A 109,032-nucleotide genomic window follows, 5' to 3' on the forward strand; every position below is an offset into this window, starting at 1 on the left:
GGCTTGGATGTCGGCCTCGAGGCTGTCCCCCACGTGGGTGGCGGCCTCCGGAGGTACGGCGAGGGCCTCCAGGGCGGCCTTGAAGATCCGGGGGTCGGGTTTAGCGACCCCCACCAGCGCGGAGACCGCCAGGGTATCGAAGTGCTCCGCGAGCCCCAGCACCCGCAGGATGTGCGGGAGCAACCCATCCCAGTTGGAAACGACGCCCAGCCGGTACCCTCGGTACCGAAGCGCCTCCAGCACCTCCCGCGCGTGGGGCGCGAGCGGCCATATCGCCGGGTTATCCCACTGGCGTACCAGCTCCTGAGCGACCTTTTCCGCTTCGGGAACCCCTAAGCCCTCCAAAAGCGCGCGGTCAAACGCGTACCAGATGGCCAGCGCTTCCTCGAGCGTCGTGGCGGTGAGGTGGCGTTGCTGGTACGTGGCGAAGGCGGCGCGGGCTGCTTCCTTAAGGCGCGACCAGTCCGCTGGAAGGTTGCGTTCGGCGAGGAAGGGCTCGAGCCAGAGTTTGGGGTGCGTGAGGATGAGCGTATCTCCAATATCGAACAGAACTGCGCGTTTCATGGTTTTACTCTAGATCATTTGAGGGGCGGGGACCGGTTCCTCGAACCCGTTGGAGGGGGACAGCTGGGCAGGCTAAAGGCGAGCGGCTGCGTTCGCTTGACAAGGCGAGAGGGCTCGTATATCATCCTATGTGCCTGATCAGGGTGCGCCCTGAGGGCGAAAAACAAAGCGTGTGGCCCCGTGGTGTAGTTGGTTAACACACCCGCCTGTCACGTGGGAGATCGCGGGTTCAAGTCCCGTCGGGGCCGCCACAGGTGCCGAGGTAGCTCAGTTGGTAGAGCATGCGACTGAAAATCGCAGTGTCGGCGGTTCGATTCCGCCCCTCGGCACCACGCTTTTTATTGCGATCTCGCGGGGCGGCCTCCCAGTAGGCTGAGGGTCCCGCCCAACAGACCGCCAATCGCACCTCCGACCAACCCCGATGCGGCACCGCGTGCGGCGCTGAGGTGGGGCATGGCCCCGCCGAGCACTGTGCCGACCACGAGGCCCGCGGCGATTCCAGCGAGCAGACCCGCGCCGACGGCCACCGCTTGGCGGGGGGTTGCGTTCTGCACGAGCGCGCTGCTGAACGCGCCGACGATGCCGCCGCCTAGACCGCTCATGACCCCCACGACGATCGAGATGGCCCGGAGCACCTCGGGGGTTCCCTCGATGAGCGTTCCAGCAGCGGCCAGCGCCGCGCTGTACACGAGATCCATTCCCGATCACCTCCTTATTCCTTATGAGGAACTCGTGGCTTTTATTCTATTCGATTCGGGCGGCCGTTCTGGGTTGGCCGGGCTGAGGCAGGGCGCTGGGGGGGCTTCGTGGATTAGGGGGGAGCGGCTTTTGCCCTAGGCGTGCGGCTTGACAGGAATTAGGGGGTGTGTTAGGCTTTTAGCTCGGACGGGGTTGGATTCCCCGCCAAGCCCCCAGGGTGCCACCCTAGCTCAACCGGTAGAGCACCCGACTTGTAATCGGGCGGTTAGGGGTTCGACTCCCCTGGGTGGCTCCAGCTGCAGGTGCAGCGCCAAGCGTGGGCAGGTGCCCGAGTGGCCAAAGGGGACGGTCTGTAAAACCGTTGGCGTATGCCTTCGCTGGTTCGAATCCAGCCCTGCCCACCACACGCGGGAGTAGCTCAGTTGGTAGAGCATCGGCTTCCCAAGCCGAGGGTCGCGGGTTCGAGTCCCGTCTCCCGCTCCACGGGCTCGCGTAGCTCAGCAGGTAGAGCACACCCTTGGTAAGGGTGAGGTCGCCGGTTCAAGTCCGGCCGCGAGCTCCAGATTTTCAAGCGGTAACCGTGCCCGCCCGGTCTCCTGAGGAGGGGAGCCTAGCGGGCCGGTTAAACCTGTAGGGAGGACGGTTACGATGGCCAAGGGTGTGTTTGAGCGGACGAAGCCTCACGTGAACGTGGGGACGATTGGGCACGTGGACCACGGGAAGACGACGCTGACGGCGGCGATCACGTTTGCTGCTGCGGCGATGGACCCGTCGGTGGAGGTGCAGGACTACGACCAGATTGACAAGGCGCCGGAGGAGCGTGCGCGGGGGATTACGATCAACACGGCGCACGTGGAGTACAACACGGAGAAGCGGCACTATTCGCACGTGGATTGTCCCGGGCACGCGGATTATGTGAAGAACATGATCACGGGTGCGGCGCAGATGGACGGGGCGATTTTGGTGGTGTCGGCGGCGGACGGGCCGATGCCGCAGACGCGGGAGCACATTTTGCTGGCGCGTCAGGTGGGCGTGCCGTACATTGTGGTGTTTTTGAACAAGGTGGACATGGTGGACGACGAGGAGCTCCTGGAGCTGGTGGAGATGGAGGTTCGGGAGCTGTTGAGCCAGTACGAGTTTCCCGGGGATGAGGTGCCGGTGATCCGTGGTTCGGCGCTGAAGGCGCTGGAGGCGCTGCACGCGAACCCGAAGACGCAGCGGGGCGAGAACGAGTGGGTGGACAAGATTTGGGAGTTGCTGGACGCGATTGACGAGTACATTCCGACGCCGGAGCGGGATGTGGACAAGCCGTTCCTGATGCCGATTGAGGACGTGTTTACGATCACGGGTCGGGGGACGGTTGCGACGGGGCGCATTGAGCGCGGGAAGATCACGGTTGGCGAGGAAGTGGAGATTGTGGGTTTGGGGGAGACGCGCCGGACGGTGGTGACGGGTTTGGAGATGCACCGGAAGACGCTGTCGGAGGGTCTTGCGGGGGACAACGTTGGGGCGTTGCTGCGCGGTGTGGGGCGTGACGAGGTGGAGCGAGGCCAGGTGTTGGCGAAGCCGGGATCGATCACGCCGCACACGAAGTTTGAGGCGCAGGTGTACGTGTTGAAGAAGGAGGAGGGGGGCCGGCACACGGGGTTTTTTTCTGGGTACCGGCCGCAGTTTTACTTTCGGACGACGGACGTGACGGGTGTGGTGACGCTGCCCGAGGGCGTGGAGATGGTGATGCCCGGGGATAACGTGACGTTCACGGTGGAGCTGATCAAGCCGATTGCGTGCGAGGAGGGGCTGCGGTTTGCGATTCGCGAGGGCGGCCGTACCGTGGGCGCGGGTGTCGTCACCAAGATCCTGGAGTAATCCCCGCTTCTAGAGGGGGGAGGTGGCCTCCCCCCTTTCCCCCTGTCTGAAGAGGAGAGCCATGGCCAGCGACGTACGCATCAAAATCCTGCTCGAGTGCACCGAGTGCAAGCGCCGCAACTACGCCACCGAAAAGAACCGGCGCAACACCACGGGGAAGCTCGAGCTCCGCAAGCACTGCCCGTGGTGCAACAAGCACACGGTCCATAAGGAAGTTAAGGCGTAGCCATGGGGCGGATCATCGCTTACTTCCGCGAGGCACGGGCAGAGCTCGCCCGGGTGACCTGGCCGAGCCGGGAGGAGATCATCCAGTCCACCGAGGCGATCCTGCTCTTCACCTTGTTCTCGATGACCATACTCTGGGTCTATGACCTGGTGTTTGGTCAGTTGATGCGGTTGATCATCCGATGAGCATCGAATGGTACGCGGTCCACACCTACGTGGGGTACGAGGATAAGGTCAAGGCCAACATCGAGAAACGGGCCAAGGCCTTGGGCATGGAGGACAAGATCTTTCAAGTCCTCATCCCCACCGAGGAGATCGTGGAGCACCGTGAAGGCGGAAAGAAAGAGGTGGTGCGCCGCAAGCTCTTCCCAGGGTATGTCTTCGTGCAGATGGACCTCGGCGATAACCCCGAGGACCCCAACGAGGCCTGGGAGGTGGTGCGCCACACCCCGGGCGTGACCGGGTTTGTGGGGACCGCGACCCGCCCGGTGCCGCTCACGCCGGATGAGGTGCAAGGCATCCTTGAGGCCAGCGGCGTGGCGGGCAAGAAGGAAGGGCCCAAGCCCCAGGTTTCCTTCAAGGAAGGGGACGTGGTGCGAGTGGTTTCCGGCCCCTTCGCCGATTTTACGGGGGTGGTCAGCGAGATCAGCCCCGAGCGCAACAAGGTCAAGGTGCTGGTGTCCATCTTCGGGCGCGAGACCCCGGTCGAGCTGGATTTCTCGCAGGTGGTCCGCGCGTAACGGCTGGAGTCGGGAGCCGGGTCGGCTTCTGGCTTCAGGCCCTGCAGGCGTGAACACCCCGAATTACGGGGGAGCCTAGAGGAGGTCAAAAAATGAAGAAGGTTGTGGGTATTGTGAAGCTGCAGCTGCCCGCGGGCAAAGCCACGCCCGCGCCCCCGGTGGGGCCCGCGTTGGGCCAGCACGGGGCGAACATCATGGAGTTCTGCAAGGCCTTTAACGCGGCCACGGCGAACATGGGGGACGCGATCATTCCCGTGGAGATCACCATCTACTCTGATCGCTCCTTCACCTTCATCACCAAGACGCCCCCGGCCTCCTACCTGATCCGCAAAGCGGCGGGGATCGAGAAGGGAGCCCAGAAGCCGGGCCGTGAGAAGGTCGGCAAGATCACCTGGGAGGACTGCCTCAAGATCGCTGAGCAGAAGATGAAGGACCTGAACGCGGGCAGCCTTGAGGCCGCCGCGCGGCAGATCGCCGGGTCCGCCCGTTCGATGGGCGTGGAAGTGGAGGGGATGCCCGATGCCTAAGCACGGTAAGCGGTACCGCGCGTTGCTGGAAAAGGTCGACACTACGAAGACCTACGAGATCGACGAGGCGGCCCGGCTGGTCAAGGAGCTGGCCTCCGCCCGCTTCGACGAGACCGTGGAGGCGCACATCAAGCTCGGCATCGATCCTCGCAAGTCCGACCAGAACGTGCGCTCCACCGTGACCTTGCCGCACGGAACCGGCCGCACCGTGCGCGTGCTGGCCATCGCGAAGGGCGAGAAGATCAAGGAAGCCGAGGAGGCCGGGGCGGACTACGCCGGAGGCGAGGAGTTCATCCAGAAGATCCTGGACGGCTGGATGGAGTTCGACGCGGTCGTGGCCACCCCGGACATGATGGGCGCGGTGGGCTCCAAGCTGGGGCGGATCCTGGGGCCGCGCGGTTTGTTGCCGAACCCGAAGGCCGGCACCGTGGGCTTTAACATCGGCGAGATCATCAAGGAGATCAAGGCCGGCCGTATCGAGTTCCGTAACGACAAGACCGGTGTGGTGCACGCGCCCATCGGCAAGGCGAGCTTCGCGCCGGAACAAATCGCGGAAAACCTTCGTGCCTTCATCAAGGCGGTCGAGGCGGCGAAGCCCGAGGCGGCCAAGGGCACCTACCTGCGGAGCGTCTACATCACCACCACCATGGGCCCTTCCATCCGGGTGAACCCGTACTCCTAATGGAGGCCCGACTTGCGGTGCCCGGCGTTCCGCTTTAAGCTAACGGACGGCACCCCGGTGCGGACCGGCTCCGCGCCATGGAATGACGCTTAAGACAGCGGGGGGCACACGGCCTTAAACGAACAGGAAACCCCGCCGAGGCGCTTTGGGGGAGCGTTTCGAGGCCCGAGGTCCGGGGGACCCCCACCCCCACGGAGGAGGAAGACGTGCCGAGCAAACGCAACGTCGAGCTCCTGGCCCGCCTGAAGGAAACCCTGCAGGCTGCGGACGGCTCGTTCTTCCTGGTGAACTATCAGGGCCTACCGGCCGGTGATGAGTTCCAGCTCAGAAAGGCGTTGAAGGAGAAGGGAGCGCGCCTGCTTGTGGCCAAGAACACCCTGATCCGCATCGCGCTTCAAGAGCTGGGCTTGCCCGAGCTGGACGGGGCGCTGGCCGGGCCGACCGCGGTGGTGGTCTTCGAGGACCCCGTCGCTGCGGCGAAAGCCCTGCTAGACTTCGCCGAGAAGAACGAGAAGAAGATCCCCGAGGCTAAGGCCGGCTTGCTGCAGGGTCAGCTCCTCTCCCCGGAGGACATCAAGGCGCTGGCCAAGCTGCCCACCCTGGACGAACTGCGCGCCGAACTGGTGGGTACGCTGCAGGCCCCGATGGCCGAGATGGTTGGCGTGCTGGGCGGTGCAGCCCGCGAGTTCGTAGGCATCCTGGACGCGTACGTGAAGAAACAGAAAGAAGCGGCGTAAGCGAAGGTAGAGGAGGAAGAAGATGGCTCTGGACATCGAACGCATTAAAGAGGAACTTTCCCAGGCGACCGTTCTCGAGCTCAAGCAGCTGATCGACGTGCTGAAGGAGGAGTGGGGCGTGGAGGCCGCCGCTCCCGTGGCCGTGGCCGCGGTGCCCGGTGCGGCCGCCGGGGCTGAGGCCGCCGCTGAGGAGAAGACCGAGTTCGACGTGATCCTCAAGGAGGCGGGCGGCCAGAAGCTCCAGGTCATCAAGGAGGTGCGGGCCATCACCGGTCTGGGCCTCAAGGAGGCCAAGGACCTGGTGGAGAAGGGCGGCGCCATCAAGGAAGGCATCTCCAAGGAAGAAGCCGAAGAGATCAAGAAGAAGCTCGAGGCCGTCGGCGCCACCGTCGAACTGAAGTAAAGCGTCTCGGCAGGTGGTATCCTAGGGTGATGCCCCTGCCGTCCCACCGGGTGTGCAAGTTTAGGGGGTAGCACCGGTGCCCTGGCGAACCAGGGGGTTCGCCAGGGTACCCCCTGCCCCCACCCTCCCGTTTAACGCGCCAGAGGTGAGCGCATGAAGAAATTCAAGCGGTTCGGTCAGATCCAGGAAGTCATCCCCCTGCCGCCCCTTACCCAGATCCAAGTCGAATCCTTCCGCAAAGCCCTCCAGCTCGATGTACCCCCGCACCAGCGGGAGAACATCGGTATCCAGGCGGCCTTCCGTGAGGTCTTCCCGATCGAGGAAGGGGAGCGGGGGCGCGGCGGGCTGGTGCTGGACTTCCTGGAGTACCGTCTGGGCGATCCCCCCTTCTCGCCGGACGAGTGCCGGGAGAAGGACCTCACCTACCAGGCCCCACTGTACGCCCGACTGCAGCTGATCCACAAGGACTCCGGGCTGATCAAGGAGGACGAGGTCTTCCTCGGGGACCTGCCCCTCATGACCCCCGACGGCTCCTTCATCATCAACGGGGCGGACCGGGTGATCGTCAGCCAGATCCACCGTTCGCCCGGGGTGTACTTCACCATGGACCCCAACCGCCCCGGCCGGTACGTGGCCTCGATCATCCCGCTGCCCAAGCGCGGGCCCTGGATCGACCTCGAGTTCGACTCGAGCGGGGCCCTCTTGATGAAGGTCAACAAGAAGAAGTTCCCGGTCGTCCTACTCCTCCGGGTGTTGGGGCATGACGAGGTCAGCCTGAAGCGCGAGCTCGCGCGTTATGGGGACCTGATCAACGCGGTGCTCGACGAGGGCGTGTTCGAGATGAGCCCTCAGGAGGCCTTGTTGCGCCTGTTTACGGTACTGCGTCCGGGGGACCCGCCCAAGCGGGACAAGGCGGTGAGTTACCTGTACTCGTTGCTCGCTGACCCGCGGCGGTATGACCTGGGGGAGGCCGGACGGTACAAGGTCCAGCACAAGCTGGGCGTGGAGATGCCGGACCGCACCCTCCTGTCCTTCAAGGACGGGGAGTTTAAGGACGAGGCCCTGCTCGCGACCTTGAAGTACCTCCTGGGCCTGCAGGCGGGGCTCGAGGGGTACGAGCCGGATGATATCGACCACCTGGGGAACCGCCGCATCCGGACGGTGGGTGAGCTGCTGGCGGACCAGTTCCGCGTGGGGCTGGGGCGCATGGCCCGCGGGGTGCGCGAGCGCATGCTGATGGGTTCGCCGGAGGCCGCGACCCCCGCTAAGCTGATCAACAACCGCCCCCTCGCCGCTGCGATTCGGGAGTTCTTCGGGCGCAGCCAGCTCTCGCAGTTCAAGGACCAGACCAACCCCTTGAGCGAGCTGCGCCACAAGCGGCGCATCTCGGCCTTGGGCCCCGGGGGGCTGACGCGCGAGCGCGCGGGCTTCGACGTGCGTGACGTGCACCGCACGCACTACGGGCGCATCTGCCCGATCGAGACGCCGGAAGGCGCGAACATCGGGTTGATCTCCTCGCTCGCGGCGTACGGCACGATCAACGAGCTGGGCTTCATCATGACGCCCTACCGCCGGGTGGTGGACGGCCGGGTGACCGACGAGGTGCACTACATGACCGCGGACGAGGAGGACCGGTACACCATCGCCCAGGCCAACACCCCCCTCGACGACGAGGGACGCATCGCGACGGAGAAGGTGGTGGCCCGCCGGAAGGGCGAGCCGGTCATCGTGCCGGCGAGCGAGGTCGAGTTCATGGACGTCTCGCCGAAGCAGGTGTTCTCCGTGAACACCAACCTGATCCCCTTCCTCGAGCACGACGACGCGAACCGCGCGCTGATGGGGTCGAACATGCAGGCCCAGGCGGTGCCCCTGATCCGCGCGGACGCGCCGGTGGTTGGGACGGGGATCGAGGACCGGGTGGTGCGCGACTCGCTGACCTCGGTCTACGCCGACGTGGACGGCGTGGTGCGGTACGTGGACGGCGAGCGGATCGTGATCGAGCAAGAGAACGGGAACGTGCGCGAGTACGTGCTCTCGCGTTTCGTGCGCTCGAACCAGGGCACCACCTTGGACCAGCGGCCGCGCGTGAACGTGGGGCAACGGGTGAAGCGGGGGGACCTTCTGGCGGACGGGCCTTCCGCGGATCATGGGCGGCTCGCCCTAGGGCAGAACGTCCTGGTGGCGATCATGCCCTTCGATGGGTACAACTTCGAGGACGCGATCATCATCAGCGAGGACCTCTTGCGCCGCGACTACTACACCTCGATCCACATCGAACGCTACGAGATCGAGGCGCGGGACACCAAGCTCGGTCCGGAGAAGATCACCCGCGACATCCCCAACCTCTCCGAGGCGGCCCTGCGCGATCTGGATGAGGACGGGATCGTGCGTGTCGGCGCGGAGGTGAAGGCCGGGGATATCCTGGTGGGCCGCACCTCCTTCAAGGGCGAGACCGAGCCCAGCCCCGAGGAGCGCCTCTTGCGCTCGATCTTCGGGGAGAAGGCCCGCGACGTGAAGGACACCTCGCTGCGCGTGCCGCCCGGCGAGGGCGGGATTGTGGTGCGCACCGTGCGCCTCAAGCGGGGCGATCCGGGGGTGGAGCTCAAACCCGGCGTGCGTGAGGTGGTGCGGGTCTACGTCGCCCAAAAGCGCAAGCTGCAGGTGGGGGACAAGCTCGCGAACCGTCACGGGAACAAGGGCGTGGTCTCCAAGATCCTGCCGCCCGAGGACATGCCGCACCTGCCGGACGGCACCCCGGTGGATATCGTCTTCAACCCGCTGGGCGTGCCCAGCCGTATGAACCTCGGGCAGATCCTCGAGACGCACCTGGGCCTTGCGGCGCGCGAGCTGGGCTTTACCTTCGTGACCCCGATCTTCGACGGAGCGACGGAGGCGGAGATCAAGGCGTTGCTCGATGAGGCCTTTACGCTGCGCTGGGCGCAGCGCGAGCAGAGCAACCTCGGCATTGATGTGCGCGAGCGCGAGGTGCTCAAACGCGCGGCGAAGCAAGGGCTCGTGCCCGCGGATCTGCCGGAGGTCGAGCAGCTCAGGGAGCTCTTCAAGCAAGGCAAGGTCGTGCTGTACGACGGGCGCACCGGCGAGCCGATCGAGGGGCCGATCGTGGTGGGGCTGATGTACGTGATGAAGCTCTACCACATGGTGGAGGATAAGATGCACGCGCGCTCCACCGGCCCGTACTCCCTCATCACGCAGCAACCCCTGGGCGGTAAGGCCCAGTTCGGGGGGCAGCGCTTCGGTGAGATGGAGGTGTGGGCGCTCGAGGCCTACGGCGCGGCGCACACCCTGCAGGAGATGCTGACCCTGAAGTCGGACGATATCGAGGGACGGAACGCCGCGTACGAAGCGGTCGTGAAAGGCGGGGATGTGCCCGAGCCGAGCGTCCCCGAGTCCTTCCGGGTGTTGGTCAAGGAGCTGCAAGCGCTGGGGCTGGATGTAGAGACCTACGACGAGAACGATCGGCCGATCGATATCTTCGAGGGCCTGGCTTCCCGCAGGTGACGAGGGAGGGCTGATGAAAAAAGAAGTACGCAAGGTTCGCATTGCGCTGGCCTCGCCGGACAAGATCCGCAGCTGGTCGTACGGCGAGGTGGAGAAGCCCGAGACGATCAACTACCGCACGCTGAAGCCGGAGCGGGACGGCTTGTTTGACGAGCGCATCTTCGGTCCGGTCAAGGACTACGAGTGCGCTTGTGGGAAGTACAAGCGGCAGCGCTTTGAGGGCAAGGTGTGCGAACGCTGCGGGGTGGAGGTCACGAAGTCCATCGTGCGCCGCTACCGCATGGGGCACATCGAGCTCGCCACGCCGGCCGCGCACATCTGGTACGTCAAAGATGTCCCCTCCAAGATCGGCACGCTCCTTGACCTGACCGTCGCGGAGATCGAGCAGGTCCTGTACTTCGCCAAGTACATCGTCATCGACCCCAAGGGGGCCATGCTCGGCGGCGAGCCCCTAAAGCGCGGGCAGCTCCTGACCGACGAGGAGTACCGCGAGCTCAAGTTCGGCAAGCAGGAGACCTACGCGATCCCGGCGGGTACTGACGCCCTCGTTAAGGACGGGGATTACGTGACCAAGGGCCAGGAGCTCGCCCCCGGCATCGTGAGCAAGATGGATGGGGTCGCGCTCTACCGCTTCCCCCGCCGCATCAGCGTGGAGTACAAGGAGCGCGACCGCGCCCACCTGACCCTTCCCGCCGCGGCCTGGATCGAGCAGGAACGCTACCGCCCCGGCGAGCCTCTGGCGGAGCTGGACGCGCCGTTTGAGCTGCGGGCCGAGGAGGGCGGCGTCGCCGAGGTGCTGGAGTGGGAGGAAGGCGCGCTCGTACGCCTCCGCGACCCCGAGTCCGAGGAGGTCAGCGCGGTCTACCTGGTTCCCGTAGGCTTCGAGCTTCTGGTGGGGGCTGGTGAGCTCGTCGAGCCGGGGACGGTCCTCGCTCGAGGCGAAGGCCTGGTGCGCATGCCCCGCAACGTGGGCGTGAGCGAGGTCGAGGCGGAGGATGAGGACGGCCAGGTGCACCTCAGCCTGACCGTTGAATGGACCCGCACCGAGACCTACCGGCTCGAGCCGCACATGCACGTGCTGGTGGGCGAGGGCATGGAGGTCCTGAAGGGGGATAAGATCGTTGGGGCGATCGACCCCGAGGAGGAGGTGTACGCCGAGGCGGATGGGGTGGTGCACCTGTACGAGCCGGCCTCGATCGTGGTGATGAAGGCCCGGCTGTACCCCTTCGAGGACGACGTTCTGGTCACGACTGGGGACCGCGTCGCGCCTGGGGATGCCCTCGCGGACGACGGGAAGGTCACCAGCGAGATCTACGGCCGGGTCGAGGTGGACCTGGTTCGCATGGTGGTGCGGGTCATCGAGTCCTACGACATCGACGCCCGCATGGGGGCCGAGGCCATCCAAGCCCTCCTTAAGGAGCTGGACCTCGACGCCCTCGAGGCCGAGCTCGAGGCCGAGATGCAGAACCCTTCGCGGCACAAGCGGGCCCGGGCCCGTAAGCGCCTCGAGATCGTGCGGGCCTTTAAGGACTCCGGGAACCGGCCGGAGTGGATGATCCTGGAGGCGGTGCCGGTCTTGCCTCCGGATTTGCGCCCCATGGTGCAGGTGGACGGCGGGCGGTTCGCGACCAGCGACCTGAACGACCTGTACCGCCGCCTGATCAACCGTAACAACCGCTTGAAGAAGCTGATGGCCCAGGGCGCGCCGGAGATGATCATCCGCAACGAGAAGCGGATGCTGCAGGAAGCGGTGGACGCCCTGATCGACAACGGCCGCCGCGGCGCGCCGGTCACGAACCCCGGTTCGGACCGGCCCTTGCGCTCCCTCACGGACATCCTCTCCGGGAAGCAGGGGCGGTTCCGCCAGAACCTCTTGGGTAAGCGCGTGGACTACTCGGGCCGTAGCGTGATCGTGGTCGGGCCGCAGCTCAAGCTCCACCAGTGCGGCTTGCCCAAGCGGATGGCGCTCGAGCTCTTCAAGCCCTTCCTCTTGAAGCGGATGGAGGAGAAGGGCATCGCCTCGAACATCAAGAACGCCCGCCGTATGCTCGAGCGGCACCGTGACATCAAGGATGAGGTCTGGGACGCGCTGGAGGAGGTGATTCACGGGAAGGTCGTGCTCCTCAACCGCGCGCCGACCCTGCACCGCCTGGGGATCCAGGCCTTCCAGCCGGTCCTGGTCGAGGGGCAGTCCATCCAGCTGCACCCGCTGGTGTGCGAGGCCTTTAACGCGGACTTCGACGGCGACCAGATGGCGGTGCACGTGCCGCTCTCCTCCTACGCGCAGGCCGAGGCCCGCATCCAGATGCTCTCCGCGCACAACCTGCTCTCGCCCGCCTCGGGCGAGCCCATCGCCAAGCCCAGCCGGGATATCATCCTGGGCCTGTACTACATCACTCAGATCCGCCGGGAGAAGAAGGGCGCGGGCCGGGAGTTCGCCACGCCGCAGGAGGCAATCGAGGCGTACGAGAAAGGCGAGATCGCCCTGAACGCCCCGATCAAGATCGCGGGCAAGGAGACCACGGTCGGGCGCGTCAAGTACGTGTTCGCGAACCCCGACGAGGCGCTTCTCGCGGTGCAGCAGGGCCTGATCGACCTGCAGGACGTGGTCACCATCCGCGTCAACGGCCATCTGGTCGAGACCAGCCCGGGCCGGGCCTTGTTCGCCCGTATTGTGGAGGAAGCGATCACCGACGGGGACCCGGACGCCGAGGTGCCCGAGGAGCTGTTGAACTTCAACCTCGTGCAGGAAAAGAACTCGCTGCGCGACCTGGTGTACCGCTCCTTCATGCTGCTCGGCATGGAGAAGACCGCGAAGCTCCTCGATGCCCTCAAGTACTATGGCTTCTACTACTCCACCACCAGCGGGATCACCATCGGGATCGATGACGCGGTCATCCCGCCCGAGAAGCAGCAGTACCTCAAGGAGGCCGACCAGGCCCTCGAGCGCATCGAGTGGGCGTACGCGCGCGGCTTCCTCACCGAGGCCGAGCGCTACCAGCAGATCGTCCAGCTCTGGAGCGAGACCACGGAGAAGGTCACCGCGGCGGTCTTCCGGAACTTCGAGGAGAACTACCCCTTCAACCCGCTGTACGTGATGAGCCAGTCCGGGGCGCGCGGTAACCCGCAGCAGATCCGCCAGTTGTGCGGGATGCGCGGCCTCATGGCCAAGCCCTCGGGCGAGATCATGGAGGTACCGATCCGCGCGAACTTCCGCGAGGGCTTGACGGTGCTCGAGTACTTCATCTCCACGCACGGGGCGCGTAAGGGCGGAGCGGACACCGCGCTTAGGACCGCGGACTCGGGGTACCTCACCCGGAAGCTCGTGGACGTCGCGCACGAGATCGTGGTGCGCGAGGCGGACTGCGGCACCACGGATTACATCAGCGTGCCGCTCACCCACCTCGACGAGCTCTCCCGCACCCGCAAGGTGCGTAAGAAGGGGGATATCGAGCAGGGCCTCTACGGCCGCACCGTGGCCCGCGAGTTCGAGGTGGGCGGCCGGACCTTCCAGGAAGGGGAGCACCTCACCCTTGAGGACGTGGCCTTGATCGTGAAGGCCGCGGAGGCCGGGGAGATCGAGGAGGTCCCGGTGTACAGCCCCCTCACCTGCCGCACGCGCTACGGGGTCTGCCAGAAGTGCTACGGCTGGGACCTGTCCATGGCGCGTCCGGTTTCGATCGGGGAGGCGGTTGGGGTGGTCGCGGCCGAGTCGATCGGCGAGCCGGGCACCCAGCTCACCATGCGTACCTTCCACACCGGCGGGGTTGCGACCGGTTCGGACATCACCCTGGGTCTGCCGCGCGTCATCGAGTTGTTCGAGGCGCGCCGGCCCAAGCAGAAGGCGGTGATCGCCGAGATCGACGGCACCGTCCGCATCGAGGAGGGCGAGGACAAGCTCTCGATCTTCGTGGTGGACGGGGACTTCCAGAAGGAGTACAAGGTGGACAAGGCCGCCCGCCTGACTGTAAAGGACGGCGACTTCGTCACCGCAGGCGCTCCCCTCACGCGCGGCGCGGTGGACCCGCACCAGCTACTCGACGCCAAGGGCCCCGAGGCCGTGCAGCGCTACCTGGTGGACGAGATCCAGCGCGTGTACCGCGCCCAGGGCGTGAAGATCCATGACAAGCACATCGAGATCATCGTGCGGCAGATGCTGAAGTACGTGGAGATCACCGATCCGGGCGACTCGCGCTACCTCGAGGGGCAGGTCCTGGAGCGCTGGGACGTTGAGGCCACGAACGAGAAGCTGATGGCCGAAGGAAAGATGCCCGCCTCCTGGAAGCCGGTCCTGATGGGGGTGACCAAGTCCGCGCTCTCCACCAAGTCCTGGCTCTCCGCGGCGTCCTTCCAGCACACCACGCACGTGCTGACCGAGGCGGCCATCCAGGGCAAGGCCGACGAGCTGATCGGCCTGAAGGAAAACGTGATTCTCGGGAAGCTGATCCCCGCCGGGACCGGCTCGGACCACGTGCGCCGCACCCAGGTGGTGGACGAGCGTACGCTGCAGAGGATCGAGGAGGCCCGCAAGGAAGCCGAGGCAGCGGTGCCGGCCCCGGCGAAGCGTCGCGGGCGGCGCATCCAACCCGGCCAGGAGCTGTAACGATCTGACCCAAAGCCCCGGGGACGCCCCGGGGCTTTTCTTATGGGAGCCATGACCGAGACCCTGTACGCGCAGTTTCGCCAGGTAGGCGCGGATCTGTTCGCGCAACGGCTTATTTCCGCTAAGGCCGGCAACTTCTCGGTGCGTACCGAGACCGGCCTCATCATCACCAAAAGCGGCACGCTCAAGGGGCGACTCGAGCCGGAGGACTTGCTCGAGCTCGGGCTGGATCCGAATCCCGAGCGTGACCAAGGCGCTTCGATCGAGACCGTCATTCACCGGGAGATCTACCGGCAGACCGACGCCCGCGCGGTCGTGCACGCGCACCCCCGCACCGCGGTCGCGCTGTCGCTGCACCTGGAGGTGATCCGTCCGGTGGACCTCGAGGGCCGCTACTACATGCCCGAGGTGCCGGTACTCGCGCCCAAAACGGTCTCCGCTACCCCCGAAGCCGCCCGGGCCGTCGCCGAGGCGTTGCGCACCCATCCGGTGTGCGTGCTCAAGGGGCACGGGGCGTTCGCCAAGGGGCGGGACTTGGTGGAGGCCTACACCCTCATCACGGTTCTGGAGGAGTCCGCGGAGATCCTCCTGTACAGTAAGCTATGGTCAGGCCGTTCGTAACGCACGCGCGTCGTTGTTGGGGGTGCCCGAGACCATGAAGGTACTCTTCGTTGAAGGGCGCGACTTCGAGGCCCTGGCACGCCTGGCGCGTCGGTACCCGTACCCTTACCGCCTCCTCGCCCAACCAGAGGAGGAACGGTACCTCCTCGAGGTTTGGGGCGTGGGGCCGGACCTGGTGGAGGAGGCCACGCGCGTGGAGGGAGTGCGGGCCTGGACCTTCGAGCTCCTCGAGGAGGCCTGGTGCGGGGATGAGGAAGGACGGTAGCGCGATGCGAGAAGAGATTCGTTTGGTGCCGTTAGGGGAGGTCGAGGTTTACCTCGAGGACGTCGGCGCGCTGGACGCGCCCGCCCTCGCGATCGTGCACGGCGGTCCGGGAGGGTCGTCCTACGTCTTCCGGGAGATGCTCGGTGAGGAACTCGCGGACTACCGGGTGCTCTACATCGACCAGCGCGGCTCTGGGCGCAGCCCCGCCCTGCCCCCGGACCCGCGGCTGTTCACCGTGGACGCCCTTGTCGAGGACCTCGACGCCCTGCGCGATGCCCTGGGCCTGGAGCGTTGGGCCCTCCTCGCCCACGGGTTCGGGGCGGTGCCGGCCCTCGAGTACGCCCGCCGCTTTCCCGCCTTCGTGCGTGGCGTGGTGCTCGTGGGGCCTTGGGTGCACTACCCGTGGCTGGCGAAGCGGCTTTGGCGCGCGAGCCGCGCCTTGCAAGACCAGCCCGTCGAGGGGGCACCGGAGGACCCCCAGGCCGCGCTCGAGGAGGCGTTCGCCGAGCTCGAGCCCAAGGCGGTGTTCGACGCGCTGATGTTCCCGAGCGATCACGGTCGTGCGCAGTACGAGTGGGTCGTGGAGGGGAGTGGCCTCATGCCTGGGGCGCACGTGGGGGAGATGTTCGTCGTGAACGGGTTGTGGGCTCTGGACTACACCCCGTACCTGATGGATCTTTCCCTCGCGCCGCATGTGATCGTGGGGGAGAAGGACGGCACCAGTTACCCCGAGCAGGCCGAGGCGGTGGTGGACCTCGCGGGGGGGACGCTCGAGGTCATTCCGGGGGCAGGACACTATCCCTGGATCGATGCGCCCGAGGTGTTCGTGCGGGCGCTCTACGCGGCGTTGGACGCGGTGCTCGAGGAAGAGTGATGCGGTACGCTTGTCCCTATGCATCTGCGTTAGGATGGGAGGCGGTATGACCATAGGTGTCACCGCTGCTTTTCTCGCTGGCCTCTTCTCCTTTCTTTCGCCGTGCGTGCTGCCGCTTGTGCCGACCTACCTGATGTACCTGGGGGGGGAGCGGGGGCGCCCTATCGTGAACGCGATCTTCTTCATCCTAGGATTTAGCCTGGTTTTCGTAGCGTTGGGATTGCCCTTTACCCTGATCGGGGCTGTGCTCAAGACCTACAAGCCGCTTCTGGCTCAGATTGGTGGGGGGCTGGTGATTCTCTTTGGGCTGTATCTTTTGGGGTTGCGTCTTCCGTTTATGGGGCGTGAGATGCGCCTGCGTTACGAAGGGAACGCGGCCCGGCCCGGTGGGGCCTTTTTGCTGGGTGCGGCGTTCGGCGCGGGATGGACGCCCTGCATCGGTCCGATCCTCGGGGCGATCCTTACCCTGACGGTGGTGGAGGCCAGCATGGGGGGAGCGTGGTTACTTGTAGCGTACGCTTTGGGGCTGGCCGTTCCTTTCATGCTTGTTGCCTTGTTCGCAGACCGCGCGACACGCTGGGTGCGCCGGAGCGCTCGGTACACGCGCTGGGTGGAACGTGCGGCTGGTGTACTGATGGTGTTCGTAGGGGTGCTGCTTGTAAGCGGGATCTTTACCCGCCTGAACAACTACTTCATCCGCTTGACGCCGGAGTGGTTGTGGGAGCGGCTGTGACCTGCTGGGGGAGGAGCCTGAGCCTTGAGTGCAGGTACGGGCATCGCAGAGCTTGTGGGGGTGTGGAAGCGTTACGGTCGGGAATGGATCTTGAAGGACCTCAACCTGCGTGTGGCCCCCGGTGAGGTGGTGGCCCTCCTCGGACCGAACGGATCGGGAAAGACCACCCTCCTGCGCATCCTCGCCACCCTCATCCGGCCTCAGCGGGGCGAAGTGCGGCTTTTCGGTCGGCCCGCTCGGGCCCTCGAGGCCGAGCGCGGCGCCCTAGCGTTAATGGCGAACCCCCCCGCTTTTTACCGGCACCTCTCGGGAGAGGAGAACCTCGCTCAAGCCTTGGCCCTCTCCGGTCGGGGAGTGCGCCGGGATGACGTGATGCGCGCCCTCGAGGCGGCCCACCTCCCGCCGGGCAGACCGGTGGCGGCGTACTCGAGCGGCATGAAGAAACGCTTGGCGCTCGCGCGCGTGTGGTTGCTCGAGCCGCGCTTGCTGCTATTGGATGAGCCGGAGACAGCGCTGGATCAGGCGGGCCGGGGGCTGCTCGCGCAGACGATCCAGCGGGTGGCGCAAAAAGGGGCCGTGGTCCTCGCCACGCACGACCAAGCGTTCGCGGAGGCAGTCGCGCACCGCGCGGTGGAGCTGGAGGGACGGGCATGAGGCGGGTTTGGGCGCTTGCGGCGCGGGATTTGAAGCTCGAGCTGCGGGGGCGGGCGGGGCTGCTCGCGGCGTTCTTTTTTATTGGGGTGGTCGTGTTCATCCTGGGGTTCGCGTTGGGGCCGAACCAGGCGGAACTGCGCCGTGCGGGGCCGGGAGTCTGGTGGGTCGCGCTGGCGTTTGCGGGTAGCTTGCTCGCTTCGCGCGCGTGGGCCTTGGAGGTGGAGAACGACACCCTGGATGACCTGCTCCTCACGCCTGGAAGCCGGGAGTGGATCTACTGGGGGAAGTTCTTGTTTTTGTGGGCGCTGATGATGGGGGTGGGGGGGGTTACCCTCCTGCTCGTGGCGGGGATGTTCTTCTTACCGCTGACGCGCGCCCCAGAGCTGTTGCTCACGCTGCTGTTGGGGGGGACGGGGTACGCCGCGATCGCGGTGTTTTACGCGGGGCTTGTGGTGCGCCTGCGCGCGCGGGACGTGCTGCTGCCCCTACTGGTTTTTCCCCTGGTGGTTCCGGTGGTGCTGGGCGCGGTAAAGGCGACGCTGGGGGTGGTGAATGGGGCGGAGATGGCCGAGGTGGCGTTCTGGTGGCGGCTGTTGGGGGTGTTTGATGTCGTGTACTTGACGGCCTGCTCCCTGCTCTTCCCCTGGGTGATCGAGGGGTGATCTGTGAGGACGATCCTCCCTTGACCGCGTTTCCCTAGCCTGGGTAAGGCTAGGGAAAAGGTGAGGGGCTTTACAGGGACTTTATGAGGATGAAGGAGAATGATCATGATGAACCGCGTAGCAAGCGATCGGGGGCTGGACCGCCTCACCCTGGGCCTTCTTGTGGCGGGGTTCGGGGTGCTCGCGGTAGGGCTATACTACGCGCTAGCCGCCCCGCCGGACGTGACCCAAGGATACCTGGTGCGGATCATGTACCTGCACGTGGGCGCGGCTTGGACTGCGTACCTGGCCTTCTTCGTGGCCATGGGGTACGCGGTGGCCTACCTCTGGAAGCAGGAGGACCGGTACGACCGGCTCTCCGCGGCGAGCGCCGAACTCGGCGTGATCTTCACCGCGCTTACCCTCCTGAGCGGCATGCTTTGGGGCCGGCCGACCTGGGGGGTGTACTGGACGTGGGAGCCGCGCCTGACCACGACCGCGATCTTGTTCGTCTTCTACATCGGGTACTTCCTGCTGCGCCAGGCGATCGAGGATCCGGAGTTTCGCGCCAAGGCCGCCGCGGCTGCCGCGATCCTTGGCGTGATCAACGTGCCGATCAGCTACATGTCCGTCCGGTGGTGGCGCAGTCTGCACCAGACGCAGTCCATCGACCTGACAACCGGCCGCGTCTCCATGGACGAGGCGATGCTCGTGGCCTTGCTTGTGAACTTCGCGGCCTTTAACCTGCTGTACCTGGCCTTTCTACGTTTTAAGGGCGTGGTGAGCGCGCTCGAGGCCCAAAGGGAGGAACTCGATGGATAGCAGCGCGATCTTTGTGTGGGCGGTGTATGCGGTGATGTACGCGGTCCTCCTGGGGTATCCCCTTTACCTGTACGTCCGGTACCGGAGGGCGCGATGAGGGCAAAGTACCTGCTGGGGCTCGCGGTCATCCTAGGTGCGATCGGGTACCTGATCTGGGGGGGATTGGGTGAGAACCTGGTCTATTTTATCACCCCTTCCGAGTACACCCAAGCCCCGGAGAAGTACCGGAACAAGCCGATCCGCCTGGGGGGGGTGGTGAAGGCCGGCTCGATCCAGTACGATCCTCAGACCCTTGAGCTGCGCTTTGTTGTGACCGATGGGGTCAGCGAGATCCCGATCGAGCACTACGGCACGCCCCCCGCCCTGTTTAAGGAGAATCAAGGCGTGGTGGTCGAGGGGCGTTTTGAGAACGGGCGGTTCGTGGGGGATAACCTCCTGGTGAAGCACTCCGAGAACTACCAGGCACCCCCAGAGGGGTACACACCCGAGGAGGTGCGCCGCCTGATCGAAGAGGCGGAGTAACCGATCTTGAGCCCGTGCGAGGGGCGATGGGGTGGGCTTGATGAGCCGGAAGCTGACGCGGCGCGACCTGATCTGGATCCTGCCTTCCGGAGTCGCGGCGGGGTTTTTCGGGTGGTTTGGTTGGCGCACAGTCCGGATCCTCTTCCTCAAGGAGCGCGTGCCCGAACCCACCTGGCGGGACGGGGAGCGGGTCGAGGTGGCGAGGCTCGAGGAGCTCGAGGCTCCTTGGGCCTTCAAGTACTTCACCTACCCCACGCGCTTCGGGGAGCTCAAGAGCGTGCTCGTGCGCCTGCCTGGGCCGGTTGTGGGCGGGCTTTCCGTGGGGGAGGCGCATTTCGTGGGCCTCTCCCGCATCTGTACGCACCTGGGGTGCACGGTAAACTACGTGCCGGACCTGGAGGCTGGCGCGATCGCGTACAACTACCGTGCATCCAACCCCTTCCTGGGGTGTCCCTGCCATTTCGGGGCCTTCGACCCGGCCCAGGGAGGAAAGGCCGTGTTCGGGCCGCCCACCCTTCCCCTACCCCGCCTGCGCCTCGAGGCCGCGGAGGGCGTGATCTACGCCACGGGGCACGAGGAACCGTTGTACCCCATAGAGCGCGGTTAAAGCATGCCGCAGCAGCGGTCTGGGCAGTCCGGGGGGAAGCGCCGGCCCGCCGCGAGGGCCGCGCCGTGCCGGAGGTCGAGCGCGGCGCGCGCGGGCAGCGGCGTTCTGAGGTACACCACGCCCATGGGGCGCGGCCCTACGGGGATGAGCTCCTCCACCTCGAAGGCCGGGACGCGCACCACCGCGACCGCGTCCCGCCCGGGCAGGGGCACGAAGAACCGGTCCCCGGCGGGCGTGAACGTCCCGGTGAGCGGCCGGCTCCGCTCAGGGAAACGCACCCGCGCCGCGACCGCGAGCGTCGCCGTGTCCACGACGCTTAGCTCGTCCGAGTTCCGGCAGATCACGAGGCCGAACCGGCCGTCCGGCGTGAACTCGCTCGTGAGGGGGCCGTCCCCCAGCCCGTCTGTCTGGAGGAGGCGCGCGACCTCCACGGGGCGCTCGGGGTCCCGCACGTCCAGGATCGCCTCGCTGTTCTCCGTGGCGTTCTCCACGAACAATAAATCCCCCCGCGGCGAGACGGTCGCCATGAACGGCTCCACCCGCTCCGTCCCCCCCAGGGGACGAAGGGGGAGGCGCGCCACCCGCTCGAAGGGCTCGAGGCGCAGGACGGAGATCGTTTCGCGCCCCCGGTCGGGAGCGAAGGCGTGGTTTCCGTCCGGCGTGACGGTGATGTCGCAGGGTTGCGCGCCCGCGTCGGTGGTGAACGCCGCGACGACCCGACCGAAATCGGGAGCCTCGGGGTCCGCGAGGATCTTGAGGAACCGGTCCACGAACCGCGCGGCCACGATCACGAACCGCCCGTCCGGGGTGAGCTCGGTGTAGTTCTGGCTGGAGCCCGTGGGGACCTCGAGGGCCTGCGCGCCGCTCGAGAGCCAGTAGGCCCGCACCGCGCGGCTCGGCTCGGCGGGCAGGCCCGACCAGATCAAGTCGCGGGCGAAGTGCCAGCGCGTGGCAGGGAAGGCGAAGGGCTCGAGCGGGATGGTCTTCAATACCCGCAGCGTGTGGGGATCGATCAGGCTAGCTGAGCCTCCGCCGCCCGCGTTGGAGACGACGATCAGGTCACGCGCGGCTTCCGCGGCAAGGGCGGGCAGGTACCGGCTGAGCGCGCTGAGCGCGGCGAGCGTGAGGAACGCCCTGCGGTTCAGGGGGGTGAGGGGGTGCATCCGCAGCCTCCTTGAAGCGATGGAGTACCCCTCACCCTAGGCCACGCTCGTGGCCCGCGTCAAGCCGCTACGCGCGGAGCTGCACCCGAACGAACCGGTCCTTGCCGCGTTGCAGCACGAGGGGGCGCTCCAGCGTGAGCTGCTGGTTCGGGTCGGTCACCACCGCGCCGTCCACCCGGAGGCCGCGGTTTTGGATGAGGCGGCGGGCCTCCCCGTTCGAGCGCGTGAGCCCCGCGAGGGTAAAGAGACGGCACACCCAGATCGCGCCGTCCTTTAGTTCCTCAGGCGCGACCTCTACCAAGGGGATGTCCTCGGGGATCCCGCCCTTGGCCACGGCGTCGTACCGCGCCTCCGCGTGCGCTAGCCGCTCGCTCACCTCCGGGTACTGGGAGGCCTTGGGGGCCGGGTCCCGACCGGCGGCCTCGAGGTCGTACCCGAGCGCTTCGTAGAAGGCCCGGTCCATTCGGGCGGGGATCCGCTCGAGGACGTACGCGCCGGTGACGAGCCGCGCGAGCACCCGGTGCGCACCCACCATGCCGCCCGTCTCGAGGAGCTGCTGGACCTCGGCCGCCTCGAGGTCCGTGAGGAGCGTGAAGTACTCGTGCAGCACGTGGTCCGGGACCCGCATGAGTTTTTTGAACATGGAGGTGGGGTCCTCGTTCACGCCGATGTAGTTGTCCAGGCTTTTGGACATTTTTTCCTTGCCGTCCAGGCCTGGCAGGATCGGCATCAGGAAGGCTACTTGCTCCTCCTGCCCGTAGGCGCGCTGGATCTCGCGCCCCACGAGGAGGTTGAATTTTTGGTCGGTGCCGCCCATCTCCACGTCCGCTTGGATCGCGACGGAGTCGTAGGCTTGAGCCAGGGGGTACAGGAACTCGTGCAGGGAGATCGGGGTGCCGGCGGTGTAGCGGGCCTTGAAGTCCTCCCGCTCGAGCATCTGCGCTACGGTGATTTGGGAGGCGAGTTTGATGACCTCCTGGAACCGGAGTTGTCCGAGCCACTCGGAGTTGTACCGGAGTTCGAACACGTCCGGTTCTTGGCGCAGGATCTTCCCGACCTGCGCCACGTAGGTTTGGGCGTTCGTGCGGGTTTCCTCCAGGGTGAGGGGCGGGCGGGTCTTGTTCCGGCCTGAGGGGTCTCCGATCATGCCGGTGAAGTCCCCGATGATCAGGACGATCTTGTGCCCCAGTTCCTGGAACTGCCGCATTTTTCGAAGGACGACCGCGTGCCCTAGGTGTAGGTCGGGCCGGGTGGGGTCGGCGCCCAGTTTGATGATGAGCTTGCGTCCCGAGGCGAGTTTTTCCCGTAGTTCTTCCTCGGGGGTGATCTCGGCGGCTCCGCGTTTGAGTTCGGTAAGCGCCCGGTCGACCGTCATAGCCTCAAGTATACTGAAACCCATGCGGATCCTGCTCTTCCTAGCGGTGCTGCTGGGCGGGGTGTACTGGTACGCGGAGAACTACGGCCTAGCCCTGGGGTACCCGCCGTTCACCCCGGTGTGGTACTGGAACTACACCGGGGAGAGCGTGTACCGTGTGCGCGTGAGCGGCGTGACGGACGCGGTGAAGGTCAAGCTGCGCGGGGAGCTGCAGGAGGGACGCTTGGAGGTTCGGGTGAACCGGGAGGGGGAGCGGCGGGTGGTGGCTTCCCTCACCTTGCGCGGCCGGTTCGACCGAGTGCTCACCCAGCGAGTGAACGCGGGAATGTACGAGGTCCACCTGCGCGTGACGAACGCGCGAGGCTACGCGTTTTTGGATTGGGTTTCGACGAAGTTCAACCCCTAAGTGAGGGCGGGGGAGGCGCGGCAGTGGTGTGGACAAAAATGAGGAATCGTGTAATATTTTGAGGGTAGGCGCGGGTTTCACCCCGCACGGACCTTGAAAACGCGGGTTTTAGCGTCAGGGACAGGGCTAACGCAATGTTAACTCCCTGCTAATTCCGAGCTATCCACAGGGGATTGCTTGTGGATAACTGGGGGGGTGTCCAAAACGCCCTCAAAAACCCCGTCCAGGACGGGCCTCCGAAACGGCAGAGTTGCAAAAAGGTCAGCCTCGCAAGGGGATTGCAACAACCCAAACAGCGCACGATAACGAACTTTGACCGCATCTATAGCCAAACATCAGCCCCGTAAGGGGATCCCTCAACACCCCCCAAGCACCCCACCCATGATTTGCAAGCGCCTACCCGCCTATGCTAGAGTAGGCGTTGGCTTGCCCGAGGCACGCGGGCACATCGAAGCGAACACACGAGCGAGCAAGGAGGAACATGGCGAACAAAAGCGCACGCACCCCTTCCGCGATGAAGCGGCACCGCCAATCCCTAAAACGGCGGGCCCGCAACAAGGCGAAGAAATCCATGATCAAGACCTTCACCAAAAAGGCCATCGCGGCGGCCGAATCCGGCGACAAAGAAGCCGCCCTCAAGTACATGCGGGTCGCGGAAAGCCTCATTGATAAAGCCGCTAAAGGCCCGACCCTACACAAGAACGCCGCCGCTCGCCGCAAGTCCCGCCTGATGAAGAAACTCCACAAGCTCCTCGGCAGCCTAAGCGCGTAAGGAGGAACCATGGGGCGTGGAGACCGTCGCACCCGTCGCGGAAAACTCTGGCGCGGCACCTACGGAAAGTACCGCCCGCGCAAGAACAAAAAGAAGTAACGAACCCACCTAAACCCAAAGGGGCGCCGCGCGCGGCGCCCCAAACGCATTCACCGCCGGCCCCACGGCTCGAGCACAATCCGTTCCCCATCCACACGCGCGCGCTCCGGGCCCTGGCTCTTAAACCCCTCCTCCGGCGCGCGCGCCACAAGATGCGCAATCCGGAGTTGCTGCGCCTCCAAGGCCAACGCCCACACCGTAGCATCCAGGTTGCCTGAAGCGCCCGCGTGCGCCAAGCCCCGCAGCTTCCCCACCACGATCACGTCCCCGCCCGCCACCACCTCCGCGCCAGGATTCACGTCCCCCAGCACCACCACGGTCCCGGGCGACTCCACGCGCTGCCCGCTCCGCAAGGTACGCCCCACCACCTCCGTGTACGGCACGTACCGCTCCCCGCGCGGGGGGCGCAGCGTCACGGCCAGCCCCCGCGCGCGCGCGGCCTCGAGCAGCGCCTCGAGCGCCTCGCCCCCGACCAAGCCGTTCACCTCGACCTCCAAGGGAAGCGCTGGAAGTTCCTCGATCACACGGCGAAGCTCCTGAGGCGACTCGTTCCCATCCAGCCGCAAGGATAAAGCGTCTCGAGTGGCGCGGACCCGCATCGCTTTACTCTACCTCCACCTTCCAGTACGCAGCCATAACCTTCCGCACCGCAGGCAAAGCCACGCGACTGCCCTCCCCCGCGTTCTCGAAGAACGCCACCACCACCAAGGGCGGGTGAGGGGCGCTAGGATCCGTAGGGCCGTACCCCATGTACCACGCGTGCTCGTACCCCGCGCGTTTCCCCGGGGTTTCCGCGGTGCCGGTCTTCCCCCCGGTCGGAACAGGGAAATCCCCGAGCTGAAAACGCGCGGTGCCTTCCGTCACGGTCTTCCTAAGGCCTTCCTGCAGTACTCGCCAGTACCGGCCCTCCACCTCCGTCACGACCGGCTCCACGGGGTCCGCCCCCACCCGCCGCACCAAGTGCAGCTCGGGCTGTTGCCCGCTCATCGCGATGGTGGCGAGCATACGCGCGACCTGCGCGGGCGTGACGAGCACCTGGCCTTGCCCAATCGCGACGGAAAGCGTCTCCCCCGGGTACCAAGGCTCCCCGTACGCCTCCCGCTTCCACGCGCGCGTGGGCAGCAACCCCTGGCTTTCCGCGATCTCGAGGCCGGTCGGGCGGCCCAACCCCAGCTCGAGCCCCCGCTTCGCGATCACGTCCACCAAATCTCGAGGCCCGGCGTCAATCGCGGCCTGGTAATACCAGGTGTTGCAGCTATTCGCGATGGCTTCACGCACGGTCATGTCACCCATGTCGCGCGGCGCCCAGTTGCGCCGCACCTGCCCCCCGTACACGATGTACGGCGTGCAGCGGTACACGGTATCCGGGCGAACGTACCCGTGCTCGAGCAGGGCGGAGGAGGTCACGAGCTTAAAGGTCGAGCCGGGCGTGTACCGCTGCACCGCACGGTTCAAAAGGGGCAGGTGCGGATCGTTTTGCAGCGCGGCGATCGCGCGCGGGTCGGTGGGACGACGGGTGAAGACGTTTGGGTCGTACGCGGGCGTAGTGGCCATCGCGAGCACCTCCCCCGTCCTGGGGTCCACCGCCACGATCGCGCCGCGCGCCTCCTCCTCAAGGGGAAGCCCCAGCTTACGCCGCCCGGCGTTAAGGTCCTCCACGGCCTCCACCAGGGCTTGCTCCGCAGCGCGCTGCAGGGCCAGGTCGATCGTGAGGTACACGTCCTGACCCGGTACGGGCGGCCGCCGGACCTCCTCGCGGATCCGGCGGCCGCGCACGTCCACCTCGACCAGCTTGAAGCCCCGCTCCCCCCGCAGCACCTCCTCCAGCGCGGCCTCGAGGCCCGCGCGGCCCACCAGATCGTCCGGCTCGTACCCCGCCGCGACCTCCGCGGCGTTCGCGGGCTGCACGTACCCCAGGACCGGACCGGAGATGGGGTTTGGGTAGTACCGCTCGATCCGCTCGCGAAGCTCGAGGTTCTCCTGGCCCGCGGTGAGTTCGGCCAGGGTGGGCACCAGCTCATCCGGGAGGTTGGCCTTGAGCACAACGGGTTCGCCCTCTACCTCGGGTAGGGTCTCGAGGTCCAGCAAGTCCAGGATGCGCCGCTCGAAGAGGATGGGGCCGCCCTTGTACCATAAATCCACGGCGATGCGGTTGTCCGCGAGGAGGACGCCGTTGCGGTCGTACAACCGCCCGCGCGGGGCGGGGATCGTGACGGTCTTGAGGTAGTTGCCTTCGCTTTGGGTGGCGTACTCCTGGTACTGGAGGACCTGGAGCTGGAAGAGCCGCCCCGTAAACCCCAGCAACACCAGGTAGATCAGGACGAGCAATGCACGAACCCGTTCAGGCATGGTGTTCCTCGTAGCGCGGCGCGACGAGGGCCTGAGCGAACCGCAGGTACACCGGCCCGACCCCCAGGGTCAGGATGAGTTCAGGAACGAAGACTTGCGCGAAGGTGAGGGGGCTCAGCACCTCGAACCGCAACCAGTACACCACGATCAAGTACCCTAGCCACTTCGCGAGGAAGCTCAGGAACACGATCATGCCCCGCGCCATGGTCTCCTCCCAGTGCAGCCAGGTGCCCGTCCCGTAGAAGGCGTACACGGCGGTGAGCAACCCCATGGCGTGCAGTCCCGGGTACCCGGCGGAGGCCAGGTCCTGAAACAACCCCAGCCCGAACGCGGCCACCAGGCCTGCCGCCGGGGGGAGGTGGGAAGCCAGGACCAAGGCGAGGAGGAACCACAGGTCCGGGGGGCTCACGGCGTCCGGCAGCACCCCTCCCAGGACGGACTGCAGCACCAGCGTGATCAGTACCAGACCAACGGCTCTCATAACGGGCGCAACACCACCACTTCCTCAAGCAGCGAAAACCGCACCACCGGCTCCGCTACCACCCACCGTCGCAAAGCCCCCGGGGAAGGCGGCAGCACCTCGAGAACACGCCCCACGGGAATCCCCGCGGGGAACAAGCCCCGAAGGCTGTTCGAAACGAGCAGGTCCCCGGCCGTTACCTCCACGTCCAATGGTAAGGAGACCCGCAAGCGCGCTGGAGGCTGGCCCCGCGCGATGCCCCGGCCCGGCTTACCCATGACCTGCACGCCGACGCTGGAGTCCGGATCCACCACGGTACGCACCACCGCCTGGTGCGGGCTCGTCTCGATCACGATCCCCACCAGCCCCGCGCTGCTCGTGACGGGCATACCCACCCGAATCCCGTCGGCCTCGCCCAGCCCGATCACCATCCGCTGGTACAACCCCGACGGGTCCTCCGCGATCACCGGCGCGATCGCCACCACGCCCGGCGCTTGCTCCTGGCGCACCTCGAGCGCGCGACTGAGGCGCGCCACCTCGAGGCGCAACCGGGTGTTCTCCTGCTCCAGCGCGGCCACCCGCTCCTGAAGGGCGCGGTTTTCGGTCTGTAGGTCCCGCCGGTCCGTGAGGGCCTCGAGGCCCGCGCGGAGGTTCTGACCTAAGCGATGCCCTAGGGAAAAGATCGGCGCGATCCGCGCGGAGAACTCCGCGGGCAGCGTGGGCGCGGTACGCGTGGTGAGCGCGGAGAGGACCAATGCGAGCACCGCGAGCGCCAGGTAGATCGCCCTAAGCAAGGGGGTAGCCCACCTCCTTCAACAGCGTCCAGAGCCGGTGCACCGGGAGGCCCACCACGGTGTAGAAATCCCCCTCGACGCGCCGGACGAGGACCATGCCCTTCTCCTGGATGCCGTACCCGCCCGCCTTGTCCATCCCCTCGCCTGAGCGGACGTACCAATCGACCTCCCACGGCTCGAGGTCGCGGAACCAGACCCGCGCGGCCTCCACGAGGCTACGCCCCTCGCCGCCAGGGGTGTACAAGGCCAGCCCGGTGTACACGGTGTGGGCGCGGCCGGAGAGGCGCTCGAGGAAGGCCCGGTTCTCCTCCGGGGTGCGCGGCTTGCCGAGGACGGCGTCCTCGAGAGCGACCACCGTATCCGCCGCGACGACCCACCCGCCGGTCTCCCGCCAGACGGCCTGAGCCTTGGCGCGCGCCAGGTGTTCCGCCTGCTCGGCTGGGGAGCGGCCGGGGGCGAGGGTTTCCTCGAGGCCAGCTGGACGGACGGTGAAGGGCAGCCCGAGCCGCGCGAGGAGCTCGCGCCGGCGGGGGCTCGCGGAGGCCAGCACCAGCGTGGGGGGAGTTAGAGCGGGGTCGCGGTTCGCCACAACCGTTCCGCCTCCTTTCGGTACCGTTCAGCTAGCGCGGGGCTATGGAGGACGAGGAGGTTCTCGTTGTTGCGCGTGTAGGCCGAACGGGAGAAGTTAAAGCTACCCGTAATCACCCAGCTTCGGTCGATCACCATGAGCTTGTGGTGCATCTGGTAGGGGTTGGTATCCTGCCGCAACTCCACCCCGCGCGGCAGGTTTTCCTCCCGAGAGTGGATCAGGTTGCGCGTCTCGAGCAGGACCCGCACCCGCACGCCCCGCGCGTGCGCGGCGGCGAGCGCCTGGATCAAGCGTTCCTCCGTGAGGACGAAGGCCAGCACCCAGACCTCCTCCCGGCTCGCGGCGAGCCGCGCAAGGATCGCTTCGAGGGCCGCCTCACCCCCCGCGGGAGAAAAGTACGCCGTACCCTCGGCGTTCTCGAGCCGGAACGGCACCGCCCGCCCAAGCCCCCGGCGCGTGCCCGTCCAGAGGGCCTCGAACTCCGCCCGGTAGCCTCGAGCCAGGGGGGGAGAGGGCAGGTAGAGGACGTCGTTGTTGTTGCGGAAAAACCCGTTGTAGGTCAGGTTGGCGCTGCCCGTCCAGACGGCTTGGCCGTCGAGCACCACGAACTTGTGGTGCATCAAGGCGTTACGATTGTCGTAACACACCCGCACGCGGGCGATGGCCTCGCACCCCTCCCCGAGGGGGCGCACCGTGCGCCGCACCGTCTCCTGCGAGGGAGTGGGCCGACCTTGGCGTTGACCGTGCGCTGCCGCCACGAGCGCCGCGCGGGCTTCGTCCTGGTAGTCCCGATCCGTGTACAACCGTACCGGCACACCCCGCGCTGCGGCCGATACCAGGGCGTACGCGAGGCGGGTGTTGTCCAGCTCGAGCGCGGCCACCTCGAGGCTCGCGCGCGCCTCGTTCATCCGCGCGATGAGGAAATCCTCGGCGGTGCGCCCCGCCTGCGGCAGGAAGAACAGGGTCGCCTCCCCAGGAGCGGCCGGGGGAGGCGGGGTGGGCTGGAGCGTCTGGTACACCCACGCGGCCGCGAGGGCGAGGAGCAACCAGCCCAGCCGGGCGGAGCGCCGCCGCCGCATCAGTACCCGGTGCCCTCCCCTCCCTGTACGAGCGCCACGCCGCTCGAGGTGCCGATCCGGGTGGCGCCAGCCTCGATCATGCGCCGGGCGTCCTCCGGAGTGCGGATGCCGCCCGCGGCCTTGACCTCGGCGCGGCCCTGGGCGACCTCCACGAGGAGCTTCACGTCCTCTACCGTAGCGCCGCGTGGTCCGAACCCGGTGGAGGTCTTGAGGAAGTTCGCTCCGGCCCGCACGGCGGCTTGTGCGGCGAGGCGCGCCTCCTCAGGGGTGAGGAACCCCGTCTCGAGGATCACCTTCAGCACCGCGCGGGGCGCGGCCGACCGCACCGCGCGCACGTCGGCCTCCACGCCCGCCCAGTCGTGGGCTTTGGCGAGGCCCAGGGGGATCACCATGTCCAGCTCGTCCGCACCGTGCGCCACCGCCTGGGCGGCCTCGAGCGCCTTGATCTCGGAGGGGGTCGCCCCGAGCGGGAAGCCCACCACGCTCGCGACGCGTACCGGAGCGTCGCCTAGCGTTTCCCGTGCGAGCCGGACGTGCGCGGGGTTCACGCAAACCGCGAAGAAGTAATGCTCCATCGCTTCGCGGCATAAACGGCGGATCTCTTCCGGGGTGGCCGTGGGCTTCAGAAGCGTGTGGTCAATGTAACGTGCGAGGTCCATGCCTTTCATGGTAGCGGTTTTTCCGGGTCCAGGCGAGACGCGTACGCGCCGTTCGCTAAAAAGCGCAGCACGCCCGTGGCGATCCCCTCGGCGAGGCGCGCCCGGTAGTCAGGCTGGGCCAGGCGGTGCCCTTCGGTGGGGTGGTTGGTGAAGCCCAGCTCGACGAGGATCGCGGGGATCTGCGCGTTACGGATGACGTAGAACGGGGCGGAGTGCACCCCTCGGTTTTGAGCTTGGGTGTGCTCGAGCATGCCCTCGAGCACCATCTCGGCCAGGCGGCGGGAGAAGTCCTGGTTGGCCTTGGCGACCAGGTCCGCCAGGATCTGCTCCGCGCGGCGTTGGGCTTGTTGCGTCAGGCGTTCGCCGAGCTCGCCGCCGCCGTTCTCCTGGACGGCCTTGGCGAGCAGCCGAGGGTCTTGGGTCGCGCCGAAGTAGTAGACCTCGATGCCTTGCGCAGGGCGCTCGGCGCTGTTGATGTGGATCGAGATGAACAGGGTCTTCGTGAGGTCCGCCATTCCGGCCCGCTTCCCCAGGTCGATGAGCTTGCGTTCCCGCAGGTTCTGCACGTCCGGCGGCGCGAGGTCGGTATCCTCCGCGCGGGTCAGGATCACCTCGATCCCCTGGGCTTCCAGAAGGCGTTGGACGCGCCGGGCTACGTCCAGCGCGACCTCCTTCTCCACCACGAACCCCGTCGCGCCAGGGTCCGGCCCGCCGTGCCCGGGATCCAGGACCACCACGAGCTTGGGGGGGTTCGGTTTGGGCGGCGGGGCGTTCGCGGCCGGGGCGGGGTGGAAGAAGTCCAGCACCAGCCGGAAGCTGCCGTCCTCGTTAGGCAGCACGAACCGCTTGTACTCCACGCCCGGACGCAGCTCGATCACGGCGACGGTCGCGTCGTTATAGTGCTCCACCCGGTACGCCTGCACCGCGGGGTCGTCCAGCGTTTCGGAGCGCGCAGGAGCCTCGAGCGGGCCGAAACGCACGATGACCCCGGTCTCGCTAGGATCGACCCGGTAAGGGGTGCCCATCGGCAGGTCGAAGACGAACCGCGTGAACCCCTCGTGCACCCCGATCCGCGGGAAGCCCTGGGCGGTGGCCAGAACCAGCTGCAATACCCAAAAGATGATAAGCGCCGTCTGCCGCATTCGCGCTCATTATATGGAGGGAGGATGAGAACTTTTCGGCCCCGCAAGGTTTCGTGGGGTTAGGGCGGAACGTGCAAGGGTGAAGCGTTGCTTGGTCGTACGCTCACGCGCTTCATGCCGGGGCGGGTAGCATAGGGAGGATGACGCGGACGCTGTTCTTGCTCGTGCTGCTGTTGGTGCTTGTTGGGGCGCGGTTCGCCGGGTTTTCGGTAGAGTCCTACGGGGACCAGGTGGTGGACCCCATCCAGGGCGTGACCACGCTGCCCGACGGAGGCGTGCTGATCGACAACGAGAACGCCCTGCGCCTCGAGGGAGGGTTCATCGAGTACCAGGAAGGCCGCTTCATCCGGGCGCGCGAAGCCGTGTTCGTCACGGACGGGGTGCGCCTCGAGGCGGCCGAGCTGTACTACGACGCGGAGACGGAGACGGTGCGGCTCACCGGCGGGATGCGCTACGCTTCCGAGCGCTTCGCAGGGCTTTCTGCTCGGGAGGGCCTCCTCTTCCTCGAGGACGAGGTTGCCCTCCTCAAGGGCGAGATCCGCTCCGAGGACCCCGTGCTCGAGGCGGAGGTCATGGTGGTGGATGGGAAGCACGGGGAGGCCTTGCTCTGGGGGCGGTACGTGTACCGGGATCCGGTGCTGGGCGTGACCCTGCGGGGGAACAACCCCGAAAAGCGCTTGCTCCTGCGTTTTCGCGAGGGGGAAGCGTACCCGGAGGCCACCACGCGGGTGCCGGAGGAGGTCCTGGCGCGCCTCGCGCCCTACCTCGAGGCTGAGTAACCGTGCGCCGGCTCATCGCGGGAGGTGCGCTACTCGCGGTGCTGGGTGCGTTCGCCGCGCCCTGCGCGGGGTTCGACCAGGTCCTCGAGGTGGGGGACCCGCCCCTAGTCCTCGCGGGGCAGGAGCTAGCGGTCGAGGAGGGGCGGCTCCGCCTTTTCGGGAGGGCCTGCCTGGGCAGTGCGGACGTCGAGTTGTTTACGGACACGGTGACCCTCGACCCCAAGACGGGGCGGTTGGAAGCGCCCGCCGTGCGGGGGCGGGTGGGGGCGTGGACGGTGGAAGCCGAGCGCCTCGTGGGGGAAGACGGCGCGCTCGTGCTGGTTGAGGCCGTGTTTGTGCGCGGCGAGATCCACCTACAGACGGAGGCGGCGGAGGCCCGCGGGGAAACCGTCCAGCTCACCCAGGTCTTCGTGGAGACGCCGGAGGTCCGCTTCCGCGCAGCGCGCGGTACGGTAGCGGGGGACACCTTCCGCGCCGAGGGCATCTGGGCGACCCCTTGCGTGTACGGGGATGACCTCCGCGTCTTGGGGGACGCCGCGACCTTCAACACGCGCACCGGCCGGCTGGTTCTTATGGAGGCGCGGGTGGACGTGTACGGGCGGACGCTCTTCCGCCCTGAACGGCTGGAGCTCGACCCCGCGCGTCCCCTCACCCTTTCCTTCCCGTTCCGCCTCGCTTACGGGCGCGGATGGACGCTGGGGGTGGAGGATTTTCCCCTCCCCTTGCCGGGAGAGGCGTTCGGCCGCTGGTCCACCAGCCTCACCCTTTTAGCGGAAGGGTTGGGCGCCCGCCCGTTGGGGCCCGCGGATCCCGGCGTGACCACCTTCCGTTTCGGGGTCTCCGCCCAGGAGGCGGGCCGCCGTTTCGCTTTCCAGCTCCAGCGGGAGGAACGCCGGGCGTGGGACGGCCGCCTCACGACAACGACCGTGCCGGAGGCCGAGTTCACCGCGCCGGGATTTCGCTTCGCGCTCGAGCCAACCCAGGCGGAGGCCCGGATTGACCCGCGCCTTCGCTTCGGAGCGGCCACGGTGCGCCCCTTCCTTCGGGTGGCGCAGGAGGCGGAACGGGCCGGGTTGACCCTCGGGGTCGAGGCCCGCTATCCCTTCGAGGACCTCGCGCGCGCGGACGGCCTCGGGTTCTCCCTCGAGCCCTGGACGTTGGGGGCCGCCTACCCGGACCAGGCGGACGCGCCGGGGTACGCGGCGTTTGGCGTGAACGCCGCCCTGCGGTACACGGGAGCTTGGCAGGGGCGGCTCGAGTACCGGCGGGCCTACCCCGTGGGGGTGGCGCGGTTCGGGTACGAGTGGCGCGGCGAGGTGGAGCGGCTGGACCTTGTGGCGCGCCGGGCGGGGATCTCCCTGACGGGCAGGTTCTCGAGGCGGCAGGTGCCGGACCTGGCCGCGCGGGCGCTGGCGCGTGAGGATCTCGAGGTATCCCTCGCCCTGGGGTACGCGGACCGGGGGTGGCGCGTGGAGGCGCAGGGGGATCAGGTGGAGCGCTGGCGTCCGGGCCGTGCGGCCTTGACCGCCGTTGAGCGCACGTACACCCTCCGGCTCGAGCGCGGGTGGCGGGTGGAGGCCCGGTACCTCGAGGCGACGGGGCTTGACCCGGAGGTCACGCCCTTCCGCCGTGAGCTGCAGCTCGCCTACCGCCCCGCCCCGCCCCGGGGGCGAAGCGACCTGACCTTTGCGCCTTCCGTAGGGTATGATTTCTTGCGGCACGGGGTGAGCCGCGCGGGGGTGGAGGTCGCGTACGCGGACGAGTGTTTCGTATGGAAGCTGGCGTATCAAGCGGTGCTCCTACCCCAAGGCGCGGAGGAAGCCGTGGGTAGCCGCGTGCGTTTCGGGGTTGAGCTGCGATGACACGCTTAGACCGTTACATTCTGCGCGAAGCCTTCCCGCCCTTCGCGTTTGGGTTGTTGCTCTACGTCGGCCTCATCCTCCTCTCCAACCTCTTGGGGCGCGCCCAGTGGCTGGTGGGGGTGGAGTTCTGGGGGCTGGTGCGCTGGTTGTGGTACCAGGTCCCGTTCGTCCTGAACCAGACCCTGCCCGTCGCGGTTCTGCTCGCGACCCTCCTCGCGTACGGGCGCTTAAGCCGCGAGAACGAGCTCCTCGTGATCCAGGCCGGGGGGCTGCCCCTATTGCGCACGGCGCGCTGGTTGTTCGTGGCGGCTTTCGTGCTGGTTGGGGTGTCCTTGTACATGAGCGAGACCCTCATCCCCCGGGCGAACGAGCGAGCCGCGGTGCTTTGGTGGGACGAGCTCACCTCCAAGGGCAACGGCCTCGCTCGCCTCGCCGGGCAGGACGTGCCCGTCGGACCGTACCGGCTGTTCTTCGCACGCTACGACTACCGCACCAAGGAGATGGTGGGGGTGCGGCTCGAGCTGTGGCAAGGGGAGACCCTCGCCGTGATCTTCGCGGATCGGGGGCGACTCGAGGAGAACCGGTTGCGCCTCGTGAACTTCCGGCAGTACACCCTGGACCTCACCCGCCTGCCCCTGCCGGATTTCGCGAGCCTGGAGGAGGCCGAGCAGCACCTGCGGCGGCTCGTGCGCATGCAGAACGTCGCCCGCGATCCTTCCAGGACCCTGACGGTCCTCTTGCCGAAGACCCGTTCTCAGCTCCTCGCGCAGCACGGCGGGGGCGGGTTTGAGGACGCGAACCCCATCAGTTACTGGTACGAGCGGATCCAGAAGACGGTGAACTCCCCGCGGGAGCACCTCGAGGCCCGCGTCCAGTTCCACTCGATGCTCGCGGTGCCCTTCGCGAACCTGGTGGTGCTTGTTTTGGCCCTACCCATCGCGGTGCGCAAGGCCGGGAGTACCGGCCTCGCGTTCGGGTATTCCCTAATCGTGACGATCGGGTACTACCTGGTCTTCACTCTGGGTAAGCTGCTCGCCTTGAACGGCGTGGTGCCCCCGGAGCTCGGGGCGTGGGGCGCGAACCTCCTGGCCTTGGGGCTCGCCTGGGTGTTCGGGGAGGGGGTGTACCGCTGAGCTTGCAGCCAGGGCGGGGTGCTCGTAAGAATGAGGCCGGGATCATGATCCCGGCCTTAGCCTTGGGAGAGCGAACGTATGATATCGGTACTGGATCTCAAACGCGAGTATGAAGCCCTAAAAACCGATATTGACGCGGCTATTGCGCGCGTTTTGGCCTCCGGCGCTTTCGTGGGCGGGGCGGAGGTGGCGGCCCTCGAGGCCGAGCTCGCCCGGTACCTGGGGGTGCCGCACGTGGTCACGGTTGGCTCGGGCACCGACGCGCTCACGATCGCGTTGCGCGCCGTGGGGGTCGGGCCGGGGGACGAGGTTATCACCACGCCCTTCACCTTCATCGCCACGATCGAGGCGATCCTCCACGCGGGCGCCCGGCCCGTACTGGTGGACATCGACCCCGAGACCTTCAACCTGGACCCGGAGGGTCTGGAGGCCGCTCGCACCGAACGCACGCGCGCGGTGCTGCCCGTGCACCTGTACGGCCAGCCCGCCGCGATGGACGCGATCCGCGCCTTCGCTGAGCGGCACGGCCTGGTGGTGGTAGAGGACGCCGCCCAAGCGATCGGGGCGCGGTACGGGAAGGGCCGGGTCGGGGCGCTGGGGCACGCCGCGGGGTTCAGCCTCTACCCCACGAAGAACCTGGGGGCTTACGGGGACGGCGGGTTTATCACGACCCGCGACCCCCAAGTGGCCGAGGCCGCGCGGAGCCTCGCGGTGCACGGCCAGGCCGGCCGGTACCACCACGTGCGCCGGGCGGGGTACACTTCGCGCCTGGACGCCCTCCAGGCCGCGATCCTGCGCGTGAAGCTGCCGCACCTCGAGGCCTGGAACGCCCGCCGCCGCGAGATCGCCGCCGCGTATCGCGCGGCCCTCGAGGACGTGGTGTGGGTGCCGCGGGAAGCGCCGGGCGTGGTGCACGTGTGGCACCAGTTCACCGTGCGCACCCCGGAGCGGGACCGATTGGCGGCGCACCTCAAGGCCCGCGGGGTGGGCAGCGCGGTGCACTACCCGGCCCCCGCGCACCTGCAGCCCGCCTACCGCGATCTGGCGGCGGAGGGGAGCCTACCCCAGGCCGAGCGCGCCGCGCGGGAGGTGCTTTCCCTACCCCTGCACCCCTTCCTTACGGACGCGGAGGTGGAGCGCGTCATCGAGGCGGTGCGTCGCTTCTTCGGGTAAGCGGCGGGGGAGTTATCCTTCCTCCGGCGCGACGCGGCGCGCGCGGGGGCGCGGCTCGAAGGCGCGGGACTCGGGGAGGAGCTTGCGTTTCTTGGCCCGGCGGTAGGCCTGGTCCCACAACCGGCAGAACGCGCAGGTCTCGCCCGTGGTGGGGGCACCGCAGCGCTCGCACTCCTTCAGGGCGACCTCCTGGGCTCCCAGCCCCTCCGCGAGGATCGGCTGGATCTTCTTCAGGAACTGCTCGAGGAAAGCCTGTTTGGTTCCTGGCATGCGTTCCTCCAGCCGGTTCAGGGCCTCCTTGTACAGGAGGCTCTTGGCCCCGGTGGCGTTCGGGCACTCCTCGTGCTGGTACGCGATGCGGCGCAGCAGCGCGTAGCTCGCGACCTCCCGCTCAGTGAAGAGGTAAAAGGGCTTGATGCGCCGCGCGAGCCCCTCCCGTTCCGGAAGGACCGGCCCCTGGCGCGGCAAGGCGTCGGTCTGCCAGCGGAGCACGTTCCCGAGGAGGACCGCGGCTTCGTCATCCAGGTTGTGCCCGGTCGCGACCACGTTGAACCCCTCCTCACGCGCGACCTCGTTCATCAAGTACCGCTTGGAGAGGCCGCACCCCGAGCACGCGACCCGGCCCGTCGCTAGGGAGAGCTCGGGTACCCCCAGGCCGTACGATTCCGCGAGGTCCACCACGATCAAGGGAAGGCCCCGCTCCCGCGCGAAGCGCGTGGTGACCTCGTAGGCTCGCTCGGAGTACTCCCCGATGCCGAGCTGGATGTGCAGTCCCGTGGCCTCGTACCCGAGCCGCGTGAGTACCTCCCAAAGCGCGAGCGAGTCCTTCCCGCCGCTGATCGCAACCAGGACCCGGTCGCCCTCGCGGATCATCTTGTGCCGGCGGATGGCGCGCGCGGTCTGCGCCTCGAACCACTCCAGGTAGTGCGCGGCGCACAGCGCGAGGCCGTGCCGGCGCAGCTCCACCTGCGCGTTCTGCGTGCACTTACGGCAGCGCACCGTGCCCCCCGGAGATCGCCGAGATGACCTCGATCGTGTCCTCCTCGCGCACGCGCGTGTCCCGGGTCAGGAGCTCCTCCCCCCGCACGACCACCACGGTCTCGGGGTTGATGCCGAGCTCCGCCAGGACCTCCTCGAGCGGACGGTTCCCCGCCACCTCAAGCTCTCGCTTCTCGGGTGCACGCACAATCACCTTCACAATTCCTCACCCTAGCACACCCCGCGCCTCCCCTTCTTTAACCGGCCGACGGACGCCTCCTGCGGGGGCTGTTCGCCGGGCACGGGCGGACGTCAAAGCCAATGCCTGGGGTAGGGTGTATATTCCCCCTAATGACGCCGAGGACCCTCACCCACCTGCTGGCCGTGGCCCGCGGGGACCGACCCGCGGACCTCCTGATCAAGAACGCACGCGTGGTGAACGTCTTCACCGGGGAGGTCTACCCGGCGGACGTGGCCGTGGCCGGCGCCTGGATCGCGGGGGTCGGTACGGGGTACACCGGCCGCCGCGAAGTGGACCTCGCCGGACGGTACCTGGTACCCGGACTGATCGACGCGCACCTGCACCTCGAGTCCAGCATGGTCACCCCCTATGAGTTCGCCCGCGTGGTCGTGCCCCGGGGCACGACCACCGTGGTCGCGGACCCGCACGAGATCGCGAACGTCGCGGGCCTCGAGGGGATCCGCTACATTCTGGAGGCTTCTGAGGGGCTGCCGCTCTCGGTCCTCGTGACGCTGCCCTCCTGCGTGCCCGCCACGTCCCTCGCCACGAGCGGGGCGCGGCTGGAAGCAGCGGACCTCAAGGCCTTCGCGGACCACCCGCGCGTGCTGGGGCTGGCGGAGTTCATGAACGTGCCCGGAGCGGTGCGGGGAGAGCCGGAGGCGCTGGCGAAGCTTCTCGCCTTCCGCGACCGGCACGTGGACGGGCACGCGCCCGCGGTGCGGGGGAAGTGGCTCCAAGCGTACGCGGCGGCGGGGCCCAGGACGGACCACGAGTCCACCACGCCCGAGGAGGTCCGGGAGAAACTCCGGGCCGGGCTGCACGTCTTCCTGCGGGAGGGGACCGCGGCCCGGAACCTCAGGGACCTCCTCCCGGCCCTGACCCCGGAGAACGCCCGGCGCGTGGCGTTCTGCACGGACGACCGGCACCCGGAGGACCTCCTCGAGGAGGGGCATATCGATCACGCGGTCCGCCTCGCGGTCGCGGCGGGGGTGGACCCGGTCACCGCGATCCGCATGGCGACCCTGAACGCCGCGGAGGCTTTGGGCCTTAAGGACCGGGGGGCCATCGCGCCGGGGCGCCGCGCGGACCTCGCGGCGACTCCCAGCCTCGAGGCTTTCCGGGCCGAGTGGGTGATGAGCGGGGGGCGGGTCGTGGCGGTGGACGGGGCGCCCCAGGGGGACGCCTGGGTGCCGCCGCAGGTGGACGCGAGCGCGGTGCAGGGCACGGTGCGCGTGCGGGTGGCGCGGCAAAACCTGGAGATCCCGGCGCGGGGCCGGCGCGTTCGGGTGATCGGGGTGGTGCCGGGCCAGATCGTGACCGAGCACCGGATCGCGGAGGCCCGTATCAAGGACGGGTTGGCGGTGGCGGATCCCGGGCGGGACCTCCTAAAGCTCGCGGTGGTGGAGCGCCACGGCCGGGGGGGCGGGGTGGGGCTTGGGTTCGTGGCGGGCCTAGGCCTGAAGAAGGGCGCGATCGCGGGCAGCGTGGCGCACGACGCGCACAACCTGATCGCAGCTGGGGCGGATGATCGCTCCATGCGCACCGCCCTCCGGGCGGTCGCGCGGTTCGGGGGTGGGTACGCCGCCGCGCTGGGGGACGAGGTGCTCGCCGTGGTGCCCCTCCCGATCGCGGGGCTGATCTCGAACTGCTCCGCGGACCGGGTGCGCCTGCAGATGCGTGTTTTGACCGCGGCGACGCGCGAACTGGGGTGTGGTTTGCCCGACCCCTTCATGCCGCTCTCCTTCCTGGCGCTCGAGGTCATCCCCAAGCTGAAGCTCACGGACCAGGGGCTGGTGGACGTCGAGCGGTTTCAGCGCGTGGACCTCTGGGTGGATTGATCACCCCCAGTACGCGCTGGCGAGCTGCAGCAGCCGTTCCGCGACCTGCCGGTTCCGGCGCTCGATCTCCTTCCGGCGAGGCGTTTCGGGCGGGGTTCCTGGCGGGTCGTGCAAGGTGGGGGTGAGGGGGTGGCCTGTCCGCTCCTGCCACGTGGCGCGCCACGCCTCGGGCAGGGCCTTGGGGAGGGGGAGCTCGAGGAGCACGTGGTACAGCAGGGCCCAGACCCGTACCGTTGCGTCCAGGGCGTACCCGCCGCCCAGCGTGAACAGGGCCCGCCCCCCGGTGTGCGCCCTGGCCAGGTCCAGCACGCGCTGAAAGAGCTGCTCGTAGGCCTGTGTGGTGAGCAGCAGGTCCGCCAGGGGGTCCATGTAGTGCGCGTCCGCACCGCACTGCACCACGAGCACGTCCGGCCGGAAGGCCTCGAGCGCCGCCGGGGCCACCCGCTCGAAGACCTCGAGGTACGAGGCGTCCTGGGTGAAGGGTTCTAGGGGCAGGTTGAGTTTGAGGCCCGCTCCGGCCCCGCGTCCCAGCTCGAGGACCGTGCCGGTGCCGGGGAAGAGGTAGCGACCGGACTCGTGCAGGCTCAGGGTGAGGACGTTCGGGTCGTCGTAGAAGATCCACTGCACGCCGTCCCCGTGATGCACGTCGATGTCGATGTAGGCCACGCGCAGCCCTTGGTCCGTGAGGTAGCGGATCGCGACCGCGAGGTCGTTGTACACGCAGAACCCCGAGGCCTTGTCGTACTGCGCGTGGTGCAGCCCGCCCCCCAGCTGCAGGACGCGCTGCGTGCGTCCGGCGGCGATGAGGCGCGCTCCCTCGAGGGTGCCGCCCACGATCCAGCGGGCCGCCGCGTCCATCTCGGGAAAGACCGGGGTGTCCGTGGTGCCGAGCCCGTAGTGGTGCAGGTCGGCCGGGGGCGCGCCGCGGGCGGCGGCCTCCACGCGCGTCACGAAGCGCTCCGCGTGCACGCGGAGCACCTCCGCCCGCGTGGCCTGGGGCGGGGTGTGGAGGGGCGGGGGGTAGCCGAGGGCGTGCAGCAGGTCCAGGAGCATCTCCAGCCGCACCGGGCTGAAGGGATGCTGGGGACCGAAGTTGTAGCTGAGGTACGCGGGGTGGTAGATTACCGGGACCATGGTTTTTCCGGCGGCCAGACCACGCGGAACCCGGCCTGGCGCAGCGCGTGCGCGAGGGGGCGGGTCTGCTGGGTGTTGACGCGCAGCACCACGTGCGTCGCGTCCTCGTCTGCGGGGTAGGTGAGGGCGGAGTGGATGTTGAGTCCCCGGTCGGCGAGGAACCGCGTGAGCTCGGCGAGGCGGCCGGGCTCGTCGGGTAGGCGGACCTCGAGGCGCCCGCTGGGTTTGGCCGCCCCGGTCATCTTGATGAGCGCGTCCAATAGGTCGATTCCGGTCACGATGCCGACGAGCTCGCGCCCTTCGAGGACGGGCAGGGAGCCGATCTTGTGCTGGCGCATCACCTGAGCGGCTTCCTCCACCGGGTCCAGGGGGTCCGCGGTGAGGACGGGGGCGGTCATGACCGCCTCGACCCGTGCCGTCTCGGTGAAGGGGACGGGCGCGAGGCGGCTCGTGGCCAGGCGGATGTCGCGGTCGGTGAGGATGCCGACCAGCCGTCCCTGATCCATGACCGGAAGGTGCCGGATGCCCTGCCGCCACATGACCTCGTTGGCCTCGGCCAGGGTCGCGTCGGCGGCGATCGTGATGACGGGACTGTGCATCACGTCACGAACCAGCATGATGCCTCCTTTAAGACGGGAACGACCACGGCGCGGCCTCCGGCGGTGGCGAACGGAAGCGCAGCGCGTGGAAGGCTTCGATCACGTGCTTGGGGGTGCGCGGCCCGATGCGGGCCATCAGGGTGTTCTCCAGGTACCCGCGGATCTCCGGATCGTCGGTCGTGAAGGGCACGAACCCCACGCTGCCGTAGAGGGCCTCGAGCCGCTTGCGGTACTGGTACGCGCTCAACCCGGTGTGCTCGAGATCGTAGTGCCAGTAGTACAGGGTGGCCACCACGACCTTGTCCTCGAACCGGCCGGTGGCGAAGCTGGCCTCGAGCAAGTGCCGGGCGAGGCCATACCCCCGCCAGGGCGGGGCGACCTCGACCGCGCCCAGCTCGTAGATCCCGCCGGTGGGGTCCTCCCCCCAACGCTCGAAGGCGCTCGGGCGGTGGAACGCGGCGTACCCCACCAGCTGCCCGGCGGCCTCCGCGGTGGTCACGCACCCGTCGGGGCTGGCGGCGATCTCGAGCAGGGCTTCTTTCTGCCGTGCGGCGGGCCGGAAGGCGCGCAGGCCGGGGTGCGCCTCGAGGGGGCGGAGGGCCTCCGGGGTGGCCGCGGCCTGGATGACCACGGGGCCTTTGGGGGTGGGGACCCGGCGCATCACCCATACCTTATCCGACTCCGGTTGGGGCATTTACCCCTCCTATGGGGTGGGTTACCGTCCTTGGCCGCGGCGGGCGCGGCGCCACGCCCCCCAGTACCCCACCAAAAACCCCACCAAAAACCCAAAGACGAGCACCCAGCCGGTGGTGGTCAGGCGCCAACCGAAGAACCAGTACACCGCCAAGGGGTGGAAGTTGATGCCGTAGGTGCGGGTGCGTTCGTACACGTCCGGCGGGATGACCCGGAAGTTCATGTAGAGCAGGACGATAAGGAGCACCCCCAGCAAGGCCAGCACCACCCACCGGAGCTGCGCGCCAACGGAACGCATGCGTTTTTCGCGTTGCATACTGTTAGCATATCCCGTCGCGTAATATGATGGGCGGGATGCTGAACGACACCCGTGTGTTCGAACTCATTGCGGCCGAGGAACGGCGGCAGCGCGAGGGGCTCGAGCTCATCGCCAGCGAGAACTTCGTCTCCCGGCAGGTGCGCGAGGCGGTGGGCAGCGTGCTCACCAACAAGTACGCCGAGGGGTACCCGGGGCGCCGCTACTACGGGGGCTGCGAGGTCGTGGACGAGATCGAGCAGCTCGCCATCGACCGCGCCAAGGAACTCTTTGGCGCGGCGTGGGCCAACGTCCAGCCGCACTCCGGCTCCCAGGCCAACATGGCCGTGTACTTCGCCCTACTGGAGATGGGGGACACCATCCTCGGCATGAACCTGGCCGCGGGGGGGCACCTCACGCACGGCAGCCCCGTGAACTTCTCCGGGAAGTACTTCAACGTGGTGGCCTACGGCGTGCACCCCGAGACCGAGGTCATCGATATGGACGAGGTGCGCCGTTTGGCGCTCGAGCACAAGCCGCGGATGATCATCGCGGGGGCCAGCGCGTACCCGCGCATTTTTGATTTCGAGGCCTTCCGCCGCATCGCGGACGAAGTGGGCGCGTACCTGGTGGTGGACATGGCGCACTTCGCGGGCCTCGTCGCGACCGGCCACCACCCCAACCCCGTGCCGTGGGCGGACGTGGTGACCTCCACCACGCACAAGACGCTGCGTGGCCCGCGCGGCGGGTTGATCCTCTCGCGCGACCCGGAGCTCGGCAAGAAGATCAACAAGATGATCTTCCCGGGGATCCAGGGGGGGCCGCTCGAGCACGTGATCGCGGGGAAGGCCGTGGCGTTTTTCGAGGCGATGCAGCCGGAGTTTAAGGAGTACTCGGCGCGCGTGATCGCGAACGCCAAGGCGCTCGCGGGGGCGCTGGCCGGGCGGGGGTACCGCATCGTCTCGGGCGGTACGGACAACCACTTGTTCCTGGTGGACCTGAGGCCCAAGGGCCTGACGGGCAAGGAGGCCGAGGAGCGGCTGGACGCGGTGGGGATCACGGTGAACAAGAACGGGATTCCGTTCGATCCCCATCCGCCCCGCATCACCTCGGGCATTCGCGTGGGCACCCCGGCCATCACCACGCGGGGGTTCACCCCGGAGGAGATGCCGGTGATCGCGGAGATGATGGACCAGGCGCTCACCGAGGGGCCTAGCGAGGCGCTTCGGGAGCGGGTGCGCGAGCTTGCCTTGGCCCACCCGATGCCTTAAATCGGGTAGGTGAAGGTCACTAGGGTGCGCGGCCCGGTGCGGGCGGCCACCTCGGGACTCAGGGGGCTGACAACGCCCCCTTCGAGGTTTAAGCGGCGGCGCAGCTCGCGCTCCAGGCGGGTGACGTGCTCCTTGGGGACCTCCCCTGCGGCGATGTGGGCCCGCACCCGCTGCTTGCGGTGCGTCCGTTCGCTGGTTTGCGCCAAGGCCAAGGGCACGGCCTGCTGCGGCACGGGGAGGGGCGGGAGGAGGAACTGTCCGTTGCGCAGGGTGAAGAGCGCCCAAAGGGAGAGCGCCCGTCCTAACAGGTCGCCGCCCGGGGGTAGCCAGCCGGCTTGCCGCAGGCGCTCGGGTTCACCGGAGACGAGGAGGAAACTACCCTGCCCTTGGAGGCGCTGGATCTCGTGGAGCACCGCGTCAGGGGTTTCCTGGGTGCGGGCGATTTCCGCGGCGCGCAGGGCCATGGCGGCTAGGCCTGCGGAGACGCTCTGGCTGTCCACTACGATGACCCGTTGGGGCGCGACCTCCCGGGCGACGCGTTGGGCGTGCTCGAGGTAGGGGGCGAACTGGGGGGAGGGGTGGATGGAGATGAGGGCGTCGTAGAGGCCGAGGTAGCGCCGGTAGAGCGCGGCGAGGTCGTCGCCCACTCACCAAAGCCCCACCCCGGCTGCTTGGGCTTGTCTTGGGGTGAGCCCGCTCGAAGCGTCCGTTATGATCCCGATTTCCATACTTTCAATCTAATGCAGTTGGTAGGGAGTAATGTCCTTATTTGGGGTGGGTGGGGTTCGCGCGCCGTCCCTTGGCAAACGCGCGCGGAGCGGGTAAACTTCAGTTGCCTCATCTCATCACCTCCTTTGCGAGTGCCCGGCACCCCAGCCGGGCCGGCATACCCCGAGGCGGCTGGGGTACAATGAGCGGTTAGGAAGGAGTCGGTGGGCCTGGCCCACCCGCTTTCGTGAAACCATGAAGAAGGTCGTGATCGTTGGACGCCCTAACGTGGGTAAATCGAGCTTGTATAACCGCCTCCTGGGCCGGCGGGATGCGGTCGTGGCCGACGAGCCCGGCGTGACCCGAGACCTGAAGGAGGCCGTGATCGAGACGGACCGCGGCCGGTTCAAGCTGGTGGACACCGGCGGGTTGTGGTCGGGGGACGCGTGGGAACCGAAGATCCAGGAGAAGGTGGACCGCGCCATCCAGGACGCGGATCTAGTCCTGTTTCTGGTGGACGGCCGGGCGGACCCCACCCAGGCGGATTTTGAGGTGGCGGACTACCTTCGCCGCCAGCCGACACCGGTGCTGCTCGTCGCGACGAAGGTGGACGACCCCAAGCATGAGCAGTACCTGGGGGAGTTGTACGCCCTGGGGTTCGGCGCGCCGATCCCGACCTCGGTTGAGCACCGGCGGGGGCTGGACGCGCTCGTGGACGCGATCTGGGAACGCCTCCCCGTACGCCAGGACGAGGACGCCGAGCCCGAGGTCGAGGCCCTTAGGCTCGCGATCATCGGGCGGCCCAACGCCGGAAAATCCAGCCTCATGAACGCCATCCTCGGGGAGGAGCGCGTCATCGTCTCGGAGCAGCCCGGCACCACGCGCGACGCGATCGACGTGGAGTTCGACTACGGCGGGCAGCGCTTCGTGCTGGTGGACACCGCGGGGATCCGCAAGCGGCCCGAGACGGCCGTGGAGTACTTCGCCATCCAGCGCTCGCACCGCGTGATCCGCGAAGCGGACGTGGTGGTGCTCGTGGTGGACCCCTTCGAGCTCGGGGACCGCGAGCTCAAGATGGCGAACGAAGCCCTGGAGGCCGGACGGCCCACGATCCTCGCGGTGAGCAAGTGGGACCGGGTCCCCAAGGACGAGGCCCGGCGGGTGCGGGCCGAGATCCGGGAGAAGCTCGCGCACCTCGAGCGCCTTCCCCTGATCTACACCTCGGCCGTGACGGGGCAGAACCTGCACAAGCTCCTCTCGGAGGCGGTGCGGCTGTACCACCTGGCCCGCACCCGGTTCGAGACGAGCGAGCTCAACCGCTGGCTGGACGTGTGGTTGATGCGCACCCGCGTCCCCAACTTCAAGGGCAAGCCCTTGAAGATCTTCTTCGCGACCCAGCCCGAGGTCGCCCCGCCGACCTTCGTGTTTTTCGTGAACCACCCGGAGTTCGTGACGCGCGCTTTCGAGAACTACCTAAAGAACCGGATCGGGGAGGACCTAGGGCTTCGGGAGATCCCCTTCCGGCTGGTCTTCCGCGGGCGGCGCGAGTAACGCCTCGAGGCCCTCCACCGCCCCCATCCGCAACGCGCAGTGCGCAAGGGGGGTGAGGGGGGTGGGCTCGGGGTTGATCTCGATCAGGTACGCGCCGCTCCAGCGCGCGTACCGCCCCAGGCTCGCGGCGGGCTCCACCGCCGCGCTCGTTCCGATGACGAGGGCCACCTCGGCCTCGGCGAAGGCTCGCTCGGCTGCGGCGAGCGCCTTTTCGGGCAGGAACTCCCCGAACCAGACCACGTCCGGCCGCATGCGGCTCGTGCAGCGCGGGCAGGTGGGGGGCGGGGTGAACGCCTCCGGCGGGGGGAGGGGGACGCGCGCGTCGCACCACTCGCACCGCGCGCGGGCGATGTTCCCGTGCAGCTCGATCACCCGCCTCGAGCCGGCGCGCTGGTGCAGCCCGTCGATGTTCTGCGTCACGAGCACAAACCCCTCGCCCTTCTCGGCCTCGAGCCGGGCCAGCAACTCGTGCGCCCGGTTGGGGCGGGCCGCTTGGATCTTCCGGTACCGCCAGGCGTACCACGCCCAGACCCGCTCGGGGTCCCGAGCGTACGCCTCGGGGGTGGCGTAATCCTCGATGCGGAACTCCTTCCACAAGCCGCCGGGGTCGCGGAAGGTGGGGATGCCCGAGGGGGCGCTGATGCCCGCGCCGGTCAGGACCGCGACCCGCGTGGCCTCGCGGAGGCGGGTTTGGGCTTCCTTTAGCATCGGTACCCAGTGTAGCGCGAGGAGGGGTAGATTATGGGTATGCGCCTCTTCACGGCGGACGCGATGCGTAGGGCGGACCGGCGCGCGGTGGCGCTGGGGTACCCGAGCCTGTTGCTGATGGAGGCCGCGGGGCGCGCGGTAGCGCGCGCGGTACGGGAGCATTTCCCGGACGCGCGCGCGGTTTGGGTGGTCGCGGGTAAGGGCAACAACGGCGGGGACGGGTTCGTCGCCGCGCGCTGGCTCTTCCTTTGGGGGTACAGGGTCGCGGTGTACGCTCCGGACGGGCAGGCGGGCGACGCGGCCCAGGCCCGCAAGGCCCTCGAGGCCCACGGCGTGGCGGTGCGGCCGCTGGAGGCGCTGGACCTCGAGGGCGCGGAGGTGGTGGTGGACGCCCTCGTGGGAACCGGGCTTTCCCGCCCGCTCGCGGGGGTGTACGCCGAGGTCGCGGCGCGGGTGAACGCGAGCGGGCTGCCGGTCGTGGCGGTGGACCTGCCCTCGGGGGTGCCGTTTACGCCCCACGTGCGCGCGGACGTGACCGTGGCGCTCGCGGGGCTGAAGCGCGAGCACCTCTTCTACCCGGCGCGCGCGGCCTGCGGGCGGATTGTGCTGGACGGGATCGGGATGCCGGAGGCGGCCCTGGAGGCCCCGGAGCTGCCCGAGCTCTTGACCCCGGAGGCGATGCGGGCGCTGCTGCCGGAACGGCCGGGCAACGCGCACAAAGGCTCGGTGGGGCGGGTGCTCGTCGCGGGGGGGTACGCCACCTACACCGGCGCGCCGGCCCTCGCAGCTTTGGGCGCGTACCGGGCGGGTGCGGGTCTCGTGACCCTCGCCTACCCGGAGGGCGTGCCCCTCGAGCCGCTGCTGGAGGTGGTGCGCCTTCCGCTTGCGGCGTGGCGGGCGGAGGCGCTGCGCGCGGCCCGGGCCGAGGCGGTCGCGGTGGGGATGGGGGCGGGGCCCGGCGGTCCGGAGGCGGCACGGGCTGCGCTCGAGCTGGGCCTGCCCGCGGTGCTGGACGCGGACGCGCTGGTTCCGGAGGTGGTGGCGGCCTGCCGGGGGCGGCCCGTGGTGATCACGCCGCACCCGGGGGAGGCCGCGCGCTTGTTGGAGCGTCGCGCCCAGGAGATCGCGGCGCACCCGCTCGAGGCCGCGCGGGCCCTCGCGGAGCGGTACGGGGTGACGGTGGTCCTCAAAGGAGGGCCGACGGTCCTGGCCGAGGGGGCGCACCTCGCGGTGAACACCACCGGAAGTGCGGCGATGGCCACGGGCGGGATGGGGGACGTGCTGAGCGGCGTGATCGCCGCCTTGCTGGCCGCGGGGCTGCGGCCGTGGGACGCGGCGCGGCTCGGGGTGTACTGGCACGGTCTCGCGGGGGACCGGGTGGGGCGGGTGGGGCTGCTCGCGCACGAGGTGGCGGAGGCCTTGCCCCAGGCGCGGGAGGCGCTCATCTCCGACGCGGTGCGGCCGTTCTGGGTATAATTCCCAGCAAATGTGGCGCGTGCACGTTCCGGCGACGCTGGGCAACCTGGGCAGTGGCTTCGACGCCCTCGGGGTGGCCCTCGACCTGTGGCTCGAGGCCGAAGCCACCCCGGCTGAGGCGGATGCCTTCCTGTATGAGGGGGAAGGGACGGTGCCCGGCACGCCGGACAACCTGGTGCATCGGGGATGGCGCGCGGCCTGGGCGGCCTTGGGCGAGGCGGCTCCTCCGGTCTGGATCCGTGTCCGGAACCCCATCCCGCTCGCGCGAGGGATGGGCTCGAGCGCGGCCGCTTTGGTGGCCGGTGCGGCGCTCGCGGACCGGGCGAGCGGGGGCCGGCTTGGGCGGGACGGCGTTTTCCGCGTGGCGGCGCGGCTCGAGGGGCACCCCGACAACGTCGCGCCGGCGTGCTACGGCGGGTTTGTGGTGGCCCTCATGGAGCCGCCGCTCGCGGTGACCGTACCCGTGCCGGAAGGGCTGGTGTTCGTGCTGGGCGTGCCGGACTACGCGGTGCCCACCGAAGCGGCCCGCGCGGCGTTGCCGCAGACGGTACCCTTGGAGGACGCGGTGTTCAACCTGGCGCGGGCCGCGCTCTGGCCCGCGGCGCTCGCCGCGGGGCGGCTCGAGGCGTTGCGGGAGGCGAGCCGGGACCGGTTGCACCAGTTTCAGCGCGCGCACCTCATGCCGGGGCTCGTGGCGCACCTGGAGGCTGCGTACGCCGCGGGGGGGCTCGCGGCGTTTGTGGGGGGGGCTGGGCCGACCCTTGCGGTGCTCACCCGGCCGGAGCGGGTGGCGGCGGTGCGCCGCACGCTGGTGGGGTATGTTGGGGAGCGGGGCCGGACGTGGGTCCTGGGCATTGGAGGGGGATACCGGTGGAAGGAAGCCTAGCGACGATGTCCTTGGTGGACGTGCTCGAGCTCGTCCACACGAGCCGCAAGTCGGGCGTGCTGTACGTGGAGGAACGGGTCCCTCTGGTGCTGCGGTTTATGCGAGGAGAGGTGGTGGGAGGCGGCATTTTGGACTGGGAGGGGTTCGAGGCCGTCTCCACCTTTCCCTTGCACCCTCAGGAAGGCCGTTTCCGCTTCGAGCAAGGAGTGCAGGACGGCGCGGTGTGGATGCCCTTCCGCACCTTTTTAGGGGAGTGGGCCCGCTTGAACGACGAGTGGGCTCGTTTTCGGCAGCTGGTGCCTTCTCCCAGCCGGGTGCTGGAGGCGTTGCGCCCCGTGGAGCCGTACGCGGTCTTTGTGGGGGGGCGCAGCGTGCGCGGCGCGGCCAAGGCGTGGGGGGTGCCCCTCATCATCGCGATGGAACGGGCGTGGCGCGGGGTGCACGAGGGGGATCTGGTCCTTCTCCAGAAGTACAACTGGTTCTCCATGCGCATCCGGCACGCTAAGGGCCGGCGGACGCTTCCCAACGCGCAAGACGCGCGGGATCTGCCGCGCTACCTGGACGGGACCCGCAACCTGGGGGAGTTGATCCGCATGGGGTTCTCGGTGGAGGAGGTGCGGGCCTACCTGATCGAGGCCATCCGGAGCGGTGAGCTGAACTTTCCCGGGCGGGGCTGGTTGTTGCGGGACCTGACCTGGGAGGCCGAAGCCCCCTAATTGTAGCGGGTATAATCAAAGTTATGCAGAGCTTAAGGGAACGGCAGAAGCAGCGGCGCCGCGAGCGCATCTACCGCTCGGCGATCCAGCTGTTTAAAGAGCTGGGGTTTCAGCAAACCACGGCGGCCGAGATCGCCAAAGCCAGCCACGTTTCCCGCGGCACCTTCTTCAATTACTACCCGTATAAGGAAGCGGTACTCCTCGATTACGGCAAGGAGCTTCTAGACCGGATCTGGCAGGAGAGCAAGGCGGAGCTCGAGGCGGGCGCGCCGCCGCTGGAGGTCCTGTACCGTTTTTGGGAGCGCCTCGCGGAGGCTTCGGAGCACGAGATCGGCCGCGAGCTGCTCAGCCACCTGGCGCACGAGTTGGTGAACCCGGACCCCGAGCGGGCCCGCGCCGCGTACGAGGCGTTGCCGCTTGGAGAACGGCTTGCGGAGATCCTTAAACCCCTCAAGGCTGCCGGGAAGCTCCGGACGGACCTTTCCCTCGAACGCATGGCCAACTCCATCGCGGACACCTACCTGCTCGCGGTGCTGCGCTGGGCGGGGCACACCCCGCACCGCAGCTTGAAGGAGGAGCTTTTTAAATTCCTCGCGATCGTGCTTGAGGGCGTTTTGGCACGGTGACCGGCCTGATCCCTACCCCGGTAGGGCTGCTTTGGGTGCACGCGACCGCTCGGGGTTTGGCGCGGGTCGAGCTGGGGGTCTTGCCTCGCCCTGAGGAGGGTGGGGCGGGGCAGGTGCATTTCCAGCGGTTTAAGGAGGAGGTAGCGCGGTACTTCGCGGGGGAAGCGGTGCGCTTCGCCGTTCCCTTGGACTACCAGGGCCTGCCCGAGGCGCGGGTGCGACTGTACGAGGCGGTGCGGCAAATTCCCTTCGGCACGACCACGAGTTACGGCGCGGTCGGGCGCATGGTGGGCCTCAGCGCGCGGGCGGTGGGGGCCGGGCTCGGATCCTGCCCGTTCTTTCTCGCGGTGCCCGCGCACCGCGTGGTGTACGCGGACGGGCGGCTCGGGGGGTTCGCGGGGCGTGAGGGGGTGAAGCGCTGGTTGCTGCGCCACGAGGGGGTGCACGTCTAGGCTATAAGGGCCGGCGGATCGCGCTCAGGGCCTCCAGTACGTCCCGTTCGGTAAAGGGTTTGGGGATGTGCCCCACCCGCGCGGCGCGGGCCCAGAGACCGCGCGGGGGGGTTTCGCTGATCACCCAAAGAGGCGTGTACCGGCCCTCCGGGAGGGCCCGGATCTGCCGGACGCGGTCCGCGACGGCGTCCCCCTGGATCAGGATGCCGTGCGGTCGGTGCCGGACGAGCATGCGCTTGGCGGTCTCCAGGTCCGGCGCGATCAGGGTACGGTAGCGCTCGCGCTCCAGCACCACGAACAGCAAGCGCCGCACCAGGCTCGAGTCCGCCAGCACCAGGATCAAGGGGTCCTCGAGGAGCAGGGTTGCGGGTTTTAGGAGGCCGCGGCTTTTGAGCTCGTAGAGCACGTGGTAGGCCTCCTCCTCGGCGAGTCCCGACTCGAGAGCGATCGAGCGCGCGCGCTTGATGCCGTCTACCAGCTCGAGAAGGGTCCAGGCTTCCGGGCTGAGGGCGTGCCGGGTGGGGTCCCCGGCGAGGACGAGCACCTCGTCGGGCGCGACCTGGCCGCGCCGCCACTCGTCGAGCCTTCGGGCAGCCTCGAGGACCGCCGCGGAAGCCTCGAGGGTGTAGGCCAGGGGGATCTGGGAGGTGTTGGGCGGTGGGGGTTCTGCGGTGAAGCGGCCTTCCTCCCAGGTGAGCATGGTGGCGAGGGCCTCGAGGACCTGGGCCGAAAGCGCCTCGTGCAGTTCAGCTTCGCTGATGAGCCCCTCTTGCAGGGCGAGCTGCCCCAGGGGGGTGCCGGGATTCTCGCGGCGCTGCTTGAGGACCAGGCGCTGGATGTCGTCCAGGTTCAGGTGGCCCAGCCGCACCAGGTACTCCCCCAGGTGCGGCCCCGGCTCGGTGCGGGCGTAGGCCATCCGGCCCAATGCGAGGTGCGCCTGCCCCGTTCCGTGCGGCGTCTCGAGGGTGACGACGGCGCTTTTGCCCGCGGCTTCCAAAGCGCGCAGCAGTTCCCCCAGCTCGATCTCGCCGATGCGCCCTTGGATCATGCGCTTTACTCGAACAATCCCCGCTCCCCCTCCGGGACGGGCAGGCCCAGGTGCCGGTACGCCCGCTCGGTGGCCACGCGGCCGCGGGGCGTGCGCTTGATCAAGCCCAGCTGGATCAAAAACGGCTCGTGCACCTCCTCCAGCGTCTGAGGGTCCTCGCTGAGCGCGGTAGCGAGCGTCTCGAGGCCCACCGGCCCGCCCGCGAACCGCGTTAGGATCGTTTCGAGGATCTTCCGGTCGCGGGCGTCCAGGCCTAAGGCATCCAGGCCCAAGGCGTCCAGGGCCTCCCGGGCGCGCTCGAGGGTCACGCGGGGGTCGCCCGCGACCTCGGCGAAGTCCCGCACGCGGCGGAAGAGGCGTTTGGCGATGCGCATCGTGCCGCGCGCGCGCCGCCCGATCTCCAAGGCCGCCTCGTGCTCGATCTCGAGCCCCAGCAGCCGCGCGTCGCGCGCCACGCCTTCCGCGAGCTCCTCGGGAGTGTAGAACTCGAGGTGCTCGATGATACCGAACCGGCTCCGCAAGGGGCTGGAGATCAGGCCGGGGCGGGTGGTGGCGCCGATCAGCGTGAAGCGCGGCAGCTCGAGCCGGAGGGTGCGCGCCGCGGGACCCTGGCCCAGCACGATGTCGATCTTGAAGTCCTCCATCGCGGGGTACAGGTGCTCCTCGGCGGTGCGCGACAGCCGGTGGATCTCGTCGATGAAGAGGATGTCCCCTTCCTCGAGGGAGTTCGTGAGGATCGCGGCCAGGTCCCCGGGTTTTTCGATCGCGGGCCCGGAGGTGACGCGGATGTTCACCCCGAGTTCGTTGGCGATCACGTGCGCAAGCGTGGTCTTGCCTAGGCCCGGGGGGCCGAAGAGGAGCATGTGGTCCAGGGGCTCCCCACGGGCCTTGGCGGCCTGGAGGTAGACCCGGAGCTTTTCCTTGAGCCGCGTTTGGCCGACGTACTCGTCCAGCGTTTGTGGACGGAGGGTGAGGTCCTCCACGGCCCCATCATACCCCAGCGTTCGCGGGGCGCCCGACGGGGTTTAGGAGGCTTGCCCGTTCTCGAGGCGCCGCACCAGCTCGCGCACCTCGTGGGCGCGTTCCTTGTCCGCGACGAGCACGGTCTTGCCGAGCTGAGCCACGATCAGCCCGGAGACCCCCAGGGTGGCGACCAGCCCGTCCTGAGCGTAGATCACGCACCCGCGGGTCTCGACGCCCACGTGCCGTCCCGTGCCCGCGACGGCGTTGTCGTACTCGTCCAAGGGCAGGGTGCGCTCGAGGGCCCGCCAGGTGCCCACGTCGTCCCAGCCGAAGCGGGCGGGGATCACGCGCACGTGCGGGGCCTTTTCCATGATGCCGTAGTCGATGGAGGTCTTGGGGAGCGTGGCCCAGTGTTCCGCGAGCACCTCGGGGTAGGCGTCGGTCCCGATGGCCGCGCGGAGGGCGCGGTAGGCCCGGTAGTGCTCGGGGAGGTGCGCCTCGAGGAGCGCCTCCATGGTGGGGACCGCGAAGGCGAAGATGCCCGCGTTCCAGAGGTACTGTCGCGACTGCAGGTAGTGCAGGGCCGTCGCGTACGTGGGTTTTTCCACGAAGGCCTCGGCCCGGTGCCAGCCGTTCTCGCGCGCGCCGAGCCGGATGTAGCCGTACCCGGTCTCCGGCCGGGTCGGGGGGATGCCGAGCGTCACCACGTGCGGGGGATCGGCCGCCTCGAGGGCCGCCGTGAGGTCGTTTTGGAAGAGTTGGGTGTCGTTGACGTAGTGGTCCGCGGGCAACAGGACCAGCCGCGCCTGGGGGGCTTCGTGCGCCACGTGGGCCAGGGCGAGGACGAGCGCCCCGGCGGTGTCGCGCGCGCTCGGCTCGTAGACCACGCGGGCCTTGGGCTCGAGCGCCTCGACCGCCGGCTTGAGGTCCTCGCGGAGGAGGAGGAGGGTGCGCTCCTCGGGGAAGAGGCCCGCGAGGCGGTCCAGGGTGGCCTCGAGCAGGCTCTTGCCGTTGAACAGGCGCAGGAAGGGCTTGGGGTGTTCGGGGGTGGAGAGGGGCCAGAGCCGTTCGCCCCGTCCCCCGGCCATCACTACGGCGTAGGCGTCCACGTCTCACCTCCTTTTCGGTTAGGCGCTGAGCGGCATGGGTTGGGCGAGGAGCTCCCGGTAGCGCTGGCCGATCGTGCGCCAGGTGAGGCGGCGGCCGTAGGCGTAGGCCGCGCAGGAGAGGGCCTCGATGCGTTCGGGGTGGTCGAGCAACTCGGTGATCGCGTCGGCCCACGCCGCGGGGTCGTTCGGCGGCAAGAGCACGCCCCGCTCGGGCGTGAGGGTTTCTTTGGCGTGCAGGAAGGGCGTGGCGAGGATGGCCTTGCCCAGGGCGAACCCGTAGGAGAGCACCCCGGAGGTGATCTGCCCGAGCCGGGGGTAGGGGAGGAGGTACAGGTCCGCCGCGCCGATCAGCTGGCGGAGCTCCTCCTCGGGCAGGAACCGGTCGTAAAACCGCACCGCGTGCGCCACGCCGAGCCGCTCGGCCAGCGCGGCGAGGGACTCGCGGTAGGCCTCCTCGTGGGCGCGGCGCTGGTAGGGGTGGGTGGCTCCGGCGATCACGTAGGTGGCGTTAGGGTGGCGTTCCAGCACCCGGGGCAGGGCCTGGATCACGGTCTCCAGGCCCTTCTCGGGGCGGATCAGGCCGAAGGTGAGGAGGAGGGGGCCCGCCTCGAGGCCGAGGGCCCGTTTGAGGGCGGCGCGGTCGGGGTAGGGGAGGTCTGGGATGCCGTGCGGGATGACGGCGATGCGGTCCGGGGGGATGCCGTAGGTTTGCGTCAGGATCGCGCGCCCGCTTTCGGCCATGGTCACGACCCGGTGGCTCAGGCGGGCCAGGGTGCGCAGGATGCGGGCCTGGTCCGGGGTGGGCTCGGGGAAGATGGTGTGCAGGATCGTGACGAGGGGGGTGCTGAGCGCCTGGGCGAACTCGAGCACCCACGCGCCTTCCGGGCCGCCGAACAGGCCGTACTCGTGGTTGAGGAGGACGGTCTCCGCCTCGCGGGAGAGGGCCTCGGCGAGGGCGCGGTAGGCGGGGCGGTCCGTTTTGGGGATGCGCCAGCGCACCTCGGGGGCGCGTACCCGGTCCAGCTCCTCGGGGTGCGCGATCAGCGCGATCCGCACGGGGAGCCCAGCCTCTTCTAGTGCCGTTTTGAGGTCCCGGTCGAAGGTGGCGATGCCGCAGTGGATGGGGGGGTAGGTGCCAACCAGTGCGACCATACCAACCTCCGCACCCTAAATTATATAAGTTGATAATGTGTCAATCAATATTTTATATCATGAATCATTCACCCTTGAGGGCCGCGGCCACCAGCTCCTCGAGCGGCGCCGTCGCCAGGCCGATCACGCGGTCCGCGCCGCCGTAGTACACGTACACCGTTCCCTCCACCACGGGGTTCGCGCAGGCGAACACCACGTTCGGCACGTCGCCCCGCAGCTCCCAGACCTCCTCCGGCTCGAGCACGAACCCCTTGGGGCGGGCGACGACCCGCGTGGGGTCCTCCCGATCGAGCAAGGCCAGGCCCAACCGGTAAGTGTTGCGCGCGTCCACCCCGTGGTAGATCAAAAGCCACCCCGCCTCCGTCGGGATCGGCGGGCCACCCGCCCCCACCCGCGCCTCGTCCCAAAGCCCCGGGCGCGGCTCGAGGATGGGCCGGTGCCCCTCCCAGTGCTCCAGGTCCTCGGAGAACGCGATCCAGATCGCAGGGGGGCGCCGGTGCAGCATCACGTACCGCCCCCCGACGCGCTCCGGGAAGAGGACGTGGTCCTTGTTCTCCATCTCGGGCAAGGCCACGCCGCGCCGCTGCCAGTGGATCAAGTTCGTGCTCTCCGCGAGGTACGGCTGGATGCCTTGGCGCGAGTACCCGGTGTAGGTCATGAAGAACCGGTCCTCGAGCCACACCACCCGGGGGTCCTCCACGCCGCGCCACTCCAGGTCGTGCTCCGGCTCGAAGATCGGGTCCTCCAAACGGTTGAACCGCACCCCGTCCACGGAGACCGCGTACCCGAGGCGCGAGATGTAATCCAGCCCCTGGGCGCGGTAGATCATGTGGAACAGGCCGTTCGCGTACACCACCGCCGGGTTAAAGACGTTCAGCGCCTGCCACGGCGAGGCCGGGTTCGGCAAGAGGATCGGGTTTTGGGGATGGCGTTGTAAACGCACCATGCCTTCATTAAACCAGCCTGGCCGGGCCTATGCTGGAGAATAGGTGATCGTCTACCTGGACCAGAACTACGCCTCGCGGATCGCGAAGCACCTCCTGGGCCTACCCCACCACGCGCACTTCGGGGTGGTGTGGGAAGCCCTCCAAGCCGCGAACGTCCTCGCGCCGCCCAGCCCCTTTCACGTCCTCGAGCTGCACGGCGGGTACCTGGCGCCCGTCTTTGAGCGGATCTTCGCCGCGCTGGGGGACGGGCTGTGGGTCCGCCCCTGGCAGGAGGTGCTCTACCGCCAGTACCGGCGGGACGGGATCTGGCTCGAGGACTGCCTTGGACGGGAGGGCGGGTGGGACCGGCCCGCGGACCTCGCCCCGCTTTGGGGGTTGATGGACCTGGAGCTCGAGGGGACTTTCGTCGCCCGGACGGCCCAGGTGACGGAGATCGTGACGCGCTGGTTGGGCCTCAAGGGCCCCCGAGCGCGCACCCTGCCGTTCGTGCAGGTCCTGGCGCGGCTCGTCGCGCTGCACTCCCTCGAGGCCACGCGCCGCCCCCGCCTTTCGGACCTGGTGGACCTCGTGATGGCCGCGACCCTGCGCCCCTACGTCTCCGTGCTGGCCACGGACCGGTACCTCAAGGAGGCGCTGACCCGCCTCGGGTACGGCCAAGGCGTCTACTCCGGGCGCCGCCGGGAGGTGCTGCGCCTCGCTGCGGACCTCGCGCGGGGCGCGTGGGAGGGCGGGAGCTCCCGGGACTAGAATGGGAGCATGGCCAAGCTCACCGTTTTGGACCTCAAGGCGAAGAAAGGCCCCGGAAGCCTGGTCATGGTGACCGCGTACGACTACCCCACCGCGCGGATCGCCCAGGAGGCCGGGGTGGACCTGATCCTGGTGGGCGACTCCCTCGGCATGGTGGTCCTCGGGTACGACTCGACCGTGCCCGTCACGATGGAGGAGATGCTGCACCACGTCAAGGCCGCACGGCGCGGAGCCCCCGAGACCTTCCTCATCGCGGACATGCCCTTCCTCTCCTTCGCGACCCCCGAGGCGGCCCTGGAGAACGCGGGGCGCTTCCTCAAGGAGGGCGGGGCGGACGCGGTCAAGCTCGAAGGCGGCCTCGAGGTCGTCCCCGTCGTCGAGGCGCTCGTCCGGGCGGGCATCCCGGTCCTGGGGCACGTGGGCCTCACCCCGCAGACCGCCTCGAGCCTGGGAGGGTACCGCGTCCAGGGCAAAGACGCTGAAAGCGCGCGCCGGATCGTGGAGGGCGCGCGGGCCCTCGAGGCGGCCGGGGTCTGGGGGGTGGTGCTCGAGATGGTCCCCACCCCGCTCGCCCGGCGGGTGACCGAGGAGCTCACCGTGCCCACGATCGGGATCGGGGCGGGGCCGGTGACGGACGGGCAGGTGCTGGTCTTCCACGACCTGGTGGGGATCTTTGACCGCTTCAAGCCCAAGTTCGTGAAGCGGTACGCCGAGGCCGGTGCGCTGATGCGCGAGGCGGTGGCCGCGTACGCGCGGGAGGTGCGCGAGGGCGTCTTCCCCGACGAGGCGCACAGCTTCGGCATGCGGGAGGAGATCCTCAAGAAGGTGTATGGCGACTAGGCGGGTGCGCTACCCGATCGCGGTCGTGGGGGCGGGGGCGCTGGGGCGGCTGTTCGCGGCAGGGTTAGCCCGGGTGGGGCCCGTCGTGCTGGTGGCGCGCGACGCGCAGCGCGCGGCGGCGCTCGCGCAGGGGTACACCTGGGTCACGCTGGAAGGCGCGCGCCGGGTGCGCCCCCCGGTCGCCCACCCCGGGGCCCTTCCCGAGGCGGACTGGGTGGTGCTCGTGGTCAAGGGGCCGGATACCGCAGCCGCGGCGCGCCTCGCCGGGCGCATGCGGCCTAAAGGTGTGCTCTCCCTGCAAAACGGCCTGGTGGAGGCGACGCTGCGCCGCGCGCTGCCCGGCCTGCACGCCGCGCAAGGCGTGACCACCGAGGGGGCGTACCGGGAGGGGGAGCGGGTCGTGTGGGCGGGGCGCGGCGAGACCCTCGTGCCCCCCGGGTTCGAGCCGATAGCGCAGGCCCTGGCGCAGGCGGGGTTTCGCGCCCGGGTGGAGCCCAGCATTCACGAGGCCCGCCTGAAAAAACTCCTCGTGAACCTGGTGATCAACCCCCTCACCGCCCTCGCGCGGGTGGAGAACGGCCGGGTGGCCGAGCCGCCCCTCGACGCGCTGGCGCGCCGCCTGATCGCCGAGGCCCTCCCGGTGCTGCGTGGTGAGGGCCTCGAGCTCACCCCCCGGGAGGCGGAGGCGTTGGTGTTTGGGGTGGCGCGGGATACCGCGCGGAACCGGAGCAGCATGCTCCAGGACGTGCTGGCCGGGCGGCCTACCGAGCTCGAGACGCTCACCGGCGCGTTCGTGGCGCTGGCCGAGCGGCGGGGCCTCGAGGTCCCCACGCACCGGGCGGTGTACGCGTTGCTTCAGGCTTGGGAGCAAGCCCGCGGCTTGGGGGATGACGCATAATGGGGAGCGTGGAGGTGCGGTTCAGCGCGGAGGGCGTACGCTTGGATCAGGCGGTTGCGGAACGGACGGGCGCCTCGAGGGCCAAGGCCCAGGCCTGGATCGCGGCCGGGTACGTGCGGGTCGATGGGGTGCCCGTGACCAAGCCGGGGAAGCGGCTTAAGGGCGAGACCGTGGAGGTCGTGGCCCCGCCCGACCCCCCGCCCCGGGTCGCGCCGGAACAGCGGGACCTCGAGATCCTGTACGAGGACGAGGACATGGTGGTGGTGAACAAACCGCCCGGCATGGCGACCCACCCCGCTCCGGGCCTGACGAGCGGCACGCTGGTGAACGCCCTGATGGGGCGGTACGCGCAGGCCGCCGTGGAGGGCGAGCCTCCCGAGCAGGTGCGGCCGGGGATCGTGCACCGGCTGGACCGCGACACCTCGGGCGTGATCGTGGTGGGGCGGCACGACGCCGCCGTGCGACGGCTGGCGGACGCGTTTAAGAACCGCTTCGTGTTCAAGCGGTACGTGGCGATCACCGTAGGCCAGCCCCCGGAGATGACCCTAGTCGCGCCGATCGGCCGGCACCCGGTGGAGCGCCACAAGATGCACGTGAGCGGCGTGAACGCCCGGTACGCGGAGACGGACTTCAGCCTGCTCGCCACGGTGGACGGCCACGCCCTGGTGGACGCCCGCCCCCACACCGGCCGCACGCACCAGATCCGCGTGCACCTCAAGCACCTGTACGCCCCCATCCTGGGGGACGAGCTGTACGGCAAGCCAAGCCCCTACATCTCGCGCCAGGCCCTGCACGCCTACGAGCTGCGCATCCCGCACCCGCGTAGCGGTCGGATCATGACCTTCGTCGCGCCGGTCCCGCGCGACATGGTCGCGGCCTGGGAGGCCTTGGGCGGCCGGTGGCCGGACGGCCTCGAGCGCGCGGACGTGGCTCCGCCCGCGGGAGGGAGCGCTTAAGAGCCGCCCGGCGCGATCCGGTACACGGTTCCCGAGGCGTAGTCGAGGACGTACACCTCGCCCTGGGCGTCTTCGCCGAACGCGCTGATCGCGAGGTCGGTCTCGAGAAGGAGGGCGTTATGCCAGCGGCCGTCCTTGTTCCAAGCGCCCCAGATCCGCCCGGAGCAGAAGTCCCCGTACAGATACACCCCCTCGAGGCCCGGGATGGCGCGTCCCCGGTACACGTACCCGCCGGTGATCGAGCAGCCTTGGGTGTGGTCGTACTCGAGGATGGGGAGGACGAGCCCTTCCTGGGCGCACCCCTCGGGTGGCGTGAAGCAGTGGCGGCCTTCCATGACGCGCCAGCCGTAGTTCTGACCGCCGGGGCTGCCCGCCGGTTGGAGGTTGACCTCCTCCCAGCGGTTCTGGCCCACGTCCGCGATGTACAGGTCGCCGGTGGCGCGGTCGAAGCTGAACCGCCAGGGGTTCCGGAGCCCGTAAGCCCAGATCTCGGGGCGGGCGCCGGGAACGCGGCGGAAGGGGTTATCGGGAGGGATCCCGTACGGGGTGGTGTTCACGTCGATCCGGAGGAGTTTGCCGAGTAGGGTGTCCAGCCGCTGCCCATTGTTGAGGGGGTCGCCGCCGCTCCCCCCGTCCCCGGTGCCGATGTACAGGTACCCGTCCGGGCCGAAGGCGAGTTGCCCGCCGTTGTGGTTCCCGAAGGGCTGGGGGAGAGTGAGGAGCACCGTGGCGGAGGCGGGGTCGGCCCGCGCCGGGTCCGCCGAGACGCGGTAGCGCGCCACCACCGTGTTCCCCGCGGTGTCGGTGTAGTTCACGAAGAAGAACCCGTTCTCGCCGTACTGGGGGTGGAAGGCGAGCCCTAAAAGGCCCCGCTCGCCGCAGCAGGAGACCCGTTCCGAGAGGTCCAGGAACGGAGTGGGGCGCAGCGCGCTGCCGTCAAAGACCCGGATCCGCCCCCCCTGCTCCACGAGGAAGAGCCAGTCGGGGCGGTTCGGGGCGACGGCCAGGGCCACGGGGCGGGTGAGGCCCGTGACGACGGGCTGGAGCGCGATCTGAGGCAGGGGCGGTTGCGCCAGGCTACTGGCGGCCACGAGTGCCGCGCCGAGCGCAACGCATCGTTTCAACCGGATCATGCGGCACCTCCAAAGTGCTCCCGAGGGCCCGCTCCCGTCCGAGAAGGGGTCCTCGGGACAGATCGGGCCGGGTTAGCGGGGGATGACGAGCACCATGCCCGGCTCGAGCCGGTCCGGGTCCTCCAGCACCCCGCGGTTCGCTTCGAGGATGTCCGTCCAGCGCGTGGCGTCCCGGTAGAAGAAGGCGGCGATGCTGGAGAGGCTGTCCCCGGCCTGCACGGTGTACAGGCCGCGGGCGTTCGCGAGCTTGTCCGCGATGCGCTGGGCGGCCAGAAGCTGCGCCTCGAGCACCCCGGCCTCGGCGCTGGCGACCGTTTCCCCTGGAGGAAGGGGGTAGGCGCTTAGGAGCGCACGCGCGAGGTTCAGGGCGAGCTCGAGCTCGTCCGCGACCGCTTCCAGGCTTCGGGAAGCGCGACTGGCGGTGCCTTCGAGCGCGGCGAGCCGGGCTTGGGCCTCTTCGAGGGCGGCTTGGACCCGCGCGTGCTCGGCCTGGAGGGCCTCGAGCTGGGCTGCGAGCTCCGGTGCGCGGCCGGCCTGGCTGCGGGCTTCCTCGAGCGCGGCCTGCAACTGGTCGCGCTCCGCCTGGAGCCGTTCGAGCTCCTCGGCGAGGGCCTGCGCCTCGGCGAGTTGGGCCTCCAGCTCCTCTACGCGCGCGGTGCTCTGCTGGGCGTTTTCCTGGGCCGCCTCGAGCTCCTCGGTGAGGGCGGCGACCTGGGCCTGGAGCGCGTCGCGCTCCGCTTTGACCTGCTCGAGCTCCTGCCGGAGGGCGTCGCGCTGCGCGAAGAGGGCGGCGGCGGCGGCCTCCACCTGTGAGATCCGCGTGGTTTTCGCGGCGAGTTCGGCCTCGAGCTCGGCGATCCGCAGGTTGCGCGCGTTCAGGGCCTGCAAGAGGGCCGTGACTTGCTGGGCGCGCTGCTCGAGCTCGGCTTGTAGGGCTTCTATGGACGGCGCTTGGGGTGCCGCCTCTTGGGCGGGGGTGGGAGCGGCCAGCAATAGGCCGAGTGCGATCGCGAGGCCGGCGGCACGGGTGCGCCAGGGATTTGGTTGCATACGCTCCTCCTTTAGGTGGTGTTCCTCTCTCATTGTATGCTCAGGAGAGGGGCGGGGCTGGGGGCGGTTCCACAAATCACGGGGTGTTGGGGTTCTTACCTACTTAATACTTCGATCCGCCCGGAGCTTCTGTTTTTCCGGATACCGCAAGTTGATTTCGCGCGGGATGAGCACTTGAGCGAGAAAGCATGGAACGCAAGCGATTGGACGTCCTGCTTGTGGAGCGGGGGATGGCTGCTTCCCGCGCCAAGGCCCAGGCCTTGATCCGGGCGGGGCGGGTGCGGGTCGCGGGCCGCATCGTGACCAAGGCCAGCGCGAAGGTGAGCCTGACGGATCCCATCGAGGTGCTCGAGCCCCTGCGGTACGTGGGCCGCGGGGGGTACAAGCTCGAGGCGGCCCTGGAGGCGTTTGGCGTGAACCCGAGGGGGTGGGTGTGCGCGGACGTGGGGGCCTCCACCGGGGGGTTCACGGACTGCTTGCTGCAGCGCGGCGCGGCGCGGGTGTACGCGATCGACGTGGGGCGGGACCAGCTGCACCCTGCCTTGCGGGCGGATCCGCGCGTGGTGGTGATGGAGGGGGTGAACGCGCGTTACCTGGAGGCGCTGACCGAGCGGGTGGACCTCGTGGTGATGGACGTGGCCTTCATCTCCCAGACCAAGCTCCTCCCGGTTGTGCGGCGCTGGGTGAAGGACGACGGGGCTCTGATCACCCTGGTGAAGCCGCAGTTCGAGGCGGGGCCTGGCGCTACGCGGTCGGGAGTGGTGCGGGACCCGGCGGTGTGGCGGCGGGCGTTGCGGGGGGTCGTGGCCTGCGCGGAAGGGGTGGGGTTGGGGGCGTTGGGCCTCATACCCAGCCCCGTGCGTGGCGGGGACGGCAACCAGGAGTTCTTGCTCTACCTTCGGCCCGGAGTACGGGGCGACGTGGATGTGGACGGCGCGGTGGCGGCGGCCCTGGCCTTATAGGGGGTCGTCCTCGAGGACGAGGGTTTTGAGGTAGAGCGACTCCGGCACGTGCAGGCTCCAGGGGTGGTCCGCAGGCTGATGGGTCACGCACCGCACCGCGAGGCGCCGGCCCGTGTCGGCCGCGGCGCGTCGCGCGACCTCCAGGAGGTCCTCGAGCCGCAGGTGATACGCGCAGCTCGAGAGCCAGACCGTGCCGGCCGGCGCGAGCATCCCCAGCGCGAGGCGCGTGAGGTCCACGAGGTGGCGCTTGACGCGCGGTAGGGCGCTGGGCTTTTTGACCAGGGTGGGGGGGTCGAGGAGGATGTGGTCGAAGCGCTGGCCGCGCTCGGCGAGCTCGTGAAGGATCGCGTGGGCCTCCCCGGCGCGGAGGTCCACCGTGAGCCCGTGGGCGCGGGCGGTCTGGTCCAGCACCCCGAGCGCTTCGAGGTCCTTGTCCACCGCCAGGGCGTACGCGCCCTTTCGGGCGGCGCGCAGGGCGAACCCGCCTACGTAACTGTACACGTCGAGCACGCGCTGGCCGGGCTGCACGAGCGCCTCGAATCGGCGGCGGTTTTCCCGCTGGTCCAGGTAGTACCCTTTGGTCTGGGCCATCGCGAGGGGGATTGCGAAGACCAGCCCGTCCTCCTCCACCTGGAGGGTGGGGGGGACGTGGCCGTACAGCACCCCGGTGCGGGGCTCGAGGCCCTCCAGGCGGCGGGCTTCTACGTCGCTGCGTTCGTACACCCCTTGGGGTTGGGTGACCTCGATGAGCGCGGGGAGCCAGGTGTCCCTCAGGGCTTCCATCGCGCGGTTGCGGACCTGGAGGAGGAGGACCTCGCCGAACCGGTCCACCACGAGGCCTGGGAGGCCGTCGGCCTCGGCGTGTACCAGGCGGTGGTAGGGGCCAAGGCCCTCCCGGCGTGCTTGGGCGCGGCGGAAGCGCTGGACGAAAAAGGCGTGGTCTAGGGGGCCGTCGTCGAAACGGTAGACCCGGAGGGGGGCGGGGCTTTGGGGGTCGTAGTACCCGACGCCGATGAGGGCTCCGCTGGCGTCCAGCACCTTGCAGGGGCCGGGGGCGCTTGGGGTTTGGGCGAGCTCGTCACGGTAGACGGTGGGGTAGTGGTTCTTGACCTTCCGTTCTTTTCCGGGTTTTAGAACCGCGCGTTGCACCTTTTTAGCATAGCAACGCTTTTCATTACGGGCGCTTGTCTTGCGGGAGGGGGCTCGTTAAGATGGGGGTGCGTTAATAGTTTTCGTTCACTATTGTCCGTTTATCCGGCATAGTGAACAAAAGCACAAGCGAGGAGGAGGGGACCCAAGTAACAGGGTAAGTGAACAAAAGCACAAGCAAGGGAGGGCGAGAACTTGTCACCGGTAACCGAGTACATCAACATCCTGATCTACCTCGGGGTAGCCCTGTTCATCGGGGTGGCGGCCCTCTTGGCGGGCGCGCTGCTCGGGCCCAAACGGCCCCGCCCCACCAAGCTGATGCCCTACGAGTCGGGCAACGACCCCATCGGGCGCGTGGAGCGTTACCCGGTCCACTTCTACGTCGTGGCCATGCTCTTCATCATCTTCGACGTCGAGGTGGCCTTCCTTTGGCCGTACGCGGTGAACGCCGGACCCCTAGGCGTAGGCGGCCTGATCGCCGTCATTGTGTTCGTCGGCATCGTGATGGCCGGCTTCGTCTACGAGTGGCTCAAGGGGGTGATGAAATGGGACTAACCGACCTGTTTGAGCGGGACGTGCAGGAACTAGAGCGGCAGGGGGTCTTCTTCACCACGCTTGAGAAACTCGTCGCCTGGGGGCGCTCGAACAGCCTCTGGCCGGCCACCTTCGGCCTCGCGTGCTGCGCGATTGAGATGATGGCCTCGACCGACGCCCGTAACGACCTAGCCCGCTTCGGTTCCGAGGTCTTCCGCGCCTCGCCCCGCCAGGCGGACGTCATGATCGTCGCGGGCCGCCTCTCCAAGAAGATGGCGCCCGTCATGCGCCGGGTGTACGACCAGATGCCCGACCCCAAGTGGGTCATCTCCATGGGCGCGTGCGCCAGCTCGGGGGGCATGTTCAACAACTACGCCATCGTGCAGAACGTGGACTCGGTCGTTCCGGTGGACGTCTTCGTGCCGGGCTGCCCGCCCCGCCCCGAGGCGCTGATCTACGCGGTGATGCAGCTCCAGAAAAAGATCCGGGGGCAGGCCTACGACGAGGCCGGCAACAAACTGCCGCCCGTCGAGGCGTGGGTGCGGGGGTGACGCATGCAACGCTTGCAGCGCGTTCTTGAGGAAGCCCGCGCCCAGCGCTTCGAGATCGAGGAAGCCCACGGGAACACCTGGATCACGCTGCCCCGCGACGGCCTCGTGGACCGCATGGCCCACTACAAGACGCTGGGCTTTAACTACCTCGCGGACATCATAGGGATCGACTACCTCACCTACCCCGACCCGAAGCCCGAACGCTTCTGCGTCGTCTACGAGCTGGTCTCCCTCCCCGGCTGGAAGGACGGGGACGGCAGCCGATTCTTCGTGCGGGTCTACGTGCCCGAAGCGAACCCCGTCCTGCCCACCGTGACCGGGATCTGGGGCAGCGCGAACTGGCTCGAGCGCGAGATCTACGACCTGTTTGGCATCCGCTTCGAGGGCCACCCGGACCTCCGGAAGATCCTCACCCCCGAGGACCTGGACGGCCACCCCCTGCGCAAGGACTTCCCCCTCGGGGAGACGCCCACCCTGTTCAAGGAAGGGCGGTTCATCGACCCCGCGGCTTTCCGCGCGGGGCTCACCGGCAAGGATCCGGGCCTCACCGGGTGGCGCGGCGGTACGCGCAAAGGGTACCAGCAGCTTTTCCAGGACGTTCGGCGCGCGGCTGAGCTGGAGAAGGAGGGAGAGTGAGCCGCTTAGAAGAACCCAAAGAACTCCGCACGGAGGTCATGACCCTGAACGTAGGGCCGCAACACCCCTCCACGCACGGGGTCTTGCGGCTCGTCATCAAGATGGCGGGGGAGGAGGTGCTCGAGGTCCAGCCGCACGTGGGGTACCTCCACACCGGCTTCGAGAAGAACATGGAGCACCGCACCTACCTGCAGAACATCACCTACACCCCCCGCATGGACTACCTGCACTCCTTCGCGCACGACCTCGCGTACGCCCTCGCGGTCGAGCGGCTCGTCGGGGCCGAGGTCCCGCCCCGCGCCCAGACGATCCGCATCATCCTGAACGAGCTGTCCCGCATCGCGAGCCACCTGGTCTTCACCGGGACGGGGCTGCTCGACTTCGGGGCCCTCACGCCGTTCTTCTACTGCTTCCGTGAGCGCGAAGCGATCCTGGACCTGTTCGAGTGGGTGAGCGGGCAGCGCTTCCACCACAACTACATCCGCATCGGTGGGCTCAAGAACGACCTGCCCGAGGAGTTCATCCCCGAACTCAAGAAGTTCCTCGACACCTTCGACTATCGGGTGGACGAGTACGAGGGGATGTTCCGCGAAAGCCCCATCTTCTATGAGCGCGCCCGCGACGTGGGCGTGATCCCGCCGGAGGTAGCGATCCACCTGGGGCTCACCGGAGGCTCGCTGCGCGCCAGCGGCGTGAACTACGACGTGCGCAAGGCCTACCCTTACGCGGGGTACGAGACCTACGAGTTCGACGTGCCCCTCGGCGAGCGCGGGGACGTGTACGACCGTATGATCGTGCGCATTCAGGAGATGCGCGAGTCCGCGCGCATCATCCGCCAAGCCGTGGAGCGCCTCGAGCCCGGCCCCATCCGGGACCCGAACCCGCAGATCTCCCTGCCGCCCCGCCACCTGCTCGAGACCTCGATGGAGGCGGTGATCTACCACTTCAAGCTGGTGACCGAAGGGTTTCACCCGCCGAAAGGCGAGGTGTACGTGCCCACCGAAAGCGCGCGGGGAGAGCTCGGGTACTACATCATCTCCGACGGGGGGTCGATGCCCTACCGCGTCAAGGTGCGCGCCCCGAGCTTCGTGAACCTGCAAAGCCTGCCCTACGCCTGCGAAGGCCACCAGTTCCCCGATTTGGTCGCGATTCTCGCCAGTCTCGACCCGGTAATGGGCGACGTGGACCGGTAAGGAGGAGTGCATGGGCTTTTTTGACGACAAGCAAGACTGGCTCGAGGAGGTGTTCCGCCAGTACCCGCCCGAGGGGCGGCGCAGCGCGATCATGCCGCTGTTGCGGCGGGTGCAGACCGAGGAGGGGTACGTCTCCGAAGCGCGCATCCGCGAGATCGCCGAGCTCGTGGGTACCACGCCCACCGAGGTCAAGGGCGTGATGAGCTTCTACAGCTACTACCACGAGCTGCCCACGGGCAAGTACCACCTCCAGGTGTGCGCCACGCTCTCCTGCGCCCTCGCCGGCGCGGACGAGCTTTGGGATTATTTGGTGGAGACCCTGGGCATCCTGCCCGGGGAGGTCACCCCGGACGGGCGGTTCTCGATCCAGAAGGTGGAGTGCCTCGGCAGCTGCCACACCGCGCCGGTGGTCCAGGTGAACGACGAGCCCTACGTGGAGTGCGTCACCCGCGCGCGGCTCAAGGCCCTCCTCGAGGGCCTTAAAGCCGACCGGCCCCTCGAGGAGATCGAGCTGCCCGAGGGGTGCGGCCACGTGGTGCGCCCCGAGGATGAAGCCGCGGCCGCGGTGGGCCCCGCGGAACCGCTCGCGAAGCCGGAGGAGGGGAAGGCGTGAGCGTCGCGGAAAAACCCATCACCAGCGGGCACGACCCCCGCTTCGTGCGCACCCTCTACGCGCACGTCGGCCGGCCGAACTCCTGGACGCTCGAGTACTACCTCGCCCACGGGGGGTACGAGGCCGCGCGGAAGGCCCTGACCCGGATGACCCCCGACGAGGTGATCGAGGAGGTCAAGAAGTCCGGGTTGCGGGGCCGGGGCGGCGCGGGGTTCCCGACCGGGGTGAAGTGGTCCTTCATGCCCAAGGAACCCAAGACGCAGCACTACATCGTATGCAACGCCGACGAATCCGAGCCCGGCAGCTTCAAGGACCGCTACCTCCTCGAGGACGACCCGCACCAGCTCATCGAGGGCATGATCATCGCCGGGTACGCGATCCGCGCCACCAAGGGGTACGTGTACGTGCGCGGGGAGTACCGCCGGGCCTACGACCGCCTGACCGCGGCGATCCGGGAGGCGTACGCCAAGGGGTATTTGGGCGAGAACCTCTTCGGGTCCGGGTTCAGCTTCGACCTCTACGTGCACCGCGGCGCGGGCGCGTACATCTGCGGCGAGGAGACCGCCCTGATGAACTCCCTCGAGGGGCTCCGGGCCAACCCGCGCATGAAACCGCCCTTCCCAGCGCAGTCCGGCCTTTACGGCAAGCCCACCACGATCAACAACGTGGAGACCCTGTGCTCGGTGGTGCACATCATCGAGCGGGGCGCGGACTGGTTCGGGCAGATGGGCACGGAGCGCTCCAAAGGGCACAAGCTCTTCCAGATCTCCGGCCCCGTGCGGCGCCCTGGCGTGTACGAGCTACCCCTCGGCACGACCTTCCGCGAGCTGATCTACGACTGGGCGGGCGGCCCCACCGAGCCCATCAAGGCGATCATCCCCGGCGGGTCCTCCACCCCGCCCGTGCCTTGGACCGACGAGGTGCTCGACTCGCCCATGGACTACGAGCACTGCCAGCGCCTGGGCACCCTCCTCGGGACCGGCGGGGTGATCCTGATCCCCGAGTCGGTCTGCATCGTGAACGCGATGTGGAACGTGACCCGGTTCTACGCGCACGAGTCCTGCGGCAAGTGCACCCCCTGCCGTGAGGGGGTGTCCGGGTGGCTGCCCAAGCTCTTCGAGAAGATCGAGCGGGGACGCGGCGAGCCGGGGGATGTCGAGCTGTTGGAGAACCTGCTCGACAACATCGAGGGCAAGGCCTTCTGCCCCCTGGCCGACGCAGCGGTCTGGCCGGTGCGGGGGTCTCTGAAGCACTTCCGTCACGAGTACGAGCACCACATCGAGCACGGCACGTGCGTGGTGCCCAGGACGAGCCGCTGGAGGTGAGCATGGTACGCGTCAAGGTCAACGACCGCGAGATCGAGGTTCCGCCGGGAACCTCGGCGATGGACGCGATCTTCCACGCTGGGTACGACGTGCCCCTCTTCTGCGCGGAGAAGTACCTCTCGCCGACCGGGTCGTGCCGCATGTGCCTGGTCAAGGCCGGTGCGCCGCGCAAGGGGCCGGACGGCGACTGGATCCGGGACGAGAACGGCGAGGTCAAGATCTTCTGGTTCCCCAAGCTCATGGCGAGCTGCACCCTCCAGGTGAGCGAGGGCATGGTGATCGACACCCTCTCGGACGAGGTGAAGCGGGCCCAGTCCGGGATGGTGGAGTTCACCCTGTTCAACCACCCCCTCGACTGCCCCACCTGCGACAAGGGCGGCGCGTGCGAGCTCCAGGACCGCAGCTACGAGTACGGCCTGTACGAGACGTACCACGCCAAGCGCGAGGAGATCCGCGAAGGGCTGGGTCCCGAGCTGCCCGTCTACACCCGCTACGAGTTCACCCGCCGCCACACCGACAAGCACCACCCCCTCTCGCCCTTCATCACCCTGGACCGCGAGCGGTGCATCCACTGCAAGCGCTGCGTGCGGTACTTCGAGGAGATCCCCGGAGACGAGGTGCTGGACTTCATCGAGCGGGGGGTGCACACCTTCATCGGCACCGCGGACTACGGCCTGCCCTCGAACCTCACCGGGAACATCTGCGACATCTGCCCGGTCGGGGCGCTGCTCGACCAGGTGGCCCGCTTCAGGGGGCGCAACTGGGAGTACGACCGCACCCCCACCACGGACCTCACCGACGCCTCCGGCAGCGCGATCTGGGTGGACGCGCGCTCGGGCCGCATTGAGCGCGTGCGTGCCCGTGAACTCCCCGAGACCAGCGAGATCTGGATCTCGGACGCGGCGCGCTTCGGGCACGAGTGGGTGGACCTCAACCGGATCAAGACCCCCCTCGTGCGCAAGGACGGCCGCCTCGAGCCCGCCAGCTGGGACGAAGCCCTCCAGGCGATGCGCGAGGGGCTAAAGGGCGCGAAGAAGGACGCGGTTGGGCTCTACCTCGCGGGGGACAGCACCCTGGAGGAAGGGTACGCCGCCGCCGAGCTCGCCCGGGCCCTCGGCACGCCCCACCTGGACTTTGAGGGGCGCACTGCCGTGGCGGCCTCGAGCTTCCCCGCCCTGACCTACGACGAGCTGTTGGAGGCGGGCTTTGCCCTGGTGGTGGGGGACCCCACCGAGGAACTCCCGGTGCTGCACGTGCGGCTCCAGCAGTTCCTCAAGGGCCTGAAGCCGCCCCACCGTTACAACCACGGCACGCCCTTCGCGGACCTCTCCATCAAGGAACGCATGCCGCGCCAAGGGGAGAAGCTCGCGGTCTTCGCGCCCTACCCCACCGCCCTCATGCGCTGGGCGGGCGCGAAGGGGGTGTACCGGCCGGGCGAGGAGGCCCGCCTCCTCCAGGCCCTCGAGGCGGCTCTCGAGGGACGCTCCCTCCCCGAGGGGCTGGACGGGGTGCGGGAGGCCGTTCGGGCCGCGGCGGAGCGCTTCAAGGCCGCTGAGGGCCGGGTGCTCGTGCTGGGCGCGGGCGTGCTCGAGGACGTGGAGGCCGCCCAGGCCGCGCAACGGATCGCCGCGGCCTTCGGCGCGCGCGTCTTCGCCCTGACCCCTGCACCGAACGCCCGAGGCCTCGAGGCCGTCGGGGTCTGGCCCGGCGAGGGCGGCGCGGCCTTGGGGGAGGCCGGACCGCAGGTGGCCTTCTACAGCGGGGTTGAACCGCCGGAGGACGTGGTGCGGGCCCAGGCCTACCGGGTCTTCCACCTCACGCACCTCACCCCCCTCGCCGAGCGGTACGCGGACGTGGTGCTGCCCGCGGAGACCTTCTACGAGAAGCGCGGCGCGATGGTGAACGTCGAGGGGCGGGTCCTCCCCCTCCAGCCCGCCGGAGTGGATAACGGCGAGGCCGAAGGGGTTGTGCAGGCCCTCGCGCTCTTCGCGGAAGCCCTCGGGGTCACGCCGCCCGTGCGGCTCGTGCGCCAGGTCCGTCGGGCCCTCAAGGAGCGCTACCGGCTGGACCTCGAGCACCTGCCCGAGTCGGGCGTGCTCTGGCGGCCCAAGGCTCCCCGGACGCCGCGCGCCCTCCGGGCGGAGGCCGGCACGCTCTACCTTAAGCCCAGCATGTGGCGCCACCACCAGCTGCAGGGCCCCACCGTGCAGAAGGCGCTCGGCCGGGCTGTGCTCGAGGCGCACCCGGCGACCGCCCGGGCGCACGGTTTGAAGGACGGGATGGCCCTCGAGGTGGAGACCCCCTACGGGACGCTCGAGGCGGTCGTGCGCGTGCGGGAGGCGTTGCCGGAGGGGTTCTTGTACCTGCCGGCGTACGGGAAGGGCACCGCGCGCCGGGTGCCGTTTAAGCTGCTGGTGCCTCAAGGGGCGCCTCAAGGGGGAGGGGAGGCGTGATGGAGTTCGTCTGGACCGCGGTGAAGGCGCTTCTCGTCGTGGTGGGGCTCTTGACGGCGTTCGCCTACATGACGCTCGTGGAGCGCCGTTTGCTCGCGCGCTTTCAGCACCGGCTGGGGCCGAACCGCGTGGGCCCCATGGGGTTGTTGCAGCCCTTGGCGGACGCGATCAAGAGCATCTTCAAGGAGGACATCACCGTCCGTGAAGCCGACCGGTTGGTGTACCTCCTCGCGCCTTTGATCTCGATCACCTTTGCGCTGGTGGCTTTCGGCCTGATCCCCTTCGGGCCGGAAGGCGCGTTCTTTGGGCTGGACCCGTGGGTGCTCGACATCGACATGGGGATCCTGTACCTCTTCGCGGTGAGCGAGATGGCGGTGTACGGGGTCTTCCTCGCGGGGTGGGCCTCAAACTCCAAGTACAGCCTGCTGGGCTCGCTGCGCTCGGCGGCAGCGCTCGTGAGCTACGAGCTGGGCCTGGGGATCAGCCTGCTCGCGCCGGTGATCCTGGTAGGGTCCTTGAACCTGCGGGAGATCGTGGAGTGGCAGGCCCAGAACGGGTGGTTGATCCTTTGGCAGTTCCCGGCCTTCCTGGTCTTCACGATCGCCACCATGGCCGAGGCGGCGCGGACGCCGTTCGACCTGCCGGAGGCCGAGCAGGAGCTGGTCTCGGGGTACAACACCGAGTACTCCTCGATCAAGTGGGCCCTCTTCCAGATGGCGGAGTACGTCCACCTCATCACCGCAAGCGCCCTGATCCCCACGCTCTTCCTGGGGGGGTGGCACGCGCCCGCCTTCTTGCCGGACATCCCCTTCCTGTGGCTGTTCGTGAAGATGGCCCTGTTCCTTTTCCTCTTCATCTGGATCCGCGCAACCTGGTTCCGCCTGCGCTACGACCAGCTGATGCGCTTTAGTTGGGGCGTGTTGTTGCCGGTAGCGCTGGTGTGGTTCGTGGTGACGGCAGCCTGGGTTGTGTTCAAGGGAGGTGTCGCATGAGCGTAGCCGCGCTGGCGAAGAGCCTGGGCATCACGCTGAAGCACCTCTTCAGCAAGCCGGTGACGATCCCGTACCCGGACGCGCCGGTGCCCTTGAAGCCGCGCTACAAGGGGCGTCACGTGCTTACCCGCCACCCGAACGGCCTCGAGAAATGCATCGGGTGCAGCCTGTGCGCCGCGGTCTGCCCGGCGTACGCGATCTACGTCGAGGCCGCGGAGAACGACCCGGAGAACCCGGTCTCGGCGGGGGAGCGGTACGCGAAGGTCTACGAGATCAACATGCTGCGCTGCATCTTCTGCGGGCTCTGCGAGGAGGCCTGCCCCACGGGCGCGGTCGTGCTGGGCAACGAGTTCGAGATGGCCGACTACCGTTACTCCGACCACATCTACAGCAAGGAGGACATGCTCGTCGAGGTGGTGGGCTCCAAGCCGCAGCGGCGCGAGGCCCGCATCACAGGAAAGCCGGTCAAGCTAGGGTTCAAGGTGCCCTACGTGCGGCCGGAGCTGGAAGGGGTGAAGTACGAGTGAGCCTCTTCGATCTCGTCGCCGGCCTGTTGCTCATCCTTACAGCAGTGGCGGTGGTGACGCTCCGCAACGCGGTGCACGCCGCCCTCGCCCTCGCGGGGAACTTCCTGGTGCTCGCCGCGGTGTACATGGCGCTGGACGCGCGGTTTCTAGGCTGGATCCAGGTGATCGTGTACGCTGGCGCGATCATGGTCCTGTTCCTCTTCGTGATCATGCTGCTGCTCGCGGCTCGAGCCGATACGGGCGTGGACCCCGTGCCCAGCCTGAGGCCCTTCGCCGGGGTGGTGGGGGTGCTGCTGCTCGTGGGGCTGGGGTACGCCGTCACTACCTTCGAACCTGTTCAATCCCTTGTGGAGACCGCGCCGCTGCTCGCGGGTGGCACGGCCCAGGTGGTGGGCGAGGCCCTCTACGGGCCCTGGCTGTACGCAGTGGAGCTTATCGCGGTGCTGCTGCTCGCCGCGACGGTCGCCGCGGTCGTGATGGTCCAGCCTGAGGTGCGCCGCCCTCGAGTCAAGCCCCAGGTGGCCGAGCGCGAGCGCGAGCTCGAGGAGGTGACCCGATGACCTACTACCTGCTCCTCTCCGCTGCGCTCTTCACCATCGGCGTGTACGGCCTGCTCGTGCGGCGCACCGCGATCCTCTTGTTCCTCTCCATCGAGTTGATGCTGAACGCGGCCAACCTCGGCCTCGTCACCTTCGCGCGCGCGTACGGGGATATTGCCGCGCAGTCGGTGGCCTTCCTCGTGATCGCGATCGCCGCGGCTGAGGTCGCGGTGGGCTTGGGCATCATCGTGGCTGTCTTCCGCACGCGGGCCTCGACCGTGGTCGATGAGCTGCGGCACCTCAGGGGGTAAGGCATGCTGCTCTTGACGATCCTCTTACCGCTGTTGGGGTTTGTTTTGCTGGGCCTGTTTGGCCGGCGCATGCGGGAGCCCTGGCCGGGCGTGCTCGCCTCGGCGCTGGTCTTCGCGAGCTTTGCCCTCTCCGTAGGGCTGCTCCTTGGGGGCGGGGCCCGTTTCGTCCTCGAGGACTGGCTGCCGGGCATTCCCTTCAGCTTGGTCCTGGACTCCCTCTCCGGCTTCATGGCCTTGATCGTGACCGGGATCGGGTTCTTGATCCACGTGTACGCGATCGGGTACATGGCGGGCGACCCGGGGTTCAGCCGCTTTTTCGCGTACCTGAACCTGTTCATCGCCATGATGATGACCCTGGTCCTGGCCGACGCGTACCCGGTCATGTTCATCGGCTGGGAGGGGGTGGGCCTCGCCTCCTACCTCCTGATCGGGTTCTGGTACACGGAGCGCACCAACGCCGACTCGGCCCGCAAGGCCTTCATCGTGAACCGCATCGGCGACCTGGGGTTCTTGCTGGGCATGGCGATCCTGTACACCACCTTCGGGACCCTTTCGATTAGCGAGCTGCGCGAGGCCATCGAGGGCAGCCTGGTCCTTCCGGCGGGGCTTTCGCTCGCGGGGGCCTTGCTCTTCATCGGGGCGATCGGGAAGAGCGCCCAGGTGCCCCTCATGGTGTGGTTGCCGGACGCGATGGCGGGCCCCACGCCGGTCTCCGCCCTGATCCACGCGGCCACCATGGTGACCGCGGGCGTTTACCTCCTGGCGCGCTCGAGCTTCCTGTACGCGGTGCTGCCGGACGTCTCGTACGCGATCGCCGTGATCGGCCTCATCACCGCCCTCTACGGGGCGCTCTCGGCCCTGGGGCAGTGGGACATCAAGCGCATCGTCGCGTACTCCACGGTCAGCCAGCTCGGGTACATGTTCCTCGCCGCGGGGGTGGGGGCGTACTGGATCGCGCTGTTCCACGTGATGACGCACGCCTTCTTCAAGGCGCTGCTCTTCCTCTCCTCCGGTTCGGTGATCCACGCCTTGGGAGGCGAGCAGGACGTGCGCAGGATGGGCGGGCTTAAGGCGCACTTACCCCGCACGCACCTGCACGGTCTCATCGGGGCGCTGGCCCTCGCGGGCTTCCCGCTCCTCTCGGGGTTTTGGTCCAAGGACGCGATCCTCACCGCGACGCTCACCTACCCCTTCGGCGGCGCGGGCTTCTACGCCGTCGCGCTCTTCACGGCCTTCCTCACCGCGGTGTACGCGATGCGCTGGTACGTCCTGGTCTTCCAGGGCACCTACCGCGGCGCGGCGCACCCCCACGAAGCGCCCCGCGTCATGACCCTGCCCAACGACCTCCTCGCCCTAGGGGCGCTCTTCTCGGGCTTCCTCGCCCTGCCCGCGCCCCTGTGGAACCGCCTCGAGCCCTTCCTCGCGACCTCCCTGGCGGAGCTCGAGGCGCGCCACCTCGAGCTCGCGACCGAGTGGGGGCTGATCCTGCTCTCGGCTCTGGTCGCGCTCGTGGGGGTGTTCGTGGGGTACCGGACCTTCACGGCCGCAAGGCTGCCGCGCTGGTACGAGACCTTCCAGGCCTGGAGCGCAGAAGCCTTCTACGTGGATCGCGTCTATAACGCCGTGATCGTGACGCCCCTCAAGGAACTCGCGTACGCGCTGGGCCTGGCGGACCGCGCCTTGGACGCCGGGTACGTGCGCGGCGCGGGCGGTGTGGGAGTGTTGGGCCGGGCGCTTGCGGCCCTCCAGCACGGGTACGTGCGGGTGTACGCGGCCTTCATGGCGTTGGCCCTCGCGGTCGTTCTTCTGTGGGGGGTGGTGCGGTGATTCACCTCTTCGTCTTCCTACCGGCCCTCGCGGGCCTCGTGGCCCTTTTCGCGCCGGGCATGGCGCGGCGCTTGGGGATCGTAGCCTCCGGCCTTACCTTCCTGATCGGCCTGGGCCTCTTCGCGCAGTACCCCGGTGAGGGGTACGCCTTCGTCACCCAGACGCCCTTGCTCGAGCCGGTCGGGGTGTACTACGCCCTGGGGCTGGACGGAACCTCCCTGGCGCTGGCCCTCGCCATCGCGTTGGTGACCTTCGCGGGCCTCATCGTGCTGCGGGACGTGCCGGGGCGCATGGTGGCCCTGGCGCTTTTGATGGAGACGGGCCTCCTCGGGATCGTCTCGAGCCTGGACCTGATCCTCTTCTACGTCTTCTACGAGGCGACCCTGATCCCCAGCATGCTGATGCTGGGCTTGTTCGGGGGGCAGAACCGGGTCCGCGCCCTCGTGAAGTTCGCGCTCTTCACCCTGACCGGTAGCCTCCTGATGCTCGCCGCGATCCTCGCGGCGCGGTATTTGGGCGGCGCGGAAAGCTTCCTGCTCGAGGACCTCCTCGCGCACCGTCTCGATGGGGCCGCGGCAGTCTGGGCCTTCGCCGCGTTCGCCCTGGCCTTCCTCGTGAAGACCCCGCTCTTCCCGGTGCACACCTGGCTTCCGGACTTCCACGCGGAGAACCACCCTTCGGGCCTCGCGGACGTGATGGGCACCCTGTACAAGGTGGGCCTGTACGGCTTCTTCCGTTGGGCCATGCCCTTGTTCCCCGCGGGGTTCGCTGAGTTCCAGGGGCTGCTCCTCGCGCTCGCCGCGGTGACCGCGCTGTACGGCGCGTGGGTTGCGTTTGCGCAGACCGACTGGAAGCGGCTTTTGGCCTACGGGGCGCTTTCGCACATGGGGGTAGGGGCCCTGGGGCTGTTTAGCGGCACGGAGGAAGGCGCGATCGGGGCGATCTTCCTGCTCGCGGCCTCCTCGGTGTACACCGGCGCGCTCTTCCTCTTCGCGGGCATGATGCACCGGCGGTTCGGCACCCTCGAGCTCACGCCTACGCGCGGCTTGGCGCAGCACGCGCCGGCCCTCGCGGCCTTCACCTTGATCCTGGTGCTCGCGATGGTGGGGCTGCCTGGCCTCGCGGGCTTCCCCGGGGAGTTCATGAGCCTCTTGGGGGCGTGGCAGGCCTCGCCGTGGCTGACCCTCGTAGGCTTTTCCGCGGTCATCGCTTCGGCAGCGTACGCCCTCACCGCGTACCAGCGGGTCTTCCACGAGACGCCGGAGCGCCCCGCGGGGGACCTTTCGCGGCGCGAGTGGGCGTTCGCGGTGCTGGCCACCTTGGGGATCGTGCTGCTGGGGGTGTACCCGAAGGTGTTTAGCGCGGTGATCGAACCGAGCGCGCAGGTCTTCGCGCAGCTCGTGGGGGGTGGGTTGTGAGCGTTCTGATCACGCTGTTGCTGACCGCTCTCTTGGCGACCTTCGCGGGGTTTGTGATGCCGAGCAGCGAGGTGCGCCGCGTGAGCGGGATCGGTTTCGCGCTGGCCCTGGTCTTCCTCGGGGTGAACTGGGGCGAGGACCAGGTGCTGTTTAACGGGTTGTACGTCTTCGATGCTTTCGCTCGAGGCATCACCCTGGTCGTCCTCCTCGCGGCCTTGATGGCGGTGCTGGTGGGCACCCGGTACCTGGCCGCGACCCAGGCGGAGCGGTTCGAGTACTACGCGCTATTGGGGTACGCGGTCCTGGGCGCCCATGTGATCGGCGCGACCACCAACCTGGTCGTGATGCTGATCGGGATCGAGATCCTTTCGATTCCCTTGTACGTCCTGGCGGGGTTTAGGCGCGACCTGGAGTCCTACGAGGCGAGCGTGAAGTACTTCCTGCTGGGCGCGGCGGCCTCGGGGATCTTGTTCTACGGGATCGTGCTGCACTACGGCGCGACCGGGGCCTTCACGGTGGGCGCGGCAGGGGAGGGCCTCCTGTACTTCGCCGCCATGGCCTTGATCCTGACCGGCCTGGGGTTCAAGGTGGCCCTGGTGCCCTTCCAGTGGTGGACGCCCGACGTCTACCAGGGCAGCCCCACGCCCGTCACGCTCTTCATGGCCTCCGGGGTGAAGGCCGCGGCCTTTGCGGCGCTGGCGCGCGTGCTGGTGGGCAGCGGCCTCGAGGGACCCTGGGGGGCGTTGTTCGCGTTGATGGTGGCGCTCACCGTGCTGTTTGGGAACCTGGCCGCGCTCGTGCAGAACGAGGCCAAGCGCGTGCTCGCTTACTCCTCGATCGCGCACGCGGGGTACGCCGCGCTGGCGCTCTTGGGGCCGGACGCGGGGCCCGCCCTGGGATACTACCTCTTCGCTTACGCGATCTCGACGGGGCTGGCCTTCGGGGTGCTCAGCGTGGTGGATGAAGGCAAAGGCGTGCCTTACGGTGCGCTGCGCGGCCTGTTGCAGCGGGCGCCACTGCTTGGGGTGGGGTGGGTGTTCGCGATGCTTTCGCTCGCGGGGATCCCTCCCTTCGTGGGGTTTTGGGCCAAGTACCTGGTGATCCTCGAGGCCGCTCGTGGCGGCGCGTACGGTCTGGTGGTCTTCGCCTTGTTGACCTCGGTCGTGGCTGCGTTCTACTACCTGCGCCTGCTTGCCCTCGCCGCGTTTAGCGCGCCCGCGAGCATGGAGGTGCCCGCCGCGCGGAGCGGGGCGCGGTTTGCGCTGGTTGTCGCGGCGGGGCTGGTGGTGCTGTTGGGCTTGTGGGCGGGGCTGGGGTTTGGCCTCTTCGCGAACGCGGCGGCGCTCGCCCCCTAGGCCCCTTCCCGCGTGGGAGCGCCTTCCCCGGTTCGCCGGGGAAGGCGCTGTTTTTGGGCTTGCCCCGCGGCCACGAGGAGCGGATCCCAGACCGGGGAAAACGGCGGGGCGTACGCCAGGTCAAGGGCCGCTAGGTCCTCCACCGTGCCCCCCTGGTGCAGTAGCGCTGCGAGGGCGTCGACGCGCAGCACGGCGTCCCCGCGCCCCACAAGCTGCCCGCCGAGGAGTGCCCCGGTGTCGCTCCGGTAGATCAGCTTCACGTACAGGGGGCGCGCGTCCGGGTAGTAGTGGGCGCGGTCTTTCGCCTGGATCCAAACCGTCGCCACCGGGTACCCCCGGCTTCGGGCCGCGGCTTCCGAGAGGCCGGTCGTGGCGACGGCCAGCTCGAAGACCTTGGTGACGGTGGTGCCCACCACGCCGGCGAACGCGGCGGGCTGGCCCGCGATCACGCTGCCGGCCACCCGCCCGTGCTTGTTGGCCACGTCCCCCAGGGGGAGCCAGTACGCCTCGCCGGTAACGCGGTGGCGCGACTCGGCCACGTCCCCCGCGGCCCACACGCCGGGGTGGCTGGTGCGGAGCTGGGCGTCCACGCGCACGGCCCCGGTGGGTCCGAGCTCGAGCCCCATCGCCTCGGCGAGGGCTACGTTGGGGCGGACGCCGACCGCGAGGACCGCGAGGTCCGCGGGGACGGTGCCGGCGCTGGTCTCCACGGCCTCCAGCCGCCCCTGGCCGGTGAAGGCCGTGACCGTGGTGCCGGTCAGGACCTCGACCCCGTGCCGCTCGAGCTCGGCCTCCACCAGGGGGCTGACCTCGGGGTCGGCCTGAGGCAGGACGCGGGGCTGGGCCTCGATGAGCGTGACGGCCTTGCCGCGCGCGCGGAAGGCCTCGGCGAGCTCGAGGCCGATGTACCCCGCGCCTACGATCACGGTGCTCCGCGCAGTCTCGAGGGCAGCGTGGAGGGCCAGGCCGTCCTCCAGGGTGCGCAGCACGTGCACGCCTTCCTGGTGCGCTCCGGGGATGGGGGGACGGATGGGGGTGGCACCGGTGGCGAGGAGGAGGTGGTCGAAGGGGTGCCAGAAGGTGCGGCCCTCCGCGTGGTCGTGCACCTGGACGCGGCGGCCCTCGAGGTCCACCGCCGTGACCTCGTGCCGGGTGAGGACAGCGATCCCCTGCTGTTTGAAGGCTTCGGGGGTGCGGGCGATGAGGGCTTCCGCGCGGGGGATGCGCCCCGCGAGGAAGTAGGGGAGGCCGCAGGCCCCGTAGGAGACGTGGGGGCTTTTTTCGAAGACGGTGATCTCGAGGTCGGGGTTGGTGCGTTTAGCTTTGGCAGCGGCGCTCATTCCGGCGGCCACGCCGCCGATGATCACCAGGCGGCTCATGCCCCTATTATACCCCTAGGGGGATAGGGGTATTCCCTGTTTGGGTTTGCTCACCCGCGCAGCGCCTCGGGTACGTACGCGCAACGCGGCTCGGGACCCAACGGGTCCCCGGTCTCGGCCCAAGCCCGGGCGCGGCTGCCCCCGCAGATCTCCCGGAACTCGCACACGCCGCACTTGCCTTTGAGCTTGCTCTTGTCGCGTAAGTCACGGAACAAGGGGCTTTCGCGGTAGATCTCCAGCAAGGATCGTTCCCGGATGTTCCCCGCGGAAAGGGGAAGGAACCCGGAGGGGTACACCTCCCCGGTCGCGCTGACGAACACGAACCCGTACCCGTCGTGCATGTGCATCCCCCGCCCCTTGCGCACGAGGGCGCGGTCCGTGCCTCCCTGGGCCTCCCGCATCTGCAGCACCACCCGGCGGAAGTGCGGGGCCTCGGTGGTGCGGATGTGCACCGGGTAGGTCTTGGAGGCCTGGTACAGCCAGGCCAAGGTCTCCTCGTACTCCTGTGGGGTGAGCTGCTCGAGCAACGCCCCGCGCCCCACGGGCACCAGGAAGAACACCTCCCACGCCGCGATCCCGAGCCGCGCCCCGAGCTCGGCCAGCTTCGGAAGCTCCGGCCGGGTCGAGCGGGTCACGGTGGTGTTGATCTGCGTGGGGAGGCCCACCTCCCGCGCCCACTCCAGCGCCGCGACGGCCCGCTCGAACGTGCCGGGCACCCCGCGGAACACGTCGTGCGTCTCGGGGCTCGCGCCGTCCAGGGAGATCGCCATCTGGTGCACCCCGAGCGCCTTGAAGCGCGCCACCACCTCCCGGGTCAGCAGGGGCGTGACCGCGGGCGTGATCCCCACTTTGACGCCCAGCTCACGGGCGCGCTCCAGGATGACCCAGAGGTCCGGCCGTTTCAACGGATCCCCCCCGGTGGGGAGAAGGATGGGCTTGGGTTGGTAGGTCGCGAGTTCCTCCAATAAGGCGAGCGCCTCGGTGGTGGTGAGCTCGCCGGGAAGGGGGTCGGGCTCGGCGCTGGCCCGGCAGTGCTTGCACGCGAGATCGCACGCGTGCGTCATCTCCCAGGCCACCAAGAACGGGTAGCGGTCGAAATCGGGCCTCATGCCCTCATCTTCCCCGCTACCCCCAGGGTACAGGTGTCCCTACCGCCCCAGCTCGCGATAGATCTCGCGGCTGATCACGATGCGCTGGATCTCCGAGGTGCCCTCGTAGATCTCCGTGATCTTCGCGTCCCGGTAGTACCGCTCCACCCGGTACTCGCGCGCGTACCCGTACCCGCCCAGGATCTGCACCGCCTGGCGCGTGACCTCCACCGCCGTCTCGGAGGCGAACAGCTTAGCCATCGAGGCTTCCTTGCTGAACGGAAGGCCCCGGTCCTTCCGCGCCGCCGCGTTCAAGAGCAGCAGCCGGGCGGCCTCGATCCGCGTCGCCATGTCCGCGAGCTTGAAGCTCACCCCCTCGAACGCGCGCAGCTTCTGGCCGAACTGGGTGCGTTCGTCCGCGTAGTCCCGGGCGATCTCGTACGCGGCTCGAGCGATCCCCACGGCTTGCGCAGCGATCCCGATGCGGCCGGAGTCCAGCCCGGAGAGGGCGTACTTGAGGCCCATGCCTTCCTCGCCGAGACGGTTCTCCTCGGGGACGAACACCTCGTCGAACCGCACCTCGGTGGTGTGCGCCGCGTGCAGCCCCATCTTCTCCTCGGGCTTCCCGAAGGACAACCCCGGCGTGTCCTTTTCCACCAAAAAGGCGGTGATGCCCCGGGCGCCCTCGCCGCCGGTGCGGGCCATGACCACGTAGAGCTGGGCCTGGCCGCCGGAGGTGATCCAGGACTTGACCCCGTTCAGTACGTACCCCCCGTCCACCCGCTCAGCGCGCAGCTTGAGGGAGGCCGGGTCCGACCCGGCGTGTGGCTCGGTGAGGCAGAACGCCCCGATCCACTCGCCCTGGGCCAGCGGGCGCAGGTACTTCTCCTTTTGCGCGTCGGTACCGAACTTGAGGAGCATGTACTGCGGCAGGCCCGAGGTTACGGAAAGGATGACCGCGACCGAGGGGTCCGCCGCGGCGATCTCCTCCATCGCCAAGGCCCAGGTCACCGTGTCGAGGCCGGCCCCACCCCACGCCTCGGGGGTGGTCATGCCTAGGAGGCCGAGCTCGGCCATCTTCCGGAGCTGGGGCCACGGGTACTCCCCCGAGGCGTCGTACTCCGGGGCCAGGGGGTACAGCTCGTTTTTGGCGAACTCCCGTACCGTCTCAAGGACCAGCTTTTGTTCCGGCGTGAGCTCGATCATCCTGCATATCGTATCACGCCTTTGGTGAGGAAAATGCGTTATACGGCGACCCGCTCGCGGGAGGCCTCCACCAGCTCCGCCAAGCGCGACAAGGCCCGACCGTACTTCTTCGCGTACGCACCGTAGCAGTAGGACTCCGGAAACAGACGGGAAAGCGGCTCCCCCGACACGAACAACTCGAGCCCCAGGTCGTAAAGCTTGTCCACAAAGTGCACGAACCGAAGCGCGTCCGCCTCGTGGGGGATGGGCTCGAGGTCCGCGAGGTACACTGCCTTGAGCCCCGCGAACAACTGCCGGTACCGGATTGGGTGCAGCGTGCGGAGGTGCGCGAGCAGCTCCGCGAAGGTATCCAAGGTCGCGGGGCGCGTTTCCTCCGCGTAGCGGGCCTCGAGCGCCGCGCGGGAGAGCGGCGCGGGCGGGTGTGCGGGGTCGCGGTGCCGGTAATCCTCGCCGTCGATGTGCAGCACCTCGAAGGCCGCGGCCAGCCCCTGGATCTGGTGCCGGAACTGCTCCGCGTTGAACCGGCCCTTGCCCAGCGCGCCGGGCGGAGTGTTCGAGGTCGTCACCACCCTGAGGCCCCGCCCCATCGTCTGCTTAAGGAAGTTCGTGACCATCTGGGCGTTCCCGGGGTCGTCCAGCTCGAACTCGTCGATCATCAAGAACCCAAGCCCCGCGAAGGTCTCCACCGCCCGGGCCATGCCCATCAGCCCGATCGTGTACGTGAGCTCCTCGAACGATAGGTACGCCTTGGGGGCTGGGGCCTCCCAGTACGTGGCGACGAGCAGGTGGGTCTTGCCCACCCCGAACCCCCCGTCAAGGTATAGGCCTTTAGGGCCCGGCAGCCTCTTGCGGAACCACCCCCGGGGTTTGAGCCGCACCCAGCGCCGAAGCCGCTCCTTCGCCGCGGCCTGCGAGGCATAACGGGGATCCGGAGTGTACGTATCGAACGTAGCCGTTTGGAACCGTGGGGGGGGCGTGAAGCTGGAGAGCAGTGTGGAGAGGTCCACCTCCGGCGTGCGATCCACGAGCCGCATCCCGGCCATCCTATCACACGAAGGCTTCACCGCCCTCTTAGGGTCGATCGGTAGACTACGATCGTCCAACCCGGCCCGCGCCGGGACGCTTGTGGAGGCACACCCAGCGATGCAGAAGCCCCGGATCACGCTCACGCTCGCCGCCCTCGCTGGCGTGACGGCGGTCACCCTCGGCGCATGGCTTCTTTTGGACGGCCGGCGCGCTCCGCCCCAACCGAGCTCGAGCCCCGCCCCGACCGTGACCACACCCCCCCACGAGCTCCGCTCCCGTCCGCGTAGTGGTGCCCTCGAGCGCACCCCCACCCCCCGCCGAGCCCCCGGCCTCCCCGACCCCAGCCCAGGCCCTTAGGCTCGAGCGCGTGCACTTCACCCAAGCCGCGCCCGGCACCGTAGGGGCGTGCGGGATCGAGCTGCGTCCCTGGGCCCACGTGGCCTTAAGCCCGGATCTTCTCGAGCGGTACCCCTGCGGCACGCGGGTGCGCGTGATCCTCGACGAGCCCGTCGCCGACCGCCGCGCCTTCGAGGCCGTGGTGGGGGACACGATGTCCAGCCGCTGGGAGAAGACCGTCGGGGTGTACGTGGGGCCGGACGAGCCGGCCGTCGCGTACGGCGTGACCACCGGCCGCCTCGAGCCGCAAACCCCCTAGCCTGGCTGGGGGCGCGCTACGAACCGGAGGAAGTGCACGCTGGGCGGCGTGCGGCCCAGGAGACGGAGCTGGGTGGCGAGCTGCCCCCGGTGGAAGTGCGCGTGCATCACGAGCACGAACCAGATCTCGCCCACCGTGCTCTCGAACGCCTCGCCGCGCGCGTTCGTGTACCGGATCGTCGCGGCCGGGTCCGCGCCCTCGAGCCACGCCGCCCGCCGCGCCCGGAGGCGCTCCCAGTGCCGGTGCACCTCCGCCAGGTCCGCCCACGCTGCGCCCAGGGACCGCTCGGACGGCCGGTTCTCGAACCGGTCCTGCCACGCGATCTCCTGGCTCACCATGTGCGCGGTCGTGGCGAGGACGCTGGGAAAACTCCCGCCCACCGCGCGCCGCGCCGCTTCGGGCTCGAGGCCCAGCAAGACCGGCCACCACGCGTCCCAGATCGCTTCGTGCATCTCGATGAGGCGCTTGAGCCCCGCGCGGGTGATTCCCATGGTGCTTATTGTGTGAGGGAAGACGCCCCGGGCCCGGACGGGCGCGTACCCTAAGGGTGTACCACGCTCGTCGCGCAAGCGGCGGCACCCCCGGCCCCGCCACCTCCCGGGGGTGCTGCCGTGGAAAACGTGTGCTTCCTTAATCTCCTCCTCACTAGCAGGAAGTATGGTGAAGCAGAGGGGAGCCGGTAGCTGCCCTCCCGGACCCCCTCCTTCCGTTGCGATGCCCCCGACCCCATGCTGCCCGGGGTCGGGGGGTGTTGGTGTACGGCGCCCGACATTTCCCCGCGCCCCCTAATCGTGGCTCGAGGATCAAACGCGAGCGTCGTACTCGAGCTGGATCCGCGACAAGGGAAAGATCACGTAGCGGACCTCGAGCCGTCCGTCTTCACTTTGAACCGCGTAGTGGTAGGTGAGCACAGGGTTGGCCGTGACCGGCGACTCGGTCTGAGCTAGGGTCACCCCGCCCCAAGTTTTTGCCCTAGAATGAGCGCGGTCTTTCCCTTCGCCGTGGCCCTCTTCGGGCTCTACAACACCGCCGTAGTCTACTGGGAGCTCACGAAGCCGGGGTCTAGGGTCTGCCCCAAATGCGCCTACACGCGGATGGTGTTGGGGACGGTGCTTGCGGCTTGGGGGGCGTACGAGGGGGTGAGGCGGCTTGGTGTGTAAGGCTGGGAACGTAGCGGAAGGGGGGGAGCCCGTATAATGGGGGCGGTGAAGCAGATCGAGGTGCCCGACGACCTCTTCGAGGAGCTTGAGCGCTTTCGTCGCAGCCTGCGAATTTCGCGCGTCGAAGCGCTGCGGCTTTTGTTGGGCAAGGAGCGCGCTAGGCGGCGCTTCTTGGCGCTGAGCAAGCGCCAGGCGCAAAGGGCAAAGGGTCTTAGCGAAGACGAGGCTATGCGGCTCGCCGTCGAAGAGGTTCGCAGGGTGCGTTCGCTTCACCGCTCCCGCAAACGGGCAAAGTAGTGCGGGTTGTCTTAGATACGAATGTTTACATCGCTGCACTGCTCACCCCTTATGGGGTGCCATGGCGTGTACTTGAGCTTTGGTATGAGGGTCAGTACGAACTCGTGATCTCCCAGCCAGTTTTTGCCGAGCTGCAGGAGGTCCTTGGAAGGAAAAAGTTCGCCAAGCGAATCGACCCGCTTTTAAGTGACGCGTTGCTCGAAGATCTTAAACGTTTGGCGACCTGGGTGCGATTAAAAGCCCCCGCTAATGTGAGCGTGCGCGATCCCAAGGACCTCATGGTCTTAGGAACCGCGCTCGGCGGGAAGGCCCGTTTCATCGTGACGGGTGACGAGGACATGCTCGTGTTGCGAAGCTTTCGGGGGATCCGCATCCTTACGCCCAAGGAAGCCCTGGAGGTGATCCGTGGCCGGTAGGCAGACCTTCCGCATCCTGATCGTGGGCAAGTCGGGCTCCGGGAAGAGCACGCTCGCTAAAGAGATCATCCGCCGCATGGAGGGGCGATACCGTCAGTTGATCGTTGTTAACCGCAAGCGGGAGTTCGCCGAATTCACCGAAAAGGGCTTTAGTGTCGGCGAGACCGGCGACCCCGATCCCGTTCTCCGGCGTTACCGCCGCATTCATTTCCACGTGACCGGTTACGATCCCCGGCCCTTTTTGGACGCCCTCGGCCAGGCCATCATGCGTCGGCGCGACGTGCTCCTGGTCGTTGACGAGGCCCACCAGTACTTTGAGAGGGGCAGGGTCCCAAAGGCCCTCTTCGAGGTCCTGACCGGGGGCCGCGAGTTCGGGCACAGCGCCATCTTCGTGACCCAGATGCTGCGGGGGGCGGTGGGGGGGATCGACCCCGGGGTGCGCCGCCAGGCCACTCACCTCGTCACCTTCCGCCTCACCGAGCCCGGCGAGGTCCAGGCCCTCGCCGAGCAGTTCCCGGAGCTCGGGGAGGGTGTCAAGAAGCTCGCGCGCCCCGATGACGGCTGCCCGCCGGAGTACGGCGTGAAGGACCTGGACCGTGAGCGTGCGGGCCTCGTGCGCCGCGACCCGAGGGACCCCCGGCGGCGGGTGTGGGTGGAGCTAGCTTAACGCGATAACCATCGCGTTTTGGTCGGAGCGGCCCTGAAAAGTGGCCACTCCGGCCTTGTTTTTGGGGCGCGTCCCGGGCCAAAGCTGAGGCGAGCGAGGAGGGACGCATGGCAAGGATTAAGGGGCTATCTCTATCTCAGGCTCAAGACGGCCTCCAGCTGATGCGGCGCGCGGGGGATGAGTTTTTCTCTCCTGCCACGCTTGGCCTGGTGGGGGGGATCATCGGGGAGTACGCGCTGGAGCGGGGGCTGTTCACGGTTGGCCGTGGGGTGTTCGGGGATTCCAGCCAGGGGCTGGACGCGCGGCAGGTGCTGGCGCGTCAGCTGGCGCGGCTGGCCATCGGGATCACCGGGGCGGCCATCGCGGTGAGCGCTAAGGAAGAGGCGGAGAAGGCGGTCGGCGTCGGCATGATGGGCGAAAGCATCATTAGCCTCCTCAAGGGGGCGGGCGTCAGCTTTGGAGGGTAGGGATGATGGAAACCCGTAAGGAAACCATTACGAAGGCGAACCCGAACTTTACGGTCGTGGGTCAGGGCGTGGCGGGCCGCAAGGTGCAGGTTGCGGGGTATACGGTTCCCGACAACACGGCCGTGGGGGTCCCGAACGGCACGCAGCTGATCATGAAGCTGTTTGACGCGAGCGGGAACGAGATCAGCCGGGATAGCTACGTGTTCTTCTACGTGAAGCGCTCGGGGTTCGACGGGATGCTTTAGGTGTCATTAAGGTGTAAAAACACACTGCCCCCTAGAGGGAGGGGGCAGATTATCTTGGAGCCGGCGGCCGGATTCGAACCGGCGACCTACCGCTTACGAGGCGGTTGCTCTACCGCTGAGCTACGCCGGCGCGCAGCGCCATTCAGTATAGAAGAGCGCAGCCGGATTGTCCAGACCATGTAGTCGGCCAACACATCTGAGACTCCCTGGGGACCGGCTCCTCTTGCATCATAGCCAGGAACTCCAGGGGAGCCAGACCGTTTAGGGCCCGGTGCGGTCTCCTTCGGTTGTAGTGGTCCAGGTAGGCGTCGAGTTTTTGTTGAAGCTCGGGGATCTTCGACGGCAGGGGTCGGGTGTAGAACTCATCCCTAAAGGTCCGCTGCATCCGCTCCACGTGCCCGTTCAGCTTGGGGCTTTTGGGCGGCAGCACGAAAAGCTGCAGGCCCAGGCGTTGGCAGGTCTCTTCAAACTCGGCCATGAACTCACTTCCGCCGTCAACCTGAATGGCTTTGACGGGGAAGGGGGCTTGCGCAACCCGGTGAGCCAGGAAGCTGGCCGCCAGGTTGGCCGTGGCTTTGGTGTGGACTTCCGCAAGGGAGAAACGTGTGAAGAGGTCGACGGCCGAGAAGTGCTTGATCGTCTCCCCAGGGCCCAAGGTCACGGTCAGGGTATCTACCTGGATAAGGTCCCCAGGGTGGTGGACCTCGTACCCCTTGGGCTTTTTCTGGGCGTAGGGGCGCCGGGTCTTCCTCTTTACCTTTCCCCGCCGGGCCCGCGCCAGAAAGGCGGCTACCCTTTCCACCCGGCCGTGCGCCTCCAGGTAGGCCAGGATCCGCCCCACGGTGCGCTCGCTGACCTCAAAGCCTTGCCTCCTCAAGCTCAGCCAGATCGGCCAGCGCCCCCAGGTGGGGTTTTGTTTCCTCAGGGCTTCAATCTCGATCAGCAGCGTTGGGGTCCAGTAAACCTTCTGTCGTAGACGCTTGGGCCTCTTGGGTTTCGGGACCAGCCCTTTGAGCCCCTCCGCCTTGAGCCTCTTTCTCCAACGGTAGTAGGTGGCCCGGCTGATCCCCACCAGCTCCTGGATCTCGGGCCAGTCCACCCCGTGTTCCCTGAACGCCTCGACCTGTTTGAGCTTTCGCACGCGGGCCTGGACCCTGGGGTCGCCGGCCCCTGCTTCGGTGAGTTGTTGGGCCTTCCTCGCCCCTCTCCACACCTCTCGGCCAACCGTGGTAAGCTGCATCCGTGGGGACCTCCTCTCTCCTGGAGTGGTCCCCACATTCTTATCGATTCGGTCTCACATGTGTCTGTCCGGGTTCAGACCAGCCGCTTCGTCGAGCTGCGCCGCCAGAGGACCTCGAGGCCTCCCGGACCAGTCCCGGCGTGCGGTGGAAAAACCGTTCCCCGCCCTTGTGGCGGGGAACGAAGCATGCACGCCGTGGTGGGCCCTGCAGGGCTCGAACCTGCAACCAACCGGTTATGAGCCGGCTGCTCTCACCGATTGAGCTAAGGGCCCAAGCCCACCCCCCTAATCTAGCAGCCTCACTCCTCCTGGGCAACCGGCGCGAGCCGCTGGAGGGCCTCGAGCGCCTCCGCCTCCGGCACCCGACTCAAAAACACGACCCGTTCGCCCTTTCGCCACGTCTGCCCGCTGTGCGCAACCTCCACGTTACGCCCTTGGATCCGCACCAGCGGCAGCAGTTCCGGGGGCAGGCGCACCTCCCCGAGCGGTACGTTTGGCCACTCCTTCGGCACCGCCCACACAAAGGTCTCCACCGGCTCGTAGTTCAGCGCGTGCTCCCAGTCCCGGATGTCGATCGGCCGGCCGAACGCGATGCGCCCCCCTACCTGTTCCACGAGTTGCGGCCCCGCGCCTTTTTCGGGCGTGTCCACCACGGGGTAGGCCCGCGTGATATTAAAAGCCTCGCGCGCGAGCTGTACGGTGAGCACGTTCACCTCGGGGTTTGCGGTCGCGGCGAGCAGGCTCTCGGCCTCGTCCGCCCCAGCGCGCTCGAGCACCTCCTCCTCCAAAGCGTTCCCCTGGTGGGCCTCGAGGCCTTCCCGCTGCGCGGCGTACACCAGGCTGAGGTTCCGGTCGATGACCGTGACGCGGCGCCCGTGTTCCTCCAGGATCCGGGCTGTGTACCGCGCGAGGGGGCCTGCCCCGACCACGAGGGCGCGGTGCCCTGTGGTGCTTTTGAGGCCGAGAAGGCGCGCGATGGGGTTCGCGGTGAGGCCCTGGAGGGTCACGGTCAGCGCGATCGTGAGGAAGGTCAGGGCGAGGAGCCGCTCCCCGTCCGTGAACCCCGCGGTCTCGAGGGACAGCGCGAACAACGAGGCGACCGAGGCCGCCACGATGCCGCGCGGCCCGATCCAGGCGATGAAGAGTTTCTCCTGCCAGGTGAAGCTCGAGCCCCGCATGGCGAGGTACACCGCGGCGGGCCGTACCACGAACATCAGCGCCAGGACTGTTGCTACACCGCGCCACCCTTCGGCCGCGATGACCTCGAGGCGCAGGTTGGCCGCGAGGAGGATGAAGAGCAGGCTGATGCCGAGGACGGTGAGTTGTTCCTTGAACTGCCGGAGGCGGCGCTCCTCGGGGACCTCTCCGCGCTGGAAGCTCAGTCCCATGGCGACCGCGGCCATGATGCCGGCCTCGCTGAGGAGGGATTCCGCGATCGCGAAGACCAGCCAGACCCCGGCGAGTGCGACTAGGTTCCGCAGCTCCGCGGGCACGAGCCGGCGCACCTTGAAGAGGCGGGAGAGGATTGCCCCGCCCGCGTACCCCACCACGCCCCCCACGAGGAGCCGGCCCGCGTACGCCCAGAACGCGCCCCAGAGCGTGAGCGCTTCCGCGCCGTAGATGCTGATCACCACGTCGAGCACGGCCACCGCGAGGATCGCTCCGATCGGGTCGATCAGGATGGCCTCGCCCTCGAGGGTGGTCTTGAGGCGGCGGGGGACGCGCATGCGTTTGAGGAGGGGTTGCACCACGGTAGGGCCGGTGACGGTGACGAGCGCGCCGAAGAGGAGAGCGAGGGGGAAGGGGAAGCCCGCGATGAGTAGGGCTGCGAGCGTCCCTCCGACCCAGGAGACGAGCACGCCGAGCGTGACGAGGCTGCGCACCTCGCGGGCCGCCTGGCGCAGGTCCCCGAGGCGCAGGTTCAGCGCGCCTTCGAAGAGGATGATCGCGACAGCTAGCTTCACGAGGATGCCCAGGCCTTCCTCGAGCTGGCTGGGGTGCACGAGGTTCAGGCCGTACGGCCCGGCCGTCACGCCGAAGGCGAGGAGCAGCACGATCGCGGGTAGGCGGAAGCGGTGGGCTAGGATCTGCGCGAGAAGCCCCAGCCCAATGGCCCAAGCGATGGTTAAGAGCACCGCGGATTCACCGTGCATACCGCTCCTTTAATTATGGGGAAGTGTCGGGCCGCGCCTCTTCTTCCGGGGCCGTCGCGCCGCCCAGCACGCGGTCCTCGATCTCCCCGATGTACGCGGCCAAGGTGTTACCGGTGCGCTCAATGACCTGGTTGATCTGGGCCTCGGCCTGTCCGAGCCGCCCCTCGAGGCGCTCGATGGCGGAGCCCAGTACGGCCTCGGTTTGCTCGATCTCGGTGCGGAGCCCCCGGGCTTCGGCCTTGAGGGCCTCCTCGAGCTGCGCGGCTAGGGCACGCGCGTGCTCGCGTGCCTTGGCGTGCTCTTCCTTGAGGGCCTCGAGCTCCTCTTGGAGGTACTGGCGGAGTTTCGTGAAGCGGGAGGCCTCCTCGTTCTCGAGGAGCTTACGGGCGGCGTGCAGCTCGCGCGCGTAGCGGCGGACCTCCATGAGGGCCGCGGCTTCCACCCCGATCGCGAACATCAGGTACAGCAGGGTGAGGCCCCCGATCACGCCCAGGAGGGTCATGCCCAGCGGGGCTTCCACCTGGGTGAATAAAAGGTTGAGCGTCGAGGGGGTGTTGAACAACTCCCAGTTCAGTCCGGCGAACAGGATGAGCAAACCCAGGATTAACAGCACGGTGACCGTGCGGTAATTCATGAACTCCCCTCCTCTCCAGCAGCGTGGGGCATAGCGCGATTATAGCAGGTCAGTACACGGGCTCCAGCGCCGCGGGGCGCAGCGCGAGCTCCTCGAGGCGCGCGTCTTGAGGCAGGCGCAAGGCGAAGCGCAGGGCTTCCGCGACCGTTGCCGCTTTGAGGTACGCTTCCTTCCCCGATGCGCCTTCCTCGCTTCCCGCAAAGTACGTGTCGGTCGCGCCGGGGCGTAGCTCGAGCACGCGCAGTTCGGGGTGTTCCAGCTGCAGCGTGCGCGCGAGGGCGCGCAGGGCGAACTTGGTGGCGCAGTACGGGCCGCCGGTAGGGAAGACGCGGGTGGAGACGTCGGAGGAGACCATCACGACAAGGCCTCGAGCGGCCTTAAGGGGCTCGAGGAAAGCCCGCACGGTGAGCCACGCCCCAGTGACGTTCACCGCGAACAGCTGCTCAAACTCCTGGGGGGTGAACGCCTCCAGCGGTTTGAACAGGCCGATCCCGGCGTTGACGATGAGCGCATCCACACGCCCGAAACGCGCCAGGGTCACTTCCCGGAAGGCATCCACGCTGCCGGGAACGGTGACGTCCAGGGGGTGCGTGAGGGATGGGGCGTCCAGGGAGGCCGCGACGCGCTCGAGGTCGCTTAGGGTGCGCGCGCCGAGGGCGAGCGCGTACCCTTCCTCGGCGAGGACACGGGCGAATGCGGCGCCAAGGCCGCGGGAAGCTCCAGTGACAACGGCGACTTTGGGGTTTGGCATGCTCCACTCCTCTCGTACAGGGGCTAGGGGATGATGCGCGTTCCGCTCGTGTTGTTCAGGGCATTCCGGGCGTGCGCGGGGGTTCCGGAGGCGATGCGGACCCAGGGTGCGCCCGCTTCGAGGGCCGCGAGGGCCGCCTTGACCTTGGGGATCATGCCCCCGGCGATCACGCCGTTTTGGATGAGGGTGTGCACCTCGGCCCGCGTCAGCTCGGGGTAGAGCGAGTTGGGGTCCGTGGGGTCGGCGAGCACGCCCGGCACGTTCGTGAGGAATACCACGGGGGCGCTAAGCGCGCCTGCCACGGCACCCGCTGCGGTATCCGCGTTGATGTTCAAGGGGCCGATCTCGTCCATCCCGATGGGCGCGATGACCGGGGTGAGGCCCGCCTCGAGGAGCGCCTCCAAAAGCGCCGTGTTGACGGCGGTCACCTCCCCCACCCGCCCGAGCGCGGCGTCCTTGGGGCGGGCCTTGAGGAGGGCCGCGTCCCGCCCGGAAAGCCCCAGCGCCTCCCGGCCAAAGCGCGTGAGCAAGCTGGCTAGGACCTTTCCGGTTTGCGTGAGGACCTGCTCGATCACTTCCATCTGCTCGGGAGGCGTGACCCGGAGGCCCTGGTGGAAGCGGGTCTCGAACCCCAGCCGCTCGAGCCACGCGCCGATGCGTGGCCCGCCCCCGTGCACCACGATGAGGGAACCGGCGCTTTGAGCAAGGGCCTGCATGAGCGCTTCAGCCTCGCGTAAACTCCCCCCAACCTTTACGACCCGCATGTTCCTCCTCCCCACGGCGTTCCGGCCGCGCACGGGTTCATTGTAGGCTAGGGCGGGATGCCAGGGGACGCGGTGACCGTTGGGGAGTTGCGTGAACGGGTGTGGAACGCGCTCGCGTTGCACCGCGCGGCCGCCTACCCCACGCCCCCCCACGGGCACCACCCGAACTTCGTGGGGGCCCGGCGCGCCGCGGAACGCTTGATGGCGCACCCCGCGTGGGCGCGGGCCGAGGTGGTGCTTGCGGGGCCCGACCAGGTGCTGAAACCCTTGCGCGAGGCCGCGCTCCGTGACGGCAAGCGCCTCGTTCTGCCGCACCCGGACCGCGCGGGGCGCTTCCTCTTGCTGGACGGGGTGCCGCCCGAAGCGCTTCGGCGCGTGCGCGACGCGCCCAAGTACGGCCAGCCCGTGGCCCTCGAGGCCCTCCCGGTGGATCTGGTTCTCGTGGGGAGCGTCGCGGTGGACCCGGCCTTCGGCTGGGTGGGCAAGGGGTACGGGTTTCCCCCGCGGCGCCTCGAGGTCGGTGCGCCTTGGGCGACCCTCGTGCATCCCTTGCAGTTGCTGCCGGAGCTGCCGGTACCGCCCGAGCGCCGGATCGACCTTATCGCGACCCCGTACGAGCTTCTCGAGCGCTAGGGGTTCGATTCCCCCAGATGGCGAGCGCGACCCCGGAAAGGAGGATCGCGGCGCCCAGCAGGACGGTGCGCCCCGGCACCTCCCCAAAAACCAGGTACCCGAGGAGGCTCGAGCCGACCGGCTCGAGGAGGATCACCAGGGTGACCAGCGTGGGGTTCATCCACCGCACGGCCCAGTTGAAGCTGGTGTGCCCGATGAGCTGGGAGGAGACGGCCATGGCGAAGGCCCACAGGTAAAACCCGGCGGGCCAGCCTAGGTAAGGGGTTTGGGCAAGGGCGGGGAGCGGCAGCAGAACGAGCGCGGCGGTGCCGTAGGCGATGGCCGCGTACTGCCCGATCGAGAGGCCCCGCCGTTGGGCTTCGCGCCCGAGGAGGAAGTAGAAGCTTGCGGCGATCGCTCCTAAAAGCGCGAGTGCGTCCCCCAAGAGGGGGTTGCGTGCGGTGTGCGGGGCGTTGCCCGCATCGCCCAGCCCGATCAGGATGCCGCCGGCGAGGGCGACGCACACCCCAGCGAGGGTGGTGCGGCTCAGGCGCTCGCGCCACCATATCCACCCGATAAGGGCGACCCATACGGGGTTCGTGGTGACCAGGGTCACGCTCGCGGCGATCGAGGTGTAGGCGAGGCTCGTGATCCAACTCGCGAAGTGCAAGGCGAGGAAGACCCCCGCAAACACCGCGTACCGCACCGCACCGGGCTGGAGTCTTGCTGGCCTCAGGCCCCGCCAGGCAGGCAAGAGGAGCAGCGCGGCGATCGTGAGGCGGGTCGCGGCGAGGAGCAGGCTGATCCCGGCCCCGCTTGCCCCCGCCGCTTGGAAGGCCAGCCGGATGAAGATCGCTGCGGCGGAAACGGTCAGTACCCCAGCCGTTAGGGCCAAGGTGAGCTGCCAAACGGAGGGGCGCATGGCGCAAATTATACCCGTTCCATCGCAGTGGGTTGGGGTATGCTGGTGTTAACATGCAGCCACAGGAGCGCTACCGAGGGGCCCTATTGGGCTTGGCTGTAGGGGACGCGTTGGGCGCGGCGGTGGAGTTTAGTTCGCCAGGCAGTTTCCCGCCCCTCGAGGACCTCGTGGGGGGCGGGCCGCACGACCTGAACCCCGGCGAGTGGACGGATGACACCGCGATGGCCTTGTGCCTGGCGGAGAGCCTGGTCGAGGTGGGGGGGTTCGACCCCAAGGACCAGCTCCGCCGGTATTTGCGCTGGTACCGGGAGGGGCACTGGAGCCCCAAAGGGTACTGCTTCGATATCGGGGGCACCACCCGCGAGGCCCTGGAGTGCTTCGCGGCCACCGGCGAGCCCTACCCTGGCCCCACCCACGAGTTCTCCGCGGGGAACGGCTCCTTGATGCGCCTCGCTCCGGTGGCCCTAGCCTACGCGGCGCGGCCGGAGGAGGCGCTTAAGTACGCGGCCTTGAGCTCACGGACCACGCACGGAGCGCGGGCGGCGGTGGACGCGTGCCGGTACTTCGCCGGGCTGCTGGTGGGGGCGGTGCGGGGGGAGGAGAAGGCGCGCCTCCTCGAGCCTGGGTACGCCCCGGTCCCTGAGGCGTGGGTGCGCGAGCCGTTGCACCCCGAGGTGGCTGAGGTCGCCCAGGGGTCGTTCCAAAAGAAGGAGCCCCCACAGATCCGCGCTTCGGGGTACGTAGTGCGCACCTTGGAGGCTGCGCTGTGGGCGTTCGCGGAAGCGCGGGATTTTCGCGAGGGGGCGTTGCTCGCCGCGAATCTCGGGGAGGACGCGGACACCGTGGCCGCGGTGTACGGTCAGATCGCCGGGGCGTACTACGGGGAGGAGGGAATCCCGCAAGCGTGGCGGCAAAAACTCTACGCGCGCGAGGCGATCGAACGCCTTGCCGATCGCCTCTACGCGCTGAGTTGGGAGAGACTAGACCCCTAGGGCTGCAAAGACCAGCAGCAAGAGGTTCAACGCGACGATGATCGCTGCGCTCACCCAGGCGAGGAGCTTCACCCAGAAGGGGTTGGTGAGAGGGCCCATGAGGTTGGGGTCCGAGGTGAAACGGACCAGAGGGATCACGGAAAACGGCAGCTGCATGGACAGGATGACCTGGGAGAGGACGAGCAGGGTGACCGGGCGCACCGAGAGGAAGACCGCGACGACGGCGGGGGCCATGGTGAGGAGGCGGATCATGAGGCGCAGTAGGGCCCTGTTACGCACCCGGATGTTGAGGAACCCCTCGAAGACCACCTGTCCGGCCAGGGTGCCCGTGGTGGAGCTGGAGATGCCGGAGGCGAGCAGCGCGATGGCGAAGGTGAGGGCCGCGGCCTTGCCGAGCAGCGGTGCGAGGGTTAGGTAAGCCTGGTCGATCTCGGTCACGAGGAGGCTGTTTTCGTGGAAGACTGCGGCGGCCATGACCAGAATGGCCCCGTTGACCAGCCAGGCGGCGCCAAGCGCGCCCACCGTGTCTATGATGCTCCACTTCAGGATCCGGGCCTTGGTGTCGGGGGTGGAAAGCCGCGTCTTGACCTGGGCGGAGTGCAGGAACAGGTTGTGCGGCATGACCGTGGCCCCCAGGATGCCCATGGCGATAAACAGGGCGGTCGTGCTCCTTAGGATCTCGCCGTTGGGTACGAAGGCGTGGTAGGCGACCTGAGCGAGGTCGGGCTGCGCGAGGAGGATCTCGATGACGTAGGCGAGGCCGATGGTGATCACGAACGCCAGGATCGTGAGCTCCACCCAGCGGAACCCGAAACGCTCGAGCCACAGGATCAGCAGCACGTCGAAGACGGTGAGGAGCACCGCGAGGGTGAGCGGAATCCCGAAGAGCAGGTTGAGGGCGAGGGCGACCCCCATGAACTCCGCGAGGTCCGTGGCCATCATGGCCACGAAGGCGGTGATGAAGAGAAACCGGGCCACGGCGGGACGGTAGCGCTCCCGCATCATCTGGGCCAGGTCCCGTCCGGTGGCGATGCCGAGCTTGGCGGCGAGGACCTGCATCAGCACGGCGATGGCGCTCGAGAGGGTGACGACCCACAAGAGGGCGTACCCGTATCGGCTGCGGGTCATGTAAAAAACTCGGTTGAGTAAGAGGGGAGCCCTTAGTCTGGTTCTGCCATGAAGCCGACTGAGGACTCCCCGAGCTCCATCGTACCCTGTCCCCACTGCGGAGCCACCCGTGAGGAGAGCGGGGGCTACCGCAGACGCAAGCTGCGCACCTTTCGGGGCATCCAGGAAGTCAGAGTCAAACGGATCCGCTGCGCCCAATGCAAGCGCCAGAAACGAGCTCTCTACCCGGAGGACTGCCCTAGAAGCCGCTGGTACGCGATCTCCATCCAGGAGCACTTCCTCATCCTCGCAAGCCATCGCGCCCCTGAAAGCGTCCAAAACGATCTCGCCAAGAACCTGGGCTTCCCCCTCACCCGTCCCACCCGCCTCCGCTGGCTCAGGTCCGCGGGGGCCAGGGCCAAACGGCTCCTTCAGCGGGAGAACCGTCTTCTCCGAGGGCGGGTGTACTGGGGGAGTGTGGATGAATGGGCCTTTGGCCGGGGCCCCAAGGGGTACGGGTACCTTTACTTTGAGGCTTGGACGGGTTGCCCGCTGTGGGGAGACCTTGGCCATCGGCGGCGTTACGAGCGGGTGCGGGAGCTCCTTTGGAGGTTACCTCCAAGGCTGGGGGTGGTTTCGGACGGGGCGCAGGAGGTAGGGGAGGCGTTGGGCTGGTTGGGGCGGAGGCTGCTTTGGGCCCGGTGCGCTTTCCACCTGATGCGGGAGGTACGGGCCAAGGTGGACCGGAAGGCGTGGGGGGAGATACGGGAGGGTCTGAGGGTGCTGCGGGGGCTTGGGGCCTGGGGGAGAGGGGAGGCGTTCTTTTGGAAGGAGCTTCTGCCCCGGTGGGGTAAGGCCTTGGAGGGCTGGGTGCGGGCTTGGGAGGGGTTGCAGGAGGCTTGGGGGGCCGAGGTACCGCCTCCTTGGACAAACAACGTGGCGGAGGTAGGGCATGGGCGATTGTGGCGGCGGCGCAGGCGGAGGGTGTTGCGGAGCCTGGAGGTGGGGGAATCCTGGTTGATGGTGGGGCTTTACCGGATGCGGCATCGGCGGATTGGGGAAAAGAGCCCCTGGGAAAGGCTTACGGGAACTCTTTCCCCAGAGTGCTGGTGGAGGCCCCTGGTGGGGAGGATAAAAGGGTCAACTCAAAACTTGCACCTCCCGCATATCCCGCATAAACCTTCACCCCCTCCCCCCGGCGGCCAGAGACCCAGGGCATAGAGCTCCCGCAGGGCGACCTGCACCACGAGCTCAGGCAAGAGAACCCGCGCCGCCCGCTCCCTGGCCTCCCGCCAGCTTCCTTCCCCCTCCATGCCCACCCAGTGGGCCAACAGGTAGGCCAGAAGGGAAAGCACCAGAAAACGGTGCACCCCCAAAGCCGTCCGCTGCCCAAACTGCCCCAGGGAGAACTCGCTTTTCGCGGCGCGGAAGAAGTGCTCTATGGCAAACCGCCTCTTTCCCCAAGTGAGCGCCGTCCGGGGCGTGGCGGGAAAGGTGGCCACCACGTACCGCCACTCCCAGCCCCCTTGGGGCAGGGGGTAGCGGTACCAGGCCACCCAGACCGGGAAGGAAAGCCCCCAAAGGTAGACCCGGCTCCCCTGCCGCCTGAGGTCCCCAAGCCTCCCCCCTTCCCGCAGCCTCCGGTCCCGCCGCATCCCCACCACCGCTTCAAAACCCAACCGCTTCACCCCGAAAAGGAACCGGGTGGTGCCAAAGGCCGCATCCGCGGCCACCCGTATCCGGAAGGCCCGGCGCATCCAGGGGGGCAGAGAGGCCAGGAGGCTTAGGGCCAGGCGGGAGAGGGCCTTCTCCCCCTTGCCCCGCCAGAGGCGGTAGGCCCAAGGGATGCGGAGGTCTCCGTAGACGAGGTAGAGGACCACCAGATGGAGTCCCCACTTGCCGTGAAAAAAGGAGAGGGGCAGGGCCTGGAAACGGCCCCGCTTCTCCAGAGTGACTAGGTCCAGGACCACCAGGAGACGGGGCTTGGGGCCTTTTTTCTTTCTGGCCCGGTCCAGGGCTTTCTCGGCCTCTTTTCTTGCCAGGCGGATGAGAGCGCGGGTGGGCCAGGGGTAGCGGTTGAGGAAGCGAGAGAGGGCGGAGGGGGACTTGACCTGGCTGTGCTGGGGTCTGGCCTTGCCGTGGCCGTGGAGGAGGAGCAAGAGCAGGGCCTTGAGGGATTCCTGGAGGTGGGGGCTTGGCAAAAGGGCCAGGAGGGTCCAAAGTAGGGACAGGGCCGCTTGGGTCATGGCACCCGTCATCAGACGGGAAACCAGCGGCCCCTTTCAAGTGGTCCTGGCGCATAGGTATCCCCAGGGTGCATAAGTGCAAGTTTTGAGTCAACCGACTTTTTTACATGAGTCTCGGCTGCCGGCCTCGAGGGAGGTGGCCCAGTTGCCGGGGTCCATATACCCGACCGAGACCAGGAAGGCTGGTCCCAGGTAGAACCAGAAGGGGCGTTTGAGCGAGATCTCCGCGTTCACGTGGCACCACCTACCCTACGTTCACCAGGAACGCGGTGGTGTACATGACGGCAAGCCCTAAGGCGAAGCCGGCGAGGCTGGCGGGGGAGAGCCAACGGCCTTGGGTGGTGCGCGCCAGGTACGCGCCGACCTCGACGATGACCTGAAGGATCGCACCGGCCCCGATCCCGAGAAGGAGGGCGGCCCAGTGGGGGGCGAAGGCGAACGCGCCAGCCCAGGTGCCGAGCACCGCGGGCAGACCCGCGAGCGCGGCGAGGCCCACGAAGTGCACGAGCCGCACCGGGTGGCGGGTGAGGGGGGCGGCGATCCCGATCCCTTCGGTCAGGTTGTGCAGGGTGAAGCCCACGACGAGGAAGGCGCCGAGCGCGGCCTCGCCGGCGGCGAACGCCGCGCCGATCGCGAGCCCTTCGCCCAGGTTGTGCAGCCCGATACCGAACGCGAGGTACGTGGCCAGGCCGAGGCCCTCCGGGGCGCGGCCGCCGCGGCGGCCGAAGGCGAAGAGGGCGAGGAAGCTGAGGAGTGCGGCGAGCCAGACCAGGGGGGTGGCCTGGAAGGCCGCGGCCGCGCCTTCGGCGAGCTCGAGGCCTTCCTCGAGGGTGTCCACGAGGAGGAAGGCGAGGAGCCCCATGGTGAGCGCGAGGATGAAGCGCAGCCCGTGCGCGCGGAGCGTGCGGAGGTAGGGGTAGAACAACAGGCCCAGGCTGACCGGGACCACCCCGACGTACAGGCCGAGGAGGGCGTAGGCTAGGACGCGCGCGGGCGTCCAGCGGGGGCTTTCCACGGCGACGGGGATCTCGTGCTCGAAGGTCATGCCGGTGCGGGTAACGAAGGTGATGAAGTGGGCCTCGCCCTCGACCCAGGGGTACGGGAGGGTGATCCAGGCGGTCTGGAGGCGGCCCAGGGGACCGGGAGGGTCTTGGGTGAATTCCCAGTAGGCCCCGTCCACCTGGATTTGGGCAATCGTGAGAGGCTCGGACCCGTCGGCCCGCACCTTGAGGCGGATCCCGGTCTCGTCCAGGACGGTGCGCTCGACGGTGAGGGCCTCGAGGGGCGGGGCGGTGACGCCTAGGGGCTTGAGGGGGTCGGTGGTGAGGAAGAGGCCGAGCAGGCCGAGGAGGATGGCGAAGGGCAGGACGGCCCAGAGCCAGGTGTGGTGGGTTGGGGAGCGTTCCGGCATCATTCGATCACCTCGAAGTTACCCATCCAGCCGAGCTCGGCGAACTCGGACTGGTGCGCGTGGAACATGTAGAGGCCCGGTTCGAACCCATTGAAGGAGAACTCGAGGATGCCGCGTTGGCCTTGGCACTGCATGATGGTGTCCACGGTCTTGAGGGTGGGGGTGAGGGTGGTGCCGTGGTCGTAGTAGTCGAAGAAGTTGGCGTGGAGGTGGAAGGAGTTGATGGGGTCGAACTCGGTGGCGTTGATGAGGTAGATCCGGACCGGGCGGTCGCGCTCGATCCGGATGGGGCGTTTCATGTAGGCGTGCGCGACGGTGTTGACGGCGTAGACCTCGTTTTCCTCGTCGAAGTTGGTGTCGAAGCCGTTCATGACCATGACGAACTCCTGCCACGCCTGGTTTTCCGGGGTGCCCAGTAGGCGCGCGCGAGCGGCGGCCTGGTATTCGGGGTGGCGTTCGGGGTCGGGATCGATGATGAACGCGCCGTAAAGCCCCTTGTGGATGTGGCGTTTGAGGGGAATCGCGTGGCAGTGGTAGAGGTGGCAGCCGAAGGGGTAGGCGTCGAACTCGTAGGTGAAGGACTCCCCTGGGTAGATCATGCCGGGTCCGGTGCCGGGCACGCCGTCCATCGAGGCGGGGTGGATGCCGTGGAAGTGAATGGTGTGCGGGTGGCTGCCCGCGTTGTGGAAGTGGACGCGCACGCGGTCCCCTTCCGTGACCCGGAGGGTGGGGCCGGGAACCTGGCCGTTATACGTCCAGGCGGGGAAGTAGACCCCTGGGGCGATCTCGATCTCCTTGTCGACCGCGACGATATTGAACTCGCGCAGGGTCTGGCCGCTAGGGAGTGTGGAGACCTCGCCGGTCTCCCAGTGGGTGAGGAACGCGTACGGGTCGAACCCGTTCTTTTCGTGGTCGACCTCGCCCACGGTGGTCATGCCGCCGTGGCGCGTCTGGTGGGTTCCTGGGGCCTGGGCGTGCCCTTCGTGGGCGAGGGCGAAGGGCCGGAGCAGCTGGGCGCCTAGGGCGCCGAGCCCGGCGAGAAGGCTGCCTTTCAGTAGGGCTCTCCGCGATCGGTTCATGCTTCGTCCTCCGCGATCCAGAGCGACTTGGTGAGGGGGAGAGGCAGAAGGAAGCGCTCGCCTTGCACGCGGACGCGCAGCCCGTTCGCGCTGCGCTCCACAACCTCGACGCGCGCGCCGGGGATGAGGTGCAGGTGCGCGAGGAGGTTCAGGGTGTCCTTATCTTGGGCGGTGACCCGGATCAGCCGGCCCCCGCGCCCGGGGGGCAGGTCGGTGAGGGGGGTGAGGTCCGGGGTTTCGGGGAGGGAGAGGTCCGCGGTGGGGATGGGGTCCCCGTGCGGATCGTGCGTGGGGTGGCCGAGGAAGGCGGCGATGCGGGCCTCGAGCGCTTCGGAGATGTGGTGCTCGAGGCGTTCGGCCTCGTCGTGCACCTCGTCCCAGGAGTACCCGAGGGCCTCGGTGAGGTAGGCCTCGAGGAGGCGGTGATGGCGCAGGATCTCGAGCGCCACCTTTTCCCCGGCTTCGGAGAGGCGCACGCCGCGGTAGGCGGTGTACTCCACGAGCCCCAGCTCGGCGAGTTTTTTGAGCATGCCGGTGACCGAGGCGGGCTTGACCTGAAGGCGTTCGGCCAGGGCTTGGGTGGTGACGGTAGGCTCGGTCTCGCTGAGCAGGAGGATCTGCTTGAGGTAGTCTTCCTGGGCTTCGCTGAGCTGGGGCCGTTGGGTTTTAGTCATGCCTAAAACCTCCTCCTCTTAATATTAGGTAAGACTAAAAATATTGTCAACGTTAGGTCCTGCAAACATCTCGTTATTACCGCGAAAATGAGGGGTATAGTAGCTGCGCTGATGCGACGCAAGAAGTTTAGAGCTACCTAAAAACCAGGCCAGGACTCCTGGCTTTGGGTGGTATCCTGAGGGAAGGGACGGATATGCTTGAGAAGCTGAAGCAACTGGAAACCGAGTACCAAGCCCTGGAGGCGCAGCTGGGAGATCCGGGCGTCCTCGCGGACCCCAAACGCTACCGCGAGCTCAGCCGTCGCTACGCGGAGCTGGGCGAGATCGTCCGCGTCTACCGCGAGTACACCAAGACCCTGGACGACCTCGAGCAGGCCCAAGCCCTCCTCGACGACCCCGAGCTCGGGGAGATGGCCCGCGCCGAAAAAGAAACGCTCGAGGCGCGGCGAGACGAGCTCGAGCGCGAACTCGAATTGCTGCTTCTCCCCAAGGACCCCGTGGACGCGAAGAACGCAATCGTCGAGATTCGCGCCGGAACCGGGGGGGAGGAGGCCGCGCTTTTTGCCGGGGACCTTTACAACATGTACGTGCGCTACGCCGAACGGCTCGGCTACACGGTGGAGGTGCTGGACAGCCACCCCACCGACCTCGGCGGCTTCTCCAAGGTCGTCTTCCAGGTGAACGGCAGCGGGGCGTACGGGGTCTTCAAGTACGAGTCCGGCGTGCACCGCGTACAGCGCGTGCCCGCGACCGAGACCCAGGGACGCATCCACACCTCCACCGCGACCGTCGCGGTGCTGCCCGAGGCGGAGGAGGCGGACTTTGAGCTGGACATGTCCGAGATCCGCATCGACGTGCAGCGCGCCTCCGGCCCGGGTGGCCAAGGGGTGAACACCACGGACAGCGCTGTGCGGGTGGTGCACCTCCCCACCGGGATCATCGTGACCTGCCAGGACTCCCGCAGCCAGATCAAAAACCGCGAGAAAGCCCTCACCATCCTGCGCAGCCGCCTCCTCGAGATGAAGCGCGCCGAGGAGGAAGCCAAGCTGCGCCGCACCCGCCTTGCACAGATCGGGACCGGGGAACGCTCCGAGAAAATCCGCACCTACAACTTCCCCCAGTCCCGCGTCACCGACCACCGCATCCACTACACCACGCACAACCTCGAGGGCGTCCTCGCCGGCGAGCTGGAGGAGTTGACGAACGCCCTGAAGAAAGCAGACCAGGAACGCATGCTCGAGGAGCTGAACCAAGAGGCGCATGGACGGGCTTAGACGCGAACTCCTGGTAGCCTCCGGAATCCTGATGGACTCGAGGGGACGGGTGCTGCTGGTCGCGAACGACTGGGGGCGGCGCGGGCGGGTGCGGTACACGCTACCTGGGGGAGTGGTCGAGCCGGGCGAGACCGTGGTGGACGCGGTGGTGCGCGAGGTGCGCGAGGAGACCGGGCTGCGCGTGATGCAGATGGAGCACCTGGCCTACGTGGTCCAGGTTGAGGATAAGCGCAAACGCGAGCGCACCGTGGTCATGACCTTTAAGGTGCGTTGGGACGGCCTCCTGAACCCCCGCGACCCCGACGGCCACATCGTCGAGGCTCGTTTTTTCGACCTGGAGGAGGTACGGGAGCGCCTCTCCACCCACACCCCCCTATCCGAACCCCTCCTCTACTACCTCGAGACCGGCTCGGCCGGGCGGTTCTACGCGTACACCGGATGGAGTACGCGCGGCCACCGGGTGTGAGGCCGGACCGGGTATAGTGTTCCAAGCGAAACCGCCGGGCTGGTCCGGAATGCGGGGGGAGTGAGCCGTGGAGCACACGAGCGTGGAAGACCTGATGCGCGCAGGCCGTCTTGAAGAAGCCTTCGCCCGCGCGATGGCGGGTGAGGCGGGACCCATCGAGGCCATCCGGGCCGCGATGGACCTACGCGAACTCGTTTGGGCTAAACGCTACGCCGAGGCCCTGCGTTTCCTCGAGATGGAACGCCGGACGCTGGAGCCATACCTGGACGTGGACCGGTTGGGCGCGGGCCTCGAGGCCTTTCGCGCCGGCGGTTCGGTCGAGGCGTACCTGGACGACCCCCTCTTGGGCGGGGAGGCTTGGGTGCTCGAGGGACTCCGCCGCGTGGAGGCGGGGGATCTCGCTGGGGCGCGCGCGGCCTTCGAGCAGGCGGTGGCCCTGGACCCGCGCCACTACCGCGCCGTGACGAACCTCGCGAACACCTACCTCGAGGCGGGAGAGGTGGAGGAAGCGATCCGGCTCTACAGGAAAGCCATCAAGCTGAACGAAGCGTACCCTGAGGCCCACGAGAGCCTCGCTGCGGCGTACCGCAAGCAGGGCAAGCTGCACGAGTCCGTCACGCACTTCAAGCGCGCGCAGCGCCTCCGCCTGCGGCCCCGGCAGGGCCCCCGAACCGGAAAAGAACCGGCGCGCCCCGGGTTGTTCGGCGGTCGCTGGTGGGTTTGGATCATCCTGATTGTTGCGGCGTACCTGTTGTTGAACCGTTAGGAGGCCCCCGTGGAGTTTTCCGGAAAACACGCGGTGATCACCGGCGCTTCGAGCGGGATCGGACGGGCGATCGCCCTCGAGCTCGCCCAGCGCGGCGCGCACCTGCACCTGGTGGGGCGCGACCCAACCCGGCTCGAGCAGGTGGCCGAGGCCGCGCGAGCGGCGGGCGGAACGGCTCGCGTGTACCGCGCGGACCTCGCGGAGGACGCGGCCCTCGAGGCCCTCGCGCGCGACCTGGCCGCTTTGGAGCGGGTGGACGTGCTGGTGCACAGCGCGGGGGTCGTAGCGCTTGGGCCGGTCGCCACGGCCCCGGTAGAGAAGCTGGACTGGCAGTACCGCGTCAACCTTCGCGCCCCCTTCGCGCTGACCCAGGCGTTGCTGCCCGCCCTCGAGCGCGCGCGGGGCCAGGTGGTCTTCATCAACTCCGGGGCGGGCCTCCGCGCGAACGCGGGGTGGAGCCAGTACGCCGCGACGAAGCACGGCCTCAAGGCCCTCGCGGACGCCTTGCGGGCCGAGGTCGCGCCGCGCGGCGTGCGGGTGATCAGCGTCTACCCGGGCCGCACCGCGACCCCCATGCAGGCCGAGGTGCACCGCGCCGAGGGGAGGGCATACCACCCCGAGCGGTTCGTGCAGCCCGAGGATGTGGCGCTGGAGGTCCTCGCGGCCTTGAGCCTCCCGGCGCGGGCGGTGGTGACGGACCTCTCCATCCGCCCGGCCGTCGGGTAGTGCACGGCGCGACGCGGGGCGGGCGACGACGGGGGTAGACTGGGTAGGAAGGAGGCGGTATGCGGCGCGAACCCCGGATCGGTGAGGTGGCCAGGGCGCTGGGCTTGAGCCCCAAGGCGATCCGCTACTACGAGGCGATCGGGCTGCTGCCCCCGCCCCGGCGGACGCCCGCAGGGTACCGCGTGTATGGGGAGGCCGACCTCGAGCGCCTGCGCTTCGTGCAGAAGGCCAAGGCCAGCGGGTTGACGCTCTCGGAGATCCGCGAGGTGCTTACGCTTTGGGAGGCCGGCACGCCGCCGTGCGACCGGGTGCGTGCGCTTTTGGACCGGAAGATCGCGGAGGTGGAGGCTGAGATCCGGGCGCTCCTGGCCTTCCGCGCGGAGCTGCGCCGCTTGCGGAGGGCCGCCTCGAGGCGCGGCCGGGAGCAGGCTGTGGTCTGCGCGATCCTCGAGCGGACGGCTGGGTAGGGCTTGACCTTCCCGCTGAGGGGAAGGTGTAGGGTCGCCTTAAGGGAGGCGACCCTACATGATGGAACGAGTGCAGCCCATCAACGCACTTCGACGAATTCCTGGAGCGCGCCTGTGCCTCGTGGTTCGGGGATTGGGGGTGGCGGATGGCCGCGCGAACGCCTGAGCGAGTCGAGACCCTCCGGTTCAAGGTCGGGGGGATGTCCTGCTCGTTCTGTACCGAGACGATCCGCAAAGCGTACGCCCGCACGCCGGGCGTGCTCGAGGTGCACGTCAGCCTGGCGCACGAGGAGGTCCTGCTGCGCTACGCACCGGACGCGGTGCAGCCCGAGGCCCTCGAGGCCCTGCTTGTGCGCCTAGGGTACACGGTGCGCGACCCCGATAAGGTTAAAGCGTACGAGGAGCAGCAGCAGGAACTGGTGCGCGCCCAACGCAAGCTGCATTGGGCGGCGGTTTTCACCGGAGCGAGCGCGCTGTTGATGCTTTTGGCGTGGTTACGCGCGGTGCCCGCCCCCCTCCTAGAGCCCGTGATGCTCGTGGCGATGCCGGCGTTTGCGGTAGCGACCGTCTTCGGGGTGGGGGGGTACATCCTTCGTAAGGCGTTCTACTCGCTTGTGCGGGGTATTCTGAACCAACACGTTCTCCTGGAGCTCGGGGCGCTCTCGGGTCTGGTGGGGGGGGTGCTGGGTCTCGTGGGGCGGTTTTACGGCGTTGAGGCGCTACGCTTCCCCGCGGCGGATTTCTTTGGCGTGGCGACCTTCGTGACCACCTACCACATCCTTTCGGAGTACACCTCGCTTTTGGTGCGCGTACGGGCCTCGCGCGCGGTGGAGAAGCTGCTCTCCCTCCAGCCTGACACGGCACGGGTCGTCCGGAACGGGAGGGTGGTCCTACTCCCAGTGGATGAGGTGCGCGTGGGGGACCGGGTGCGGGTGCGGCCGGGGGAGGCGATCCCGGTGGACGGCCGGGTCCTCGAGGGGCGCTCCGGTGTGAACGAGAGCCTGGTCACGGGGGAGGCGATCCCGGTGGAGAAAAGGCCGGGGGATGAGGTGGTGGGCGGCTCGATCAACCAGACGGGCAGCCTGCTCATCGAGGTGACCCGGGTCGGGGAGGAGAGCTTCCTGCGCCGCGTGGCCCGGTACATCGAGGAAGCCCGGGCCATGAAGCCCGGGATCCTCCAGCTCGTGGATGTGGTTCTGAAGTACTACGTGCCCGGCGTGCTGGGAATGGCGCTCCTGGGGTTTGCGGTCTGGACGCTCGGGGCCTGGGTCGTGACCGGGCAGCCGGACGTGCCCCGCGCGATCTTCGCGACCCTCGCGGTCTTCGTGATGGGGTACCCCTGCGCCCTGGGCATGGCAACCCCCCTCGCGATGATTCGGGGCGGGGGGTTGGCCGCCGAACGGGGCATCCTGATGCGTTCGGCCGAGGCCTTCCACGCCCTGAACGTGGTCCAGAAGGTCGTGTTCGACAAGACCGGAACGCTCACCAAGGGCAGGCCCGAGGTGACCGATGTGTGCGCCTACGGTGTGATGGAAGATACACTCCTGGGCCTGGCGGCCAGCGTGGAGGATGCCTCCGAGCACCCCTTGGCCCAAGCGGTCGTGGCCCATGCACGTGCAAAGGGCGTGGAGCCTAGACTCGCCGCCGCCTTCGAGGCGATCGTCGGGAAGGGGGCGCGGGCGGTCGTCGAAGGACGGGCGGTGCACGTCGGCAGCCCTGCGTACTTCCAGGAGCTTGGCGCGGAGCTGAACGCGGTGGCGCGGGACCTCGAGCGCTTTCAGAACGAGGCCAAGACGGTCATCCTGGTAGGTACGGAGGCCGGGGGGCGCCTCGAGGTGCTCGGCCTCCTCGCGATCGCCGACACCCTGAAGGCAGACGCCCATAAGACCGTGCAGCGGCTGAAGGTGTTGGGGCTGGACCCCATCATGATCACCGGGGATCACCGCCGCACCGCCGAGGCCGTCGCGCGGGCCGTGGGGATCGAAGAGGTCCTGGCCGAGGTGCTGCCCGATCAGAAGGCCGAACGGGTGCGGGCCCTGCAGCGACAAGGGGTGCGGGTGGCCTTCGTGGGGGACGGGATCAACGACGCTCCAGCGCTCATGCAGGCCGACGTGGGGATCGCGATCGGCGCGGGGACCGACATCGCCATCGAGTCCGCTGACGTGATCCTGACCGGCGAACGGCTTTGGGGCGTGATCGAGGCCTACGAGATCGGCCGGAACGCGTACCGCAAGACCGTGCAGAACCTCGCGCTGGCCTTCAGCTTCAACGGGGTGGGGGTACCCGCGGCGGCCACGGGGCTCGTGCACCCCGTCTGGGCCATGATCGCTATGGTGGCCAGCGTCAGCGCGGTCCTCCTGAACTCCTTCGGCGGTCGGCTCCTCTCCCGTGTTCAGCACCTCGGGCTACGGCCTGCCGCGGCCCCTTCTGTAACGCGGGTGACACTCACCTCGAGGGCGATCGGGTGCGAGCGGTGCATCCGCCGTATTGCCAAGGCCCTCCTGGCCATGGAGGGCGTTGAGGCCGTGGAGGGGGACGCGACCGCGAAACGGGTCACGGTGACCTACCGCGCGGACCGCTGTTCCGAAGAAGACCTCCGCGCCCGGATGCGCGCGATGGGGTACCCGGTGGAAGCGTGAGCCTAGGGGAAGGGGCGTGCCTCTTGCCACCGCACGCGCTCGCCGTCGAAGTGCCCGATCAGCTCGAGCCAGCCCCGCGCGAGGCCCTGGGGGGGTGGGGGCAGCGCCTCGGGCACGAACCGGAGCCTGACGCCGTCGAAGAAGGCGACGACCCGCACCAGGCCACCGGCTTCGGGCGCGGACTGTACCGCGAACAGACCCCCCTCGCTCAGCCAGGCCTCCACGTCGCCGCTCGAGCCCGCGCGCACCAGGACGGCCGGCCCCCGGTAGTACGCCCAATCCGGCGGCTCGAGGACCTGGACTTGCTGGGCTACGAACACCCGGCCGCGCCAGTATCCCTCGGCCTGAATGAGCATCCCCGGGGCTGCAAGCGAAAGCCACGGGGCGTCGCCCTCCACCCGCGTGCTGCCGAGCAGCAGCGTACGGCCGTCATTCACCGTGACCCGTGCCACCAGGCTTTGCACCTCGCGTGCCCGTTCCGGAGGTTCGGGTTCGGGAGAGGGGGCAGGCTCAGGTTCCGGGGTGGGGGCGACCGGTGGGGCTGGTGGAGTGGGTGGGGCGGGCGCGGTCGGCGCCGGTGGGGGGCGCTCGGGCACCGGGGGGGTGGGCGTGGCCAGCGCGCTCCCCATAACGATAAAGAGCCAGAGCCCGCTAAGCCTCCGCACGTCGCGCCTCCACTTCCCGCGCCGTGCCCTTGGCGCGCGGCAGCACCAGCCGGGCCTCGAGGCCGGGCTCGGCGCGCCTGAGCTCGAGCCGACCTCCGAGCGAGCGCGCGATGTGCTGTACCAGTGCAAGCCCCAGCCCCAGCCCGTCTGTGCCGCGGTGAGCGCGGAAGAATGGTTCGGTGATCCGCTCCAGCATCTCCGGGGCGACGCCCGGCCCGTAGTCGCGAACTGTGATCGTGACCTCCGTGGTGTTCGCGTCGAGGGTGCAGTCCACCGGCCCCGGCGCGTACTTCAGGGCGTTGTCCAGCAGGTTACCTAGGGCTTGCTGGACGAGGTGGGGTTCGCCGAGTAGGGCGAGGGGGGCGAGGGGCGGGGTTGAGCGGACGCGGGCGCGCGCCGGTGGGGGCAGGGCCGCGAGCGTCCGCTCGACCAACGCCCACGCGGAGAGGGGCTCGAGCCGGGGTGGGGCGGTGCGGGTGAGAGCTAGCAGGCTGCTCAAAATGCGCTCCATGCGCTCCAGGGTGGATTTGAGGGTGGGGATCACCCGCTCGGGGGGCAGTAGGCCCAGCTCGAGGGCCTCGACCTGGGCGCTCAGGGTGGTGAGGGGGGTGCGGAGCTCGTGCGAGGCGTACCGGGTGAAGGCCCGCTCGCGTTCGATGAAGGCTTGAAGGGCTTGGGTCATGCGGTTGAAGCTCTCGGCGAGGTGCCGAAGCTCATCGTTCCCGGGCGGTGGGGGCACGGGTTCGGGAAAGCGCTGGCGGGAGAGCTGCTCCATGGCGCGGGTCAATCCCCGGATGGGGCGCATCAGGTAGCGCGCGAGCAGCGCCGCGAGGAAAAGAGCGAGAAGGAGGGTGAGGGGCAGGACCCACAGGCTGGTGCGCAGGTACTCCCCGAGGGCGCGGCGGACCTCGAGGGCCTCGAGCGCGACCTCGAGGCGGTACCCGTTCGTGAGGGAGAGGGTGTACCGGGCCCAGTCCGGCGCGGCTTCGGGGAAGCGCCCGCCATACACCAGGTACACCCGTCCGTCCTTGGTGAGCCGGGCCCGGCCATTGCTCCAGCGACCGTAGAGCTCCGGCACCCGGTCGGGACGCCACGCGGGCCTAAGGCCCTCCAGGTCGATGGCTCGAGCCGTGTCCTGCGCGAAGCGCTCGAGGTCCTGCGTCAGGGCGTCGCTCAGCGTCCGCTTGAAGGAGAGGTACCCGGCCCCCGTCTGCACTCCCACGGCGAGGAGCATGGCGGCGGTCATGCCGAGGAACAACCGCGTGCGCAGGTTCATGGGTCACACCCCTAGCCGGTACCC

The 109,032-nt window shown here is 68.4% G+C and carries 116 protein-coding genes, 8 tRNA genes and 1 pseudogene (2 of these 125 cut by a window edge); 74 read left to right on the plus strand and 51 right to left on the minus strand.

Going from position 1 to position 109,032, the window contains the following annotated elements:
• Positions 1-564: the 5' portion of an HAD family hydrolase gene (locus MARKY_RS02220; RefSeq protein WP_013703241.1), read on the minus strand. The gene continues 99 nt to the left of window position 1, outside the view; only the first 564 of its 663 coding nucleotides appear in the window; it begins with the start codon at positions 562-564; its stop codon lies beyond the left edge, outside the window.
• Positions 565-738: 174 nt separating this feature from the next.
• Here MARKY_RS02220 and MARKY_RS02225 point away from each other — a divergent pair.
• Together MARKY_RS02225 and MARKY_RS02230 are read left to right on the plus strand one after the other, a co-directional pair.
• A tRNA-Asp gene (locus MARKY_RS02225) sits at positions 739-815 on the plus strand.
• Between the two features lie 5 nt (positions 816-820).
• A tRNA-Phe gene (locus MARKY_RS02230) sits at positions 821-896 on the plus strand.
• 6 nt (positions 897-902) lie between these two features.
• On the opposite strand, the gene MARKY_RS02235 is transcribed toward MARKY_RS02230, so the two are convergent.
• The gene (locus tag MARKY_RS02235) at positions 903-1,262 is read right to left on the minus strand and encodes a hypothetical protein (protein WP_013703242.1); all 360 of its coding nucleotides are present in this window, start codon (positions 1,260-1,262) and stop codon (positions 903-905) included.
• Positions 1,263-1,482: 220 nt separating this feature from the next.
• Between MARKY_RS02235 and MARKY_RS02240 the strand changes: the two genes are divergently transcribed.
• The 23 genes from MARKY_RS02240 to MARKY_RS02350 all read left to right on the plus strand — a co-directional run bounded on the left by MARKY_RS02240 (position 1,483) and on the right by MARKY_RS02350 (position 20,304).
• Positions 1,483-1,558, plus strand: a tRNA-Thr gene (locus tag MARKY_RS02240).
• A gap of 23 nt (positions 1,559-1,581) precedes the next feature.
• Positions 1,582-1,667: transfer RNA gene (locus MARKY_RS02245), tRNA-Tyr, on the plus strand.
• Between the two features lie 3 nt (positions 1,668-1,670).
• Positions 1,671-1,746, plus strand: a tRNA-Gly gene (locus tag MARKY_RS02250).
• Between the two features lie 3 nt (positions 1,747-1,749).
• A tRNA-Thr gene (locus tag MARKY_RS02255) sits at positions 1,750-1,825 on the plus strand.
• Positions 1,826-1,911: 86 nt separating this feature from the next.
• Positions 1,912-3,129: an elongation factor Tu gene (gene tuf / locus MARKY_RS02260; RefSeq protein ID WP_013703243.1), complete on the plus strand. Its 1,218-nt coding sequence runs from the start codon at positions 1,912-1,914 to the stop codon at positions 3,127-3,129.
• A gap of 61 nt (positions 3,130-3,190) precedes the next feature.
• Positions 3,191-3,355, plus strand: a complete 165-nt coding sequence (gene rpmG / locus MARKY_RS02265; protein ID WP_013703244.1) for a 50S ribosomal protein L33 — start codon at positions 3,191-3,193, stop codon at positions 3,353-3,355.
• Between the two features lie 2 nt (positions 3,356-3,357).
• Positions 3,358-3,540 carry a preprotein translocase subunit SecE gene (secE, locus tag MARKY_RS02270; RefSeq protein ID WP_013703245.1) on the plus strand — a complete coding sequence of 61 codons (183 nt, stop codon included), beginning with the start codon at positions 3,358-3,360 and terminating at the stop codon, positions 3,538-3,540.
• Positions 3,537-4,094: a transcription termination/antitermination protein NusG gene (gene nusG / locus MARKY_RS02275; protein WP_013703246.1), complete on the plus strand. Its 558-nt coding sequence runs from the start codon at positions 3,537-3,539 to the stop codon at positions 4,092-4,094. Before secE ends, nusG begins: the two co-directional genes overlap by 4 nt.
• A 92-nt stretch (positions 4,095-4,186) precedes the next feature.
• Positions 4,187-4,621, plus strand: coding sequence for a 50S ribosomal protein L11 (gene rplK, locus MARKY_RS02280; protein ID WP_013703247.1), 435 nt, complete (start codon positions 4,187-4,189; stop codon positions 4,619-4,621).
• Positions 4,614-5,303, plus strand: a complete 690-nt coding sequence (rplA, locus tag MARKY_RS02285; RefSeq protein ID WP_013703248.1) for a 50S ribosomal protein L1 — start codon at positions 4,614-4,616, stop codon at positions 5,301-5,303. The genes rplK and rplA overlap by 8 nt, the downstream gene beginning before the upstream one ends.
• Before the next feature lie 206 nt (positions 5,304-5,509).
• Positions 5,510-6,040 (plus strand): 50S ribosomal protein L10, encoded by a 531-nt coding sequence (rplJ, locus tag MARKY_RS02290; RefSeq protein WP_013703249.1) that lies wholly within the window; start codon positions 5,510-5,512, stop codon positions 6,038-6,040.
• 22 nt (positions 6,041-6,062) lie between these two features.
• Positions 6,063-6,443 (plus strand): 50S ribosomal protein L7/L12, encoded by a 381-nt coding sequence (gene rplL / locus MARKY_RS02295; RefSeq protein ID WP_013703250.1) that lies wholly within the window; start codon positions 6,063-6,065, stop codon positions 6,441-6,443.
• 153 nt (positions 6,444-6,596) lie between these two features.
• Positions 6,597-9,962, plus strand: coding sequence for a DNA-directed RNA polymerase subunit beta (gene rpoB, locus MARKY_RS02300; protein ID WP_013703251.1), 3,366 nt, complete (start codon positions 6,597-6,599; stop codon positions 9,960-9,962).
• Positions 9,963-9,975: 13 nt separating this feature from the next.
• The gene (locus MARKY_RS02305) at positions 9,976-14,565 is read left to right on the plus strand and encodes a DNA-directed RNA polymerase subunit beta' (RefSeq protein WP_013703252.1); all 4,590 of its coding nucleotides are present in this window, start codon (positions 9,976-9,978) and stop codon (positions 14,563-14,565) included.
• A gap of 51 nt (positions 14,566-14,616) precedes the next feature.
• Positions 14,617-15,186, plus strand: a complete 570-nt coding sequence (locus tag MARKY_RS02310) for a class II aldolase/adducin family protein (RefSeq protein WP_041657773.1) — start codon at positions 14,617-14,619, stop codon at positions 15,184-15,186.
• Positions 15,187-15,220: 34 nt separating this feature from the next.
• Positions 15,221-15,451: a hypothetical protein gene (locus MARKY_RS02315; RefSeq protein ID WP_041658220.1), complete on the plus strand. Its 231-nt coding sequence runs from the start codon at positions 15,221-15,223 to the stop codon at positions 15,449-15,451.
• A 4-nt stretch (positions 15,452-15,455) separates the two neighbouring features.
• A complete protein-coding gene (locus tag MARKY_RS02320; RefSeq protein WP_041657774.1) occupies positions 15,456-16,325 on the plus strand; it encodes an alpha/beta fold hydrolase in 870 nt (289 codons plus the stop codon).
• A gap of 46 nt (positions 16,326-16,371) precedes the next feature.
• Complete coding sequence (locus MARKY_RS02325; RefSeq protein ID WP_013703256.1) at positions 16,372-17,058, plus strand: cytochrome c biogenesis CcdA family protein; 687 nt, start codon at positions 16,372-16,374, stop codon at positions 17,056-17,058.
• 24 nt (positions 17,059-17,082) lie between these two features.
• Entirely contained in the window at positions 17,083-17,712 is a 630-nt protein-coding gene (locus MARKY_RS02330; protein WP_013703257.1) for an ABC transporter ATP-binding protein, read from the plus strand.
• The gene (locus tag MARKY_RS02335) at positions 17,709-18,374 is read left to right on the plus strand and encodes a heme exporter protein CcmB (RefSeq protein WP_013703258.1); all 666 of its coding nucleotides are present in this window, start codon (positions 17,709-17,711) and stop codon (positions 18,372-18,374) included. The genes MARKY_RS02330 and MARKY_RS02335 overlap by 4 nt, the downstream gene beginning before the upstream one ends.
• A gap of 108 nt (positions 18,375-18,482) precedes the next feature.
• Positions 18,483-19,175: a cytochrome c biogenesis protein CcsA gene (gene ccsA / locus MARKY_RS02340; protein WP_041658222.1), complete on the plus strand. Its 693-nt coding sequence runs from the start codon at positions 18,483-18,485 to the stop codon at positions 19,173-19,175.
• 93 nt (positions 19,176-19,268) lie between these two features.
• A complete protein-coding gene (gene ccmE / locus MARKY_RS02345) occupies positions 19,269-19,697 on the plus strand; it encodes a cytochrome c maturation protein CcmE (protein WP_013703261.1) in 429 nt (142 codons plus the stop codon).
• A gap of 40 nt (positions 19,698-19,737) precedes the next feature.
• Positions 19,738-20,304 (plus strand): Rieske 2Fe-2S domain-containing protein, encoded by a 567-nt coding sequence (locus MARKY_RS02350; protein WP_013703262.1) that lies wholly within the window; start codon positions 19,738-19,740, stop codon positions 20,302-20,304.
• Here MARKY_RS02350 and MARKY_RS02355 read toward each other — a convergent pair.
• Both MARKY_RS02355 and tyrS read right to left on the minus strand, forming a co-directional pair.
• Entirely contained in the window at positions 20,301-21,467 is a 1,167-nt protein-coding gene (locus MARKY_RS02355) for a YncE family protein (RefSeq protein ID WP_013703263.1), read from the minus strand. The genes MARKY_RS02350 and MARKY_RS02355 overlap by 4 nt on opposite strands.
• A 67-nt stretch (positions 21,468-21,534) precedes the next feature.
• The gene (tyrS, locus tag MARKY_RS02360) at positions 21,535-22,842 is read right to left on the minus strand and encodes a tyrosine--tRNA ligase (RefSeq protein WP_013703264.1); all 1,308 of its coding nucleotides are present in this window, start codon (positions 22,840-22,842) and stop codon (positions 21,535-21,537) included.
• A 22-nt stretch (positions 22,843-22,864) separates the two neighbouring features.
• On the opposite strand from tyrS, the gene MARKY_RS02365 reads away from it, so the two are divergent.
• From MARKY_RS02365 to MARKY_RS11570, 3 genes are all read left to right on the plus strand, one after another.
• Positions 22,865-23,248, plus strand: a complete 384-nt coding sequence (locus tag MARKY_RS02365; protein ID WP_013703265.1) for a hypothetical protein — start codon at positions 22,865-22,867, stop codon at positions 23,246-23,248.
• Between the two features lie 481 nt (positions 23,249-23,729).
• Positions 23,730-24,020, plus strand: coding sequence for a 30S ribosomal protein S20 (gene rpsT / locus MARKY_RS02370; protein ID WP_013703266.1), 291 nt, complete (start codon positions 23,730-23,732; stop codon positions 24,018-24,020).
• 9 nt (positions 24,021-24,029) lie between these two features.
• Entirely contained in the window at positions 24,030-24,119 is a 90-nt protein-coding gene (locus tag MARKY_RS11570; RefSeq protein WP_013703267.1) for a 30S ribosomal protein THX, read from the plus strand.
• Between the two features lie 50 nt (positions 24,120-24,169).
• Here MARKY_RS11570 and minC read toward each other — a convergent pair whose 3' ends face one another.
• The 8 genes from minC to MARKY_RS02410 are packed head-to-tail and all read right to left on the minus strand — an operon-like array spanning position 24,170 to position 31,191.
• Positions 24,170-24,718, minus strand: a complete 549-nt coding sequence (gene minC / locus MARKY_RS02375; protein WP_013703268.1) for a septum site-determining protein MinC — start codon at positions 24,716-24,718, stop codon at positions 24,170-24,172.
• A 4-nt stretch (positions 24,719-24,722) separates the two neighbouring features.
• The gene (locus MARKY_RS02380) at positions 24,723-26,468 is read right to left on the minus strand and encodes a penicillin-binding transpeptidase domain-containing protein (protein WP_013703269.1); all 1,746 of its coding nucleotides are present in this window, start codon (positions 26,466-26,468) and stop codon (positions 24,723-24,725) included.
• The gene (gene mreD, locus MARKY_RS02385) at positions 26,461-26,949 is read right to left on the minus strand and encodes a rod shape-determining protein MreD (RefSeq protein WP_013703270.1); all 489 of its coding nucleotides are present in this window, start codon (positions 26,947-26,949) and stop codon (positions 26,461-26,463) included. Before mreD ends, MARKY_RS02380 begins: the two co-directional genes overlap by 8 nt.
• Positions 26,946-27,722, minus strand: a complete 777-nt coding sequence (gene mreC / locus MARKY_RS02390; protein WP_013703271.1) for a rod shape-determining protein MreC — start codon at positions 27,720-27,722, stop codon at positions 26,946-26,948. The genes mreD and mreC overlap by 4 nt, the downstream gene beginning before the upstream one ends.
• Complete coding sequence (locus tag MARKY_RS02395) at positions 27,715-28,311, minus strand: Maf family protein (protein WP_013703272.1); 597 nt, start codon at positions 28,309-28,311, stop codon at positions 27,715-27,717. The genes mreC and MARKY_RS02395 overlap by 8 nt, the downstream gene beginning before the upstream one ends.
• Positions 28,287-29,390: a phospholipase D-like domain-containing protein gene (locus MARKY_RS02400; RefSeq protein WP_013703273.1), complete on the minus strand. Its 1,104-nt coding sequence runs from the start codon at positions 29,388-29,390 to the stop codon at positions 28,287-28,289. Before MARKY_RS02400 ends, MARKY_RS02395 begins: the two co-directional genes overlap by 25 nt.
• A complete protein-coding gene (deoC, locus tag MARKY_RS02405) occupies positions 29,390-30,049 on the minus strand; it encodes a deoxyribose-phosphate aldolase (protein WP_041657775.1) in 660 nt (219 codons plus the stop codon). Before deoC ends, MARKY_RS02400 begins: the two co-directional genes overlap by 1 nt.
• Before the next feature lie 5 nt (positions 30,050-30,054).
• Positions 30,055-31,191, minus strand: a complete 1,137-nt coding sequence (locus MARKY_RS02410; protein WP_013703275.1) for an N-acetylmuramoyl-L-alanine amidase family protein — start codon at positions 31,189-31,191, stop codon at positions 30,055-30,057.
• Positions 31,192-31,331: 140 nt separating this feature from the next.
• Between MARKY_RS02410 and MARKY_RS02415 the strand changes: the two genes are divergently transcribed.
• The 4 genes from MARKY_RS02415 (at position 31,332) to MARKY_RS02430 (ending at position 36,138) form a co-directional block, all read left to right on the plus strand.
• Entirely contained in the window at positions 31,332-31,970 is a 639-nt protein-coding gene (locus MARKY_RS02415; RefSeq protein WP_013703276.1) for a hypothetical protein, read from the plus strand.
• Positions 31,971-31,972: 2 nt separating this feature from the next.
• A complete protein-coding gene (locus MARKY_RS02420; protein WP_013703277.1) occupies positions 31,973-33,832 on the plus strand; it encodes a hypothetical protein in 1,860 nt (619 codons plus the stop codon).
• Positions 33,829-34,965, plus strand: coding sequence for an LptF/LptG family permease (locus tag MARKY_RS02425; protein ID WP_013703278.1), 1,137 nt, complete (start codon positions 33,829-33,831; stop codon positions 34,963-34,965). The genes MARKY_RS02420 and MARKY_RS02425 overlap by 4 nt, the downstream gene beginning before the upstream one ends.
• Positions 34,966-35,043: 78 nt before the next feature.
• Positions 35,044-36,138 (plus strand): DegT/DnrJ/EryC1/StrS family aminotransferase, encoded by a 1,095-nt coding sequence (locus MARKY_RS02430; RefSeq protein WP_013703279.1) that lies wholly within the window; start codon positions 35,044-35,046, stop codon positions 36,136-36,138.
• A gap of 12 nt (positions 36,139-36,150) precedes the next feature.
• On the opposite strand, the gene MARKY_RS02435 is transcribed toward MARKY_RS02430, so the two are convergent.
• Complete coding sequence (locus MARKY_RS02435) at positions 36,151-37,137, minus strand: TIGR00269 family protein (RefSeq protein WP_013703280.1); 987 nt, start codon at positions 37,135-37,137, stop codon at positions 36,151-36,153.
• Positions 37,124-37,330 (minus strand): sulfur carrier protein TtuB, encoded by a 207-nt coding sequence (ttuB, locus tag MARKY_RS02440; RefSeq protein ID WP_013703281.1) that lies wholly within the window; start codon positions 37,328-37,330, stop codon positions 37,124-37,126. Before ttuB ends, MARKY_RS02435 begins: the two co-directional genes overlap by 14 nt.
• A gap of 137 nt (positions 37,331-37,467) precedes the next feature.
• Here ttuB and ade point away from each other — a divergent pair, with 137 nt between their 5' ends.
• Entirely contained in the window at positions 37,468-39,195 is a 1,728-nt protein-coding gene (gene ade / locus MARKY_RS02445; RefSeq protein WP_013703282.1) for an adenine deaminase, read from the plus strand.
• Here the strand turns inward: ade and MARKY_RS02450 are convergent, their stop codons facing one another.
• Genes MARKY_RS02450 through MARKY_RS02465 form a run of 4 tightly spaced genes read right to left on the minus strand, consistent with a single transcriptional unit; the run spans position 39,196 to position 41,937 of the window.
• Complete coding sequence (locus MARKY_RS02450; RefSeq protein WP_013703283.1) at positions 39,196-40,329, minus strand: acetoin utilization protein AcuC; 1,134 nt, start codon at positions 40,327-40,329, stop codon at positions 39,196-39,198.
• A complete protein-coding gene (locus MARKY_RS02455; RefSeq protein ID WP_013703284.1) occupies positions 40,317-40,946 on the minus strand; it encodes a CBS and ACT domain-containing protein in 630 nt (209 codons plus the stop codon). The genes MARKY_RS02450 and MARKY_RS02455 overlap by 13 nt, the downstream gene beginning before the upstream one ends.
• Positions 40,947-40,956: 10 nt before the next feature.
• The gene (locus MARKY_RS02460; RefSeq protein ID WP_013703285.1) at positions 40,957-41,622 is read right to left on the minus strand and encodes a GNAT family N-acetyltransferase; all 666 of its coding nucleotides are present in this window, start codon (positions 41,620-41,622) and stop codon (positions 40,957-40,959) included.
• 21 nt (positions 41,623-41,643) lie between these two features.
• On the minus strand, positions 41,644-41,937 hold the full coding sequence (locus tag MARKY_RS02465) for a hypothetical protein (RefSeq protein WP_013703286.1): 294 nt from the start codon (positions 41,935-41,937) through the stop codon (positions 41,644-41,646).
• Positions 41,938-41,966: 29 nt separating this feature from the next.
• Between MARKY_RS02465 and glyA the strand changes: the two genes are divergently transcribed.
• Positions 41,967-43,187, plus strand: a complete 1,221-nt coding sequence (gene glyA, locus MARKY_RS02470) for a serine hydroxymethyltransferase (protein ID WP_425357338.1) — start codon at positions 41,967-41,969, stop codon at positions 43,185-43,187.
• On the opposite strand, the gene MARKY_RS02475 is transcribed toward glyA, so the two are convergent.
• On the minus strand, positions 43,184-43,834 hold the full coding sequence (locus tag MARKY_RS02475; RefSeq protein ID WP_013703288.1) for a DegV family protein: 651 nt from the start codon (positions 43,832-43,834) through the stop codon (positions 43,184-43,186). The genes glyA and MARKY_RS02475 overlap by 4 nt on opposite strands.
• Before the next feature lie 316 nt (positions 43,835-44,150).
• Between MARKY_RS02475 and der the strand changes: the two genes are divergently transcribed.
• Entirely contained in the window at positions 44,151-45,446 is a 1,296-nt protein-coding gene (der, locus tag MARKY_RS02480) for a ribosome biogenesis GTPase Der (protein ID WP_013703289.1), read from the plus strand.
• Here der and MARKY_RS02485 read toward each other — a convergent pair.
• A complete protein-coding gene (locus MARKY_RS02485; protein ID WP_013703290.1) occupies positions 45,393-46,154 on the minus strand; it encodes an SIR2 family NAD-dependent protein deacylase in 762 nt (253 codons plus the stop codon). The two genes, der and MARKY_RS02485, sit on opposite strands and share 54 nt — an antisense overlap.
• 39 nt (positions 46,155-46,193) lie before the next feature.
• Between MARKY_RS02485 and MARKY_RS02490 the strand changes: the two genes are divergently transcribed.
• From MARKY_RS02490 to MARKY_RS02510, 5 genes are read left to right on the plus strand one after another with little or no spacing between them, the layout of a single operon-like run.
• A complete protein-coding gene (locus tag MARKY_RS02490) occupies positions 46,194-47,630 on the plus strand; it encodes a bifunctional ADP-dependent NAD(P)H-hydrate dehydratase/NAD(P)H-hydrate epimerase (RefSeq protein WP_041657778.1) in 1,437 nt (478 codons plus the stop codon).
• Between the two features lie 10 nt (positions 47,631-47,640).
• Positions 47,641-48,516, plus strand: coding sequence for a homoserine kinase (gene thrB, locus MARKY_RS02495; protein ID WP_013703292.1), 876 nt, complete (start codon positions 47,641-47,643; stop codon positions 48,514-48,516).
• Positions 48,501-49,232: a DUF4388 domain-containing protein gene (locus MARKY_RS02500; RefSeq protein WP_013703293.1), complete on the plus strand. Its 732-nt coding sequence runs from the start codon at positions 48,501-48,503 to the stop codon at positions 49,230-49,232. Before thrB ends, MARKY_RS02500 begins: the two co-directional genes overlap by 16 nt.
• A 23-nt stretch (positions 49,233-49,255) precedes the next feature.
• Positions 49,256-49,858 carry a TetR/AcrR family transcriptional regulator gene (locus MARKY_RS02505; RefSeq protein ID WP_013703294.1) on the plus strand — a complete coding sequence of 201 codons (603 nt, stop codon included), beginning with the start codon at positions 49,256-49,258 and terminating at the stop codon, positions 49,856-49,858.
• Positions 49,855-50,310, plus strand: a complete 456-nt coding sequence (locus tag MARKY_RS02510) for a methylated-DNA--[protein]-cysteine S-methyltransferase (RefSeq protein ID WP_013703295.1) — start codon at positions 49,855-49,857, stop codon at positions 50,308-50,310. Before MARKY_RS02505 ends, MARKY_RS02510 begins: the two co-directional genes overlap by 4 nt.
• 1 nt (position 50,311) lies before the next feature.
• On the opposite strand, the gene MARKY_RS02515 is transcribed toward MARKY_RS02510, so the two are convergent.
• The 5 genes from MARKY_RS02515 to MARKY_RS02535 all read right to left on the minus strand — a co-directional run bounded on the left by MARKY_RS02515 (position 50,312) and on the right by MARKY_RS02535 (position 55,528).
• Positions 50,312-51,358: a response regulator gene (locus tag MARKY_RS02515; protein ID WP_013703296.1), complete on the minus strand. Its 1,047-nt coding sequence runs from the start codon at positions 51,356-51,358 to the stop codon at positions 50,312-50,314.
• A gap of 5 nt (positions 51,359-51,363) precedes the next feature.
• Positions 51,364-52,341, minus strand: a complete 978-nt coding sequence (ruvB, locus tag MARKY_RS02520; RefSeq protein ID WP_013703297.1) for a Holliday junction branch migration DNA helicase RuvB — start codon at positions 52,339-52,341, stop codon at positions 51,364-51,366.
• 42 nt (positions 52,342-52,383) lie between these two features.
• Positions 52,384-53,430: a mannose-1-phosphate guanylyltransferase gene (locus tag MARKY_RS02525; RefSeq protein WP_013703298.1), complete on the minus strand. Its 1,047-nt coding sequence runs from the start codon at positions 53,428-53,430 to the stop codon at positions 52,384-52,386.
• 18 nt (positions 53,431-53,448) lie between these two features.
• A complete protein-coding gene (locus MARKY_RS02530; protein WP_013703299.1) occupies positions 53,449-54,582 on the minus strand; it encodes a glycosyltransferase family 4 protein in 1,134 nt (377 codons plus the stop codon).
• 64 nt (positions 54,583-54,646) lie between these two features.
• Positions 54,647-55,528: a glycoside hydrolase family 130 protein gene (locus tag MARKY_RS02535; RefSeq protein WP_013703300.1), complete on the minus strand. Its 882-nt coding sequence runs from the start codon at positions 55,526-55,528 to the stop codon at positions 54,647-54,649.
• Positions 55,529-55,571: 43 nt separating this feature from the next.
• Here MARKY_RS02535 and MARKY_RS02540 point away from each other — a divergent pair, with 43 nt between their 5' ends.
• Genes MARKY_RS02540 through MARKY_RS02555 form a run of 4 tightly spaced genes read left to right on the plus strand, consistent with a single transcriptional unit; the run spans position 55,572 to position 58,970 of the window.
• On the plus strand, positions 55,572-56,276 hold the full coding sequence (locus tag MARKY_RS02540; protein ID WP_013703301.1) for an LSm family protein: 705 nt from the start codon (positions 55,572-55,574) through the stop codon (positions 56,274-56,276).
• 9 nt (positions 56,277-56,285) lie between these two features.
• Positions 56,286-57,116, plus strand: coding sequence for a 3-methyl-2-oxobutanoate hydroxymethyltransferase (panB, locus tag MARKY_RS02545; protein ID WP_013703302.1), 831 nt, complete (start codon positions 56,286-56,288; stop codon positions 57,114-57,116).
• Positions 57,106-58,014, plus strand: a complete 909-nt coding sequence (locus MARKY_RS02550; protein WP_013703303.1) for a ketopantoate reductase family protein — start codon at positions 57,106-57,108, stop codon at positions 58,012-58,014. The genes panB and MARKY_RS02550 overlap by 11 nt, the downstream gene beginning before the upstream one ends.
• Complete coding sequence (locus tag MARKY_RS02555) at positions 58,014-58,970, plus strand: RluA family pseudouridine synthase (protein WP_013703304.1); 957 nt, start codon at positions 58,014-58,016, stop codon at positions 58,968-58,970. The genes MARKY_RS02550 and MARKY_RS02555 overlap by 1 nt, the downstream gene beginning before the upstream one ends.
• Here the strand turns inward: MARKY_RS02555 and MARKY_RS02560 are convergent.
• Positions 58,967-60,103, minus strand: a complete 1,137-nt coding sequence (locus MARKY_RS02560) for a PQQ-dependent sugar dehydrogenase (protein WP_013703305.1) — start codon at positions 60,101-60,103, stop codon at positions 58,967-58,969. The two genes, MARKY_RS02555 and MARKY_RS02560, sit on opposite strands and share 4 nt — an antisense overlap.
• A 72-nt stretch (positions 60,104-60,175) precedes the next feature.
• Positions 60,176-61,153 carry a LysM peptidoglycan-binding domain-containing protein gene (locus MARKY_RS11370; protein ID WP_013703306.1) on the minus strand — a complete coding sequence of 326 codons (978 nt, stop codon included), beginning with the start codon at positions 61,151-61,153 and terminating at the stop codon, positions 60,176-60,178.
• Positions 61,154-61,341: 188 nt separating this feature from the next.
• Here MARKY_RS11370 and MARKY_RS02570 point away from each other — a divergent pair, with 188 nt between their 5' ends.
• A complete protein-coding gene (locus MARKY_RS02570; RefSeq protein WP_013703307.1) occupies positions 61,342-62,115 on the plus strand; it encodes a TlyA family RNA methyltransferase in 774 nt (257 codons plus the stop codon).
• Here MARKY_RS02570 and MARKY_RS02575 read toward each other — a convergent pair.
• The gene (locus MARKY_RS02575; RefSeq protein WP_013703308.1) at positions 62,110-63,264 is read right to left on the minus strand and encodes a class I SAM-dependent rRNA methyltransferase; all 1,155 of its coding nucleotides are present in this window, start codon (positions 63,262-63,264) and stop codon (positions 62,110-62,112) included. The genes MARKY_RS02570 and MARKY_RS02575 overlap by 6 nt on opposite strands.
• A 195-nt stretch (positions 63,265-63,459) precedes the next feature.
• Between MARKY_RS02575 and MARKY_RS02580 the strand changes: the two genes are divergently transcribed.
• The 14 genes from MARKY_RS02580 to MARKY_RS02645 are packed head-to-tail and all read left to right on the plus strand — an operon-like array spanning position 63,460 to position 77,538.
• Positions 63,460-63,819, plus strand: a complete 360-nt coding sequence (locus tag MARKY_RS02580) for an NADH-quinone oxidoreductase subunit A (protein ID WP_013703309.1) — start codon at positions 63,460-63,462, stop codon at positions 63,817-63,819.
• On the plus strand, positions 63,810-64,349 hold the full coding sequence (locus MARKY_RS02585) for a NuoB/complex I 20 kDa subunit family protein (RefSeq protein WP_013703310.1): 540 nt from the start codon (positions 63,810-63,812) through the stop codon (positions 64,347-64,349). Before MARKY_RS02580 ends, MARKY_RS02585 begins: the two co-directional genes overlap by 10 nt.
• 3 nt (positions 64,350-64,352) lie before the next feature.
• A complete protein-coding gene (locus MARKY_RS02590; RefSeq protein WP_013703311.1) occupies positions 64,353-64,985 on the plus strand; it encodes an NADH-quinone oxidoreductase subunit C in 633 nt (210 codons plus the stop codon).
• A gap of 38 nt (positions 64,986-65,023) precedes the next feature.
• The gene (gene nuoD / locus MARKY_RS02595; protein WP_148230448.1) at positions 65,024-66,178 is read left to right on the plus strand and encodes an NADH dehydrogenase (quinone) subunit D; all 1,155 of its coding nucleotides are present in this window, start codon (positions 65,024-65,026) and stop codon (positions 66,176-66,178) included.
• A 10-nt stretch (positions 66,179-66,188) separates the two neighbouring features.
• A complete protein-coding gene (gene nuoE, locus MARKY_RS02600; RefSeq protein WP_013703313.1) occupies positions 66,189-66,791 on the plus strand; it encodes an NADH-quinone oxidoreductase subunit NuoE in 603 nt (200 codons plus the stop codon).
• Complete coding sequence (gene nuoF / locus MARKY_RS02605) at positions 66,788-68,116, plus strand: NADH-quinone oxidoreductase subunit NuoF (protein WP_013703314.1); 1,329 nt, start codon at positions 66,788-66,790, stop codon at positions 68,114-68,116. The genes nuoE and nuoF overlap by 4 nt, the downstream gene beginning before the upstream one ends.
• A 2-nt stretch (positions 68,117-68,118) precedes the next feature.
• Positions 68,119-70,569: an NADH-quinone oxidoreductase subunit G gene (locus MARKY_RS02610; RefSeq protein ID WP_013703315.1), complete on the plus strand. Its 2,451-nt coding sequence runs from the start codon at positions 68,119-68,121 to the stop codon at positions 70,567-70,569.
• Positions 70,569-71,561, plus strand: a complete 993-nt coding sequence (gene nuoH, locus MARKY_RS02615; RefSeq protein WP_013703316.1) for an NADH-quinone oxidoreductase subunit NuoH — start codon at positions 70,569-70,571, stop codon at positions 71,559-71,561. The genes MARKY_RS02610 and nuoH overlap by 1 nt, the downstream gene beginning before the upstream one ends.
• Positions 71,558-72,088 (plus strand): NADH-quinone oxidoreductase subunit NuoI, encoded by a 531-nt coding sequence (nuoI, locus tag MARKY_RS02620; RefSeq protein WP_013703317.1) that lies wholly within the window; start codon positions 71,558-71,560, stop codon positions 72,086-72,088. Before nuoH ends, nuoI begins: the two co-directional genes overlap by 4 nt.
• Positions 72,085-72,648 carry an NADH-quinone oxidoreductase subunit J family protein gene (locus MARKY_RS02625; RefSeq protein ID WP_013703318.1) on the plus strand — a complete coding sequence of 188 codons (564 nt, stop codon included), beginning with the start codon at positions 72,085-72,087 and terminating at the stop codon, positions 72,646-72,648. Before nuoI ends, MARKY_RS02625 begins: the two co-directional genes overlap by 4 nt.
• Complete coding sequence (gene nuoK / locus MARKY_RS02630) at positions 72,645-72,938, plus strand: NADH-quinone oxidoreductase subunit NuoK (protein ID WP_013703319.1); 294 nt, start codon at positions 72,645-72,647, stop codon at positions 72,936-72,938. The genes MARKY_RS02625 and nuoK overlap by 4 nt, the downstream gene beginning before the upstream one ends.
• A 3-nt stretch (positions 72,939-72,941) precedes the next feature.
• Positions 72,942-74,765, plus strand: coding sequence for an NADH-quinone oxidoreductase subunit L (gene nuoL / locus MARKY_RS02635; protein ID WP_013703320.1), 1,824 nt, complete (start codon positions 72,942-72,944; stop codon positions 74,763-74,765).
• Positions 74,762-76,183, plus strand: coding sequence for a complex I subunit 4 family protein (locus MARKY_RS02640; RefSeq protein WP_013703321.1), 1,422 nt, complete (start codon positions 74,762-74,764; stop codon positions 76,181-76,183). Before nuoL ends, MARKY_RS02640 begins: the two co-directional genes overlap by 4 nt.
• Positions 76,180-77,538 (plus strand): NADH-quinone oxidoreductase subunit N, encoded by a 1,359-nt coding sequence (locus MARKY_RS02645; protein ID WP_013703322.1) that lies wholly within the window; start codon positions 76,180-76,182, stop codon positions 77,536-77,538. Before MARKY_RS02640 ends, MARKY_RS02645 begins: the two co-directional genes overlap by 4 nt.
• Here MARKY_RS02645 and MARKY_RS02650 read toward each other — a convergent pair.
• Genes MARKY_RS02650 through zapE form a run of 4 tightly spaced genes read right to left on the minus strand, consistent with a single transcriptional unit; the run spans position 77,535 to position 82,245 of the window.
• Positions 77,535-78,917 (minus strand): FAD-dependent oxidoreductase, encoded by a 1,383-nt coding sequence (locus MARKY_RS02650; RefSeq protein ID WP_013703323.1) that lies wholly within the window; start codon positions 78,915-78,917, stop codon positions 77,535-77,537. The genes MARKY_RS02645 and MARKY_RS02650 overlap by 4 nt on opposite strands.
• A 50-nt stretch (positions 78,918-78,967) precedes the next feature.
• On the minus strand, positions 78,968-80,026 hold the full coding sequence (locus MARKY_RS02655; RefSeq protein WP_013703324.1) for a TIGR04053 family radical SAM/SPASM domain-containing protein: 1,059 nt from the start codon (positions 80,024-80,026) through the stop codon (positions 78,968-78,970).
• A 39-nt stretch (positions 80,027-80,065) separates the two neighbouring features.
• Positions 80,066-81,208 (minus strand): acyl-CoA dehydrogenase family protein, encoded by a 1,143-nt coding sequence (locus MARKY_RS02660; protein ID WP_041658230.1) that lies wholly within the window; start codon positions 81,206-81,208, stop codon positions 80,066-80,068.
• Positions 81,209-81,249: 41 nt separating this feature from the next.
• Entirely contained in the window at positions 81,250-82,245 is a 996-nt protein-coding gene (gene zapE / locus MARKY_RS02665) for a cell division protein ZapE (protein WP_013703326.1), read from the minus strand.
• A gap of 109 nt (positions 82,246-82,354) precedes the next feature.
• Between zapE and MARKY_RS11770 the strand changes: the two genes are divergently transcribed.
• On the plus strand, positions 82,355-82,594 hold the full coding sequence (locus MARKY_RS11770) for a hypothetical protein (protein ID WP_148230392.1): 240 nt from the start codon (positions 82,355-82,357) through the stop codon (positions 82,592-82,594).
• A gap of 10 nt (positions 82,595-82,604) precedes the next feature.
• Entirely contained in the window at positions 82,605-82,892 is a 288-nt protein-coding gene (locus MARKY_RS02670; RefSeq protein ID WP_013703327.1) for an RlpA-like double-psi beta-barrel domain-containing protein, read from the plus strand.
• On the opposite strand, the gene MARKY_RS02675 is transcribed toward MARKY_RS02670, so the two are convergent.
• Positions 82,889-83,383 (minus strand): DinB family protein, encoded by a 495-nt coding sequence (locus MARKY_RS02675; protein ID WP_013703328.1) that lies wholly within the window; start codon positions 83,381-83,383, stop codon positions 82,889-82,891. The genes MARKY_RS02670 and MARKY_RS02675 overlap by 4 nt on opposite strands.
• A gap of 312 nt (positions 83,384-83,695) precedes the next feature.
• Positions 83,696-83,845: a hypothetical protein gene (locus tag MARKY_RS11855; protein ID WP_013703329.1), complete on the minus strand. Its 150-nt coding sequence runs from the start codon at positions 83,843-83,845 to the stop codon at positions 83,696-83,698.
• A 243-nt stretch (positions 83,846-84,088) separates the two neighbouring features.
• Here MARKY_RS11855 and MARKY_RS02685 point away from each other — a divergent pair, with 243 nt between their 5' ends.
• From MARKY_RS02685 to MARKY_RS02705, 5 genes are all read left to right on the plus strand, one after another.
• Positions 84,089-84,349 carry a hypothetical protein gene (locus MARKY_RS02685; RefSeq protein ID WP_013703331.1) on the plus strand — a complete coding sequence of 87 codons (261 nt, stop codon included), beginning with the start codon at positions 84,089-84,091 and terminating at the stop codon, positions 84,347-84,349.
• Entirely contained in the window at positions 84,349-84,765 is a 417-nt protein-coding gene (locus MARKY_RS02690; RefSeq protein WP_013703332.1) for a putative toxin-antitoxin system toxin component, PIN family, read from the plus strand. Before MARKY_RS02685 ends, MARKY_RS02690 begins: the two co-directional genes overlap by 1 nt.
• Positions 84,755-85,432, plus strand: a complete 678-nt coding sequence (locus MARKY_RS02695; RefSeq protein WP_013703333.1) for an AAA family ATPase — start codon at positions 84,755-84,757, stop codon at positions 85,430-85,432. Before MARKY_RS02690 ends, MARKY_RS02695 begins: the two co-directional genes overlap by 11 nt.
• Before the next feature lie 161 nt (positions 85,433-85,593).
• Positions 85,594-85,899: a hypothetical protein gene (locus MARKY_RS02700; protein ID WP_041657782.1), complete on the plus strand. Its 306-nt coding sequence runs from the start codon at positions 85,594-85,596 to the stop codon at positions 85,897-85,899.
• Positions 85,900-85,901: 2 nt separating this feature from the next.
• Positions 85,902-86,144: a hypothetical protein gene (locus MARKY_RS02705; protein ID WP_013703335.1), complete on the plus strand. Its 243-nt coding sequence runs from the start codon at positions 85,902-85,904 to the stop codon at positions 86,142-86,144.
• 55 nt (positions 86,145-86,199) lie between these two features.
• Here MARKY_RS02705 and MARKY_RS02710 read toward each other — a convergent pair.
• The 7 genes and pseudogenes from MARKY_RS02710 to argB all read right to left on the minus strand — a co-directional run bounded on the left by MARKY_RS02710 (position 86,200) and on the right by argB (position 91,686).
• Positions 86,200-86,274 (minus strand) — tRNA-Thr (locus tag MARKY_RS02710).
• Positions 86,231-87,384: pseudogene (locus tag MARKY_RS02715) on the minus strand (integrase core domain-containing protein). Before MARKY_RS02715 ends, MARKY_RS02710 begins: the two are co-directional and overlap by 44 nt.
• Positions 87,385-87,580: 196 nt before the next feature.
• Positions 87,581-87,657 (minus strand) — tRNA-Ile (locus tag MARKY_RS02720).
• A gap of 26 nt (positions 87,658-87,683) precedes the next feature.
• Complete coding sequence (locus MARKY_RS02725) at positions 87,684-89,537, minus strand: cation:proton antiporter (protein WP_013703337.1); 1,854 nt, start codon at positions 89,535-89,537, stop codon at positions 87,684-87,686.
• A gap of 13 nt (positions 89,538-89,550) precedes the next feature.
• Complete coding sequence (locus MARKY_RS02730) at positions 89,551-90,171, minus strand: LapA family protein (RefSeq protein WP_013703338.1); 621 nt, start codon at positions 90,169-90,171, stop codon at positions 89,551-89,553.
• Between the two features lie 49 nt (positions 90,172-90,220).
• Positions 90,221-90,922 (minus strand): SDR family oxidoreductase, encoded by a 702-nt coding sequence (locus tag MARKY_RS02735; RefSeq protein WP_013703339.1) that lies wholly within the window; start codon positions 90,920-90,922, stop codon positions 90,221-90,223.
• A gap of 23 nt (positions 90,923-90,945) precedes the next feature.
• On the minus strand, positions 90,946-91,686 hold the full coding sequence (gene argB, locus MARKY_RS02740) for an acetylglutamate kinase (RefSeq protein ID WP_013703340.1): 741 nt from the start codon (positions 91,684-91,686) through the stop codon (positions 90,946-90,948).
• A gap of 72 nt (positions 91,687-91,758) precedes the next feature.
• On the opposite strand from argB, the gene MARKY_RS02745 reads away from it, so the two are divergent.
• Positions 91,759-92,319, plus strand: a complete 561-nt coding sequence (locus MARKY_RS02745; protein WP_041658234.1) for a 5-formyltetrahydrofolate cyclo-ligase — start codon at positions 91,759-91,761, stop codon at positions 92,317-92,319.
• Here the strand turns inward: MARKY_RS02745 and MARKY_RS02750 are convergent.
• Positions 92,285-93,220 (minus strand): DMT family transporter, encoded by a 936-nt coding sequence (locus MARKY_RS02750; protein ID WP_013703342.1) that lies wholly within the window; start codon positions 93,218-93,220, stop codon positions 92,285-92,287. The two genes, MARKY_RS02745 and MARKY_RS02750, sit on opposite strands and share 35 nt — an antisense overlap.
• A 53-nt stretch (positions 93,221-93,273) precedes the next feature.
• Between MARKY_RS02750 and MARKY_RS02755 the strand changes: the two genes are divergently transcribed.
• Positions 93,274-94,212: an ADP-ribosylglycohydrolase family protein gene (locus tag MARKY_RS02755; RefSeq protein ID WP_013703343.1), complete on the plus strand. Its 939-nt coding sequence runs from the start codon at positions 93,274-93,276 to the stop codon at positions 94,210-94,212.
• Here MARKY_RS02755 and MARKY_RS02760 read toward each other — a convergent pair.
• From MARKY_RS02760 to MARKY_RS02780, 6 genes are all read right to left on the minus strand, one after another.
• On the minus strand, positions 94,201-95,340 hold the full coding sequence (locus MARKY_RS02760; RefSeq protein ID WP_041657784.1) for an Nramp family divalent metal transporter: 1,140 nt from the start codon (positions 95,338-95,340) through the stop codon (positions 94,201-94,203). The genes MARKY_RS02755 and MARKY_RS02760 overlap by 12 nt on opposite strands.
• A 1,124-nt stretch (positions 95,341-96,464) precedes the next feature.
• Complete coding sequence (locus MARKY_RS02765) at positions 96,465-97,565, minus strand: transposase (protein ID WP_013703168.1); 1,101 nt, start codon at positions 97,563-97,565, stop codon at positions 96,465-96,467.
• Between the two features lie 90 nt (positions 97,566-97,655).
• Entirely contained in the window at positions 97,656-97,799 is a 144-nt protein-coding gene (locus tag MARKY_RS11860; protein WP_169311725.1) for a hypothetical protein, read from the minus strand.
• 10 nt (positions 97,800-97,809) lie between these two features.
• Complete coding sequence (locus tag MARKY_RS02770) at positions 97,810-98,979, minus strand: ZIP family metal transporter (RefSeq protein WP_013703345.1); 1,170 nt, start codon at positions 98,977-98,979, stop codon at positions 97,810-97,812.
• Positions 98,976-100,055, minus strand: coding sequence for a multicopper oxidase domain-containing protein (locus MARKY_RS02775; protein WP_013703346.1), 1,080 nt, complete (start codon positions 100,053-100,055; stop codon positions 98,976-98,978). The genes MARKY_RS02770 and MARKY_RS02775 overlap by 4 nt, the downstream gene beginning before the upstream one ends.
• On the minus strand, positions 100,052-100,729 hold the full coding sequence (locus MARKY_RS02780; protein WP_013703347.1) for a metal-dependent transcriptional regulator: 678 nt from the start codon (positions 100,727-100,729) through the stop codon (positions 100,052-100,054). Before MARKY_RS02780 ends, MARKY_RS02775 begins: the two co-directional genes overlap by 4 nt.
• Positions 100,730-100,923: 194 nt before the next feature.
• On the opposite strand from MARKY_RS02780, the gene prfA reads away from it, so the two are divergent.
• From prfA to MARKY_RS02810, 6 genes are all read left to right on the plus strand, one after another.
• The gene (gene prfA / locus MARKY_RS02785) at positions 100,924-102,003 is read left to right on the plus strand and encodes a peptide chain release factor 1 (RefSeq protein ID WP_041657785.1); all 1,080 of its coding nucleotides are present in this window, start codon (positions 100,924-100,926) and stop codon (positions 102,001-102,003) included.
• A complete protein-coding gene (locus MARKY_RS02790) occupies positions 101,990-102,469 on the plus strand; it encodes an NUDIX hydrolase (protein WP_013703349.1) in 480 nt (159 codons plus the stop codon). The genes prfA and MARKY_RS02790 overlap by 14 nt, the downstream gene beginning before the upstream one ends.
• 67 nt (positions 102,470-102,536) lie before the next feature.
• Positions 102,537-103,235, plus strand: coding sequence for a tetratricopeptide repeat protein (locus MARKY_RS02795; RefSeq protein ID WP_013703350.1), 699 nt, complete (start codon positions 102,537-102,539; stop codon positions 103,233-103,235).
• Between the two features lie 9 nt (positions 103,236-103,244).
• A complete protein-coding gene (locus tag MARKY_RS02800; RefSeq protein ID WP_013703351.1) occupies positions 103,245-103,961 on the plus strand; it encodes an SDR family oxidoreductase in 717 nt (238 codons plus the stop codon).
• 59 nt (positions 103,962-104,020) lie between these two features.
• Positions 104,021-104,428: a heavy metal-responsive transcriptional regulator gene (locus MARKY_RS02805; RefSeq protein ID WP_013703352.1), complete on the plus strand. Its 408-nt coding sequence runs from the start codon at positions 104,021-104,023 to the stop codon at positions 104,426-104,428.
• Positions 104,429-104,574: 146 nt separating this feature from the next.
• Positions 104,575-107,067: a heavy metal translocating P-type ATPase gene (locus MARKY_RS02810; RefSeq protein ID WP_013703353.1), complete on the plus strand. Its 2,493-nt coding sequence runs from the start codon at positions 104,575-104,577 to the stop codon at positions 107,065-107,067.
• A 2-nt stretch (positions 107,068-107,069) separates the two neighbouring features.
• On the opposite strand, the gene MARKY_RS02815 is transcribed toward MARKY_RS02810, so the two are convergent.
• The 3 genes from MARKY_RS02815 to MARKY_RS02825 all read right to left on the minus strand — a co-directional run.
• A complete protein-coding gene (locus tag MARKY_RS02815) occupies positions 107,070-107,531 on the minus strand; it encodes a hypothetical protein (protein ID WP_052297147.1) in 462 nt (153 codons plus the stop codon).
• A gap of 187 nt (positions 107,532-107,718) precedes the next feature.
• Positions 107,719-109,008, minus strand: coding sequence for a HAMP domain-containing sensor histidine kinase (locus MARKY_RS02820; RefSeq protein WP_013703355.1), 1,290 nt, complete (start codon positions 109,006-109,008; stop codon positions 107,719-107,721).
• 3 nt (positions 109,009-109,011) lie between these two features.
• Positions 109,012-109,032, minus strand: the end of a protein-coding gene (locus MARKY_RS02825) for a response regulator transcription factor (RefSeq protein WP_013703356.1). 636 nt of this gene lie beyond the right edge of the window; the window shows 21 of its 657 coding nt (coding positions 637-657); the start codon falls outside the window, past its right edge; the stop codon is at positions 109,012-109,014.

Source organism: Marinithermus hydrothermalis DSM 14884 (assembly GCF_000195335.1).
GTDB classification, from domain to species: Bacteria; Deinococcota; Deinococci; order Deinococcales; family Marinithermaceae; genus Marinithermus; species Marinithermus hydrothermalis.

Bases quoted from the DNA above. Each gene is read 5' to 3' on its own strand.
- MARKY_RS02780 (WP_013703347.1), bottom strand. From the start codon at position 100,729: ATGACTAAAACCCAACGGCCCCAGCTCAGCGAAGCCCAGGAAGACTAC.
- rpoB (WP_013703251.1), top strand. From the start codon at position 6,597: ATGAAGAAATTCAAGCGGTTCGGTCAGATCCAGGAAGTCATCCCCCTG.
- rplA (WP_013703248.1), top strand. From the start codon at position 4,614: ATGCCTAAGCACGGTAAGCGGTACCGCGCGTTGCTGGAAAAGGTCGAC.
- rplL (WP_013703250.1), top strand. From the start codon at position 6,063: ATGGCTCTGGACATCGAACGCATTAAAGAGGAACTTTCCCAGGCGACC.
- MARKY_RS02310 (WP_041657773.1), top strand. From the start codon at position 14,617: ATGACCGAGACCCTGTACGCGCAGTTTCGCCAGGTAGGCGCGGATCTG.
- MARKY_RS02455 (WP_013703284.1), bottom strand. From the start codon at position 40,946: ATGCTGGTTCGTGACGTGATGCACAGTCCCGTCATCACGATCGCCGCC.
- tyrS (WP_013703264.1), bottom strand. From the start codon at position 22,842: ATGACGGTCGACCGGGCGCTTACCGAACTCAAACGCGGAGCCGCCGAG.
- der (WP_013703289.1), top strand. From the start codon at position 44,151: ATGAAGAAGGTCGTGATCGTTGGACGCCCTAACGTGGGTAAATCGAGC.
- MARKY_RS02760 (WP_041657784.1), bottom strand. From the start codon at position 95,340: ATGACCCGCAGCCGATACGGGTACGCCCTCTTGTGGGTCGTCACCCTC.
- MARKY_RS02320 (WP_041657774.1), top strand. From the start codon at position 15,456: ATGCGAGAAGAGATTCGTTTGGTGCCGTTAGGGGAGGTCGAGGTTTAC.
- MARKY_RS02570 (WP_013703307.1), top strand. From the start codon at position 61,342: ATGGAACGCAAGCGATTGGACGTCCTGCTTGTGGAGCGGGGGATGGCT.
- MARKY_RS02775 (WP_013703346.1), bottom strand. From the start codon at position 100,055: ATGAACCGATCGCGGAGAGCCCTACTGAAAGGCAGCCTTCTCGCCGGG.
- nuoH (WP_013703316.1), top strand. From the start codon at position 70,569: ATGGAGTTCGTCTGGACCGCGGTGAAGGCGCTTCTCGTCGTGGTGGGG.
- MARKY_RS02820 (WP_013703355.1), bottom strand. From the start codon at position 109,008: ATGAACCTGCGCACGCGGTTGTTCCTCGGCATGACCGCCGCCATGCTC.
- thrB (WP_013703292.1), top strand. From the start codon at position 47,641: ATGTGGCGCGTGCACGTTCCGGCGACGCTGGGCAACCTGGGCAGTGGC.
- MARKY_RS02535 (WP_013703300.1), bottom strand. From the start codon at position 55,528: ATGGTGCGTTTACAACGCCATCCCCAAAACCCGATCCTCTTGCCGAAC.
- MARKY_RS02410 (WP_013703275.1), bottom strand. From the start codon at position 31,191: ATGCGGCAGACGGCGCTTATCATCTTTTGGGTATTGCAGCTGGTTCTG.
- mreD (WP_013703270.1), bottom strand. From the start codon at position 26,949: ATGAGAGCCGTTGGTCTGGTACTGATCACGCTGGTGCTGCAGTCCGTC.
- MARKY_RS02790 (WP_013703349.1), top strand. From the start codon at position 101,990: ATGGACGGGCTTAGACGCGAACTCCTGGTAGCCTCCGGAATCCTGATG.
- MARKY_RS02705 (WP_013703335.1), top strand. From the start codon at position 85,902: ATGATGGAAACCCGTAAGGAAACCATTACGAAGGCGAACCCGAACTTT.
- MARKY_RS02235 (WP_013703242.1), bottom strand. From the start codon at position 1,262: ATGGATCTCGTGTACAGCGCGGCGCTGGCCGCTGCTGGAACGCTCATC.
- MARKY_RS02460 (WP_013703285.1), bottom strand. From the start codon at position 41,622: ATGCCCCAACCGGAGTCGGATAAGGTATGGGTGATGCGCCGGGTCCCC.
- MARKY_RS02700 (WP_041657782.1), top strand. From the start codon at position 85,594: ATGCGGCGCGCGGGGGATGAGTTTTTCTCTCCTGCCACGCTTGGCCTG.
- MARKY_RS02335 (WP_013703258.1), top strand. From the start codon at position 17,709: ATGAGGCGGGTTTGGGCGCTTGCGGCGCGGGATTTGAAGCTCGAGCTG.
- panB (WP_013703302.1), top strand. From the start codon at position 56,286: ATGGCCAAGCTCACCGTTTTGGACCTCAAGGCGAAGAAAGGCCCCGGA.
- MARKY_RS02430 (WP_013703279.1), top strand. From the start codon at position 35,044: ATGATATCGGTACTGGATCTCAAACGCGAGTATGAAGCCCTAAAAACC.
- MARKY_RS02590 (WP_013703311.1), top strand. From the start codon at position 64,353: ATGCAACGCTTGCAGCGCGTTCTTGAGGAAGCCCGCGCCCAGCGCTTC.
- MARKY_RS02810 (WP_013703353.1), top strand. From the start codon at position 104,575: ATGGCCGCGCGAACGCCTGAGCGAGTCGAGACCCTCCGGTTCAAGGTC.
- MARKY_RS02675 (WP_013703328.1), bottom strand. From the start codon at position 83,383: ATGGGAATCACCCGCGCGGGGCTCAAGCGCCTCATCGAGATGCACGAA.
- MARKY_RS02560 (WP_013703305.1), bottom strand. From the start codon at position 60,103: ATGATCCGGTTGAAACGATGCGTTGCGCTCGGCGCGGCACTCGTGGCC.
- nuoD (WP_148230448.1), top strand. From the start codon at position 65,024: ATGACCCTGAACGTAGGGCCGCAACACCCCTCCACGCACGGGGTCTTG.
- ccsA (WP_041658222.1), top strand. From the start codon at position 18,483: ATGAACCGCGTAGCAAGCGATCGGGGGCTGGACCGCCTCACCCTGGGC.
- MARKY_RS02555 (WP_013703304.1), top strand. From the start codon at position 58,014: ATGGGGAGCGTGGAGGTGCGGTTCAGCGCGGAGGGCGTACGCTTGGAT.
- nusG (WP_013703246.1), top strand. From the start codon at position 3,537: ATGAGCATCGAATGGTACGCGGTCCACACCTACGTGGGGTACGAGGAT.
- MARKY_RS02315 (WP_041658220.1), top strand. From the start codon at position 15,221: ATGAAGGTACTCTTCGTTGAAGGGCGCGACTTCGAGGCCCTGGCACGC.
- MARKY_RS02400 (WP_013703273.1), bottom strand. From the start codon at position 29,390: ATGCGGCGGCGGCGCTCCGCCCGGCTGGGCTGGTTGCTCCTCGCCCTC.
- MARKY_RS02650 (WP_013703323.1), bottom strand. From the start codon at position 78,917: ATGAGCCGCCTGGTGATCATCGGCGGCGTGGCCGCCGGAATGAGCGCC.
- MARKY_RS02530 (WP_013703299.1), bottom strand. From the start codon at position 54,582: ATGGTCGCACTGGTTGGCACCTACCCCCCCATCCACTGCGGCATCGCC.
- MARKY_RS11770 (WP_148230392.1), top strand. From the start codon at position 82,355: ATGCAGAAGCCCCGGATCACGCTCACGCTCGCCGCCCTCGCTGGCGTG.
- MARKY_RS02685 (WP_013703331.1), top strand. From the start codon at position 84,089: ATGGGGGCGGTGAAGCAGATCGAGGTGCCCGACGACCTCTTCGAGGAG.
- zapE (WP_013703326.1), bottom strand. From the start codon at position 82,245: ATGCGGCTCGTGGATCGCACGCCGGAGGTGGACCTCTCCACACTGCTC.
- minC (WP_013703268.1), bottom strand. From the start codon at position 24,718: ATGCGGGTCCGCGCCACTCGAGACGCTTTATCCTTGCGGCTGGATGGG.
- MARKY_RS02450 (WP_013703283.1), bottom strand. From the start codon at position 40,329: ATGGTCCCGGTAATCTACCACCCCGCGTACCTCAGCTACAACTTCGGT.
- MARKY_RS02305 (WP_013703252.1), top strand. From the start codon at position 9,976: ATGAAAAAAGAAGTACGCAAGGTTCGCATTGCGCTGGCCTCGCCGGAC.
- ccmE (WP_013703261.1), top strand. From the start codon at position 19,269: ATGAGGGCAAAGTACCTGCTGGGGCTCGCGGTCATCCTAGGTGCGATC.
- MARKY_RS02750 (WP_013703342.1), bottom strand. From the start codon at position 93,220: ATGCGCCCCTCCGTTTGGCAGCTCACCTTGGCCCTAACGGCTGGGGTA.
- MARKY_RS02805 (WP_013703352.1), top strand. From the start codon at position 104,021: ATGCGGCGCGAACCCCGGATCGGTGAGGTGGCCAGGGCGCTGGGCTTG.
- MARKY_RS02725 (WP_013703337.1), bottom strand. From the start codon at position 89,537: ATGCACGGTGAATCCGCGGTGCTCTTAACCATCGCTTGGGCCATTGGG.
- MARKY_RS02415 (WP_013703276.1), top strand. From the start codon at position 31,332: ATGACGCGGACGCTGTTCTTGCTCGTGCTGCTGTTGGTGCTTGTTGGG.
- prfA (WP_041657785.1), top strand. From the start codon at position 100,924: ATGCTTGAGAAGCTGAAGCAACTGGAAACCGAGTACCAAGCCCTGGAG.
- MARKY_RS02425 (WP_013703278.1), top strand. From the start codon at position 33,829: ATGACACGCTTAGACCGTTACATTCTGCGCGAAGCCTTCCCGCCCTTC.
- nuoK (WP_013703319.1), top strand. From the start codon at position 72,645: ATGACCTACTACCTGCTCCTCTCCGCTGCGCTCTTCACCATCGGCGTG.
- MARKY_RS02770 (WP_013703345.1), bottom strand. From the start codon at position 98,979: ATGATGCCGGAACGCTCCCCAACCCACCACACCTGGCTCTGGGCCGTC.
- MARKY_RS02350 (WP_013703262.1), top strand. From the start codon at position 19,738: ATGAGCCGGAAGCTGACGCGGCGCGACCTGATCTGGATCCTGCCTTCC.
- tuf (WP_013703243.1), top strand. From the start codon at position 1,912: ATGGCCAAGGGTGTGTTTGAGCGGACGAAGCCTCACGTGAACGTGGGG.
- MARKY_RS02490 (WP_041657778.1), top strand. From the start codon at position 46,194: ATGCGCCTCTTCACGGCGGACGCGATGCGTAGGGCGGACCGGCGCGCG.
- MARKY_RS02325 (WP_013703256.1), top strand. From the start codon at position 16,372: ATGACCATAGGTGTCACCGCTGCTTTTCTCGCTGGCCTCTTCTCCTTT.
- ade (WP_013703282.1), top strand. From the start codon at position 37,468: ATGACGCCGAGGACCCTCACCCACCTGCTGGCCGTGGCCCGCGGGGAC.
- nuoE (WP_013703313.1), top strand. From the start codon at position 66,189: ATGGGCTTTTTTGACGACAAGCAAGACTGGCTCGAGGAGGTGTTCCGC.
- nuoI (WP_013703317.1), top strand. From the start codon at position 71,558: ATGAGCGTAGCCGCGCTGGCGAAGAGCCTGGGCATCACGCTGAAGCAC.
- MARKY_RS02755 (WP_013703343.1), top strand. From the start codon at position 93,274: ATGCAGCCACAGGAGCGCTACCGAGGGGCCCTATTGGGCTTGGCTGTA.
- MARKY_RS02610 (WP_013703315.1), top strand. From the start codon at position 68,119: ATGGTACGCGTCAAGGTCAACGACCGCGAGATCGAGGTTCCGCCGGGA.
- MARKY_RS11570 (WP_013703267.1), top strand. From the start codon at position 24,030: ATGGGGCGTGGAGACCGTCGCACCCGTCGCGGAAAACTCTGGCGCGGC.
- rplK (WP_013703247.1), top strand. From the start codon at position 4,187: ATGAAGAAGGTTGTGGGTATTGTGAAGCTGCAGCTGCCCGCGGGCAAA.
- rpsT (WP_013703266.1), top strand. From the start codon at position 23,730: ATGGCGAACAAAAGCGCACGCACCCCTTCCGCGATGAAGCGGCACCGC.
- MARKY_RS02515 (WP_013703296.1), bottom strand. From the start codon at position 51,358: ATGATCCAAGGGCGCATCGGCGAGATCGAGCTGGGGGAACTGCTGCGC.
- deoC (WP_041657775.1), bottom strand. From the start codon at position 30,049: ATGGACCTCGCACGTTACATTGACCACACGCTTCTGAAGCCCACGGCC.
- MARKY_RS02585 (WP_013703310.1), top strand. From the start codon at position 63,810: ATGGGACTAACCGACCTGTTTGAGCGGGACGTGCAGGAACTAGAGCGG.
- glyA (WP_425357338.1), top strand. From the start codon at position 41,967: ATGGGCGGGATGCTGAACGACACCCGTGTGTTCGAACTCATTGCGGCC.
- MARKY_RS02380 (WP_013703269.1), bottom strand. From the start codon at position 26,468: ATGCCTGAACGGGTTCGTGCATTGCTCGTCCTGATCTACCTGGTGTTG.
- MARKY_RS02365 (WP_013703265.1), top strand. From the start codon at position 22,865: ATGCGGATCCTGCTCTTCCTAGCGGTGCTGCTGGGCGGGGTGTACTGG.
- MARKY_RS02765 (WP_013703168.1), bottom strand. From the start codon at position 97,565: ATGACCCAAGCGGCCCTGTCCCTACTTTGGACCCTCCTGGCCCTTTTG.
- MARKY_RS02730 (WP_013703338.1), bottom strand. From the start codon at position 90,171: ATGAATTACCGCACGGTCACCGTGCTGTTAATCCTGGGTTTGCTCATC.
- MARKY_RS02465 (WP_013703286.1), bottom strand. From the start codon at position 41,937: ATGCAACGCGAAAAACGCATGCGTTCCGTTGGCGCGCAGCTCCGGTGG.
- MARKY_RS02655 (WP_013703324.1), bottom strand. From the start codon at position 80,026: ATGAGGCCCGATTTCGACCGCTACCCGTTCTTGGTGGCCTGGGAGATG.
- MARKY_RS02485 (WP_013703290.1), bottom strand. From the start codon at position 46,154: ATGCTAAAGGAAGCCCAAACCCGCCTCCGCGAGGCCACGCGGGTCGCG.
- argB (WP_013703340.1), bottom strand. From the start codon at position 91,686: ATGCGGGTCGTAAAGGTTGGGGGGAGTTTACGCGAGGCTGAAGCGCTC.
- secE (WP_013703245.1), top strand. From the start codon at position 3,358: ATGGGGCGGATCATCGCTTACTTCCGCGAGGCACGGGCAGAGCTCGCC.
- nuoL (WP_013703320.1), top strand. From the start codon at position 72,942: ATGCTGCTCTTGACGATCCTCTTACCGCTGTTGGGGTTTGTTTTGCTG.
- MARKY_RS02505 (WP_013703294.1), top strand. From the start codon at position 49,256: ATGCAGAGCTTAAGGGAACGGCAGAAGCAGCGGCGCCGCGAGCGCATC.
- MARKY_RS02355 (WP_013703263.1), bottom strand. From the start codon at position 21,467: ATGCACCCCCTCACCCCCCTGAACCGCAGGGCGTTCCTCACGCTCGCC.
- MARKY_RS11370 (WP_013703306.1), bottom strand. From the start codon at position 61,153: ATGCAACCAAATCCCTGGCGCACCCGTGCCGCCGGCCTCGCGATCGCA.
- rpmG (WP_013703244.1), top strand. From the start codon at position 3,191: ATGGCCAGCGACGTACGCATCAAAATCCTGCTCGAGTGCACCGAGTGC.
- MARKY_RS02550 (WP_013703303.1), top strand. From the start codon at position 57,106: ATGGCGACTAGGCGGGTGCGCTACCCGATCGCGGTCGTGGGGGCGGGG.
- MARKY_RS02735 (WP_013703339.1), bottom strand. From the start codon at position 90,922: ATGCCAAACCCCAAAGTCGCCGTTGTCACTGGAGCTTCCCGCGGCCTT.